At 72.9% G+C, this 115343-nt stretch carries 96 protein-coding genes (2 of these 96 cut by a window edge); 15 read left to right on the top strand and 81 right to left on the bottom strand.

What is annotated here, in order from left to right; genetic code table 11:
• From Q7L65_RS11555 to Q7L65_RS11590, 8 genes are all read right to left on the bottom strand, one after another.
• A protein-coding gene (locus Q7L65_RS11555; RefSeq protein WP_304721308.1) for an NAD(P)/FAD-dependent oxidoreductase crosses the window boundary here: on the bottom strand, positions 1-672 show its beginning. The gene continues 1254 nt to the left of window position 1, outside the view; only the first 672 of its 1926 coding nucleotides appear in the window; it begins with the start codon at positions 670-672; its stop codon lies off the left edge, out of view.
• 15 nt (positions 673-687) lie between these two features.
• Positions 688-1524, bottom strand: coding sequence for a carbohydrate ABC transporter permease (locus tag Q7L65_RS11560; protein WP_304721310.1), 837 nt, complete (start codon positions 1522-1524; stop codon positions 688-690).
• The gene (locus Q7L65_RS11565; protein ID WP_304721312.1) at positions 1521-2393 is read right to left on the bottom strand and encodes a carbohydrate ABC transporter permease; all 873 of its coding nucleotides are present in this window, start codon (positions 2391-2393) and stop codon (positions 1521-1523) included. The genes Q7L65_RS11560 and Q7L65_RS11565 overlap by 4 nt, the downstream gene beginning before the upstream one ends.
• Positions 2390-3154 carry an HpcH/HpaI aldolase/citrate lyase family protein gene (locus Q7L65_RS11570; protein ID WP_304721313.1) on the bottom strand — a complete coding sequence of 255 codons (765 nt, stop codon included), beginning with the start codon at positions 3152-3154 and terminating at the stop codon, positions 2390-2392. Before Q7L65_RS11570 ends, Q7L65_RS11565 begins: the two co-directional genes overlap by 4 nt.
• Complete coding sequence (locus tag Q7L65_RS11575; protein ID WP_304721314.1) at positions 3151-4062, bottom strand: DUF6282 family protein; 912 nt, start codon at positions 4060-4062, stop codon at positions 3151-3153. The genes Q7L65_RS11570 and Q7L65_RS11575 overlap by 4 nt, the downstream gene beginning before the upstream one ends.
• Before the next feature lie 76 nt (positions 4063-4138).
• The gene (locus tag Q7L65_RS11580) at positions 4139-5290 is read right to left on the bottom strand and encodes an ABC transporter ATP-binding protein (protein ID WP_304721315.1); all 1152 of its coding nucleotides are present in this window, start codon (positions 5288-5290) and stop codon (positions 4139-4141) included.
• A gap of 8 nt (positions 5291-5298) precedes the next feature.
• The gene (locus tag Q7L65_RS11585) at positions 5299-6186 is read right to left on the bottom strand and encodes a cupin domain-containing protein (RefSeq protein WP_304721317.1); all 888 of its coding nucleotides are present in this window, start codon (positions 6184-6186) and stop codon (positions 5299-5301) included.
• Positions 6183-7511, bottom strand: a complete 1329-nt coding sequence (locus Q7L65_RS11590; RefSeq protein ID WP_304721319.1) for an ABC transporter substrate-binding protein — start codon at positions 7509-7511, stop codon at positions 6183-6185. Before Q7L65_RS11590 ends, Q7L65_RS11585 begins: the two co-directional genes overlap by 4 nt.
• Before the next feature lie 109 nt (positions 7512-7620).
• Between Q7L65_RS11590 and Q7L65_RS11595 the strand changes: the two genes are divergently transcribed.
• Together Q7L65_RS11595 and Q7L65_RS11600 are read left to right on the top strand one after the other, a co-directional pair.
• Complete coding sequence (locus Q7L65_RS11595; protein ID WP_304721321.1) at positions 7621-8346, top strand: IclR family transcriptional regulator; 726 nt, start codon at positions 7621-7623, stop codon at positions 8344-8346.
• A 119-nt stretch (positions 8347-8465) separates the two neighbouring features.
• Complete coding sequence (locus tag Q7L65_RS11600; protein ID WP_304721322.1) at positions 8466-9224, top strand: SDR family NAD(P)-dependent oxidoreductase; 759 nt, start codon at positions 8466-8468, stop codon at positions 9222-9224.
• Positions 9225-9255: 31 nt separating this feature from the next.
• On the opposite strand, the gene pntB is transcribed toward Q7L65_RS11600, so the two are convergent.
• The 15 genes from pntB to Q7L65_RS11675 all read right to left on the bottom strand — a co-directional run bounded on the left by pntB (position 9256) and on the right by Q7L65_RS11675 (position 24447).
• Positions 9256-10704 carry a Re/Si-specific NAD(P)(+) transhydrogenase subunit beta gene (gene pntB / locus Q7L65_RS11605; protein WP_304721324.1) on the bottom strand — a complete coding sequence of 483 codons (1449 nt, stop codon included), beginning with the start codon at positions 10702-10704 and terminating at the stop codon, positions 9256-9258.
• 3 nt (positions 10705-10707) lie between these two features.
• Positions 10708-12240, bottom strand: a complete 1533-nt coding sequence (locus tag Q7L65_RS11610; RefSeq protein ID WP_304721325.1) for a Re/Si-specific NAD(P)(+) transhydrogenase subunit alpha — start codon at positions 12238-12240, stop codon at positions 10708-10710.
• Positions 12241-12729: 489 nt separating this feature from the next.
• A complete protein-coding gene (locus Q7L65_RS11615) occupies positions 12730-14217 on the bottom strand; it encodes an alkaline phosphatase family protein (protein WP_304721326.1) in 1488 nt (495 codons plus the stop codon).
• Positions 14214-14621, bottom strand: coding sequence for a hypothetical protein (locus Q7L65_RS11620; protein ID WP_304721327.1), 408 nt, complete (start codon positions 14619-14621; stop codon positions 14214-14216). Before Q7L65_RS11620 ends, Q7L65_RS11615 begins: the two co-directional genes overlap by 4 nt.
• Complete coding sequence (locus Q7L65_RS11625) at positions 14618-15325, bottom strand: zinc ribbon domain-containing protein (RefSeq protein ID WP_304721328.1); 708 nt, start codon at positions 15323-15325, stop codon at positions 14618-14620. The genes Q7L65_RS11620 and Q7L65_RS11625 overlap by 4 nt, the downstream gene beginning before the upstream one ends.
• Positions 15326-15335: 10 nt before the next feature.
• On the bottom strand, positions 15336-16073 hold the full coding sequence (locus Q7L65_RS11630) for a hypothetical protein (protein ID WP_304721330.1): 738 nt from the start codon (positions 16071-16073) through the stop codon (positions 15336-15338).
• 7 nt (positions 16074-16080) lie between these two features.
• Positions 16081-16824, bottom strand: a complete 744-nt coding sequence (locus tag Q7L65_RS11635; protein WP_370552556.1) for a phosphate ABC transporter ATP-binding protein — start codon at positions 16822-16824, stop codon at positions 16081-16083.
• Between the two features lie 239 nt (positions 16825-17063).
• Positions 17064-18035 carry a PstA family ABC transporter permease gene (locus Q7L65_RS11640; protein WP_304721332.1) on the bottom strand — a complete coding sequence of 324 codons (972 nt, stop codon included), beginning with the start codon at positions 18033-18035 and terminating at the stop codon, positions 17064-17066.
• Complete coding sequence (locus Q7L65_RS11645; protein WP_304721333.1) at positions 18032-19036, bottom strand: PstC family ABC transporter permease; 1005 nt, start codon at positions 19034-19036, stop codon at positions 18032-18034. Before Q7L65_RS11645 ends, Q7L65_RS11640 begins: the two co-directional genes overlap by 4 nt.
• Before the next feature lie 16 nt (positions 19037-19052).
• Entirely contained in the window at positions 19053-19898 is an 846-nt protein-coding gene (locus tag Q7L65_RS11650) for a substrate-binding domain-containing protein (protein WP_304721334.1), read from the bottom strand.
• Positions 19899-20002: 104 nt separating this feature from the next.
• Entirely contained in the window at positions 20003-21145 is a 1143-nt protein-coding gene (locus Q7L65_RS11655; protein ID WP_304721335.1) for a hypothetical protein, read from the bottom strand.
• Between the two features lie 201 nt (positions 21146-21346).
• Entirely contained in the window at positions 21347-22030 is a 684-nt protein-coding gene (locus Q7L65_RS11660; protein ID WP_304721336.1) for a hypothetical protein, read from the bottom strand.
• 83 nt (positions 22031-22113) lie between these two features.
• Positions 22114-22569 (bottom strand): MarR family winged helix-turn-helix transcriptional regulator, encoded by a 456-nt coding sequence (locus Q7L65_RS11665; RefSeq protein ID WP_304721338.1) that lies wholly within the window; start codon positions 22567-22569, stop codon positions 22114-22116.
• Positions 22566-24071 (bottom strand): DHA2 family efflux MFS transporter permease subunit, encoded by a 1506-nt coding sequence (locus Q7L65_RS11670; RefSeq protein WP_304721339.1) that lies wholly within the window; start codon positions 24069-24071, stop codon positions 22566-22568. Before Q7L65_RS11670 ends, Q7L65_RS11665 begins: the two co-directional genes overlap by 4 nt.
• A gap of 64 nt (positions 24072-24135) precedes the next feature.
• The gene (locus Q7L65_RS11675) at positions 24136-24447 is read right to left on the bottom strand and encodes a hypothetical protein (protein WP_304721340.1); all 312 of its coding nucleotides are present in this window, start codon (positions 24445-24447) and stop codon (positions 24136-24138) included.
• 140 nt (positions 24448-24587) lie between these two features.
• On the opposite strand from Q7L65_RS11675, the gene Q7L65_RS11680 reads away from it, so the two are divergent.
• The gene (locus tag Q7L65_RS11680) at positions 24588-28832 is read left to right on the top strand and encodes a glycosyl hydrolase (protein WP_304721341.1); all 4245 of its coding nucleotides are present in this window, start codon (positions 24588-24590) and stop codon (positions 28830-28832) included.
• Positions 28833-28882: 50 nt separating this feature from the next.
• The gene (locus Q7L65_RS11685) at positions 28883-31060 is read left to right on the top strand and encodes a family 43 glycosylhydrolase (RefSeq protein WP_304721342.1); all 2178 of its coding nucleotides are present in this window, start codon (positions 28883-28885) and stop codon (positions 31058-31060) included.
• An 83-nt stretch (positions 31061-31143) separates the two neighbouring features.
• Here Q7L65_RS11685 and Q7L65_RS11690 read toward each other — a convergent pair whose 3' ends face one another.
• Entirely contained in the window at positions 31144-31797 is a 654-nt protein-coding gene (locus tag Q7L65_RS11690) for a GntR family transcriptional regulator (RefSeq protein WP_304721343.1), read from the bottom strand.
• A 100-nt stretch (positions 31798-31897) separates the two neighbouring features.
• Between Q7L65_RS11690 and Q7L65_RS11695 the strand changes: the two genes are divergently transcribed.
• Genes Q7L65_RS11695 through Q7L65_RS11705 form a run of 3 tightly spaced genes read left to right on the top strand, consistent with a single transcriptional unit; the run spans position 31898 to position 35633 of the window.
• Positions 31898-33292 (top strand): FAD-binding oxidoreductase, encoded by a 1395-nt coding sequence (locus tag Q7L65_RS11695; protein ID WP_304721345.1) that lies wholly within the window; start codon positions 31898-31900, stop codon positions 33290-33292.
• Positions 33289-34368: an FAD-binding protein gene (locus Q7L65_RS11700; RefSeq protein ID WP_304721346.1), complete on the top strand. Its 1080-nt coding sequence runs from the start codon at positions 33289-33291 to the stop codon at positions 34366-34368. The genes Q7L65_RS11695 and Q7L65_RS11700 overlap by 4 nt, the downstream gene beginning before the upstream one ends.
• Positions 34368-35633: a (Fe-S)-binding protein gene (locus Q7L65_RS11705; RefSeq protein WP_304721348.1), complete on the top strand. Its 1266-nt coding sequence runs from the start codon at positions 34368-34370 to the stop codon at positions 35631-35633. The genes Q7L65_RS11700 and Q7L65_RS11705 overlap by 1 nt, the downstream gene beginning before the upstream one ends.
• A 2-nt stretch (positions 35634-35635) precedes the next feature.
• Here the strand turns inward: Q7L65_RS11705 and Q7L65_RS11710 are convergent, their stop codons facing one another.
• Genes Q7L65_RS11710 through Q7L65_RS11755 form a run of 10 tightly spaced genes read right to left on the bottom strand, consistent with a single transcriptional unit; the run spans position 35636 to position 49385 of the window.
• On the bottom strand, positions 35636-36616 hold the full coding sequence (locus tag Q7L65_RS11710) for an ABC transporter permease (RefSeq protein WP_304721349.1): 981 nt from the start codon (positions 36614-36616) through the stop codon (positions 35636-35638).
• Positions 36613-38217, bottom strand: a complete 1605-nt coding sequence (locus Q7L65_RS11715) for a sugar ABC transporter ATP-binding protein (protein WP_304721350.1) — start codon at positions 38215-38217, stop codon at positions 36613-36615. The genes Q7L65_RS11710 and Q7L65_RS11715 overlap by 4 nt, the downstream gene beginning before the upstream one ends.
• Positions 38190-39362 (bottom strand): sugar ABC transporter substrate-binding protein, encoded by a 1173-nt coding sequence (locus Q7L65_RS11720; RefSeq protein WP_304721352.1) that lies wholly within the window; start codon positions 39360-39362, stop codon positions 38190-38192. Before Q7L65_RS11720 ends, Q7L65_RS11715 begins: the two co-directional genes overlap by 28 nt.
• Before the next feature lie 51 nt (positions 39363-39413).
• A complete protein-coding gene (locus Q7L65_RS11725) occupies positions 39414-40238 on the bottom strand; it encodes an SDR family NAD(P)-dependent oxidoreductase (RefSeq protein WP_304721353.1) in 825 nt (274 codons plus the stop codon).
• Positions 40231-41388: a 2-oxo acid dehydrogenase subunit E2 gene (locus Q7L65_RS11730; RefSeq protein ID WP_304721354.1), complete on the bottom strand. Its 1158-nt coding sequence runs from the start codon at positions 41386-41388 to the stop codon at positions 40231-40233. The genes Q7L65_RS11725 and Q7L65_RS11730 overlap by 8 nt, the downstream gene beginning before the upstream one ends.
• Positions 41385-43700 carry a hydantoinase B/oxoprolinase family protein gene (locus Q7L65_RS11735; RefSeq protein ID WP_304721355.1) on the bottom strand — a complete coding sequence of 772 codons (2316 nt, stop codon included), beginning with the start codon at positions 43698-43700 and terminating at the stop codon, positions 41385-41387. The genes Q7L65_RS11730 and Q7L65_RS11735 overlap by 4 nt, the downstream gene beginning before the upstream one ends.
• A gap of 1 nt (position 43701) precedes the next feature.
• Entirely contained in the window at positions 43702-45846 is a 2145-nt protein-coding gene (locus tag Q7L65_RS11740; RefSeq protein WP_304721356.1) for a hydantoinase/oxoprolinase family protein, read from the bottom strand.
• 17 nt (positions 45847-45863) lie between these two features.
• Positions 45864-46838, bottom strand: a complete 975-nt coding sequence (locus tag Q7L65_RS11745; protein WP_304721357.1) for an alpha-ketoacid dehydrogenase subunit beta — start codon at positions 46836-46838, stop codon at positions 45864-45866.
• Positions 46831-47784: a thiamine pyrophosphate-dependent dehydrogenase E1 component subunit alpha gene (locus Q7L65_RS11750; protein ID WP_304721359.1), complete on the bottom strand. Its 954-nt coding sequence runs from the start codon at positions 47782-47784 to the stop codon at positions 46831-46833. The genes Q7L65_RS11745 and Q7L65_RS11750 overlap by 8 nt, the downstream gene beginning before the upstream one ends.
• A complete protein-coding gene (locus Q7L65_RS11755; RefSeq protein WP_304721361.1) occupies positions 47781-49385 on the bottom strand; it encodes an AMP-binding protein in 1605 nt (534 codons plus the stop codon). The genes Q7L65_RS11750 and Q7L65_RS11755 overlap by 4 nt, the downstream gene beginning before the upstream one ends.
• 109 nt (positions 49386-49494) lie before the next feature.
• Here Q7L65_RS11755 and Q7L65_RS11760 point away from each other — a divergent pair, with 109 nt between their 5' ends.
• On the top strand, positions 49495-51444 hold the full coding sequence (locus tag Q7L65_RS11760; protein ID WP_304721362.1) for an NAD(P)/FAD-dependent oxidoreductase: 1950 nt from the start codon (positions 49495-49497) through the stop codon (positions 51442-51444).
• Positions 51445-51493: 49 nt separating this feature from the next.
• Here Q7L65_RS11760 and Q7L65_RS11765 read toward each other — a convergent pair whose 3' ends face one another.
• From Q7L65_RS11765 to Q7L65_RS11925, 33 genes are all read right to left on the bottom strand, one after another.
• Positions 51494-52225, bottom strand: coding sequence for an enoyl-CoA hydratase/isomerase family protein (locus Q7L65_RS11765; RefSeq protein ID WP_304721363.1), 732 nt, complete (start codon positions 52223-52225; stop codon positions 51494-51496).
• Entirely contained in the window at positions 52222-52920 is a 699-nt protein-coding gene (locus Q7L65_RS11770; protein ID WP_304721364.1) for a TetR/AcrR family transcriptional regulator, read from the bottom strand. Before Q7L65_RS11770 ends, Q7L65_RS11765 begins: the two co-directional genes overlap by 4 nt.
• A 96-nt stretch (positions 52921-53016) precedes the next feature.
• Positions 53017-53256 (bottom strand): biotin/lipoyl-containing protein, encoded by a 240-nt coding sequence (locus tag Q7L65_RS11775; protein WP_304721365.1) that lies wholly within the window; start codon positions 53254-53256, stop codon positions 53017-53019.
• A complete protein-coding gene (locus tag Q7L65_RS11780; protein ID WP_304721367.1) occupies positions 53246-54310 on the bottom strand; it encodes an alpha-ketoacid dehydrogenase subunit beta in 1065 nt (354 codons plus the stop codon). Before Q7L65_RS11780 ends, Q7L65_RS11775 begins: the two co-directional genes overlap by 11 nt.
• Positions 54300-55310 (bottom strand): thiamine pyrophosphate-dependent dehydrogenase E1 component subunit alpha, encoded by a 1011-nt coding sequence (locus Q7L65_RS11785; protein ID WP_304721369.1) that lies wholly within the window; start codon positions 55308-55310, stop codon positions 54300-54302. Before Q7L65_RS11785 ends, Q7L65_RS11780 begins: the two co-directional genes overlap by 11 nt.
• Positions 55307-56842: a class I adenylate-forming enzyme family protein gene (locus tag Q7L65_RS11790; RefSeq protein WP_304721371.1), complete on the bottom strand. Its 1536-nt coding sequence runs from the start codon at positions 56840-56842 to the stop codon at positions 55307-55309. Before Q7L65_RS11790 ends, Q7L65_RS11785 begins: the two co-directional genes overlap by 4 nt.
• On the bottom strand, positions 56839-59169 hold the full coding sequence (locus tag Q7L65_RS11795) for a hydantoinase B/oxoprolinase family protein (RefSeq protein WP_304721373.1): 2331 nt from the start codon (positions 59167-59169) through the stop codon (positions 56839-56841). Before Q7L65_RS11795 ends, Q7L65_RS11790 begins: the two co-directional genes overlap by 4 nt.
• Before the next feature lie 15 nt (positions 59170-59184).
• Positions 59185-61305: a hydantoinase/oxoprolinase family protein gene (locus Q7L65_RS11800; RefSeq protein WP_304721375.1), complete on the bottom strand. Its 2121-nt coding sequence runs from the start codon at positions 61303-61305 to the stop codon at positions 59185-59187.
• Entirely contained in the window at positions 61302-62066 is a 765-nt protein-coding gene (locus tag Q7L65_RS11805) for an ABC transporter ATP-binding protein (protein ID WP_304721376.1), read from the bottom strand. The genes Q7L65_RS11800 and Q7L65_RS11805 overlap by 4 nt, the downstream gene beginning before the upstream one ends.
• The gene (locus tag Q7L65_RS11810) at positions 62063-62842 is read right to left on the bottom strand and encodes an ABC transporter ATP-binding protein (protein WP_304721378.1); all 780 of its coding nucleotides are present in this window, start codon (positions 62840-62842) and stop codon (positions 62063-62065) included. The genes Q7L65_RS11805 and Q7L65_RS11810 overlap by 4 nt, the downstream gene beginning before the upstream one ends.
• Entirely contained in the window at positions 62835-63872 is a 1038-nt protein-coding gene (locus tag Q7L65_RS11815) for a branched-chain amino acid ABC transporter permease (protein ID WP_304721380.1), read from the bottom strand. The genes Q7L65_RS11810 and Q7L65_RS11815 overlap by 8 nt, the downstream gene beginning before the upstream one ends.
• Positions 63865-64719 carry a branched-chain amino acid ABC transporter permease gene (locus Q7L65_RS11820; RefSeq protein WP_304721382.1) on the bottom strand — a complete coding sequence of 285 codons (855 nt, stop codon included), beginning with the start codon at positions 64717-64719 and terminating at the stop codon, positions 63865-63867. Before Q7L65_RS11820 ends, Q7L65_RS11815 begins: the two co-directional genes overlap by 8 nt.
• 4 nt (positions 64720-64723) lie before the next feature.
• Positions 64724-65896, bottom strand: a complete 1173-nt coding sequence (locus Q7L65_RS11825) for an ABC transporter substrate-binding protein (protein ID WP_304721384.1) — start codon at positions 65894-65896, stop codon at positions 64724-64726.
• A gap of 281 nt (positions 65897-66177) precedes the next feature.
• Positions 66178-67887, bottom strand: a complete 1710-nt coding sequence (locus Q7L65_RS11830; protein WP_304721385.1) for a hypothetical protein — start codon at positions 67885-67887, stop codon at positions 66178-66180.
• A gap of 154 nt (positions 67888-68041) precedes the next feature.
• The gene (locus Q7L65_RS11835; RefSeq protein ID WP_304721387.1) at positions 68042-70621 is read right to left on the bottom strand and encodes an RNA helicase; all 2580 of its coding nucleotides are present in this window, start codon (positions 70619-70621) and stop codon (positions 68042-68044) included.
• A 103-nt stretch (positions 70622-70724) separates the two neighbouring features.
• A complete protein-coding gene (locus Q7L65_RS11840; protein WP_304721389.1) occupies positions 70725-72590 on the bottom strand; it encodes a hypothetical protein in 1866 nt (621 codons plus the stop codon).
• A gap of 56 nt (positions 72591-72646) precedes the next feature.
• A complete protein-coding gene (locus Q7L65_RS11845; RefSeq protein ID WP_304721391.1) occupies positions 72647-74224 on the bottom strand; it encodes a class I adenylate-forming enzyme family protein in 1578 nt (525 codons plus the stop codon).
• On the bottom strand, positions 74221-74703 hold the full coding sequence (locus Q7L65_RS11850) for a cobalamin B12-binding domain-containing protein (protein WP_304721392.1): 483 nt from the start codon (positions 74701-74703) through the stop codon (positions 74221-74223). Before Q7L65_RS11850 ends, Q7L65_RS11845 begins: the two co-directional genes overlap by 4 nt.
• Position 74704: 1 nt before the next feature.
• Complete coding sequence (locus Q7L65_RS11855; RefSeq protein WP_304721394.1) at positions 74705-76285, bottom strand: methylmalonyl-CoA mutase family protein; 1581 nt, start codon at positions 76283-76285, stop codon at positions 74705-74707.
• Positions 76282-76701 (bottom strand): MaoC family dehydratase, encoded by a 420-nt coding sequence (locus Q7L65_RS11860; RefSeq protein WP_304721396.1) that lies wholly within the window; start codon positions 76699-76701, stop codon positions 76282-76284. The genes Q7L65_RS11855 and Q7L65_RS11860 overlap by 4 nt, the downstream gene beginning before the upstream one ends.
• Positions 76698-77168: a MaoC family dehydratase gene (locus Q7L65_RS11865; RefSeq protein WP_304721398.1), complete on the bottom strand. Its 471-nt coding sequence runs from the start codon at positions 77166-77168 to the stop codon at positions 76698-76700. The genes Q7L65_RS11860 and Q7L65_RS11865 overlap by 4 nt, the downstream gene beginning before the upstream one ends.
• Positions 77143-78033, bottom strand: coding sequence for a hydroxymethylglutaryl-CoA lyase (locus Q7L65_RS11870; RefSeq protein ID WP_304721400.1), 891 nt, complete (start codon positions 78031-78033; stop codon positions 77143-77145). Before Q7L65_RS11870 ends, Q7L65_RS11865 begins: the two co-directional genes overlap by 26 nt.
• Before the next feature lie 11 nt (positions 78034-78044).
• Positions 78045-79007, bottom strand: coding sequence for a TIGR03619 family F420-dependent LLM class oxidoreductase (locus Q7L65_RS11875; RefSeq protein WP_304721402.1), 963 nt, complete (start codon positions 79005-79007; stop codon positions 78045-78047).
• Entirely contained in the window at positions 79004-79768 is a 765-nt protein-coding gene (locus tag Q7L65_RS11880) for an enoyl-CoA hydratase/isomerase family protein (RefSeq protein WP_304721403.1), read from the bottom strand. Before Q7L65_RS11880 ends, Q7L65_RS11875 begins: the two co-directional genes overlap by 4 nt.
• Before the next feature lie 79 nt (positions 79769-79847).
• Positions 79848-81482, bottom strand: coding sequence for a class I adenylate-forming enzyme family protein (locus Q7L65_RS11885; RefSeq protein WP_304721405.1), 1635 nt, complete (start codon positions 81480-81482; stop codon positions 79848-79850).
• Complete coding sequence (locus tag Q7L65_RS11890; protein ID WP_304721406.1) at positions 81469-82731, bottom strand: acetyl-CoA hydrolase/transferase family protein; 1263 nt, start codon at positions 82729-82731, stop codon at positions 81469-81471. The genes Q7L65_RS11885 and Q7L65_RS11890 overlap by 14 nt, the downstream gene beginning before the upstream one ends.
• Positions 82728-83156 carry a cobalamin-dependent protein gene (locus tag Q7L65_RS11895; RefSeq protein WP_304721408.1) on the bottom strand — a complete coding sequence of 143 codons (429 nt, stop codon included), beginning with the start codon at positions 83154-83156 and terminating at the stop codon, positions 82728-82730. Before Q7L65_RS11895 ends, Q7L65_RS11890 begins: the two co-directional genes overlap by 4 nt.
• A complete protein-coding gene (locus Q7L65_RS11900) occupies positions 83153-84751 on the bottom strand; it encodes a methylmalonyl-CoA mutase family protein (RefSeq protein ID WP_304721409.1) in 1599 nt (532 codons plus the stop codon). Before Q7L65_RS11900 ends, Q7L65_RS11895 begins: the two co-directional genes overlap by 4 nt.
• A complete protein-coding gene (locus Q7L65_RS11905) occupies positions 84751-85563 on the bottom strand; it encodes an ATP-binding cassette domain-containing protein (RefSeq protein WP_304721411.1) in 813 nt (270 codons plus the stop codon). The genes Q7L65_RS11900 and Q7L65_RS11905 overlap by 1 nt, the downstream gene beginning before the upstream one ends.
• Positions 85564-85565: 2 nt before the next feature.
• Positions 85566-87278, bottom strand: coding sequence for a branched-chain amino acid ABC transporter ATP-binding protein/permease (locus tag Q7L65_RS11910; RefSeq protein ID WP_304721413.1), 1713 nt, complete (start codon positions 87276-87278; stop codon positions 85566-85568).
• A 4-nt stretch (positions 87279-87282) separates the two neighbouring features.
• The gene (locus Q7L65_RS11915; RefSeq protein ID WP_304721414.1) at positions 87283-88155 is read right to left on the bottom strand and encodes a branched-chain amino acid ABC transporter permease; all 873 of its coding nucleotides are present in this window, start codon (positions 88153-88155) and stop codon (positions 87283-87285) included.
• Positions 88156-88162: 7 nt separating this feature from the next.
• The gene (locus tag Q7L65_RS11920) at positions 88163-89380 is read right to left on the bottom strand and encodes a penicillin-binding protein activator (protein WP_304721416.1); all 1218 of its coding nucleotides are present in this window, start codon (positions 89378-89380) and stop codon (positions 88163-88165) included.
• A 181-nt stretch (positions 89381-89561) separates the two neighbouring features.
• Positions 89562-90344, bottom strand: a complete 783-nt coding sequence (locus tag Q7L65_RS11925; RefSeq protein ID WP_304721417.1) for an enoyl-CoA hydratase/isomerase family protein — start codon at positions 90342-90344, stop codon at positions 89562-89564.
• A 52-nt stretch (positions 90345-90396) separates the two neighbouring features.
• On the opposite strand from Q7L65_RS11925, the gene Q7L65_RS11930 reads away from it, so the two are divergent.
• Both Q7L65_RS11930 and meaB read left to right on the top strand, forming a co-directional pair.
• Positions 90397-90984: a PaaI family thioesterase gene (locus tag Q7L65_RS11930; RefSeq protein WP_304721418.1), complete on the top strand. Its 588-nt coding sequence runs from the start codon at positions 90397-90399 to the stop codon at positions 90982-90984.
• A gap of 67 nt (positions 90985-91051) precedes the next feature.
• Positions 91052-91981 (top strand): methylmalonyl Co-A mutase-associated GTPase MeaB, encoded by a 930-nt coding sequence (gene meaB / locus Q7L65_RS11935; RefSeq protein ID WP_304721419.1) that lies wholly within the window; start codon positions 91052-91054, stop codon positions 91979-91981.
• A gap of 40 nt (positions 91982-92021) precedes the next feature.
• On the opposite strand, the gene Q7L65_RS11940 is transcribed toward meaB, so the two are convergent.
• From Q7L65_RS11940 to Q7L65_RS11950, 3 genes are all read right to left on the bottom strand, one after another.
• Entirely contained in the window at positions 92022-92681 is a 660-nt protein-coding gene (locus Q7L65_RS11940) for a TetR/AcrR family transcriptional regulator (RefSeq protein ID WP_304721420.1), read from the bottom strand.
• A 102-nt stretch (positions 92682-92783) separates the two neighbouring features.
• Entirely contained in the window at positions 92784-93851 is a 1068-nt protein-coding gene (locus Q7L65_RS11945; protein ID WP_304721422.1) for a phosphotransferase family protein, read from the bottom strand.
• On the bottom strand, positions 93848-95053 hold the full coding sequence (locus Q7L65_RS11950) for an acyl-CoA dehydrogenase family protein (protein ID WP_304721424.1): 1206 nt from the start codon (positions 95051-95053) through the stop codon (positions 93848-93850). The genes Q7L65_RS11945 and Q7L65_RS11950 overlap by 4 nt, the downstream gene beginning before the upstream one ends.
• A 297-nt stretch (positions 95054-95350) precedes the next feature.
• On the opposite strand from Q7L65_RS11950, the gene Q7L65_RS11955 reads away from it, so the two are divergent.
• Complete coding sequence (locus Q7L65_RS11955) at positions 95351-98311, top strand: amidase family protein (protein ID WP_304721426.1); 2961 nt, start codon at positions 95351-95353, stop codon at positions 98309-98311.
• Between the two features lie 89 nt (positions 98312-98400).
• Here the strand turns inward: Q7L65_RS11955 and Q7L65_RS11960 are convergent, their stop codons facing one another.
• The 3 genes from Q7L65_RS11960 to Q7L65_RS11970 all read right to left on the bottom strand — a co-directional run bounded on the left by Q7L65_RS11960 (position 98401) and on the right by Q7L65_RS11970 (position 100965).
• The gene (locus Q7L65_RS11960) at positions 98401-98616 is read right to left on the bottom strand and encodes a hypothetical protein (protein WP_304721427.1); all 216 of its coding nucleotides are present in this window, start codon (positions 98614-98616) and stop codon (positions 98401-98403) included.
• A 575-nt stretch (positions 98617-99191) separates the two neighbouring features.
• Positions 99192-100049: a hypothetical protein gene (locus Q7L65_RS11965; protein WP_304721428.1), complete on the bottom strand. Its 858-nt coding sequence runs from the start codon at positions 100047-100049 to the stop codon at positions 99192-99194.
• A 34-nt stretch (positions 100050-100083) separates the two neighbouring features.
• Positions 100084-100965 carry a LysR family transcriptional regulator ArgP gene (locus Q7L65_RS11970; protein WP_304721429.1) on the bottom strand — a complete coding sequence of 294 codons (882 nt, stop codon included), beginning with the start codon at positions 100963-100965 and terminating at the stop codon, positions 100084-100086.
• A 74-nt stretch (positions 100966-101039) separates the two neighbouring features.
• Here Q7L65_RS11970 and Q7L65_RS11975 point away from each other — a divergent pair, with 74 nt between their 5' ends.
• The gene (locus tag Q7L65_RS11975) at positions 101040-101663 is read left to right on the top strand and encodes a LysE/ArgO family amino acid transporter (RefSeq protein WP_304721431.1); all 624 of its coding nucleotides are present in this window, start codon (positions 101040-101042) and stop codon (positions 101661-101663) included.
• Here the strand turns inward: Q7L65_RS11975 and Q7L65_RS11980 are convergent.
• On the bottom strand, positions 101650-102249 hold the full coding sequence (locus tag Q7L65_RS11980) for a TetR/AcrR family transcriptional regulator (protein WP_304721432.1): 600 nt from the start codon (positions 102247-102249) through the stop codon (positions 101650-101652). The two genes, Q7L65_RS11975 and Q7L65_RS11980, sit on opposite strands and share 14 nt — an antisense overlap.
• A gap of 70 nt (positions 102250-102319) precedes the next feature.
• Here Q7L65_RS11980 and Q7L65_RS11985 point away from each other — a divergent pair, with 70 nt between their 5' ends.
• Entirely contained in the window at positions 102320-103213 is an 894-nt protein-coding gene (locus Q7L65_RS11985) for an SAM-dependent methyltransferase (protein WP_304721433.1), read from the top strand.
• 54 nt (positions 103214-103267) lie between these two features.
• On the opposite strand, the gene Q7L65_RS11990 is transcribed toward Q7L65_RS11985, so the two are convergent.
• On the bottom strand, positions 103268-103927 hold the full coding sequence (locus Q7L65_RS11990) for a TetR/AcrR family transcriptional regulator (protein ID WP_304721435.1): 660 nt from the start codon (positions 103925-103927) through the stop codon (positions 103268-103270).
• A 137-nt stretch (positions 103928-104064) separates the two neighbouring features.
• Here Q7L65_RS11990 and Q7L65_RS11995 point away from each other — a divergent pair, with 137 nt between their 5' ends.
• The gene (locus Q7L65_RS11995) at positions 104065-105381 is read left to right on the top strand and encodes a cytochrome P450 (protein ID WP_304721437.1); all 1317 of its coding nucleotides are present in this window, start codon (positions 104065-104067) and stop codon (positions 105379-105381) included.
• A gap of 62 nt (positions 105382-105443) precedes the next feature.
• Here the strand turns inward: Q7L65_RS11995 and Q7L65_RS12000 are convergent, their stop codons facing one another.
• Both Q7L65_RS12000 and Q7L65_RS12005 read right to left on the bottom strand, forming a co-directional pair.
• Positions 105444-108629 carry a non-ribosomal peptide synthetase gene (locus tag Q7L65_RS12000; RefSeq protein WP_304721439.1) on the bottom strand — a complete coding sequence of 1062 codons (3186 nt, stop codon included), beginning with the start codon at positions 108627-108629 and terminating at the stop codon, positions 105444-105446.
• A 126-nt stretch (positions 108630-108755) separates the two neighbouring features.
• Positions 108756-109337, bottom strand: a complete 582-nt coding sequence (locus tag Q7L65_RS12005) for a TetR/AcrR family transcriptional regulator (RefSeq protein ID WP_304721440.1) — start codon at positions 109335-109337, stop codon at positions 108756-108758.
• Positions 109338-109448: 111 nt separating this feature from the next.
• Here Q7L65_RS12005 and Q7L65_RS12010 point away from each other — a divergent pair, with 111 nt between their 5' ends.
• Positions 109449-110882 (top strand): MFS transporter, encoded by a 1434-nt coding sequence (locus Q7L65_RS12010; protein ID WP_304721443.1) that lies wholly within the window; start codon positions 109449-109451, stop codon positions 110880-110882.
• Between the two features lie 15 nt (positions 110883-110897).
• Here Q7L65_RS12010 and Q7L65_RS12015 read toward each other — a convergent pair whose 3' ends face one another.
• The 4 genes from Q7L65_RS12015 to Q7L65_RS12030 form a co-directional block, all read right to left on the bottom strand.
• Positions 110898-111905: a putative zinc-binding metallopeptidase gene (locus Q7L65_RS12015; RefSeq protein WP_304721444.1), complete on the bottom strand. Its 1008-nt coding sequence runs from the start codon at positions 111903-111905 to the stop codon at positions 110898-110900.
• A 62-nt stretch (positions 111906-111967) separates the two neighbouring features.
• On the bottom strand, positions 111968-114355 hold the full coding sequence (locus tag Q7L65_RS12020) for a hypothetical protein (RefSeq protein WP_304721445.1): 2388 nt from the start codon (positions 114353-114355) through the stop codon (positions 111968-111970).
• Positions 114356-114375: 20 nt separating this feature from the next.
• A complete protein-coding gene (locus Q7L65_RS12025; RefSeq protein WP_304721447.1) occupies positions 114376-115197 on the bottom strand; it encodes a DUF4344 domain-containing metallopeptidase in 822 nt (273 codons plus the stop codon).
• 130 nt (positions 115198-115327) lie between these two features.
• On the bottom strand, positions 115328-115343 hold the 3' portion of the coding sequence (locus Q7L65_RS12030) for a response regulator transcription factor (RefSeq protein ID WP_304721448.1). It continues 1130 nt past the right edge of the window; the window shows 16 of its 1146 coding nt (coding positions 1131-1146); the start codon falls outside the window, past its right edge — the gene reads right to left on this strand; it ends in the stop codon at positions 115328-115330.

The following is a 115343-nucleotide window of genomic DNA, read 5'->3' on the forward strand; positions in this document are numbered from 1 at the left end:
GAAGTACGCCTGGTTCTCCTCCCAGGTGCAGAACGGGCTCGGGTAGGGGTAGTCCGCACCGAAGATGTGCGTGTAACCGCGGCTCGGCGTGTCCAGCCGCGCACCGGGGTAGCGCGTCTCCCACCACGTGCCGCCGACGCCGGAGTTCTTCTCGAAGACCTGGAACGGGATGCCGGCACGCTTGAGCATGAGCGCGATGTTCACGCCGCCGACCCCGGCGCCGATCACCGTGACCGAGAAGCCGTCCAGGCGGTCGGGTCGCTCCTCGTCGCTCCACGTGACGCTGCGCACCCACGGATCGAGCGCCAGCTCTTCCAGCCACAGCGCGAACTCCGCATCGTCGATCTCGCCCCCGAGCGTCAGCGGGATGCTCTGGCGCAGCCGCTCCCGCGAGCCGATCTCCAGCGGACCGGCGCCGGCGTCGCGGCGCGCGCGCAGGAATGCGACGGCCTTGCGGCGCAGCATCGCGACGTCGGCCTCGTCGGCGACCATCATCGCGGTCTGCAACCCCGACGGATCGGTCATGACGCGGGTCGCGGCGATCTGCTCGTCGCCCGTCAACTGGTACAGCAGGCCGCGCAGCACCATCGGCTCGGCGTGGGCGACGGCGCGTTCGATCTGCTCGTCGCTGGCAGCGAGCAGCTCCGAGGCGGTCTCGTGGGTGGTCGGCACGTCTCTGCTTCCTCTCTAGCCTTTGATGCCGCCCGCGAACCCGGCGACGATCCGCCGCTGCGCGAGCAGGTAGAACACCAGCGCGGGCAGGATCGCGATCGCGACCCCCGCGAACACGAGCTGCCACTGCCCCAACGACACCTCGGCGAACGAGTACAGCGCGACGGGCAGTGTCGCGTTGGAGGTTCCCGACAGGAACACGAGCGATACGAACAGGTCGTTCCAGACGAACAGTCCGGTCAGGATCGCCACCGTCCACGTCACCGGCCGCACCAGCGGAAAGACGACACGCCAGTACAAGCGCATCGGGCTCGCCCCGTCGACCTCGGCCGCCTCCTCGTATTCATGCGGCACGCCGCGCATGAAGCCCGCGTAGAGAAACACGGTCAGCGGCATCATGAAGCCCGTGTAGACGAGGATCACCCCGACGCGCGTCCCCGTCAGCCCGAGCTCGTTGAGCACGCTGAAGAGCGGCAGGATCGCGGCCTGGTGCGGGAGGATGATCCCGATCACGAAGAGGTAGTAGAGCGTCGAGCTCAGCCGCGTGCGATAGCGCGCGATCGCGTAGGCGCACAGCGAGCCGAAGACGATCAGGAGCACGACGGTGGACAGCGTGACGACGGCACTGTTGAACATCGCCGACAGCATCGAGACCGGTTCGCTCTGCGCCGCTGCCGAGTAGTTGCCGAGATCCGGGCTCGACGGGAGCGACAGGGGCGCGACGAGCGCGTCGTCGGGCCCCTTGAGGGAGATCGCGACGAGCAGGTACAGCGGCACGCAGAAGATCAGCGCCCCGACCACGAACGCGAGCTCGCGCGCCAGCGACCAGCGGGTGTAGCGGAAGATCTTCACGCGTCACGCTCCTGTCTGCGCAATGCCACGAGCTGCAGCAGCGCCAGCGTTCCGATGATGAGCGTCAGCACGATCGACAGCGCCGCGCCGTAGCCGAAGCGCCCGTCCGCGAAGCTCTGCTTCCAGACCTGCGTGGCGAGCGTCTCGGTCGCACCGACCGGCCCGCCTCCGGTGAGGCCGAGGATCTGATCGAACACGCGCAGCCCGAAGATCAGCGTCAGCGTGCTCGCGATGATGAAGGCGGGGCGCAGCAGCGGCAGCGTGATCCGCCGCAAGCGCAGCCAGGACGATGCGCCGTCGACCGCGGACGCCTCGACGAGGTCGTCGGGAATCGACTGCAGCCCGGCGAGGTAGATGACCATCGCCAGCCCGGACTGCTGCCAGACGAGCACGACCAGGACGGCGATCAGCGCCCACTCGGGATCGCCGAGCCAGGCGTGCTGCCAGCTCTCCAGCCCGACCTCGGCGAACAGCGAGTTCACCGGTCCCGACGGGTCCAGGATGTACTTCCAGACGTAGGAGACGGCCAGCGGGCTGAGGATGACCGGCAGGAAGAACACCGCCCGCAGCAGGTTGCGGGACTTCAACGTGCGGTTGAGTCCGAGCGCGAGGGCGAGGCCGGCGGCGTTGGTGAGGACGACGAGCGCGCCGCCGAACACGAGCGTGTGCCACAACGCCCCGCGGGTCAGCGGGTCCTCGAAGATCTGGCGGAAGTTGTCGAGGCCGATCCAGTTGGCGTCGCCGAGCCCACCCCAGTCGGTGAAGGCGTAGAGCCCGCCCGCCACCACGGGCACGAGCGTGAACGCCACGAGCGCGAAGACGCCGGGCAGCGCCAGCGCGCGGAAGACGGGATGGACGCGCCTCGTCATGGCAGCGTCTGCCCGGCCTCGCGCACGAGCGCGACCTCGTGCGCGGACGCGACCCGCAGCGTGAGCACGTCGGCGCCGACGCCGACAAAGCGGTAGCCGAGCTCGACGCACTGCTTCGCATGGTCGGCGCCGTACGCGAGGATCCCCGCGACGACCGCGGCCCGCTCGCACGCGGCCGCGATCTCCGTCAGCGCGTCACGGACGCGCGCGGAGCCCGCCACGTCCCGTGGCGCGATCCCGAGCGAGATCCCGAGGTCGATCGGGCCGACGACGATCCCAGCCAGGCCGGGCGTCGCCGCAATCGCGTCGATCTCCTCGAGCGCGGCCGCCGACTCGGCCATCACGAAACAGCTCACCCGCCTCTCGAGCGCCTCGAGGTCGATGCCGAGGTCCGGCCGGCCGGGCCCGAAGCTGCGCCTCCCGGCCGGCGGGTAGCGGCACGCGGCGACCGCGTCCGCCGCCTCCCGCGGGCTGTCCACCAGCGGCACGATGACGGCGTCGGCTCCCGCATCGAGCACGCGGCCGATCGCGGCGGCGTCGTTCTGCGCGACACGCACGGCGAGCGCGTACGGAGCGCCCGCCAGCGTGCGGAAGGTCGCGGCCGCGTCCGCCTCGTCGTACGGCCCGTGCTGGCAGTCCAGCCAGACCCAGTCGTAGCCGGCTGCGACGAGCGGCTCGATGCTGCCCGCACCGAAGTGGGCCAGGCCGCCGAGCGCCGCCTCGCCCCCGTCCCAACGCTCGCGCAGCGCCTGATGCGTCATGCCCGCGCCTCTTCCCGCGAGCGTGACCCGAGCCCCAACAGCCGTCCCGGGACGTCCTTGGACATCACATCGATCTCCGCCTCGGCGAACCCCGCCTCGAGCAGCTTCGCGAGCAGCCAGAGATAGGACTCGACCCCGCCGCTGGAGCCCTTCAGCCCGGCGTCGGTGGAAAGCGTGACGTGCTCGATGCCGATCCCGCGCAGGGTCTCGACGAGCGCGTCCCCGAGCGTCAGCACCTGGAACGTCGTGAACTCGCAGACCGCGCCGGTCGCGCTGCACAGATCGCGGTAGTCCGCGGGCGTCGCCGGAGCCGTCATGAGCGCGTGCGTGATGCAGATGCGCTCCACCCTCCGCTCGTGCGCGGCGCGCACGGTCGCCCACACCTCCTCGGTGCTGAGGTGCCCGGTGCCGAAGGCGATCCCGCCCTCGGCGACCCGGTCGAGGCACTCGACGACCTCAGGGCGCACCGCGCCGGCATCGTCGAGCGTGTACACCACGCGCGGCTTCATCGGGACGACCGATTTCACGATCAGCTCCGCCGGATGGACGCCCTGGCCCTCCTGACGCAGCTTCTCGCCGTAGGCGGCGAGCGTCGGCGCACCGACCAGCTTGGCCCCGAACGCCACCGCCTTGTCGACGGCGTAGACGTTCCAGCCGCCCGTCTGGTTGTTGAGCCAATGCGAGCCGAAGACCTCGAAGGGATCCGCCACGTCGGCATGGGCCATCGCCAGCCAGGCCGCGTCCTCCATGCCGGTGAGATGGTCCTTGAGCACGATCGCCCGCATGCCGGCGGCCGACGCCTCCTCGGCCGCCTGGAATGCATCCATGACGCGCAGCTGCGGCGAGGGATCGCAATGCAGATGCATGTCGATGCTGCCGCGCAGGAGCTCCTGCGCGGAGTCGGTCACCCCGTCGTCGAGGTCGGCGTACCACTGCCGGAACGGCTCCGACATCGCCGAGATCTTCGCGACGAGGGCCTCGGCCTCATCTTGCCGTGCCAACGTGGCTCCTCTCGTCTGTCGCGTTGCTGTGCGGAGCGCCGTCGACGGCGCGCCCGTGATCGGGGTCGAAGAAGCGCAGCCGGTCCGGGCGGACCGCGAACGTCAGCGGCGCCCCCGCGCGCACCCGCTGCTCGGAATCCAGGCGCGCGACGAGCGGGATCGCTCCGCCCTCTCCAGGCAGCTCCGCATGCACGAGCTGCTCGGATCCGAGCGTCTCGATCAGCAGGCAGGCGGCGGCCAGCCCGCCGGCCCCCGCCGGCGCCAGCTCGAGGTGCTCGGGCCGGACGCCCACCGTCAGCTCGCGCCCGGCGTGGGCCGCCAGCGCCGGCTGCGCCGAGCGCAGCATGAGCGACTGCCCGCCGATGCGGCAGACCAGCTCGTCGCCGTCGCGCTCGATGCGCCCGGACAGGAGGTTCATCGACGGGCTGCCGAGGAAGCCGGCGACGAACAGGTTCGCGGGACGGTCGAACACCTCCTGCGGCGTCGCGCACTGCTGCAGCACCCCATCGCGCATGACCGCGATGCGGTGCCCCATCGTCATCGCCTCGAGCTGGTCGTGGGTCACGTAGATCGTGGTGACGCCCAGCTCGCGCTGCAGGGTCATCACCTCGACGCGCATCTGCCCGCGCAGCTTCGCGTCGAGGTTCGACAGCGGCTCGTCCATCGCGAAGACCTTCGGCCGGCGCACGATCGCGCGACCCATCGCGACCCGCTGGCGCTGGCCGCCCGACAGCCGCCCGGGGCGGCGGTCGATCAGCGCCTCCAGCCCGAGCCGCGTCGCGACGTGCTCGACCGTCGCGCGGACCTCCTTGCGCGGCATGCCCTGCGCCCGCAGCGGGAACGCGATGTTCTCGAACACCGTCATGTGCGGGTACAGCGCGTAGCTCTGGAAGATCATCGCCACGTCCCGCGCCTTCGGTGCCAGGTCGTTGACGACCCGCCCGTCGATGCTGATCTCGCCCGACGTGATCTGCTCGAGCCCGGCGACCATGCGCAGCGCAGTGGTCTTGCCGCAGCCCGACGGGCCGACGAAGACGAGCAGCTCCCCGTCGGGAATGGTCAGGTCGAGCGCTTGCACCGCCGTCGTTCCGTCGGGGTAGACCTTGCCCACCCCGTTGAAGCTCACCATCGCCATCGCGTCGTTCAGCGCTCCCGGCGCTCGAGCGTGACGGGCACGTCCCACGGGTTCTCGGGCGAGGTCTGCCAGCGCGGCGGCGGGACGTTGATGGTGAGATGCGTCTCGGTCTCGGTGCCGATCGCGCCGTTGCCGTGCGGCACGCCGGGCGGGATCGCGACGAGCGTGTGCGGTCCCACCTCGTGGTGCTCGAATCCGATCTCGACCCCGAGCGTGCCCTCCGTGACGTAGTAGAACTGGTGGAACTCGTGCACGTGCAGCCCCATGCCGCGCGCGACGCCGGGCTGCGACTTCAGCACGAACCACATCAGCTCGTTCGAGTCGGGGAACGCGGCGTCGAACTTGCCGGAAGGCTCCGACAGGAAGTGGCCGCGGGTCCCGGGCTGGGACTCCGGCCACTCGTCGGGTCGCAGGTGGGCGACGCTGCCTCCCGGCGCCCACGTGCCCGGGTCTCCCGCCCACTCCATGAACGTCCGGCCGATTCCCATGCCGGGGGCGATGACCTCGAGGTGCAGCTCGCGCTCGGTACCCGGGTTGCGATGCTTGTGCGGCGTTCCCGCGGGGATGTGCGCGACCGAGCCCGCGTTCAGGATGTGGGTCTCCTGCCCCAGGCGCAGCTCCATCGTCCCTTCCAGGACGTAGAAGAACTGGTCCATGCCGTGCGAGTGCGGCGGCGGTCCGAGCCTGCCGGGCGCGTTGCCGCAGAGCGTCAGCATGACCTCCGAGGAGAGGTGCAGCTGGATCGCGAAGAACATGTCGTCTGGCGCGAGCGACAGGTCGACCGGGCGCACGAAACCGGTCTCGGCCGGGTTCACGATCCCCGGGGCGACCGCGCCGCCCTGCGACCAGTCGGGCTCGCCGACGAACATCGGATTGCTGGTGCGAGTCGAGCTCATCTGCCGTACGTGCTGTCGAGGTCGGCGAGGATGTCGTCGACCGTCTTCTGGCCCGTCAGCAGGCCGGCGAGATCGGTCGAGAGCGTCGCGTTGGTCGAGGCCGACTTCCAGTCGTTGGGCTGGCCGACGACGTTGTTGCCGCCCGGCTCGAGGTTGGCGCTCAGCGGTGCCATGAACTCCGGGAACGTGCCCGCCTCGAAATCCGCCGGCGCGACCGTCTGCTGCACCTCGTTGTAGGCGCGGCTCCCGTCGAGCGTCGCGACGAAGTCGATGAACTGCTCGGCGAGCGCTCTGTTCTTCGACTTCGCGTTCATCGCGACGAGCGGATCGACCTGGACCGACAGGAAGGTGGTGTCCGGACCGTCGCCGGGCAGCGGGGCGACCGACCAGTCGAACGTCGGTTTGGCGGCGAGGACGGTCGCCAGCTGCGGCTGGATGATCGGGTACATGAGCGCCTTGCCGCTGGCGAACCGCGCGGTCGCGGCCTCGCGCGAGGTGCCCGCGACGCCGCTGTCGAAGCAGCCGGCCTCCTTCAGGTCGACGATCCGCTGCAGAGCCGTGCGCCAGCCCTTGGACTCGGCGAACGTCGTTCTGTCCGCGTTGCGCTGTCTGATCCACTGCGGGTCCGGACCGTCGACGTAATTGGGCAGCAGCATGCCCATGAGGTTGACCAGGTCGGGCGGGAAGCCTCCGCCGATCGCCACCGGCGTCAGGCCCTTGTCGGTGATCGTCTCGCACATCGACATGAGCTCGTCCATCGTGGCCGGCGGATTCAGGCCCAGCTCTCTGAATTTGTCCTCGTTCGTGAGCATGAACGAAGTGAAGACGCCGTTGACCAGCGCGTAGACGCTCCCGTCGTGGGAGACCACGTCCCTGTACGCGCCGGAGACGTCCTTCGCCCACGGCCGGTCGTCGAGGTTCGCGATGATCCCTCTTGCCGCCGCGTTCTGAAGCGACAGGGCGAGCGAGGAGCCGGGCGGCACGTAGAAGACGTCCGGTCCCGCGTTGGCCTGCAGCTGCGTGGAGACGAGCTGGAAGAACGACGCGAACGGAGCGAACGTCGCCTTCACGTCGACGTCGGGATTGGCCGCCTTGAAGTCGTCGATGACCTTCTGCCAGCCGGCCTGCGCCGTTGCGGGGAAGGCGACCTTCAGGGTGCCGGAGCTGGCAGAACCGGAACTGGCCGTTGTCCCGCCGTCGCTGTCGCTGCTGCTGCCGCACGCGGCAACGCCGACCGACACCGCCGCCGCGAGCAGCAGCGCGGCGACGCGCCTCCCCGTTCGGCCGGCAGCGGGCGCACGTCCGCCCCACAGATCTCGTCGCATGTCTCTCCCTCTCCGGAGTGTCTCACTATGCAAGACGTCGTCTCGCAGTTTGTGAGACGCTATCCGACATGCTGCGACGCTGCAACTCAATCCGTAGGCTTGGTGCCCCATGGCGACGACCCCGCACATCCAGTCGATCGAGCGCGCGGTGCGCATCCTCGGCTTGTTCGACCACCAGGAACCACACCTCTCGCTGCCTCAGCTCACCGAGCGCTCAGCGCTCGGCCGGGCGTCGACGCATCGCTACGTGACGGCGCTGCGGCGCGAAGGACTGCTCCGCTACGACGCGGCGCGCAACGTCTACTCGCTCGGCCCGCGCATCCTCGGCCTCGCCTCGGTCGCGGTCGCGAGCCTGCGCGTCGTCGCGATCGCGGGCCAGCACATGGATCGCCTCGCGTACGACCTCAACGAGACGATCGTGCTGTCGGTCGCCGACGGCCAGGTCGCGACGGTGGCGCGCGTGAGCGAGGCACCGCGGCGATCGGTGCTGATCTCGCCGCGACTGGGGATGCGGCTCGACCCGGTGAGCTCCGCGCAAGGAGTGCTCATCACCGCGCTCACGACCGACGGCGCGACGCTCGCGCCGGAGGTGCTCGAGCGCGTGCGAGCGACGCGAATCGCCACCTTGGTCGACGGCAACTTCGGAGTGCTCGCGGCACCGGTCTTCCAGGGTGACACGCTCGTCGCCACGATGGCGGTGCTCGGCCTGCCCGACGACGTGTCCGAGACCGCGACGGAAAAGGTCGAGGCACTGCGGCGGGCGGCGCAGGACGTCTCCGCCGAGCTGGGCGGCACGGACGGCGAGGGGGCCGCGCTGCCGGCGGCTGCAACCTGAGCGTCCATCGGTCGTCAAGGAGCTCTCCTCTCTCTCCCGCTCTTTCGCCCTCCCTCCGCGAATGATCCTATAGGATTTCAGTAGAGCTTATTGTGTCTGATCTGGTGGGGAGAAATGCCATGGATCTCGGGTTGACCGACAAGGTCGTCGTCGTCACCGGCGGCGCTTCGGGGATCGGACGAGCCACCGTGGAGGCGTTCACCCGCGTCGGCGCGCGGGCGATCGCGCTGGATCGCGACCCGGAAGCGCTCGCGCGCCTGGCCGCCGAGACCGACGGCGTCGAGACGCGTGAGCTCGACGTGACGTCGGCCGCCGACGTGGACGCGGCCATCGACGCCGTCGTCGAGCGTCACGGGCGCATCGACGTCGCCGTCAACAACGCCGGCATCTCGCGCGGGCTCGGCTGGTTTCACGACACCGACGAGTCGCATTGGGACGCCGTCATCGACGTCAACCTCAAGGGCATCTGGCTGTGCATGCGCGCCGAACTGCGCCACATGTACGCGCGGAGAGCGGGCGTGATCGTCAACACCGCGTCCGCCGCGGGTCTGCGCGGGGCCCCGGGCGTCGCCCACTACGTCGCCTCCAAGCACGGAGTGATCGGCCTGACGCGGACCGCCGCGCTCGAGTACGCCCCGCTGGGGATCCGCATCAACGCGATCGCTCCCGGCACCGTCGACACCGCGATGTCCGACTCGTTCGCAGAGGCGCGCCGCGCCGATCCGTTCGCCGATGCGCTCGTCCGCCAGCCCCACCCGCTGCGGGCGGCGGCAGCGGCCGACGAGGTCGCCGACGGCATCCTCTACCTGGCCGGCGACCTCTCGACGTTCGTGACGGGCTCGGTCCTGTCCGTGGACGGCGGCTTCACGGCCCAGTAGGCCGGCCGCCGCCACGGGCCGGCCGCAGCCGTCAGGCCGGAACGCGCGCCGCGGCGAGCGCGGCGACGATCTCGTCGACCTTCGTCTTCGCGTCGCCGAACAGCATCTGCGTGTTCTCGCGGAAGAACAGCGGGTTCTGGACGCCGGCGTAGCCGGACGCCATCGAGCGCTTGAAGACGATCACGTTGCGCGCCTCCCACACTCTCAGCACCGGCATGCCGGCGATCGGGCTGCTCGGGTCCTCGGTCGCCGGGTTGACGGTGTCGTTGGCGCCGATCACGAGGACGACGTCGGTCTCGGCGAAGTCGTCGTTGATCTCGTCCATCTCGAGCACGATGTCGTATGGCACCTTCGCCTCGGCGAGCAGCACGTTCATGTGGCCCGGCAGGCGACCGGCGACCGGGTGCACGCCGAAGCGGACCTCGATGCCGCGCTCGCGCAACTGGCGCGTCAGCTCCGCGACCGGGTACTGCGCCTGCGCGACCGCCATGCCGTAGCCGGGCGTGATGATGACCGAGCTGGCCTCGGTCAGCAGCTCGGCCGCGCTGACCGCGTCGATCTCGCGGTGCTCGCCGTAGTCGGTGTCGGCCGAGGCCGGGGCCTCGATGCCGAAGCCGCCCGCGATCACGGAGATGAACGAGCGGTTCATCGCCTCGCACATGATGTAGGAGAGGTAGGCACCGGAGGAGCCGACGAGCGCGCCGGTCACGATCAGCAGGTCGTTGTTGAGCAGGAAGCCCGACGCCGCCGCGGCCCAGCCCGAGTAGGAGTTGAGCATCGAGACGACGACCGGCATGTCGCCGCCGCCGATCGAGGCGACGAGGTGCCAGCCGAGCGCGAGCGCGAGCACGGTGACCGCGATCAGCAGCGGGAGGCTCGGCGAGATCACGAAGAAGACCGTCAGCACGACGAACGCCGCGAGCGCGCCGAGGTTGAGGTAGTTCTTGCCCGGCAGCGTCAGCGGCGCCGACTTGATTCTCGCCGACAGCTTCAGGTAGGCGACGATCGAGCCGGTGAAGGTGACCGCGCCGATGAAGATGCCGATGAAGACCTCGGCGTGGTGGATGTCGAGCAGCGAGCCGATGACCTCGGTCTGGCCGGCGTTGTCCTCGACGGAGAAGTAGCCGCTCCAGCCGACCAGCACGGCGGCGAGGCCGACGAAGCTGTGCAGCAGCGCGATCAGCTCGGGCATGCCGGTCATCTCGACGACGCGCGCCCGCCACAGCCCGATAGCGGCGCCGATGACGACCGCTATGACGAGCAGGACGATCGCGACCGTCTCGGCGTGCTCGGTCGCGACGCCGATCGTGGCGGCCAGCGCGATCGCCATGCCGGCGATTCCGAACGCGACGCCCTGACGGGCCGACTCGTGTCTGGACAGCCCTGCGAGCGAGAGGATGAACAGCAGCGCCGCGACGATGTAGGACGCGGTCGCGATCGACTGTGCGTCGATGCTGGCGGTGACGAGAGATGCGGTCATGGATCAGCCTCTGTTGAACATGCCGAGCATGCGCCGGGTCACGGCGAAGCCGCCGAAGACGTTGATCGATGCGAGCAGGATCGCGATCGTCGAGAGGACGCGGATCTTGGCGTCGTCGTGCTCGCCGAGCTGGAGGATCGCGCCGACGACGATGATGCCCGAGATCGCGTTCGTGACCGACATCAGCGGCGTGTGCAGCGCGTGGTGGACCTTGCCGATCACGTAGTAGCCGACGACGATCGCCAGCATCAGCACGGTGAAGTGGCTCGGCAGCGGGTCGGGCGCGAACGCGTTGACCGCCCACAGCGCCAGCAGACCGAGCGATATCACGGCGTATCTGACCCACGCCGGGCGCGGCTCCTTGACCGGCGCGGCCACGGCTCTCGCCGGCTCGGGTCTCGCGGCCGGCGCGGCAGAGACCTGCACCGGCGGCGGCGGCCACGTTCTCTCGCCGTCGCGCACGACCGTCATCGAGCGCTGGACGACGTCGTCGAAGTCGAGCGTCAGCTGCCCGTCTCTCTCCGGCGTCAGCAGCTTCATCAGGTTGACGAGGTTCGTGCCGTAGAGCTGCGAGGCCTGCGCGGGCAGACGGCCGGCGAGGTCGGTGTAGCCGATGATCGTGACGCCGTTGTCGGTCACGATCGCCTTGCCGGGGACCGAGCCCTCGACGTTGCCGCCCATCGCGGCGGCCATGTCGACGATCACCGAGCCCGATCTCATCAGCGCGACCTGCTCGGCGGTCATCAGCTTCGGCGCCGGGCGGCCCGGGATCAGCGCCGTCGTGATGATGATGTCGACGTCCTTGGCCTGCTCGGTGTACAGCTCGGCGGCGAGGCGGTTGTAGTCGTCGCTGGTCGCTCTCGCGTAGCCGTCGCTGGAGACTTCCAGCTCCATCACGGCGAGGAACTCGCCGCCGAGCGATCTGACCTGGTCGGCGACCTCGGGACGCGGGTCGGTCGCGCGCACGATCGCGCCGAGGCTGTTGGCGGCGCCGATCGCGGCGAGTCCGGCGACGCCGGCGCCCGCGATAAGCACCTTCGCCGGCGGGACCTTGCCAGCCGCCGTCACCTGGCCGGTGAAGAAGCGGCCGAAGACGTGCGCGGCCTCGATCACGGCGCGGTAGCCGGCGATGTTGGCCATGCTGGAGAGCACGTCGAGCGACTGCGCGCGGCTGATGCGCGGCACCGCGTCCATCGCGAGCGCGGTGATCGGCCGCTGCGCGAGCGCGTCGACCAGTTCCGGTCTGAGCGCGGGCTGCAGCAGCGCGACGATCGTCGCGCCGTCCTTCAGCTTCGCGATCTCGTCGACGGTCGGTCCGTTGACGCGCAGCAGGACGTCCGCCAGCCACGCCTGCTCGGCGGACCCGACGTCCGCTCCCGCGGCCGCGTACGCGGCGTCCTCGAAGCTGGCGAGCGCGCCGGCGCCAGCCTCGATCGTCACGTCATATCCAAGTCCCACAAGCTGTCTGACCGTCGCCGGGGTCGCGGCGACGCGTGTCTCCCCAACAGTGGTCTCGCGGGGCACTCCGATGAGCATCGAGATCTCAGACTCCTCGTGACAACGACATTCGGCTTTGAGAACGCGGATCCTAAGGGCGCGAACCCCGGCGCGGCCACCCGGGAGAGGCAGGCAGGGCCAAAAGGAAATCAGCCTACCGTCGCGAAGGGCGTCGGTTGTCGCGCAGACCGCCGTGCGCGGCGTGAACGTGACGCGCGGGCTGACCTTCAGCCTGCCGGCCTTCGTCAGCGCCGTTCTCATCGCCGCGGTCGGCGCGACGCCGTTTGCGACGCCGGCCGCGGCGCTCAGCCACGCACAAGGCGACCACACCCGCGCACGCCGTGAAGCTATCCTGGCGCATCGACGCTTTGCGGCAGTTGTCATTGCGTTGCAGTTGATCTACGGATCAACTGACTACTGCCGGCCACGTTCGTGGCCGGCGCCACCTCGCCTCCCTTCGTCGCCTCGCGGTCGGTCCGGACGCCGTCCATCTCGCGCAGGCCCTGGATCGGCGGCGCGTCCGAACGATCAGCCGTCGCTCGGCGGCTCGACGAACGCTCTGCCCAGCACGGTCGGCGCGAACGAGCGGGCTCTGGCGGCGCGGGCCAACGGTCTGAGCGCGAACAGGTCCTCGACCGAGCGCAGCAGCGAGTACGGGTCGTAGCTGCCGCCGGCGGTGCTGCCGGCCTGCGCGAAGCGGGAGACGAGCAGCGTGCCGTTGCGCACGGGGGCGTCCGCCGGGGCGGCTGCAGCGGCCGGGTCGCCGGCCGCGGCGGGGCCGCCCGCGAACGTGACGATCAGCAGGCCGTCCTTGCGGTAGGCCGGCGAGGCGAGGATCCGCGGCGCCCACGTCTTCAGGAACGCGTCGGCGGCGGGCAGCCCGCCGGGGCTGCCGTCGGCGCACGGGGATTCGCCGCCGCCGTTGCAGAGGTTCGGGACGATGAAGCTGTAGGCGGGCGTCCCCTTGGCGGAACGCAGGTCTCTCTGCAGCCCGGTCAGCCCGCCGACCTTCGCGTCGCAGTCGCCCAGGTCCAGCAGCGAGTGGAAGTAGACGAACGGGTTGTGACGCGTCGCGTAGCCGTCGCCGGGCCGTCCTCTGAGCGTGTCGTCGGCGCCGTTGGAGTCGGGCCGGCGGCACGTCTGCCTTCTGTCCGGGCCGCGCTCGAGGTCCTCGACGTAGGCGCGCCACGTCCGCCGGCTCGCCGTCAGCTGGTCGCCGAGCGTCGTGACGGTGTTGGGGTAGACGCAGCCGTCGGCGGCGATCACGCCGGCTCTCGACGGCGCGGTCGACGGCGGGATCTCTCTGAAGGTCGGGCAGCCGGCGCGCGTGTCGGCGTTGGGCGGCTGCCCGCCGAGCAGCGCGATGTAGTCCGGCAGGTCGGCGCTGCCGAGCGACGCGTAGCCGTCGAGCAGCGCTCCCTTCGGCCGCAGCGTCCCGTTGAGGTAGGCCGCCGTCGAGCCGGGCCCGAAGGCGGCGTCGAAGCCCTGCCCGGCGAGCGTCACGACGAAGACGTGTCTGATCTTGGTCGGCTGCGGCTCCGCCGTCTCGTCGGCGCCGGCGCTGCCGCTGCCGCCGCCCGCGCCGTCGCTGCCGTCCGGGCCCGTGCCGCCGCCGTCGGCGCCCGCCTCGCCGGAGTCGCCGCCCGCGCCAGTCCCACCGCTGTCGCCGCTCGCGCCCGCGTCGCCGCTCCCGTCGCCCGCGCCCGCCGCTGCACCGCCATCGTCGCCGACCGCCGACTCGCTGCTCGCCGCCGGCTCCTCGCTCGCGCCGGTCTCGTCGTCGAGCGCGACGACCTCGTCGGGCGCCCCGGTGTCGTCGGCGTCACCGGCGGCCGCGTCGGCGGAGGCGGTCGCCCCCGCGGCCTGCCCGACCGGCGTCGCGCCGATCGTGACGGGCTTGCGATCGGCCGCCAGTCTGCCCAGCTCGACCGACTGGTGTGCGGACCCGCTCGTCAGCACGAAGACGGTCGACAGCAGCGACAGCGTGGCGATCAGCGCGAGCTGCCAGCGTCTCATGCGGGACCACCGCCGTTGGAGCCGTTGACGTAGAGCCCGCCGAGCGCGCCCGGCTCGCCGCGCAGCGCGCGCTGGACCTGCGCCAGCTCGGCGTCGACGCGCTGCAGCTCCGCGGCCTTGCGGGTCAGCACGTCCATCCGCACGTGGTCGCGGATCACCATCTCGTAGAGGACGCCGCCGAGGTCCGCCTGCATCAGCGTGAAGCGCTCGACGAGCCGGTCGCGCCGCGCCGCCAGCTCCGGATCGGAGGCGCCGGCCGGCGCGGCCTTCGGCGCCTTGGCGGCGTCGCGCCGCGCCTGCGCCGCGAGCTTGTCGGCCGGCACCAGGCCGGCGGGCGGGCCCGCCGACGCACCCGCGGGACCGTGGCCCGGCAGCAGCCGGCGGATGCGCTCGCCGAAGCTCACGGGATGACGATCTGGTCCGGCAGGTTGCGCTGCTGGTCGACGTAGTCTCTGCCCTGCGACTCGACGATGTGTCTGAGCGCCTCTCTGCTCTCCGCGGCCTGCTCCGGCGTCACTCTCGAGTCCGTCAGCTGGCGCGCGGTGCCGTATCTCGTGCGCGCGATCACTCTGCCGTCGGCGTCGTCGGGGTTGTCGCCTCTCACCTTCGCCGCCGATCTCTTCCCTCTCGCCGCGCTGCCGCTCGACGCGTCGGCGGTGCCGGCGTCGGCGGTGTCGCCGGCGACCGCGCCGCCGGCGGAGCCCCCGCCGCCGATCACGTTGACGACCGGCGGCTGCTGCGCCTGCAGCGCCTTCACGAGCTGCGCGGAGTCGCCGGTCTCGCCGCGGCCGACCGTCACGCCGATGGCCGCCACGACCGGCAGCAGCGCCAGCGCGATCGCGAGCACGACCGAGCTGGAGCGCCACGGAGGCGGCGATCCCGCGTCCGGCGGCGGCGCCGCTTCGGCGGCGCGTGCGCGGCGCGCGTTGGCGACGAACCAGCCCGCGACCGGGTCGTCGGACTGCGCGTGGCGCGCGCCGCAGACGACGCAGTAGCGCTGACGTTCGTCGAGCGGCGCCTGGCAGTGGTCGCAGGCATCCCAGGCGCCGAGCGTGTGCGCGGCGTAGATCGGCCCTGCGGGCGGTGGCGTACCGTCGGTGTGCGTCATCGTCGGCTCCTCACTCGAAGATCGTCGGGATCGCGTGCACGCGCACCGAGCCGTCGCCCGGCGCCCCGGCGAGCGCGACGGCGGCCGTCGTGCGCGCCCCCGTCCCGAGGTGTCTGACCGTCGCCTTGCCGGCAGCGACCAAACGGCCGCCGCGCCGCACCAGCGCATACAGCTGCACGCCGTACTGCGGGATCCCGGAGTCGTTGTCGACGCGCACGCGGACGCGTCGCTCCGCTCTGTCACCGGCGTCCGACCGCGACGCCGGCCCGGCCGTGACCGTGGTCGCGATCCGTGGCAGCGCCGCCCCGTCCGGCAGCGCCGTCGCCCCGGCACCCACCCGCGCGTACGGCCGCCCGCCCGCCGCGACCGGACGACGCGTGAGGAAGATCCACGTCGCCGTCCCGTTCGCGGCGATCGCCGGCACGTGCGACTGGAACCAGTCGAGGCCGCCGGCCGCGTTCAGCGGTCTGCGGTGGCTGCCGACCCGCACCCCGACTTCAACCGGAAGATCGGCGAGCGCCGTCGGTGAGCTGCTGCGCAGTTCGACGACCACGGCGCTGGCGCGGCCCCCGCGCACGAGCGTCACGCTGCTCACCCGCACGTCCGCGCTCGTGCGCGTCACGCGCTGCGGTCTGCGGCTGTCCAGCACGCGCGTGGCGACGATCTTCGCGCGCGCGTTCTTCTGCTGCGTCGAGACGCAGCCGGCGAGGCCGCCGCCGCACGCGATCGCGATTGCCAGCGCGGCCATCGCCCGCCTACCCGAAGCCGCCACTGACGTACTCCCGCGTGCGCTGCTCGCGCGGCGCGCCGAAGATCTGGTCGGCCGGCCCGTACTCGACCAGCTCGCCGAGGTACATGAACGCGACCCGGTCGGCGATCCGGTAGGCCTGCTGCAGGTTGTGCGTGACGATCACGACGGCGACCTGCTCGCGCAGCTGCACGATCAGCTGCTCGATCACCTGCGTCGACTGCGGGTCCAGCGCCGAGCAGGGCTCGTCGAGCAGCAGCACCTCCGGGTCGACCGCGAGCGCGCGGGCGATGCAGAGTCGCTGCTGCTGGCCGCCGGACAGCCGCAGCGCGGGATGCGCGAGGTCGGCGACGACCTCGTCGAGCAGGCCCGCGCGCGCGAGCGCGCTGCGGACCGCCGTCTGCAGCGCGGCCTTGCGCGGCCGCCGCGACGCCTGCTCGCGCAGCACGTAGGCGACGTTGTCGAAGACGCTCATCGGGAACGGGTTCGGCTGCTGGAAGACCATCGTCACGCGCCGCCGCAGCGCGGTCGGCTCGAGCGTCGCGATGTCCTCTCCGTCGAGCACGATGCGCCCCTTCATCGAGGCCGTCTTGGTCAGCTCGGTGAGGCGGTTGAGCGAGCGCAGCAGCGTCGTCTTGCCGCAGCCCGAAGGGCCGATCAGCGCGAGCACCTCGCCCTGGCGGATCGGCAGCGAGACCGAGTCGACCGCGAGCTTGGAGCCGTACGCGATCGACAGCTCCTCGACCTGCATGCGGTCGACGGCGATCGACGCGGAGCCGATCCGCCGCCGCGGCGCGCTGACGAAGCGCGACGCGCCGCCGCCGGAGGCACCGGCCGCGCCGGTCGCGTCGCCGGCCCCGCCCGGCAGCACCGTCGTCGGCTGCTCCGCCGGGTCGACCGCGTCGACCACCGTCGCCTCGCCGCCGGTCAGCGGCAGCCGCCGCACCGGCGGCGGGACGCGCTGCCCGCCCGGCCGCTCGTCCGCCCGCGTCATCTCCAGCGTCTCCCGCGTCGCACCACGACGTCGACCGCGACGTTCAACAACAGCACCATCGACAGCAGCACGAAGCCGGCGGCGAACGCCAGCTCCGGCCGATTCGCCTCGCCCGTGGGGGCGTTCTGGTAGACGTACGTCGTCAGCGTGCTGCCGGTCCCCTGCAGCGCACCGACGATCGGCGTGTCGCCCGCGGCGTTGAGCCGCAGCGTCGCGCCCAGCAGCAGCACGATGATCGCCGTGTCGCCGATGATGCGCCCGACGCCGAGCATCGCCCCGGTCACGACCGACGGCCGCGCCGCCGGCAGCAGCACGCGCCGCGTCGTCGCGATGCGCGTCTTGCCGACCGCGTAGGAGGCCTCGCGCACATGGCCGGGGATCGCCTGCAGGCCCTCGCGCACGTTGGCGACGATCAGCGGCAGCGCGATCAGCGACAGCATCGCCGCGGCGGCGAAGAACGAGCGGCCGTAGACGACGCCGTCGTTGGTGCGGCTCAGGAACGCCAGCGCGCCCTGCTCGAACAGCAGCGTGCCGAACAGCGCGAAGACGATCGACGGGGAGCCCGCGAGCATCTCGACGGTCGATTCGGCGAGGCGCGCGAGCCACGCCGGGCGCGCGTACTCGCTCAGCCACACGCCGATGCCGAGGCCGAGCGGGAAGGCGATCGCCATCGCCATCAGCGCGACGACGATCGTCCCGATCAGCGGATCGAGGAAGCCGCCCGCATCAGCCTCGGAGTAGCCGGCGGCCGGCGACGTGACGAACAGCTGCGGCCGCACGTAGCGGATCCCCTGCACGAACATGTACAGCACGATCCCCGCCGTCACGGCGAGGAACAGCAGGCCGAGCAGCCACGCGAAGCCGAGCCCGAGGCGGTCGCTCCAGCGCCACGAGGCGGACGAGTCGCGCGCCGAGCGGCGTCTCACGGGCGGGACGGGCGGCGCGGGCGCGGCGGCGGTCGTGCTCATGCCCGCACCCCGTATCTCTTCATCGGCTGCTTCGCCGCCCAGCCGGCGAGCGACAGCATCGCGCCGGAGAACAGCAGCACCGCGGCCATCGCGAAGATCGTGTGGCGCATCGGCGGGGAGGTCAGCTCCTCAGCCGTCTGGAGGATGGTGGCGGCCAGCGGGCGCGTCGGCTCGATGAAGAAGATCAGCCCGTCGGCCGGGTTGGGCGCGAACGCGACGCCGCCGGTCACCATCGCCAGCATCACGACCTCGCCGATCGCGCGCGCGGTCGCGAGCACCGTGCCCGCGACGAGCGCCGGCCGCGCGGTCCGCACGCCGATCTTCCAGAACGTCCGCCAGCTGTTTATGCCGAGCCCGAGCGAGCCCTCCAGCCAGCCGCGCGGGACGGCGCGCAGGCCGTCGCAGAAGACGGCGATCATCAGCGGCGCGATCATCAGGCTGAGGATCAGGACGCCCGCGAGCAGGCTGTAGCCGCTGAGCGAGACGACGTAGGAGACCGAGCGGCGGTTCTCGTCGCTGATCACGTGCTCGCCGATGAACGGCACGAGGATCAGCACGCCGAGCAGCCCGAAGATGACCGACGGCACGCTCGCGAGCAGGCGCACGACGGGCTCCAGGATGCGGCGGATCGGCTCGGGCGCGAACTCGACGACGAAGACCGACACGAACAGCGCCGCTATGAAGCTCAGGATCACCGCGCCGCAGGTCGTCAGCAGCGTGCCGTAGATGATCGGCCACGCGTGAAACGTGTAGACCGGCTCTCTCAGCAGGTTCGCGGACGTGAAGATCGCCTGGATCTGCTGGTCCGGGTTGCCGCCTGGACCGAACCAGGCGAGCCCGTTGTGCTGGAACGACGGCCACGCCTCGCGGAACACGAACCCGACCAGCAGCCCGACGAACAGCAGCAGACCGCAGACCAGCGCGCCGAGCAGAAGCTCGGCGCGCTTGTCGGTCAGCAGCTCGCCGGCCGTTCGTCGTCGCTGGTGTGACTCCGAGGCCACTGCGGTCAGCCTCCGCCTAGCGTCTTCTTCTCGGCGGTCTCTTGGCGTTGAACGCGGGCACCGCGCCGGCTCTGTCGATCACCTTGCCGGCGGCGTAGCTCGTGCGGACCCAGTCGCCGAATCTCGTCGCGAGCCGGTTCGGTCTTCTGGCCGGCAGGACGATCCACGCGTAGCGGGTCAGCGGGTATCTGAGCGTGATGATCGCGCTCGCGTCACACGGCTGCCCCTCGAGCGTCAGGCGCTTCACGCCGGCGCTCGGCTTCGAGTTGGCGAGCCCGACGTAGCCGATGCCCGCTCTGTTGCCGCGCACAGCGACCGCGACCTCGCCGTCCTTGTCGAGCGCCGTCACGTTCGACGCCTGCGTCGCGCCGCCGAGCACCGCGCTCTGGAAGAACGTGTAGAGGCCCGCGGTCGAGAAGCGCCCGAACGCCGAGATCGGCGAGACGAGGTTGGAGCCGACCTGCGACCACTCGGTGACGGTGCCGAGGAAGATGTCCTTGACCTGCGACACCTTCAGCCCGTTCAGCGAGTTCGCCGGGTTGACCGCGACGCAGAGGCCGTCGAGGAACAGCTTCGAGTAGCTGAGCCCCGAGTCGGACGGAAGCGGCGGCCGCGTCTGGATCGCGAACGCGCTCTTGCCGTCCTGGACGTCCTTCGCGCCCGCGTTGCCGTTGTTCGCCGTGAAGACGAATCTCGTGCTCGGATCGACCTTCTTGTACTCCTTGAAGAGCGCCTCGAGGTACGGCACGCTCGCGCTCGAGCCCGACCCGAAGACCGTCGCCGCGGGCGCGCTCGCCGGGACGGCGGTGAACGCGACCGCGCCCGCCACCGCTCCGAGGATCAGCCTGGTTCGTCCTGCCATCCGGTCCCTTTCCCGTGGATTTCTCATTAAACCTATCGGAATTGTTGGCTTTAAGCACTGCTTGTCTGTGCGACACCGACTCAAGGCCGGTGCGGTGCCCGGCTTCAGCGCGTCAGCGTCGCTCTGGCCGCGTCGCTGTTGCCGCCGGAGACGGCGCGGACGCTCACGCCGATCGTCCGTCCTCTCTGCGCGGAGAGCACCTGCCGCAGGCGTCTGACGGTCGCTCTGTCGGGCGCCAACCGCACCAGCACGGCGCCCTCGGGGCCGATCTCGCGCTGGACCTCGGCGATCACGCGCGAGGGCAGTCTGAGCGCTCTGCGCTGGCGTCTGGTCACCTCGACCGTGACCGTCACGGGGTCGGTGGCCGAGCCGGTGATCAGCGCGACGCCGGCGTCCGGCGCGAAGCGCTTGGCTGCGAGCGTCAGCTCGATCGGCCGCGTGAAGATCGACTGGTAGGCGACCTCCGCGGCTCTCTGCGCCTCTCTCGCCACGGCCAGCGCGACTCTCGCGGCCGCGGCCGCTCTGTCCGACACGTCCTTGGCTCTCGCCAGCGTCGCGTTGTCTCTCTGCAGGCCCGCGATCTGGGTTCTCAGCGGCGCCGTCGCAGCGGCGACCTGGGTTGCCGCCGCGGCAGCGGCCGCGGCGGCGACCTGCGCCCCCGCGATGTTCGTCGATCCGTCGGCAGCGTGGTACGTGCCGCCGAGTCTGGTGCAGGCCGCAGCGCGGTCGGTCACCGTCGTGAGGTCGACACCGGTCGCGCTTCTGACGACGGAGAGCCAGGTGGCAGGATCGTCGCCGAGCCCTGCCGACGTGGTCTGCCACGGAACGTAGCGATAGGCCGGATCGCCTCTGCTGCCTCCCTGCCACGCGAGGATCGTGTCGTCTCTCTCCAGCGACGCGACGTCGGAGCAGGTGGCGTGCGCCTGCAGCCCGGTCTGCGCCGCCGGGTAGACGAGCTTCTGCTCCGGCGTCATCGGCGCGCGGTAGTCGGCCGGCAGCGCCGAGTAGTCGAGCACGCCGCCCGCCGCGACCCCGTTGTCGTCGACCAGCCCGAGCGCGTAGCCGTCGAGCGCGACGACGTACCGCGTCTGCGTGCCGATCAGCCCCGCGCCCGTCGGATCCGTCAGGAACGTCACCCCGGGATCCCCCGTCTTCGCGACGACCGACGTGACGCTCGGCACGGCCGCGGCGCTCGCCGGCAGTGCGAGCGCAAGGACGGCGAGCGCGCCCGTGGCGCGCATGGACATCGTGGACCTCAAGCGATTCCCTCCTGCATCGATTGGTCGGTGCGCGGCGCTTTCCCGCGCCGATGCACCTCGCCGGGGGAAGCTGCTTTGCAGAGTTCCGGACCGAATCTACACTAAACTGATCATGTTAATGGGGAATATCTCGGCGTCGAGCACCGCCGACGGCTTTGCGAGCCGCCTGACACAGCTTGCGGCGTCGGCTCAGCGCAGCTCGGTCGCCTCCAGCAGCCCCGGCGGGTCGGCACGGCCGGGGCCGGTCGGGAAGGCGAGACGGAGCAGGCGCTGGCCGTCGACGGCGACGTGGGCGACGACCGGCGGCACGACGTTGGCGGACAGCTCGTCAAGCGCCTGCGCGATGTCGACGAGGCTCGGGCGCAGGCGGATCCGCCAGCTGTCGAAGCTGCCGGCGGGGACCGTCGTGCGCTCGCGCTTCTCGACCCGCACGTCGAGCGGCCAGTGGACGATCGCGGTCAGCCATGCGCGGGGGACGAAGCGGGCCTTGTCGGCGAGCGGCAGCACCCGCAGCGCGAGCGCGAGCGCCGGCGCGGGGACCATCTCGCGCGGGTAGGAGTTGACCTCGCCGCCGAACTGCGGGACCTGCACGTCGCGAAACGCGGCCGACTCGCGCAAGACGTCGCGGTCGCGGTCGCGCAGCTCGATCGCCTGGGCGGCCGCGAGCAGCTCGCCGCCGCGGCGGCGGAAGCGCGTCTCGATCGAGCCCGACAGCCGGCCGAACGCCGCGCCCTCGATCCGCTGCACGAACTCGCGCTGACCGTCGGGACCGAACGTGAGCGTTCCGCTGCCCACCTCCTCGCCGGCGACGGTCGCGCGAAAGACGGTCGTCTCGGGGCCGTCGAGGTCGGGATCCGGCAGCGCATGCTCCATCGGCCGGATCTTCGCAGCGCCTGCCGGTCGCCGCGCCGGGGCGGGCGGGACGCCGGGCCGCCGCGACGGCGCTGGCCGCCGGCTCAGGTCCCGAGCGCGTCGAGCACGTGGGCGACGCGGCGCATCACGGTGGCGGCCGCCTTCAGGTCGTCGTCGCCGAGGTCGCCGAGCGCCTCGCCCCAGCGGTCCTGCCAGTGGCTGCGCATCTGCTCCAGCTCGGCGCGGCCGGCGGGCGTCAGCGTGACCACGACGCTGCGGCGGTCGTGCTCGTCGCGGCGGCGCGCGACGAGGCCCTTGCCCTCGAGCTGGTCGATCAACGCGGTGACGCTCGCCGGCGTCAGGTCGGCGGCTCTGGCGATCTGGCCGGCGGTGGCCTCCTGCGCGTCGCCGAGCGTGAAGAGCGCGCGACCCTGCCCGTAGGAGAGGCCGCCCTCGCGCTCCGGCTTGCGCATCCGCAGCCGCCGCTCGGCGCCGAGCAGCTCGGCGAAGGCGGCGCGCACGTCGAGGTCGACGCGCGCGCGGTCGCGCTGCTCGCTCATACGGCCTCCGTCTCCAGTGCCGCGAGCCGCTCGTCCGGAACGGCGTGGATGTCCTGCTCGACGCGGGCGCGGTGCTCGATCACGGCGAGCACGATCGTCGGCACGAGCGCGACGACGGTCACGGCCATCACGTACAGGTAGGTCGAGCCGAACGCGTCCGCGAGCGCTTCAGGCGTCGCGCCCGGTCCGGCGTCGGAAATCTTGCTCGACAGCACGACTGCGATGATCGCAGTGCCGACGGACCCGCCGACGCGCTGGAAGACGTTCAGCTGCGGCGTCGCGTTGTTGATCTGGTCGGGCTCGAGGACCGTGAAGGCCGCGGTCATCGCCGGCATGATCGACATGCCGATGCCGAAGCCGCGCACGATCATCGCGAAGTCGATCACCGGATACGAGGTGTGCGCGGCGATCAGGACGAACGGGATCGTCGAGACGATCGTGATCGCACCGCCGATCAGCGACGTGATGCCGCCGCCCCAGCGCTCGGTCGCGCGGCCCGACAGGCCCATCGCGATCGCCGCGCCGACGCCCTGCGGGATCAGCAGCAGGCCCGTCGCGACGGCGTCCTCGCCGCGCACGGTCTGGAAGTAGAGCGGCATCAGCACCATCGCGGCGAAGATCGCGGCGCCGAGGCAGAAGGTCGTGATCGATGCGGCCGCGAACGCCTTGTTCGACAGCAGGCGGATGTTCAGCAGCGGTCTGTCGATCCGCAGCGCACGGACCGCGAACAGCCCGATCAGGATCAGGCCGGCGACGAACGGCAGCAGCACGCTGGAGTCGACGAGGCTGCCGGCCTGGCCGCTCTGCGCGAGGCCGTAGGTGACGCCGACGAGGCCGGTGGCGACGAGCGCGAGGCCGATCGCGTCGAGCTTGCCCGCGAGGTCGCGTGAGCCGACGGTGTGCGGCAGCAGGCGGGTCGCGGCGATCACGGCGATGATCCCGACGGGCAGGTTGATGAAGAAGATCCACTCCCAGCCGGCGTGCTCGATCAGCAGGCCGCCGACGGTCGGGCCGAAGACGGGGGCGAGCACGATCGGCACGCCGATGACGCTCATGATGCGCGGCACGTTTCTCGGTCCCGCGGCGCGCACGAGGATCATCTGGCCGATCGGGGCGATCATGCCGCCGCCGATGCCCTGGAAGACGCGCGCGGCGATCAGCGATCCCGACGACCACGACAGCCCGCACAGGACCGAGCCGAGCGTGAAGACGATCAGCGAGCCGATGTAGAGCTTCTTCGCGTCGTAGCGGGTCGCGGCCCAGCCGGTGACCGGGATGATCGCGGCGAGCGACAGCAGATAACCGGTGACGACCCACTGGATGTCGTCGAGCGAGGCGTGCAGCTCGGTCGAGAGGTCGTCGAGCGCGACGTTGACGATCGTCGTGTCGAGCACCGACATGATCGAGCCGAGCACGACGACGAGCGCGATCGGCCAGACGTGCCGCGGGATGCCGGGGCGCTCGTCCTCGCCCCCGGAGGGAGCAGCGGCGGAAGATGTCATGGGACCTGATTTCGGAAGAGGTTCGATACCTAAAGGTTAGGTGCCGAACCTTTCGCTGTCAAACTTATGTTGGACGCGCTGCGAGCGGCGTGAGCGTGCAGCGCAGCGCGCCGCAGGTCAGCTCGACGGTCGCGCCGGCGATGAAGCGCCGGTCGGTCGTGGCGCGCTCGGGGCGCAGCGCGGTGAGGCCGGCGAGCTCGTGCGTCGCGCGCGAGGTCGCGGTCCGCAGCGCGCCGAGCGCCTGCCGCTGGCCGTAGTGCCAGCCCGCCGCGAGCATCCGCTCGCCGCGGTACAGCTGCCAGCGCCAGCGGCGGCCGAGCTGCGTCGGCGGCATCGGCTCGATCAGGTAGGAGAAGGTCGGAAGCTCATCCTGCATGGCCCTCAAGCTAGCGGGCGCACCAGCGCCAGCAGCGACGAGACCAGCGGTGGCGACGCCCTGACGTGCACAGTGGCGCGACAGATGAGCGTTCATGTAGGTTCCTGATCGACTTCGTCGTTCTCAGGAGGGAGACAACCATGAAGCAGCGCTTTTTGGCGCTCTGTTTCGTCGTACTCGGGCTTGGGCTCGCGAGTGCGACGAGCGCGCAGGCCTTCGACACCGCGCGGTTCGCACAGCCGCGCAGCGACAGCCGGCCATCGGTGCTGTGGTTCTGGAACGGCACCGTGACGCCGCAGTTGATCGACGACCAGCTCGCCGAGCTGCGCGCGCAGGGCGTCGACGAGGTGCTCGTCTTCCCCTTCGACACGGCGAACCTGCGGCCGAAGTTCTTCACCGAGGAGTGGTTCGCGCTGATCGGGCACACGCTCAGAGAGGCGCAGCGCACGGGCATGCACCTGTGGCTCTTCAACGACGACATCTTTCCCAGCGGACGCGGTGCCGGGATCGTCGTCAACGGCGGCAGACTCGGCGGCAGAACGTACGAGCCGCACCCCGAGCTGCGCATGCAGGGTGCGGCGGCGGCCGGCTCGACCGTCGTCGAAGGCGGTCGCGCGATCGACGTCAGACAGCTGCTGGCGACCGGGCTGTCGGTCAGCGACGGCCGGCTCGTCGTCGACGCCTCCTCGCGCGCGGGCGTCACGCTGCTGCGCGACGGCGCCGACTGGCAGGACTACGACCTCACGACGACCGTGCGGATCGAGAGCGGCACGGCCGGCACGATGGTGCGCTCGCCCGACGACAGAAACGGCTATCTCGTCGACCTCGCCTCGGACGGCGGCATCGACGTCTGGCGCCAGGTGGACGGCAGCTTCTCGCTGCTGCACGACGGCGGCACGCTCGCCGGCTTCGATCCCGCTGCCGAGCACGAGGTCCGCGTCCGACTGCGCGGCGACGAGCTGACCGCGAGCCTCGACGGCGACGTCGTCGCGACCGTCCACGACGCGACCTTCCCGCGCGGCCGTGTCGGCGTGCGCGCCGTCGCGACGCAGCGCTCGCTGCGCGACGATCTGCGCGTCACCGCCGCCGACGGCAGCACGCTGCTCGACGAGCGCTTCGACGACGAGTCCGCGCTCGGGCGCTTCCAGCTCGACGCGCCGGTCGACAGACTCGCCGCGCTCGCCGCCCGTCCCGCCGACGGCCCGCGCGCGAACGACCCGAGCGCCGTCGTCGACCTCACCGACCTCGCGCGCGACGGGCGCAGCTGGAACGCGCCCGTCGGCAGATGGCGGATCGACACCTTCCTCGTGCAGCGGCTGATCGACGACTCGAACTTCCGCCGCTACTACCTCGACACGCTCGACGAGGAGGCGGTCGGGCGCTTCCTCGACGTCGTCGTGGGCGAGTACCACCGCCGCTTCCCGTGGGCGTTCGGAACCGTCCTGCGCGGCTTCGCCGACGACGAGCCGTTCATCCCCTCCGCGGACGCGCACTTCAACGCGACGCCGTGGTCGCCGACGATGGAGCGCGCGCTGCGCAAGCACGGGACCAGTCCGGCGCAGGCGCTGAGCGCGCTGCAGTCCGGCAGCGGCTTCGGCCGCGACGGTCAGCGCGTGCAGGGCCGCTTCTGGCGGACGGTGTCCGACCGCTTCACCGAGGCGTACTACAAGCAGCAGCACAGATACATGGAGGATCTCGGCGTCAGCTACATCTCGAATCCGCTGTGGGACGAGTACGGGCCGGCCGAGCAGATCAGAAGCACCGGCAACCTCAACGCGGCCAGCCAGTGGGCGCAGATCCCCGGCACCGACGTCGTCTTCGACCACTTCCAGCGCGGCTACCAGCGGCTGCTGCCGCGCTGGGCGGCGAGCGCCGCGCACCAGCTCGGGCTGCCGCGCGTCTACAACGAGTCGATGGGCGCGTTCGGCTGGCAGGTGACGCCCGGCGACACGCGTGACGTGGCCGGCGCGTTCGCTGCGCGCGGCGTCAACTTCACGCTGCTGCACGCCGCCTTCTCGGACCAGTCGAACATCTTCTACCCGCCGCCGTACAACGGCGCCAACCCGTGGTGGCGACTGACGCGGCCGCTGAACGACTGGATCGGCCGCGTGATGGAACTGGGCCGCAACGAGGCGTTCGCGCCGACGGCGCTGCTGCAGCCGCAGCGGGCCGCCGAGGCGGGCCAGGGCACGCCCGACGCCGACGCGATCGACAGCGCCTTCACGCTCACCGCGCACGCGCTGGAGGACGAGCAGGTCGACTTCGACCTGCTCGACGAGGGCGCGCTCACCGACGACCCCGTCCTGCGCGCGCATGCCGTCGTGCGGCGCGGCGCGCTGGAGGTCGGGCGGATGCGCTACGGCGCGGTCGTGCTGCCGCAGACGCCGCAGCTGTCGCTGGAGGCGGCGCGCACGCTGGAGCGCTTCGTGCGCGACGGCGGCACGCTGATCGCCGCCGGCCCGCTGCCGCAGCAGGAGGTCGACGGGCGCGACGCGGAGCTGGGCCGGGTGTGGGGGCGGCTGGCGAGCGCGAGCGGCGGACGCGGCGACGATCGCGGGCGCGGCGACGACGAGCGCCGGGGTGGCGGCGACGCCGGCCGCGGAGCGCTCGTCCAACTGGGCGACGCCTCCGGCGCCGGCAAGGCGGCCGCCGATCGCGGCTACGCGGCCGCGACGCTGGCGCCCGCGTCCGACAGCGTGCGCGTGCTGCGGCTGCGCGACGGCCGCCGGACCGGCTTCATGGTCGTCAACGAGGGCAGAACGACGGTCACGACGAGCGCCCGCTTCGCGCTGCGCGGCGCCCCCACGCTGTGGGATCCGGCCACGGGCGCGGTCACGCCGGCGACGACCTACCGCGACGACGCCGACGGCACGGAGATCCCGCTGTCGCTGGAGCCGCACGAGGTGATTGGGGTCACGTTCGATACGACGCGTGCCGGCGACGACCGGCGGGCGCAGGTGGCACGTCGCGGCGGGCACGGCGGGCACGGCGAATCCGGCAAGGGCGATCCGCACGCCGTCGCCGTCTCGCCCGGCGCGACCGTCGAGCGGATCGACGCGGGGCGCCGTGGGCCGCAGGCGACCGTGGTCGCGACGCGGCCAGGGTCACTCACGGTCGTCGCGCGCGACGACGCGCGGGCGTACCGGGGCGGCACGACGGTCACCGACCCGCTGACGCCGATCGCGATCGGCGGCGACTGGCAGCTGCAGATCCCGACGAGCGTCCCGATCGCCGCCAACCGCCCGCTCGGCAGCTGGACGGACCTCGCGGCGTCGTACTCCGGCAGCGCGACGTACACCCGCTCGCTGCAGTTGACGAGAGCGCAGCTCGCCGGGCGCGAGTGGACGCTCGACCTCGGCGACGTGCGCACCGCGGCGGAGGTGACGATCAACGGCAGACCGCTCTCGCAGCCGCTGCTGTGGGCGCCGTTCGTCGCCGACGTCGGCGACCTGCTGCGCACCGGCACGAACACGATCGTGGTGCGGGTGACGAACACCGGCGCCAACGGTCACGGCGACGCGCGCGCCTCCGGCCTGCTCGGGCCGGTGCGGCTGCTGCCGCAGCGGCGCCTGACGGTCCCGCTGGAGCGCACCGACGACGCCACGCTCGAGCTGCGCCCGGCGACCGACGCGCTCGGCGTCGCGCCCGGCCAGCAGCGCACCCTGCGCGTCGCGGTGCGCGACCTGACGGGCGGCTCGGACCACGTGCGACTGACAGCCGACGTGTCCGCCCCGCTGCAGCTGCGCGACCGCTCCGTCGACGTGCGCCTCGACCGCGAGGGCCGCGGCACGGCGGAGCTGACGCTGTCGGCGCCGCTCGGCGCGAGCGTGCCGAGCACCGGCGAGCTGAGACTGCGCGCGAGCGTCTCGGGCGGCGGCGGTCACGGCCATGACGGGCGCGGAGCGTCGCGCGACGGTGACACGACGACGACCGCCACCGTCCCGGTGAGCGTCGACCTCGCATCGCGCCTCGGCCGCGCGCAGGCCTCTTCGACCACCTCGCCATGGGACGCCAGATTCCTGATCGATGGCGTCACGCGCGTCGACCATGCCGCCTGGAATCGCGGCGAGGCGTGGAACGACGGGACGGCCGGTGTCTTCCCCGACACCGTCACGGTGGCGTTCGGCGACGCCGCGCCGGTCTCGCGCGTGCGCGTGTGGACGCTGGACACGCCGGAGGATCCGGCCGCGGTCTTCGGCGTGCGCGACTTCGACGTGCAACTCCAGGTCGACGGGGTCTGGAGAACCGTCGGGCAGGTGCGCGGCAACAGAGCGGCGCTCGCGGAGCTGAGCTTCCCGCGCGTGAACGCGAGCGGCCTGCGCGTCGTCGTCAGCGCCGCGCCCGAGAGCTACTCGCGCCTGGTCGAGTTGGAGGCGCTGCCCTGACGCAGATGTCAGTCAATCGTCGTCGAGCCACATGAGGAGAGGTCGGAGAGATGAAGAGCAGTGCTGAACTGCGGACGCGTGCGTTCGCGATCGTCGCCGTCGCGCTGGTGTGCGCGCTGAGCGCGATCGGGGCGCCGAGGGCGCTCGCCCAACGCCCGGACCCGACGATCGTCAACGGCGATGCGGCCGGGAGAACGCTGCGCTTCGACACCGACGGCAACGCGATCGACGCGCACGACGGCGAGATCCAGCGCTTCGGCGACACCTACTACCTGTACGGCACCTCCTACGGCTGCGGCTTCGCCTGGCAGACGCCGGGCTCCCCCTTCTGCGGCTTCCGCGTCTACAGCTCGCCCGACCTCGTCCGCTGGACCGACCGCGGCCCGCTCTTCGACGCGACCACGCCGACCTGGCAGCAGCGCTGCAACGGCTCGACCTACGGCTGCTTCCGCCCGCACGTCGTCTACAACGCGAAGACCAAGCGCTACGTGCTGTGGATCAACACCTACGACGTGTCCGTCGGCTACCGCGTCTTCACCGCGCGCAGCCCGACCGGGCTGTTCACCGAGCAGGCTGTCCCGAGGCTGGCCGTCAACGACGAGATCCCGCCCGGCGTCAACAACGGCGACCACGACGTCTTCGTCGACCGCGACGGCACCGCCTATCTCGCCTTCACCGACTGGCGCACCAGCGGCGAGCTGATCGTCGAGAAGCTCGATCGCTCCTACCTGTCGGGCACCGGCGAGTTCGTCCGGCTCGGCACGCGCAACACCGAGGCCCCGTCGCTGTTCCGGCGCGGCAACCGCTACTACGTGACCTACTCCGACCCCAACTGCGGTTACTGCGCGACCGGCACCTCCTACGTCAGCGCGCCCTCCCCGCTGGGCCCCTGGACGGGCTCCGGGACCGTCGCCGACACCTGGCGGATCCGCGACGGCGTGCTCGAGGTCAGCGGCGGCGACATCGGTCTCAGCAGAGCCGGCGCCGACTGGACCGACTCGACGATGCGCTTCACGACGACCCCGCTGCAGACCGGCGAGAACGGCCGCTACGCGCAGGCCGGCTGGGTCTTCCGCGCCGCCGACAGCGGCACCGCGTACGCGTGGATGCTCGGCAACTACCCGTACGCCGGTGCCGAGCAGGGCAGCCTCACGAAGGTCGTCTTCCGCAACGGCGCAGTCGCGAGCAACACCGTCGTGCCGCTCCCGTTCGCGGTCAGAGGCGGCGAGAGCCACGCGGTCCAGACGACCGTCTCGGGCACCACCATCACGACGGCGATCGACGGGCAGACCGTCGACACGACGACCGACACGGCGCTCTCCGCCGGCCGCTTCGGCTTCCGCGAGAACGGCAGCGAGAGCGCCCTCTTCGACGACGTGCGGGTGACCGCGCTCGACGGCAGAACGCTGCTGGCCGACGACTTCTCCGGCGACCTCTCGCAGTGGGACCGCCCGCCTGCGGTGATCAGCGGGACGAAGCTGACGACGACCTCCTGCGGCGGCCAGCCGGCTGACGTCGCGCACCTGCCCGGCCGCGCCGGGGACGTCTACCTGTTCCAGTCCGACCGCTGGAACAACGGCGCCAGAAACGAGGCGCTGACGACGCATTACTGGGAGCCGCTGCGCTTCGGCGCCGACGGCGAGATCCTGCCGCTGCGCTGCGAGGAGCGGTACAGAGTCCCGGTCGCGACGGGCCACGACGCGACCTGGCCGTGGAACCTCGCCGACGTGCTGTGGGACGCCGCCGGCTTCGGCGAGCGCACCGGCGACCTCGGCTTCCGCCCGTACTGCGACGTCGCCGGTGCGATCGAACGCGCTCAGACGTTCACGGTCCGCCGCAGCGGGACGCTCGCGCGCGTCGCGCTCACGAGCTTGCGCTCCGGCGCGCCGAGCGCGCCGCTGCAGCTGCGGCTCGTGCGCGTCGGCGCCGACGGCTCGCTCGGCGCGACCCTGGCGACCCGCTCGGTGCCCGCTCCCGAGCTGAGCTGGGCGCCGTCGTGGGTGACGCTGAGAAGCTCCGTGCGCGTGCGCGCGCACGAGCGCTTCGCGCTCGTCAGCTCGGCCGCGGGCGCCAGCGGCGGCTGCTACGGCATGGCGTACAGCGACGGCGATCCGTACGCGCGCGGCGACGCGCGCTACAGCAACGACGGCGGCGCGAACTGGCGCGCGGAGCAGGGCCGCGACCTGCACCTGCGCGTCGACCTCGGGTTCGGGTGGGGGCGGGGCTGAGCCAGGCGCGGCGGGGCGGCGGTCGGCGCGCGCTGCGCCGGCTGCCGTCGGCCGCGGCCCGGCGGCGTCGGCGCCGCGCGGCTCTAGCCTGCCGAGCGCTCGCGCCGCACGAGCGCGAGCGTGCGCTGGAGGTGCGCGGTCATCAGGTCGCCGGCGGCGGGGTCGCCGGCGGCGAGCGCGGTGAGGAGGGCGCGGTGCTCGGCGCAGATCTCGCGGACGCGGTCGGCGTCGGCGGCGAGCGCGACGAGGCCCATGCGGCTCTGGCGGTCGCGCAGCGAGTCGTGCAGCGTCAGCAGCACCTGGTTGCCGGTCGCCGCGACCAGCAGGCGGTGGAACTCGCGGTCGGAGACGACGAAGGCGCGCGCGTCGCCGCGGGCGGCGAGCCGCTCCTGGCGCTCGATCTCGGCCTGCAGCTGGGCGATCAACCCCGGCGCGGCGCGGCCGATCTTCTCGATCGCGAAGCGCTCGACCAGCAGCCGCGTCTCCATCACGTCCTCGACCTCGGCCGCCGAGACCGGCACCACCAGCGCCCCGCGCTTGGGGTAGAGCCGCAGCAGCCCTTCGCTCTCGAGCTGCAGGAACGCTTCGCGCACCGGCGTGCGGCTGAGCCCGACGCTCGCCGCCACGTCGCCCTCGCTGATCAGGTCGCCGCCCGCGAAGCGCCCGTCGAGCACGCGCGACTTCGTGAACGCGTAGGCCCGCTCGGTCGCCGTCTCGCGTGGTTGGACCGTCGCCATGCCGGCAATGGATACCACAGCGTTGACACGGCGCCGAACCGTGTGAGATAAATCAGACATAGATGCAAGAGAGATGCATCACGGTCGATCGGAGAACTGCGTGGGCCTGACGGCGCTGCTGCAGGCGCTGCGCGCGCCCGCGCTCGGACTCGGTGAACGGGTCCTCGACGGAGACGCCGCGCGCAGCGTGTTCGCGTCCGACGCGCTGACCGCCTTCCACGCGCGGCCGGCCGCCGTCGTGCTGGCCGAGAGCGCCGAGGAGGTCGTCGCGACGGTGCGACTCTGCCACCAAGAGGGCGTGCCGTTCGTCGCGCGCGGCAGCGGCACGTCGCTGTCCGGCGGCTCGCTGCCGCTCCAGGACGGCGTCGTGATCGCGCTCAACCGCATGAACCGCGTGCTGTCGGTCGATCCCGACGCGCGCGTCGCGGTCGTCGAGCCGGGTGCGATCAACCTGCGCATCAGCGCCGCCGCCGAACTGCACGGCCTCCACTACGCGCCCGATCCCTCCAGCCAGTCGGTCTGCACGATCGGCGGCAACGTCGCGTTCAACTCCGGCGGCGCGCACTGCCTCGCGCACGGGATGACGAGCAACCACGTGCTCGGGATCAGAGCGGTGCTGCCCGACGGCACGCTGGTCGAGCTGGGCGGCCCCTCGACCGAGCACGTCGGCCCCGACTGGACCGGGCTGTTCGTCGGCTCCGAGGGCCTCTTCGGGATCGCGCTGGAGGTGACGCTGAGACTGCTGCCGATCGCGGAGGCGACGCACACCGCGCTGGCCGTCTACGACAGCCTGCAGGCGGCCGGCGACGCGGTCTCCGAGATCGTCGCGGCCGGGCTGCTGCCGGTCGCGATGGAGATCATGGACGCGCTCGCGATCGAGGCCGCCGAGGCGTCGGTCAGACCCGGCTACCCGCAGGGGGCCGCGCTGCTGCTGGTCGAGCTGGAGGGCGAGCGCGGGGTCGTCGACGCCGACGCGGCGCGGCTGCGCGCGCTGCTCGACGCCTCGCACGCGAGCACCGTGCGCACGACCGAGGACGCCGACGAGCGGGCGCTGATCTGGCGCGGGCGCAAGAGCGCCTTCTCCGCGGTCGGCTGGCTGGCGCCCGACTTCATCGTGCAGGACGGCGTCGTGCCGCGCACGCGGCTCGGCGAGACGCTCGCGGAGATCGACCGCCTCAGCGCGGAGCGCGGAATCCGCGTCGCGAACGTCTTCCACGCCGGCGACGGCAACCTGCACCCGCTGATCCTCTTCGACGGCGCCGAGCCGGGCGCGCTGGAGCGGGCCGAGTCGCTCGGCAGCGAGATCCTCGAGCTGTGCATCAGAGCGGGCGGATCGGTCACCGGCGAGCACGGCATCGGCGTCGAGAAGCGCGCCTACCTGCCGCTGATGTTCAGCCCCGACGAGATGGCGCTGATGCACCGCCTGCGCCACGCGATCGACCCGCTGGAGCTGGCCAATCGCGGCAAGATGCTGGTGCCGGAGGGAACCCCATGAGTGTCTCCGCAAGCACGATCGACGATCTGCGCGGGCAGCTGCTCGACGCCGCGCGCGACGGGCGGCGGGTGCTGGCCGTCGGTGGGCGCTCGAAGCCCGCGCTGTCGACGCCGGCGCGAGACGACGTGGTCGCGCTCGAGGTCGACGCGCTGCGCGGGATCGTCGAGTACGACCCGCGCGAGCTGACCGTCACCGCGCTCGCCGGCACGCCCGTCGCGGAGATCCGCGACGCGCTCGCCGAGCACGGGCAGCACCTGCCGTTCGACCCGCCGCTGGCGGCCGCGGGCGCGACGCTCGGCGGTGTCGTCGCGTGCGGCGCAGCCGGCGCCGGCGGCTTCCGCCACGGCGGCGTGCGCGACTTCGTGATCGGCGTGCGCTTCCTCGACGGGGCCGGCACGCTCGTCGGCGGCGGTGGGCGCGTCGTCAAGAACGCCGCCGGCTTCGACCTGCCGAAGCTGCTGGTCGGCTCGCTCGGCCGCCTCGGCGTGATCGTGCAGCTGTCGTTCAAGGTCTTCCCGCGGCCGGTCGAGCGCACGACCGCGGTCCTCACGTGCGAGTCGCTCGCCGACGCGCTCGCCGCCACCGCCCGCATCGGCCGCGGCCCGCTCGGCGTCGAGGCGCTCGACCTCGATCCGCCCGGCCGGCTGCTGGTGCGCCTCAACGGCCCCCGCGCGACGCTCGCCGAGCGGCTCGCGACCGTCGTCGGCGGCGCCCGCGTCGAGCTGCTCGACGCCGACGCCGACCGCGCGCTGTGGGACGACGCACGCGAGCTGCGCTGGATCCCACCCGAGCACGACGCGATCCGCCTGGCGTTGACGCCGGGCACCGCCGCGGCGCTCGCAACCGCGCTCGCCGCCCCGCTTCGCTTCACGCTCGGCGCCAACGCCGCCTGGGTCGCATGGCCGCGCGAGCGACCGCTCGCGGCGCTCGACGACACGCTGCGCGAACTGGGGCTCGCCGGCATGCGGCTGACCGGGCCGGCCGGCCCGCCGCTGATCGGCGCCGTCCCGGCGCACGCCTTCGCGCAGCGCATCCGCGCGGCGCTCGATCCCGACAGCCGCTTCCCGGAGGACTGATGCAGCACGCGATCGACACGGCCAGACTCGGGCCGCGCGGGGAGGCGATGGCGGGGGCGATCGGGTCGTGCGTGCACTGCGGGTTCTGCCTGCCGACGTGCCCGACCTACGTCACGCTCGGCGAGGAGATGGACTCGCCGCGGGGGCGGATCTTCCTGATGAAGGAGGTGCTCGAGGGCGGGCTCGCGCTGGAGCAGGCGCTGCCGGCGATCGACAACTGCCTCGGCTGTCAGGCCTGCCAGACCGCCTGCCCGTCGGGCGTCGAGTACGGCGACCTGATCACCTCCTTCCGCGCGCACGCCGAGCCGTTGCGCAGACGACCGGCGGCCGAGCGGGCGCAGCGCGCGATCGCCCTGCGCACGCTCCCCCACCCGCGCCGCTTCCGCCTCGCCGCCTGGGCCGGCGTGCTGTCACGGCCGCTGGCGCGGCACGTGCCGCCGGCCGCGCCGATGCTGAGAGTCCTGCCGCCGCGCGTCCCGCGCGCGGGCAGAGCGCTGCCGGCGGTCCACCCGGCGATCGGGACGCGACGGGCGCGGGTCGCGCTGCTGGCCGGCTGCGCGCAGCAGGTGCTGGCGCCGGAGATCAACTGGGCGACGCTGCGGGTGCTCGCGCACAACGGCGTCGAGACCGTGATCCCGCAGGGTCAGGGCTGCTGCGGGGCGCTGGCGATGCACACCGGCGCGGCCGATCAGGCGCTGCCGCTGGCGCGGCGCAACCTCGCGGCCTTCCCAGCCGACGTCGACGCGGTCATCACGAACGCCGCCGGCTGCGGCTCGGGGATGCGCGAGTACGGGCTGCTGTTCGCCGGCGAGCCGGAGCAGGAGCAGGCGGAGGCGTTCGCCGCGCGGGTGCTCGACGTGAGCGCCTTCCTCGCCGAGCTCGGTCTCGCGCAGGCGCCGCCGGAGCAGGCCGGGCCGCGCACGATCGCTTACCAGGACGCCTGTCACCTCGCGCACGCGCAGCGCGTGCGCAGCGCGCCGCGCAGACTGCTCGCGGCGATCCCCGGCGTGACGCTCGCACAGCCGGCCGACTGGGAGCTGTGCTGCGGCTCGGCCGGCACCTACAACGTCGAGCGCCCGCAGATCGCCGCGCAGCTCGGCGAGCGCAAGGCGCGCACGCTGCTCGACACCGCGCCCGACCTGATCGCCAGCGGCAACATCGGCTGCATCTCGCAGCTCGGCCTGCACCTGCGCCAGCTCGGCAGAGCGGTGCCCGTCCTGCACACGATGCAGGTGCTCGACCGAGCCTACGCGGGGCGGCTGTAGCCCTACACCGCCTGCGTCGCGCGCGTGTTGCGCGCGACCAGGACGGCGACCGAGACGGCCACGATCAGGGCGGCTCCGTTGAAGACGTTCGGGACCCAGAAGGCGACGCCGGCGAGGTTCAGGCCGGTCACGCCGACGGCCAGCACGAGCACGCCGATCATCGTGCCCCAGACGTTGAAGCGGCCGGGGTGGATCGTCGTCGCGCCGAGGAACGCCGCGGCGTAGGCGGGCAGCAGGAAGTCCGGGCCGACGGTCGGCGAGGCCGAGCCGATCCGCGCCGTCTGCATGTAGCCCGCGAAGGCCGCGATCAGGCCCGCCATCACGAACGAGAGGAACAGCCAGCGCTCGGTCCGCACGCCGGTCAGCCGGGCCGCGTCGCGCCCCTTCCCGGTCGCCTGCAGATAGCGGCCGAACGGCGTCCACTCGACCAGGTAGTAGAGCACCAGCGCCGCCGCGAGCGCGTAGAAGACGACGATCGGCAGCCCCAGCACCTGCGTGCCGGCGATCGACGTCAGCGATCTCGGGATCCCGTTGTAGATCACGTTGCCGCCGGAGATCAGCGCGTTGCCGCCGGCCAGGATCGTCGCCATCCCGAGCGTCGTGATGAACGCGCCGACGCCGACGACCGTCACGAGGAAGCCGTTGATCGCGCCGATCAGCACGCCGATCCCGAGCGCCAGCACGAGCGCGAGCACGGGCGACATCCCCTTCGACGTCGACCAGGCCGTGAAGACCGACGTGATTCCCAGCGTCGCCGCGACCGAGAGGTCGAACTCGCCCGCGATCAGCGGCACGATCACCGCCAGCGCCAGCAGCGCCGGCACCGCCTGGCTGCCGAGGATCAGCTGCACGTTGTCGGTCGTCGGGAACTTGTCGGGCAGGGCGAGGCTGAAGGCGACGATCATCAGCAGCAGGAAGGCGACGACGCCGCCCTCCGCCGTCAGTCGCACAACCAGGTCCCGCCCGCGGTTGCCGTCCCTCATCGCTCTCCTCCAGCTCCGCGACCGCGGCTGGTCAACGCCGCGAGTCGCTCTTCGTTGATCTCTCCGCGCGCGTAGATGCCGACCGCGACGCCGCGGTCGAGCACCAGCACGCGGTCGCACAGTTCGCCGATCTCGTCGAAGTCGCTCGACGCCAGCACGATCGCGCAGCCGCCCGCCGCCAGCCGCTGCAGCGCCGTGCCGATCTCCTGCTTGCCGGCCACGTCGACGCCCTGCGTCGGCTCGTCGACGACCAGCAGCCGCGGTCTCAGCCGCGCGAACTTCGCCAGCACGACCTTCTGCTGGTTGCCGCCGCTGAGCTGGTCCAGGCGCCGCTCGGTGTCGCGCGGGCGCACGTCGAACTGCTCCAGCAGCTCGCTGACGGTGCTGCGCTCGCGGCTGCGGCTGAGCAGCCCGTGCGAGAAGAACGGCGACAGGTCGCTGAGCCCGACGTTGTGACGCACCGACATGTCGGGGATGCCGCCGTCGCGGTGGCGGTCGGGCGGCACGAACGCGATCCCGCGCTCCAGCGCGGCGCGCGGCGAGTGCAGGTCCAACGGCTCGCCGTCGAGCACCAGCGTCCCGTCGCGCAGCCGCTGCGCGCCGGTCAGCAGCCGCGCCAGCTCGCTGCGCCCGCAGCCCGCGAGGCCGGCGACGCCGAGCGTCTCGCCGCGCCGCAGCTCGAACGTGATTCCGTCGAGCCGTTCGCCGCGCAGGCGCTCGGCGCGCAGCACGACGGCGCCGCCGGCGGCGGCCCGCTCGGTCACCTTGCGCGCCCGCGCCTCGCCCATGATCACGTCCACGAGCGTCTGCTCGTCGAGGCCCGCGACCGGCCGCCGCTCGGCGACCTCGCCGTCGCGCAGCACGACGACGTCGTCGGCGATCCGCAGCACCTCGTCGATCCGGTGCGTGACGTAGACGACCGTGCCGCCGTCGGCGCGGATGCGGTCGACGGCGTCCAGCACGCGGTCGACCGAGCCGGCCGGCAGCGACGCCGTCGGCTCGTCGAGGATCACGATCCGGTCGGCGCCGCGCTCGGGCAGCGACTGGAAGGCGCGCGCGATCGCGACCATGATCTGGTCGGTGCGGTTGAGCGCGCCGACCGGCGCGCCGGGCGCGACGTCGAGCCCGAAGCGCGCCAGCAGCTCGCGCGCGTGGCGCGCCATCGCGCGCCGCGGCAGTGCCGCGAGCGTGCCGCGCCCGTCGAAGCCGTCGGCGAGCGCGAGGTTGTCGAGCACGCTCATCTCGGCCACCAGCCCGAGGTCCTGGTGCACGAAGCGCAGCCCCGCGGCGTAGGCCGCGCCCGCGGCGATCGGGGTCGAGACCGGCTGGCCGCCGATCTCGACCGTGCCGCCGTCGTCGGGCGCGTGGAAGCCGGCGAGGATCTTGATGAGCGTCGACTTGCCGCAGCCGTTGGGCCCCAGCAGCGCGGTCACCGCGCCGCGACGGAAGCCGACGTCGACGCCCTTGAGGGCGGCGACGCCGGCGAACGTCTTGCGCAGCCCGTGCACGGCGAGCGCGGGCGTGGCGTCCGCGCTCACCGTGGTCGACGTGGTCGCGGCGGTCTCCATGGCGCTCAGCGGGTCGTTCTCCCGGTCGACCACAGCTGCTCGTACTTGGCCGCGTAGTCGATGTCGCCCTGGAAGCCGGTGTCGGCGTACTGCGCCGCGTTGTCTCTCGTGATCAGCTTCGAGGGGACGTGCGGGTTCTCGACCGGCGGCGCTCTGTTGAGCAGCCGGTTGGCGTCGTCGACCGCCGCCCAGCCGACCCACTCCAGCGCGCCGCCGACGTCGGCCTCCTGTCTGCCGTCGCGGACGAAGCCGATGTTCGCTCTGCCGCCGTCGTAGGAGATCACCTTGACCGGCTGGGCGCCCGCCTGCGCGGCCGTCTGGATGATCGGCGTGGCGGCCGAGTCGAACGCGACGTAGGCCCAGTCGGCGCTGGGGTTGGATTGCAGTACCGCCTGCGCTCTGGTGCCGAGCGTCGTGCCGATGTCGGTCGCGAGGAACTTCGACTCGGCCAGCATCTTGCAGTCGGGGCATGCTCTGAGCGAATCCTGGAAGCCGGTCCAGCGACGTGTCACGACCGGGTACTCGGGGTCGTTGAAGGCGACGAAGTTCGCCGTCCCGTCGGAGGCGGTTGCGAGGTAGGCGCCGAGGATCACGCCCTGCTTCTGCGGGTCGAACGTGACCTGGCCGCTGATGTCTCTCGTGTTGTCGGTCTCGCAGGCGGCGCAGATCACCGTGATGCCCTTCGCGCTCGCGGACGCGAGCGGGCCGGAGACGATCGACGGGTCGATCGCGTGCAGGATGATCACGTTCGCGCCGGCGTTGATCGCCTGCTGGAGCGCGGCGTTCTGTCTGTCGGGGACGCCGCCGGGGTCGACGGTCGCGTATCTCCAGCCGAGCGCTCTCGCCGCCGCGGCGACGCCCGTGTCCTGGCGGGCGCAGCCCTCGGCGACCTTCGCGCACGGGATGCTGAAGACGAAGACGCCTCTTCTGACCGGCGGCGAGGTCAGCGGACCGGGCCACGTGGTGGCCGTGCCCTTTGCGTCGTCGACGATTCTCTGCAGCGCGGCCATGTCGCCGCCGCCCGTGCTCGTCGTGCTGCCGCTGTCGGCGCTGCCGGACGTCGTCGCGGCACCACCCGCGGCGGTCGTGGAACCGGCCGAGTCGTCGCTGCTTCCGCAACCCGCCGCGAATGCCGCCGTGGCCAGCGCCAGAGCGGCGATCAAACACCATCTGCGCATCACTGTCCTCCTCCTCGCTGCACTGTGGTCGGCCCCGAGCGGGGCCGCTTGCTACGTCGGTCTGCCGGGACCGGCCGTCGCGCCGCCGTCGACCGCGAACGCGGCGCCGGTGACGAAACGGGCCGCGTCCCCGGCGAGGAACAGCACGACCTCCGCGACCTCTGCGGCCGTGCCGAGCCGGCCGAGCGGCTGCTGCGCCGCCTGCGGCGCGAGCATCGCGGCCAGCTCCCGCTCGTCACGCGGCGCGTGGCCGTGGACGGCTTCGACGATCGCGCTCTGCATCGGCGTCTCGATCGCGCCGGGGCAGATCGCGTTGACGCGGATCCCCAGCTCCGCGCAGTCGAGCGCGAGCGACTTCGTCAGCAGCAGCACGCCGCCTTTCGTCGCCGCGTAGGCGGCGAAGCCGGGGTGGCCCTGCAACGAGGCGGTCGAGCCCGTGTTGACGATGCTGCCGCCGCGTTCGCGCATCCGCTCGATCGCGGCGCGGCAGCCGTTGAAGACGCCGGTCAGGTTGACGTCGAGGATCCGGCGCCACTGCGCGTCGGAGGTCTCGGGCGCCGTGCCCCAGTGGACGATCCCAGCGTTGTTGAAGACGACGTCGAGCGGCCCGAAGCGCTCGATCGCACGGTCCATCGCGGCGGCGACCGCGGCGCTGTCGGCGACGTCGAGCGCGACCGCGTCGGCGCGACCGCCGTCCCACTCGATCGCGCGCGCCGTCTGCGCCGCGCCATCGCCGTCGAGGTCGGCGACGAGCACCGCCGCGCCGGCCCGCGCCAGCTTGCGCGCCGACGCCGCCCCGATCCCGCGCGCGCCGCCGGTGACGAACGCGACGCGGCCGCTCAGGTCGCCGGCAGAGAGGGCGGAGTCGTCAGGCATCGATCCGCTCCAGCGTGTCGCCGAGATCGCTCAGGAACGCGGCCGCCTGGACGCCGTCGACGGCGCGGTGGTCGACGCTCAGGACCAGCTCCAGCACCGGCACGGCGACCACTTCGCCGTGCTCGATCCGCACCTCGTCGCGGCGGCGGCCGACGGCGAGCACGCCGTGGTGGCCGGGCAGCACGAGCGCGGAGAAGGCGTCGATCCCGGACAGGCCGAGGTTGGAGATCGCGAACGCGGCAGCGCCGACGTCGGCGCCGCCGAGCCGATCGGCGCGCGCACGGCCGACGACCGCGCGGCGCGCGACGGCCAGCTCGGCGATCGGCGCGTTGGGATCGACCGGCACCGTCGGCGCCAGCAGCGCCCGCTCGGTCTGCACGAGGTAGGCGATCGAAGGTGCCGCGCCTGCGCCGTCGGGCAGCAGGTCCGGATGTCTCGGCAGCAGCCGCGCGCAGCTCCACACGAGCAGGTCCGCGAGCGTCGCGTCCTGATCGGCGAGCCACGTGTCGGCGGCGCGCAGGTCGACGGTGCGGCGAACCCAGAACTGCGGGATCTTCCAGCTCTCCGTGACGATCCGAGCGGTCGCGCGGCGGGCGCTGGAGGGGCCTGCCGGTGCAGGTGCAGGTGCAGGTGCATGTCCCTCCACATCCGCAACCGTGATCGTCGCGTCCGGTCCGGTGCCGCGCACCTCCGTCAGCTCGATCCCGCGCTCTCGCGCGATCCGCCGGGCGGCGGGGAGCGCGCGCAGCGGCCCACCTGCAGCCGCGGCGGCGGTTGCCGGCGGGCGCACCTCCGCGCCGGTCGTCGGCGCGGGCGGTGCGGCGGTCGGCTCGGGGGGACCGCTTACCGCCCCGCTCACGTCGCCGGGTGCGTCACCCGACGTCGTGGCGCCCGCATCCTCGGGCTCGTCGACCGTCGTCGTGACGATCGCGATCGTGTCGCCGACCGAAAGCTCCTGGTCCAGCTCGACGACGCGACGGCGCAGGAAGCCGGCGTGCGGGGCGGGGATCTCGGTCGTCGCCTTGTCGGACTCGACCTCGGCGATCCCCTGCCCGGCCTCGACCGCCTCGCCCGGCTCGGCCAGCCAGCCGACGACGCGCAGCGACTCCGACACCATCCCCAGCTGCGGGATCACGACCTCGTGGATCATGCGCTCACCCGCTGCTGCTCGCCGCGCGCCGCGCGCGCCCGCTCGACCGACGCCGGGTCGACCTGCGTGTCCCACACCGGCGGATCGGTGCGCAGCGCGACCTCGAGGTCGAGCCGCACCGCGCAGCCGGGGCAGAAGTACTCGCGCAGCACCACGTCGGCGTCGACCTGCTCGCGCGGCTCGACGAACAGCGCGCCGAGCGTCCCCGTCTCGCCGACCCGCACCGCGCTGTGCAGCTTGTAGTTCTCGTTCGCGTCGCACAGCTGCTCCCCGCAGCGGCAAGCGATCTGCCCGTCGCGCACCACGAGGTACTCGTGGATCGCGACGTCGCCCTCGCCCGCCTCCAGCACCCGCTCCGGCGCCCGTCCACCCAGCCGCGCCGCCCGCAGCTCGCTGCGCAGCGCCGCGCTGCGGACCTCGCTCGGGACGCCGTCGTCGTCGAACGCGACGCCGTAGATGACGGTCGCGGTCGGCGGTGACAGCACACCCGCGTCAAGGTCGGCCGCGACCTCCGCGACCGGTCGCTGCAGCGGGTCGCCGTAGCCGCCGCCGGACATGCAGCGCATCTCCCAGACGGCGTCCTGGTCCTGCGCGATCTCGCGCGTCTTCGGCGCGACGTCGATGTGCTCGCCGGCCAGCCCGCGCAGCTCGGCCGGCGAGCCGGGGAACGTGCCGTCGGCGAGCCGCGCGCGCACGTCGGAGCCGGTCACGAGGTAGTGCCAGCCGGGGCTGCCGGGCGCGCCGCCGAAGATCCCCGACGAGGACGGCAGCACCATCGCCGTCGAGGTCGACTCCAGCTGCATCGCCTCGACGCCGTGCGGCACCCACGCGAGCACGATCCCGTCGCCGCCGCGCCAGCGTCCGTCGCCGCCGCCCTCCTCGACCTCGCGGCGGTAGAGCATCAAGAGCGGGTACTCGCGCTCGAACGTCTCGCAGTTGGAGATCGACGCCATCGGATCCCACCAGAGGCCGCCGGTCGAGACGCCGTCGCGATGCGAGAAGGCGCCGATCGCGCCGCCGATCTGGTCGAGCGTCACGGTCGCGAACACCTCGCCGCGCTGGTTTCTGCCTGAGAAGCCGGTCCAGATCGCGCCCGACAGGCCGCACGAGGTGACGAGGTCGCGCTTCAGCTCCGGGTCGCACGCGAGCATCCGTCCGATCACCGACGCGGCCATCGGGATCGTCGCCAGCAGCGCGGTGTTCATCGTCACCGCCGAGGGGTGCGTCGCGCACGTGATCGTGCCCGGCGTCGGGCGGAAGTCGAGCCGCCGCACGAGCCCGCCGGCGTACAGCTGGTCGAACGTCAGCATCGGGTTGAGCGCGCACAGGATCGCCGCGCGCCAGCCGGCGTAGGCGGCGTTGAGCGAGCCGAACTGCGGGTCGGTCCCCTCGTTGTGGAACGAGAGCCGCTCGCCCTGCTTGCGCATCGTCAGCTGCAGCCGGTAGACGTTGCGGTCGCCCGGCAGGCCGTTGCCGACGTACTGCACGTCGGTCCACTCGCCGTCGGGCAGGCGCTCCAGCTTGCGCGCGAAGGCGTGCTCGCAGTCGCCGACGATCCGCCGCATCGCGCCCTTCACGACGTCGGCGCCGTAGCGCGCGACCAGCTCCAGGATCCGCTGCCGCGCGACGCCGGCGCCCGCGATCTGCGCGCGCAGGTCCAGCCGCGTCAGGCTCGGCACGCGCGAGCGGCGCACGAACATGTCCTCCACGTCGGCGCGCACCTCGCCGCCCTCGACCAGCAGGATCGGCGGGATCGGGGTCGGCTCCCAGTAGACGTCCTTCGCGTCCGGGCAGAAGCCGCCCGGCGTCGTGCCGCCGACCTCGTGCACGTGCAGCGTGTTGACCGTCCAGCAGAACAGCTTGCCGTCGACGAAGACCGGGCAGAGGACGTAGTTGTCCATCTGGTGCGAGGTCCCGACCCACGGGTCGCTGGAGATGAACATGTCGCCGTCGCGGATCCCGCGCCCGCCGCTGCGGTGCTCCAGCGTCCACTTGACGCAGAGGTCCGCCATCCCGGAGAAGAACTGGATGTAGGGGCCGTAGTAGACGGCGTCGCCGTCCTCCAGCGCCAGCGTCGGGTTGAAGTCGTGGCCGTAGAGGGCGACCGGCGAGCCGGAGACCTTCATCAGCGTCGCGCCGTGCTCCTCGTTGACCTGCCAGAGGTTGTGGCGCAGCACCTCGTAGGTGACCGGGTCGATCTCCTGCGCGGTGTCGGTGTGCAGCGGCAGGCTCGGGTCGATCCCGAGGTCCTCGCCGGGCATGTACGGGTAGGTGCGGCCGTCCCAGACGACCCCGTCGCGCTCGAGTGGCATCTCAGTTGCTCCTTCCGCTCGGCACAGTCAGCACGAGGTTTCCGAGGTCGTCGACGGTGCAGCTCTGTCCTGGTCGGATCGGCACCGTCGTGTCGCTGAACTCGACGATCGCCGGGCCCGCGACGCGCTCGCCGCGCTGCAGCGCGGCGCCCTGGAAGACCGGCGTCTCGACGGTCTGCTCCAGCTCCAGCCAGTAGGCCGGGCGCGACTCGGGCGCGGTCGCGTCGCGTTCGGTCACCGCTCCCTGCGCCTCCTGCAGGAACGGCTTCAGCGTCCCGCCGATCGCCGTCACGCGCAGGTCGGTGATCTCGATCCCCGCCTCGCGATAGCCGGTGCCGGCGCCGAACAACGTCGCGTAGCGCATTTCGAACGCCTGCTCGACCTCGCGCGCGACCGCGTCCGTGAACGCCCCGCCGGGAACCGGCACCTCGACCGTGTGGACCTGCGCCTTGTAGCGCACGAAGCAGCTGCGCTGGAGCGTCAGCTCGTCGTCGGCGATCCCCGCCGCCAGCAGGTCCTCGACGGCGCCGCGCTCCAGCTCGCCGTAGGCGGTGGCGAGCGGACCGGGGCGAAACGGCGCGTCGGCGTAGTGGACGCGGTCGTAGATGCGCAGGTAGTCGGCCGAGGCGACGCCGAGCGCGGACCAGACCGCGCCGGTGTTGCCGAGCGGGACGACGACGCCCTGCACGCCCAGCTCGCGCGCGAACAGGCCGACGTGCGTCGGGCCGGCGCCGCCGTAGCCGAACAGGACGAAGTCGCGCGGGTCGAAGCCGCGCTCGATCGTCGCCTTGCGGATCAGGTCCGCCATCCGCGAGTCGACGATCCGCGTGATCCCGGCGGCCGTCTGCTCCAGCGTCAGGCCGAGCTGGTCGGCGAGCGCCGCGATCGCCGCGCGCGAGCGCTCGGGATCGAGCGCGAGCGCGCCGCCGAGGAAGCGGTCGGGGTTGATGAAGCCCTGCACGACGTCGGCGTCGGTGACCGTCGCCTGCGTGCCGCCGCGGCCGTAGCAGGCCGGGCCGGGCTCGGCGCCCGCGCTCTGCGGGCCGACGCGCAGCGTGCGGCGGATCGGGTCGATCCAGGCGATCGAGCCGCCGCCGGCGCCGATCGACTGCACGTCGACGGTCGGCACCGCGATCTCGTACTGCTGCAGCACGGTCGTGTCGCGGTTGGCCGGCTCGCCGTCGCGGATCACGCTGACGTCGAAGGTCGTGCCGCCCATGTCGGCGGTGATGACGTTGTCGTGGCCGAGCCGTCTGGCGAGGAAGCGCGAGGCGACGACGCCGCCGACCGGCCCGGACTGCAGCGTGAAGATCGGCGCGCCGGCCGCCTCCTGCGCGCCGAAGACGCCGCCGGAGCACTGCATGAACATGATCTCGTCGCGCACGCCGACGGCGTTCACGCGCGCCGCGACGGTCTCGATGTAGCCGGTCGTGTTGGGCCCGACGTAGGCGTTCATGACGGCCGCGGCGGTGCGCTCGTACTCGCCGATGCGCGGGATCAGGTCGCTCGACAGCGTCACGTACGCGCCGGGCACGACGCGCTCGATCGCCGCGCGCGCCTGCTGCTCGTGCGACGGGTTCGCGAACGACCACAGGAAGCAGACGGCGAACGCCTCGACGCCCTGCTCCAGCAGCCGCCGCACCGCCGCCTCGACCTCCTCGTCGCGCAGCGGCGCGACGACCTCGCCGGCCGCGTCGATCCGCTCGCCGATCTCGGCGATCCGGGAGCGCGGCACGAGCGGCTCGGGCTTGTCGGTCGAGGGGACGTGCAGCACCTCCTCGGGCGACAGGCCCGCGGTGCGCCCGGCGCCGCGCATGATCAGGATCGCGTCGCCGTGGCCGCGCGTCGTCAGCAGCCCGACGCGCGCGCCGGTGCGCGAGACGATCGTGTTGATCGCGACCGTCGAGCCGTGCTTCAGCTGGCGGACCGCCGCGAAGAAGTCGTCGTGGCCGATCTGCGCGCCGTCGGCCGCGGCGCGCATCGCGCCGACGAAGCCGTCGGCGAGCGCGCCCGGCGTCGAGGGATGCTTGCCGGTCATCACCGCGCCCGCGCCCGAGACCGCGACGCAGTCGGTGAAGGTGCCGCCGATGTCGACGCCGGCGACGAATCCGTCGCGCGTCGCCGTCCCGCTGCTGGTGCTGCTCACAGAATCGCTCCTCGTCGTCATCCGGCAACCGCCTCGCGCGCCGCCTGTGCGATCTCGCGAGCGCCCACCAGCACGTACTCCTCCAGCGGCGGCGCACAGGGCATCGGCGCGTGCGCCAGCGCCACTCGCTTGACCGGCGCCGTCAGGTACTCGAGCGCCTCCTCCGCCGCCAGCGCGGCGATCTCCGCCGCGTAGCCGCACATCTTCGGCGCCTCGTCCGCGATCACGAGGCGGCCGGTGCGGCGCACGCTCTCCAGGATCGTCTCGGTGTCGAGCGGGTAGAGCGTGCGCGGATCGACGACCTCCAGCTCGATCCCCTCGCGCGCCAGGTCCTCAGCCGCTCTGAGCGACTCGTGCACGAGCTTGCCGGTCGCCACCACCGTCACGTCGCGGCCCGCCCGCTTGACCTCCGCGACGCCGAGCGGCACGAGGTGCTCGCCCTCCGGGACCTCTCCTCTCATCCCGTAGAGCGCCTTGTGCTCGAGGAAGATGACCGGGTCGTCGCTGCGGATCGACGCCTTCAGCAGCCCCTTCACGTCGGCCGGCGTCGTCGGCATCGCGACGACGAGGCCGGGCACGTTGCAGAAGAAGGCGTGGAAGGACTGCGAGTGCTGCGCGGCGTAGTTGGCGAGCGGGCCGACCGGCGCGCGCAGCGTCATCGCGACGCGCGCCTGGCCGCCGGTCATGTACCGCAGCTTCGCCGCCTGGTTGACGATCTGGTCCATCGCCAGCGTCGTGAAGTCGACGAACTGGATCTCCGGCACCGGTCGCAGCCCCGTCATCGCGGCGCCGACCGCGGCGCCGGCGATCGCCAGCTCGCTGATCGGCGTGTCGCGCACGCGCAGCGGGCCGAACTCCTCGACCAGCCCCTTCGTGACGCGGAAGACGTAGCCGACCTCGACGTCCTCGCCGAACAGCACGACCGTCTCGTCGCGGCGCATCTCCTCGGCGATCGCGTCGCGGACCGCCTGCAGGTAGGTCTGCTCAGGCATAGACGTCCTCCAGCGCCTCGGCGCCGGCCGGGAACGGGGAGGCCTCGGCGAACGCGACCGCCGCGTCGATGCGTCGCTCGACCGCGTCGCGGATCGCCGTGCGCTGCTCGTCGTCGAGCAATCCGCTGGCCGTGAAGATCGTGAGCGGGTCGCGCAGCTTCCAGCGCTCGACCTCCTCGGCGTCGCGGTACAGGCCGACGCCCGGGTCGCCGCGTGAGTGGCCGAGGAAGCGGTAGGTCTTCGCCTCGATCAGCGTCGGGCCCTCGCCCGCGCGGGCGCGCTGGACGGCCGGCCCGACCGCCTCGTGGACGGCGACGACGTCCATCCCGTCGACCGTGATCCCGGGCATCCCGTAGCCGGCGGCGCGCTTGGCGACGTCGACCGTCGGGGTCGCGCGCGCCAGCGCCATCGAGGCGGCGTAGCCGTTGTTCTCGCAGACGAAGAGGACCGGCAGTCTCCACGTCGCGGCGAGGTTCAGCGATTCGTGGAAGGCGCCCTCCTGAACCGCGCCGTCGCCGAAGAAGGCGACCGCGACCTGGTCGGTGGCGCGCACCTGCGCGCTGTAGCCGGCGCCGACCGCGATCGGCAGCCCGGCTCCGACGATCCCGTTCGCGCCGATGATGCCGGCGGCGAGGTCGGCGACGTGCATCGAGCCGCCCTTGCCGCGGCAGTAGCCGTCGCTGCGGCCGAACAGCTCGGCGAACATGCGGCCGGGGTCGGCGCCCTTGGCGAGCGTGTGGCCGTGGCCGCGGTGCGTCGAGGTGACGTGGTCCTCGCGCCGCAGGTGGGCGCAGACGCCGGCCGGGACCGCCTCCTGGCCGACGGTCGCGTGGATCGCGCCGGCGACTCTGCCGGCCATGAAGACCTCGTACGCGCGCTCCTCGAAGCGGCGGATCAGCACCATCGTCTCGTACAGCTGGGCGGCCTGTTCGGTCGTCGGCGTCATCGCGCCGCCGCCAGCTCTCTCAGCGTGTGCCGCTCGACCTTCCCCGTGCTGGTCAACGGCAGCTGCGCGACGAACGCGACGCGCCGCGGCACCTTGAAGTCGGACATCTGGCTGCGCGCGTAGCGCACGAGCTCCTCCTCGGTCAGGTCGGCTTCCGGATGCAGCTGCACGAACGCGAAGCCGACCTCGCCGAGGCGTGCGTCCGGCACGCCGACGACCGCGACCTGCCGCACGCCCGGGTGGGCGGCGAGCAGGCGCTCGATCTCGGCCGGGTAGGCGTTGCTGCCGCCGACGATGAACATGTCGCTGCGCCGCCCGGTGACGGCGAGGTAGCCGTCGTCGCCGAGCACGCCGAGGTCGCCCGTGCGGAACCAGCCGTCGCGGTCGAGCACCTTCGCGGTCGCCTCGGGATCGCGGTAGTAGCCCTGCATCACGAGGTGGCCGCGGACCTCGATCTCGCCCTCCTCGCCCGGCGCGCGCTCGGCGCGGGTCGCGGGGTCGACGACGCGCAGCTCGAAGTCGGAGATCGGCACGCCGCGACCGCTGAGGACGATCTCGTCCGGGTCGCCGGGACGCGGATAGGTCGTCGTCGAGGTCGTCTCGGTCATCCCGTAGACCGGCAGGATCGTGCGCACGCCGAGCTGCTCGCGCGCGCCGCGGACGACGTCGGGCGCGATCGTCGCGCCGCCGATCCAGCCGACCTGCAGCGAGCTGGTGTCGGTCGCGTCGAGCGCCGGGTGCGCGAGCAGGTCGACGTAGTGCGTCGGGATCCCGCCGATCGAGCTGACGCGCTCGCGCTCGATCAGCTGCAGCGCGCGGCCGGCGTCCCAGCGCTCCATCAGCACGACGGCGCCGCCGGTGATCAGCGCCGGCAGCAGGCCGGTGAAGCCGCCGGCGACGTGGAAGAACGGCATGTGGCCCAGCAGCCGCGTCCGCTCGTCGTGGCCCATCCAGTCGGCGATCGCGTACTCGTTGCGCAGGATCGCGTGGCTGTGGACGGCGCCCTTCGGGAAGCCGGTCGTGCCGGAGGTGTAGACGATGATCGTCGGGTCCTGCGGCACGACCGCGTCGCGGCGGGCGTCCAGCTCGGCGTCCTCGACGTCGGCGCCGGCGCGCTGCAGCTGCGCGAAGGAGATCGTCCCCTGCCACGGCTCGCCGATCACGACGACGTGCGGCGGGCGCGGGGCGCCGTGCTGCTCGCAGGCCTCGTCGAGCAGCGCGCGGTAGTCGATCCCCAGCCAGCGGTCGAGCATCACCAGCACGCGCGGCGTCGCGTGGCCGAGCAGGTAGCCGGCCTCGGCCGCCTTGTAGCGCGTGTTGACGGGGACCGTCAGCGCGCCGAGATGCGCGGCGGCGAGCCAGCAGAGCGGCCACTCGACGCGGTTGGGCAGCCACAGCGCGACGCGGTCGCCCGGCGCGACGCCGAGCGCGAGCAGGCCGCTCGCGATCTGCCGCGAGGCGTCCAGGACCTCACTCCAGGTCAGCCGCTCGTCGTCGGCGATCAGCGCCTCGCGATCACCGTGGACGGCGACCGTCCGCTGCAGTCGGTCGACCAGGGTCAGGGGTCTCCATGACCCGTGCTGACGGGCTCTCTCCACCACGCCATTCACGTTAGGTGAGTAGTGATCCAGTTGTCAAGTTCGCGAAAAGGTGATTGGGTTGTCATGTCGCGGCGGAGTGCCCGACGGGCCGCACGAGGAGGAACAGGCAATGAACGAGACGGCGACGACCGAGCGGTCGACCGAAGACGAGCAGCGGCTGCGCGAGGGGATCGCGATCGCGAACATCCCGACGCTGCTGCTGGTCCTCGCCCACATGACGGGCGACCGCAGATGGCTCGCTGCCCCGTACCGCCCGACGCGGACGCGCGGCCTCGACGACAACCACGACGGCGGCCTTGCAGCCGACGTGCAGGCCGAGATCCGGCGCGCCGCGCTGGTGACGATCGCGGCGTGGCGAGAGGGTCGGCTGGAGCCGGCCCCGCCGCCGACGCAGCGCCAGCTGGTGCAGATGCTGGGCGTCTCGATGGGCGAGCGGGTGCCGCCCGAGTACGCGCCGATGATCGAGGACGAGCTGGCAGCCGGGACCGGCCACGAGCCCGACGTCCCGCACCTCGACGTGCCGGCCGGCTTCGAGGTCTTGGTGATCGGCGCCGGCGTCTCGGGGATCGCCGCGGGCGTCGAGCTGGGCGCCGCCGGGATCCCCTACGCGATCCTCGAGAAGCGCGAGACGGTCGGCGGGACGTGGCTGGAGAACCGCTATCCCGGCTGCGGCGTCGACACGCCGAGCGCGCTCTACTCATTCTCGTTCGCGCCCAACGACTGGTCGCAGTACTTCGCGCTGCGCGACGAGCTGCACGACTACCTCGAACGGGTGGCGCGCGACAACGCCGTCGTCGAGCGGATCCGCTTCCAGACCGAGGTCCTCTCGATGGCGTGGGACGAGACGGCGCAGCGCTGGCAGGTCCGCGTGCGGACCGCCGGCGGCGCCGAGGAGTCACTCAGCGCGAACCTCGTGATCAGCGCAGTCGGCGCGTTCACGCGCCCGAAGATGCCGTCGATCGCGGGATTGGAGCGCTTCGACGGCCCGTGCGTGCACACCGCGCGCTGGCCCGCGGAGCTCGACCTCGCCGGCAGACGCGTCGCCGTGATCGGCAACGGCGCCAGCGCCATGCAGCTGGTGCCGGCGATCGCGGGGACGGCCGCGCAGGTGACCGTCTTCCAGCGCTCGCCGCAGTGGGCGGCGCCGTTCGATCAGTACCACCTGCCGGTGCCCGAGCCGGTCCGCTTCCTCGGCCGCGAGGTGCCGCTGTACCGCGCCTGGTACCGCGTGCGCTCGTCGTGGACGTTCAACGACAAGGTCCACCCGACGCTGCAGAAGGATCCCGACTGGCCGCACCCCGAGCGTGCCGTCAACGCGGCCAACGACGGCCACCGCAAGTTCTTCACGCGCTACATCGCCGAGCAGCTCGGTGCGCGGCCGGACCTGATGCGCGCGGTGACGCCCGGCTACCCGCCATTCGGCAAGCGGATCCTGCTGGACAACGGCTGGTACAGAGCGCTCACGCGCGACGACGTGGAGCTGGTGACGCAGCCGATCCGGGAGGTGACGGAGGGGGGCGTCGTCAGCGCCGACGGCGAGCTGCACGAGGCCGACGTGCTCGTCTGCGCGACCGGCTTCGACGTCGTGCGCTTCCTCGCGCCGATCGAGATCCACGGCCGCTCCGGCGAGACGCTCCGCGATGCGTGGGACGACGACGACGCGCGCGCCTACCTCGGGCTCGCCGTCCCCGACTTCCCGAACTTCTTCATCCTGTTCGGGCCCAACACGCAGACCGGGCACGGCGGCTCGCTGATCGGCTCGGCCGAGATCCAGCTGCACTACGTGCTCGACATGCTGCAGCAGATGCTGCGCGCCGGGATCGGCTCGGTCGAGGTCCGTCGCGACGTCTACGAGAGCTACAACGCGCGCGTCGACGCCGCCCACGAGCGGATGGTCTGGACCCATCCCGGGATGGACACCTACTACCGCAACTCGCGCGGCCGGGTCGTCGTCAACAACCCGTTCCGCGTCGTCGACTACTGGCACATGACGCGCTCGGGCGACCTCGCCGACTACGTGATCGAGCCGCGGCACGAGCCGGGCGGCTGCGATCGGTGAGCGGTGGCGGCCGGCGACGGCTCGTGCCGCTGCACCGCGGCGGGGCCGCTCAGGTGGCCGCGCGCTCGGCGAGCAGCTCGGCCAGCGCGCCGCGCTCGTCGGCGTAGCCGTCGCGCGCGGCGGCCGCCGCGGGGGCGCGGTAGATCGCGCGGGCGGCGCGCAGGGCCGCAGGGTCCAGCGCCGCCAGCCTGCGCGCCCATGCCAGTGCAGTCGCGCGCAGCTCGTGCGGCTCGACGACCGCGGCCAGCACACCGCTCTCCAACGCCTCCTGCGCGCTCAGCCGCTCGCCCAGCAGCAGCATCCGCAGGCCCTTGAAGTACGGCGCGAGGCGGCGCGCGTGGCTGCCGCCGCCGAGCAGGCCGGCGGCCACCTCGGGCAGCGCGAACCAGGCGCCGGGGACTGCGACGAGCACGTCGCACTCCGACGCGATCATCGCGCCGCCGCCGACCGCCGGGCCGTTGAGCGCGCCGACCAGCGGGACCGGCAGCTCTGCGAGCGTCGCGAAGAAGCGCGCCGAGGCCTGCTGCGCGCGCGCCAGCGCGGCCGGCGTCTCGAAGGCGGCAAGGTCGGTGCCGGCGCAGAACGCGCGCGTGCCGCCGCCGGTCAGCACGATCGCGCGGATCCCGGCCGTCTGCGCCAGCTCGCGCAGCGCCAGCTCGGCGCTGTCGAAGGCGGCCGCGTCGAGCGCGTTGACGGGCGGCTGCGACAGTTTCAGGATCGCGACCCCGTTGGTCGTGTCGCGCTCCTCCAGGACGACCGCGTCGGCGGGCGGCGGGCTCACGAGCCGCGCGCCGCGCCCGCGCCCGCGGCGCCCGCCGCGCCCGCGTCCGCGGCCGCCTGCCCGAGGCCGAGCGTGCCGCTGATGATGCGGCGCAGGTCGCCCTCCAGCTCGGGCGGGAACTCGCCGCCGGACCAGAGGATCCAGCGCATGCTGAGGAAGTGGCCGATCCCCATCAGCGCGTAGGCGAGCAGCTCGGGATCCATCCGCGGGATCTCGCCGTCGTCCATCGCGCGCCGCAGCGCCTCCGTGTACGAGGTCGAGATCGCCATGAAGAACTCGCGCGCGAGGCCCTCGTCGACCTCGTCGACGAGGTGCAGGATGCGATGGTGGTGGCGGTGCTCGGTCAGCCAGGTGAAGAACGCCTCGGTGCCGGCGACCTCCGCCTCCAGGCGCGTCTCGCTGCCGCTGACGCGCGCGCTCAGGACCTCGCGGATGTCGCGCGCCATGTCGCGGATCAGCTCCGCGAAGATCGCTTCCTTGCTGGGGAAGTAGACGTAGAAGCCGCCCTGCGAGGTGCCGGCCTGGCGCACGATCTCCGACACCGACGTGGCGGCGTAGCCGTACGTGCCGAAGCACTCCTCGGCGGCGCGCAGGAGCCGCGCGCGGGTCGCTCTGCCGCGCTTGCCGAGCGGTCTCGGCGGGGCCACTTCCTCCGGCGCTCTGGTCTTCGTCGCTGTGCTGCTTCTCCGAGCCATTGTCTTGACGCTAGGTGATCGGCGAGTCAACCGTCAAGTGGCGTGGCGCGCGCTGCGCGCCGTCGCGATCCGGCTGCCGTGCCCTTCACCCCTCGCTCACCCCTCCTCAACGTGTGCGATCACCGTCCCGACGCTCAGCGGCACGTCCAGCTCCGGCTGCACGATCCGCAGCACGCCGGCGACCGGCGACTCGATCTCGAGCGTCGCCTTGTCAGTCTCGCAGAGGCAGACGGCCTCCTCGGCCTCCACCGTCTCGCCGTCCTGCTTCAGCCATTCGGTGATCGAGCCCTCCTCCATCGTCGCGGAGGCGAACGGGATCGCGATCTCAACGGCCATCGTGGTGCTCCTTCCCCGCGGCGGTCGTTGCCGCACGCCGGATCGCGTCGGCGATCCGCTCCTGCGACGGCAGCACGACGCGCTCGATCCCCGGCGCGGCCGGCACCGGCGCCTCCGCCGAACCGACTCGCAGGACGGGCCCGCGCAGCGACTCCCACGCGGCCTCCTGCACCGCGGCGGCGACCTCGGCGCCGTAGCCGCAGAAGACGGGCGCCTCGTCGACGACGACGCAGCGCCCGGTCTTGCGGACCGACGCGACGATCGTGCCGAGGTCGAGCGGGCGCAGCGTGCGCGGGTCGACCACCTCGACGTCGATCCCCTCCTGCTCGGCCAGCTCCTCGGCGGCCGCCAGCGCCAGCGGGACCATGCCCGAGATCGCCACGACCGTGACCGTCTCGCCCGCCCGACGCACGCGCGCGCGCCCGAGCGGGACGACGTGCTCGACGCCCTCTCCCGGCGCCTCGCCGGCCTTCCCGTAGAGCGTCTTGTGCTCGAGGAAGACGACCGGGTCGTCGTCGCGGATCGCCGCCTTCATCAGGCCGAGCGCGTCGGCCGCGTCCGATGGCGCGACGACCTTCAGGCCCGGCACGCTCGCGAACAGCACGAACAGCGTCTGCATGTGCTGGGAGGCGAAGCCGAGGTAGCCGCCGGTCGTGGCGCGCAGCACCAGCGGCACGGACACCTGGCCACCGCTCATGTAGCGCATCTTCGCCGCCTGGTTGACGAGCTGGTCGTAGCCGCAGGCGATGAAGTCGGAGAACTGGATCTCGACGACCGGCCGCGCGCCGACCATCGCCGCGCCGACGGCGGCGCCGATCATCGCGTTCTCGGCGATCGGCGTGTCGCGCACGCGCTCCGGCCCGAACTCGGCGAACAGCCCCTTCGTGACGGTGAAGATGCCGCCGTAGGCGCCGACGTCCTGCCCCATCAGGAAGACGCGCGGGTCGCGTCGCAGCTCCTCTCTCAACGCCCGTCGAACGGCGGCGACGTACTTCAGCCGCGCCGTCGCCGCAGGCGCCTCGGCGGGTGCGTGGGTGGATGCGCTAGGCGGCATAGACGTCCTCCAGGGCGTCGGCGTCGGCGGGCGGTGGGCTGTCGCGCGCGAAGCGAGTGGCGTCGTCGACGACCTCGGCCACCTCGGCGAGCGTGCGCTCGAACCAGTCGCCCGGCGTTCCGCGCGCGTCCATGCGGCCGCGCAGCAGCGTCAGCGGGTCGCGGTCGATCCACGGCGCCAGCTCCTCGGCGCTGCGGTACTCGACCGGGTTCGCCGCCGAGTGGGTGCGGTAGCGGGCGGTCTTCAGCTCGATCAGCGACGGGCCGTCGCCGGCAGCCGCGTGCGCGAACGCCGCGCGCGCGGCCTGGTTGACCGCGATCACGTCCTGCCCGTCCACGACGTGGCCGGGCATCCCGTACGCCGGCCCGCGCGCGCCGACGTTCTGCACCGAGACCATCGCGGTGGCGCGCGTCGAGACGGCGTGGCCGTTGTTCTCGCAGACGAAGACGACCGGCAGCTTCCAGACAGAGGCGAGGTTCATCGCCTCGTGGGCGGTGCCCGACGAGGAGGCGCCGTCGCCGAAGAAGGCGACCGCCGGGCGGTGGTCGCCGGCGAGCTGCGCGGCGAGCGTGCTGCCGACCGCCTGCGGCAGGCCGGCGGCGACGATCCCGTTCGCGCCGAGGTGGCCGAATGCGACGTCCGTGAGATGGTGCGAGCCGCCCTTGCCGCCGCAGATCCCGTCGGCGCGGCCGAGGATCTCGGCCATCACGCGGTCCGGCGGCAGGCCGCGCGCGAGCGCATGGCCGTGGCCGCGGTAGTAGCTGTAGAGGAAGCCGTCCGCGGGCAGCTCCTCGAGCATGCCGCAGCCGCCGGCCTCCATCCCTATGTAGGCGTGCGTCGGACCGGGGATCAGGCGTCTGGTCCACAGCTCGCTGACCTCCTCGTCGAAGCGTCGCATCAGCGCCATCGCGCGGTACATCCGCCTGAGGTCGGCGTCGTCGTAGGCGTCGTCGGGCGGCAGCCCGTCCCAGCGCCGCACCTCGGGGTCGTTCTCGCTCATCGCCGTCCTCCTCGGGCGGTCGCTTCGACGAACAGCTCCATCACGGCCCCGTAGTCGACCTTGCCCGATCCGAGCAGCGGCAGCTGCTCGCAGATCGCGAAGGCGCGGGGGCGCTTGTAGCCCGACAGCTCGGCGCGGCACCAGGCGTCGAGCGCGGCCTCGATCTCGTGCGGCTCGCGCACGACGACGGCGGCCGCGACGCGCTGGCCCAGGCGCGCGTCGGGTAGGCCGACGACGGCGGCCGCGACGACCGCCGGCTGACGCAGCAGCACGCGCTCGACCTCGGACGGGTAGACGTTCTCGCCGCCGGACTTGACCATCCCGTCGGCGCGGCCCTCGAAGGTCAGGAAGCCGTCGTCGTCGAGCACGCCGAGGTCGCCGGTGCGCATGAAGCCGTCGCCGTCGAAGGCGGCCGCGTCGAGGTCGGGCCGGCGCCAGTAGCCGCGCGCGACCGCGTCGCCGCGCATGCGGATCTCGCCGACCGCGCCGGGCGGCAGCGGCGCGTCTGTGAGCGGGTCCACGATCCGCAGCTCGGCGGTGCCGCGCAGCGGGATCCCGTTGCGGTCGAAGCGCCGCCGCGCGCGGTCCGGCGGCTCCCAGCTGTAGCCGCCCTCGCTGCGCCCGTAGCCGGCGCACAGCACCCCGCCGAAGCGGCGCTCGTAGGCGGCCGCCTGCTCGACGCCGGCCGAGCCGCCGCCGAAGAGCGTGAGGCGCAGGCTGCTGCCGCCCTCGCGCGCGTCGGCGACCGCGCCGCGCGGCGCGCCCGCCTCTCCCGCCAGATCGGTCACCGCGGTCGTGATCAGGTGGACGTAGGTGACGCCGTGCTTGCGCAGCAGGCGGGGGAACTGCTCGGCGCGCCAGCGGCGCACGATCACGAGCGGACCGCCGAGCGCGAGCGCGAGGCTCCAGATCGTCTGGCCGGACTGGTGGAAGAGCGGGAACGGGACGAGCCCGACGTCCTGACGGCGCAGCTCGAAGTGGTCGATCAGGCTGGCCGCGTTCGCGAGATGATGCCCGTGGTGGTGCAGCACGCCCTTCGGCCGCCCGCTGCTGCCCGACGTGTACATGATCTCGGCGAGGTCGTCGTCGGCGCGCTGCAGCGTCGGCGGGATCGGATCGAGCGCGTCGAGCAGCAGGTCGCCCGTCTCCACGACCAGCTCGCACGCGAGCCCCTCCACCGCGGGCGCCCCCACCTGCTCGACCAGCCGCCGCTCGCAGACGAGCATGCGCGCGCCGCTGTCCTCCAGCGCGAGGCGCAGCTCGGCGGCCGACCAGCGCGTGTTCAGCAGCACCGGCACGACGCCGCCGCGGACCGCGGCGAGGAACAGGATCGCGAACTCGGGGCGGTTGTCGAGCAGCAGCCCGACGCGGTCGCCGGCGCGCAGCCCGCGCGCCGCCAGGCCGCGCTGCGCGCCCGCGACGTCGCGCCGCAGCTGCGCCCAGCTCCAGCGCAGCCCGCTCGGGTCGTCGACCAGCGCGAGCGCCGCCGGGTCCGAGCGAGCGTGCAGGTCGAGCTGCGCGGCGACGTTCATCGCACCGTCCACGCCACCGCGAGCACGTCGGCCGCCACGCGCACGTCGTCGTAGACGGGATCGTCGGCGCGCGCGACCTCGACGTCGGTCAGGACGCCGCAGCCGGGGCAGCAGAGCATCCGTGCGACGAGCGGCGCGTCGACCTCCGCGACGGGGTCGACGTAGTGCGCCCCCAGCTCGGGCAGCGGCCGGTCGAGCACGCGCAGCCCGCAGCGGTAGCCGTCCTCGAGCGTGCCGAGCTGCGTCGTGCAGCGCAGGCAGCGATACGCGCCGTCCTCGAACACGCCGACGTGCTCGTGCACGCGCACCTGCGGCTGCTCACCGGTGGGCGGCACGTCGCCGAGCCGCGACTCGCCGGCCGCCGCCAGCTGCGCGCCATCGAGCCGCTCGTCGCCGACCACCGCCGCCGGCCGCGCCCCGCCCAACCGCTCGGAGAAGCGCCGCGTGCGCTCGCGCGCGGTCGCGTCGCCGAGGTCGTCGAGCACGACGCCGTAGTACGTCAGCGCCGCGGCCGGCTCGATCCGGCCATCGCGCACGTCCTGTGCGACCCGCTCTGGTTCGCGCAGCAGCGGATCGCCGAAGCCGCCCGGCGAGGGGCAGCGCATCTCCAGCAGGTCGGAGGAGCCGAGTGGGACGCCCGCCAGCTTGGGCGGGACCCGTTCGCAGTCGCCGAGCGCGCGCAGCGCGTCGGGGTCGGCGATCGGCTCGCGGCGCTGCATCCGCTCCCACACGTCGCTGTCGGCGACGCGGAAGTGGCCGCCGATCGCGCCCGGGTAGCCGCCCGAGAGGCCGATCGTGTTCGGCACGACGGTCGCGGCGGTCGTCGTCGCGAACTCCAGCTCGGAGCCCTCGTACGGGACCCACGCGACGACGATCCCGTCGCCGCCGCGCCAGCGGCCGTGCCCGCCGCCACCGTGGACCTCGCGGCGGTAGAGGTGCAGCAGCGGGTAGTTGCGCTCGACCTCCTCGCAGTTGGCCATCGAGGACTGCGGCGCCCACCACGTGCCGCCGGTCGAGATCCCGTCGCGGTCGGCGAAGGCGGCGAGGCCGCCGGCCATCTGGTCGAGCGTCACGGTCCCGAACGGGTGGCCGTCGGCGTCGCGGCCGCCGAAGCCGGTGTAGAGGCTGTTGGAGAAGCCGCTGGGACCGAGCGCGTCGCCGGCCAGCTCGGGCACGCTCGCGACCATCTTCGACAGCACGCGCGCCGCCATCGCGGAGGTGATCAGGACCGAGCTGTACATCGTCACCGCGGAGGGGTGGTCGGCGCACGTCATCGTCCCGTGCGCGGGTTCGAAGTCGAGGCAGCGGATCACGCCGCCGGTCGCGTACAGCTGATCCCAGCCGAGGATCGCGTTGGTCGCCGCGACGATCGCCGAGCGCCAGCCGCAGAAGACGCAGCCGAGCGTGCCGGCGGCCGGGTCGGTGCCGGCGTTGGCGAAGCTGATGCGGTCGCCCTCCTTGGTCGCCGTCAGCTCGATCCGGTAGATCTCGCGGTCGCCCGGCAGCGCGACGCCGGTGTACTGCACGTCGCGATAGGTCCCGTCCGGGATCTCGCGCAGCTTCGCCGCCAGCGACGCCTGCGCGGCGCCCGTGATCCGCTTCATCACGCCCTTCACGACGTCGGCGCCGTAGCGGCGGATCAGCGTCAGGATCCGCTCGCGCGCGAAGTTCGCGCCGGCGATCTGCGAGCGCAGGTCGAGCGCGACGAGGCTCGGCATCCGCGAGCGGCGGATGATCATCTCCTCGACGTCGGCCTGCAGCTCGCCACCCGAGACGAGCTTCACCGGCGGGATCGGCGTCGCCTCGGAGAAGACGTTGGCGGCATCCGGGCAGAAGCTGCCGGGCGTGACCCCGCCGACCTCGTGCAGGTGCAGCGTGTTGACCGCCCAGCCGAACAGCTCGCCCTCCCAGAAGATCGGGCACATCAGGTAGTTGTCGGGCTGATGCGGCGCGCCGATCCACGGGTCGCACGAGACGTACATGTCGCCGTCGCGGATGCCGGGATTGGCGGACCGGCGCTCCAGCGTCCACTTCACCATCAGGTCAGCGGTGCCGGACATGAACTGGATGAACGGGCCGGAGTAGAGGATCTCCCCGTCCTCCATGCAGATCGTCGGGTTGAAGTCCTGGCCGTACAGCGCGATCGGCGAGCCCGACACCTTGATGATGTGCGCGCCGTGCTCGTCGTTGACGTTCCAGAGGCTGTGGCGCAGCACCTCGTAGGTGATCGGGTCGACGTCGGCGGTCGCCGTGTGCAGCCGCAGCTGCGGCGCGATCGTCAGCTCGCGCGGCGGGACGTACGCGTGGGTGACTCCGTTGGTCTCCATGCTCGGGACTCCTCTCTACCCGGCCGCGGGGATCGTCAGGACGAAGCTGCCGTGCTCGGCCAGCCGCAGCCGTTCGCCGGGCTCGACGACGATCGTCGTGTTGTCCAGCTCGACGACCGTCGGGCCGCTCGTCTCGAAGCCGGGCGCGAGCTGCGCGCCGCGGTGGATCGGCGTCGGCAGGAAGCCGCGATGCGCGCCCCAGTAGACGTCGCGGATCGTCGGCTCGGGGTGGTGGCCGTTGGTGCTGGCCGACCTCCTGACGGTCGGTCCGCCCCCGACCTTCCCGCGCGCCGCGCTCGCGACGACACGCACCATCGCCAGCTCGATCCCCGCCTCGCGGTGGGCGGCGCCGCGGCCGTAGATCTCCTCGTACTTGCGCTCGAAGCGCGCGATCGCGTCGCTCAGCGCGGCCTCGTCGAGGCGGCCGGGCGGCAGCGTCACGGTCACGTCGTGGACCTGCGCCTTGTAGCGCAGCCCGGCGACGCGCTCCAGTCTCCACAGCGCCGCGTCGATCCCGGCGCTCTGCAGCAGCTCGCGCCCGTCGCGCTCCAGCCGCTCGTAGGCGTCGGTGAGCCGCGCGCCGTCCAGCGGCGCGTCCTGCAGCTCGACCGCGTCGAGCACGTGGCGGATGTCGGCGGTGCAGAGGCCGGAGGCCGACCAGACGCTCGACTGGTCGCCGAACGGGATCACGACCTCCTCGATCCCGAGGTCGCGCGCGTAGCCGGCGGCGTGGGTCGGGCCGCCGCCGCCGTAGGCGACGAGCGTGAAGTCGCGCGGGTCGTAGCCGCGCTCGATCGTCATCTTGCGGATCAGGTCCGCCATCTTCGAGTCGACGATCAGCTTCGCGCCGGCGGCGACCTGCAGCGCGTCGAGCCCGAGCGGCTCGCCGACGCGCGCCAGCGCCGCGTGCGCGGCCTCCGCGTCGAGCCGCTTGCGGCCGCCGAGGAAGGCGTCGGCGTCGAGGTAGCCGAGCACCACGTCGGCGTCGGTGATCGTCGGCTGCGTGCCGCCCTGGCCGTAGGCGACCGGGCCGGGGTCGGCGCCGGCGCTCTGCGGGCCGACGCGCAGCGAGCCGCTGACCTCGTCGACCCAGATCACGCTGCCGCCGCCGGCGCCGATCGACTGCACGTCGATCGCGGGCAGGAACATCTCGAACTGGTTGACGATCATCGTGTCGCGCACCGGCAGCTCGCCGCCGCGCACGACCGCGGCGTCGAAGGTCGTGCCGCCCATGTCGGTCGCGATGATGTGCGGGCGCTCCAGCAGCGCGCCCAGCTCGCGCGTGCTGGCGACGCCGGCGACCGGCCCGGAGTGCAGCGTCAGGATCGGCACGTCGAGGATCCGCTCGCTCGTCGCGATCCCGCCGTTGCACTGCATGAAGAGGATCGGCGGGCAGTCGGCGAGCTTCTGCGCCTCCGCGCGCAGGTTGCCCATGTAGCGGTCCAGGCTCGGTGCGGCGTAGGCGTTGACGGCGGTCGAGACGGTCCGCTCGTACTCACCGATCCGCGGCGCGATCGCGGACGAGCGGCTGACCGGCAGCCCCGGCGCGACCTCGCGCGCGATCGCCTCCGCGCGGCGCTCGTGACGGTCGTCGAGGAACGACCACAGGAACGAGATCGCGATCGCGCCGCAGCCCTCGGCGACCAGCTCGCGCACCGCCTCCGCGCACGCCTCCTCGTCCAGCTCCATGATCACGCTGCCGTTGCGGTCGATCCGCTCCGGCACCTCGCGGATCATCCGCGTTTGCACGATCGGCTCCGGCTTGCTGGTCGCGGCGGCGTGCAGGACGTGCTCGGCGGAGAGGCCGGCCGAGCGCCCGCCGCCCTTCATGATCGCGAGCGTCTCGCCGAAGCCGGCGGTCGTCAGCAGGCCGACGTCGGCGCCCGTGCGCGCGACGAGCGCGTTGGTCGCGACGGTGCTGCCGTGGACGATCACGCTCGTCTGCGCGAGCAGGTCCGCGACGTCGGTGCCAACGGCGCGGGCGCCGTCGGCGATCGCGTCGAAGAAGCCGCGCGCGAAGCTCGGCGGCGTCGAGGGCGCCTTGCCCGTGTAGGCCGCACCGCTGTCTGAATCGAGCACGACGCAGTCGGTGAACGTGCCACCGATGTCGAGTCCGATCACGAACGGTCCACTCATGTCGCAGCTTCCTCCCTCATGTTCTCCGCTTGGACGACCGCCGGGGCGCCACCGCCCAGAAACGCCTGACGCAACAGCTCGCCCTGCAACACCTCGTCGTGGCCGCCGTGCGCCACGACGCGACCCAGCTGCATCACGCACAGCTCGTCCGCGAGCGCGTCCGGCACCCGCAGGCTCTGCTCCGCGATCACGATCGTCGTCCCCTCCGCGCGGATCGCGCGCAGGCAGTCGACGATGTGCGAGACGGCGATCGGCGACAGTCCCAGCGCCGGCTCGTCGAGCAGCAGCAGCCGCGGCCGGCCGACCATCGCGCGCCCGATCGCGACGAGCTGCTGCTCGCCGCCGGACAGGTCGCGCGCCGTCGATCGCTGCAGCTCCTGCAGGCGCGGCAGCAGCTCCAGCACGCGCGCCAGCTCCTGCTCGCGGCGGCTGCGCGGCAGCGAGGCGGCGCCGGCGCGCAGGTTCTCCGCGACCGTCAGGCCCCAGAACAGCTCCTTCGTCTCCGGCACCGCGCGCAGGCCCATCCGCGCCAGCTTCCACGCGCCGCGGCGGGTGACGTCGCGCCCGTCGAGCGCGATCCGCCCGGCCGCCGGCCGCAGCCGCCCGCAGACGCAGTTCATCAGCGACGACTTGCCGGCGCCGTTGGCGCCGACGATCCCGAGGCAGCCGCCGGCGGGCACTTCGAGTGAGACCGCGTCGACCGCGACGCCGGCGCCGTAGGTGACGGTCAACGCCTCGACCTCCAGGTGGCCACCGCTCACGCGACCGCCTCCCCGACGTACGCCTGCAGCACGTCCGCGCGCGCGAGCACGTCGTCGACGCTGCCGCTCGCGAGCGGGCGGCCGTGGTCGAGCACGACGGCGCGCGTCGCGATCGCGCGGATGAAGTCGAGGTCGTGCTCGATCACGATCAGCGCGAAGCTGTCGCGCTCGCGGCGCGCGTCGACGAACGCCAGCAGCCGCTGCTTCTCCTCGCCGCTGAGTCCCGCGGCGATCTCGTCGAGCATCAGCAGCCGCGGGCGCGACATCAGCGCCCGCGCGAGGTCGACGAGCTTGCGGTGACCGCTCGGCAGCGCCGAGATCGGCCGCGCCCAGGCGTCAGCGAGGTCGAGCGCCTCCAGCATCTCCAGCGCCTCGACCCGCAGCGCCTCGTCGTCGCGCAGGAAGCGCGGGCCGCGCGCGAGCGTGCCGAGCGGGCGCGGGCGGGTCGTGCCGAAGCCGCCGCACATCACCTGGTCCAGCACGCGCATGTCGCCGAACAGGCGCGAGTTCTGGAAGGTCCGCGCGATCCCCAGCGACGCGCGCCGGTGGGCCGGCGCGCGCAGCAGCTGGACCGGCGGGGAGCCGCCCGCGACGATCGAGCCCGCGTGTGGTCTGACGAACCCGGAGATCGCGTTCAGCACCGTCGTCTTGCCGGCCCCGTTGGGCCCGATCAGGCTCAGCGACTCGCCGGCGCCGACCGTGAACGAGACGCCGTCGAGCGCCTGCACGCCGCCGAAGCGCACGCAGACCCCGGTCAGTGCGATCACCTCAGCCACGCGCGCTCCCCCTCCCCGCGACCCGCTCGCGCAGGCCTCGCAGCGTCGCCGGCAGCGAGATCAGCCCGCCCGGCAGCACGAAGATGACGGCCAGCAGGATCACGCCGTAGGCGACGTCCTGCCAGCCGACGAACGAGGCCGACAACTCCGGCAGCGCGGTGAAGACGGCGACGCCGACGACGGTCCCGATCAGCGAGCCGAGGCCGCCGACGACGATCATCGTCAGCAGCAGCAGCGTCAGCTGGACGCTGAAGTTCTCCGGCGTGACGAAGCCGAGCGCGCCGGCGATCACGACGCCGCCGATCCCGCCGAGCAGGCCGCCGAGCGAGAAGACGGCCACGCGCGCGAGGCCGATCGGCACGCCGACCGCGCGCGCCGCCGACTCGTCGCTGCCGATCATCAGGAACGCCCGCCCGCTGCGCGAGTGGATCAGGCGGTCGACCAGCAACAGCGCGAGCGCGGCCAGCACGATCGCGGGGTAGACCGTGTCGAGGTCGAAGAACGAGACGGAGATGCCGTCGTCGGCGTGCGTCAGCGAGCGCAGCAGGTCGATCGCGACGACGACCGCCTGCGCGAAGCTGAGCGTGATCAGCGCGAGGTAGAAGCCGCTCGTGCGCAGCACCGCGAGGCCGATCACCGCGCCCGCGAAGGCGGCGGCGAGCGCGGCCGCGACGAGCGCCGGCAGCCAGCTCGTGCCGTGCTCCTGCAGGACCGCGTAGACGTAGGCGCCGATCGCCAGGAAGCCGGCCTGGCCGAATGCGAACTGGCCGGCGTAGCCGAGCGTCAGGTTGTAGCCCAGCGCCGCGATCAGGTAGCCGCAGCCGAGCGCGATCACGCTCTGCGCGTAGGTGCCCGCGCCGCTGACGTAGGCGATCGCTACGAGCGCCAGCGCGATCGCCAGCAGCGCCGCCCGCGGCGCGCCGATCAACGGCAGCTCCGTGTGCGTCCCGGTCGCGGTCAGCCGCCGCTGGCGCCAGCGCCCGCCGAGGTCGCCGAGCTGCTGCAGCGGGGTCGCCGGGCGGCTAGCCATCCTCGCCCCACAGTCCGGTCGGCCAGATCGTCAGGATCAGCAGCATCAGGCCGAGGTTGACGAGCGGCTCGTAGCCCGAGCCGATCGCCGAGCCGACGACGCTCTGCACGACGCCGACGAGCAGCCCGCCGAGGATCGCCCCGCCGATGCTGCCGAAGCCGCCGATCACCACCGCGGTGAAGGCGAGGAAGGTGAGCGAGATGCCGACGCTCGGCAGCAGCACGAGCTTCGGCAGGATCAGGATCCCGCCGAGCGCGGTGATGCCGGCGCCGAGGATCCAGGCGACGCGGCCGAAGCGGTTCGGCTGGATCCCGACGAGCGACGCGCCGGCCGGGTTGTCGACCGAGGCGCGCATCAGCAGGCCGAACTCGGTGCGGTACATCATCAGCAGCAGCCCGCCGACGCAGCCGGTCGTGACGCCCATGATCCAGAGGTCCATCGCGGACCAGTTGAGGCCGCCGACGAGCGCGCTGGTCGACGCGTAGGCCGGGAAGCTGCGCGCGTCGGCGCCGAAGATGTGCGCTATCGCGCCGTCGAGGATCAGCGACAGCGCGAGGATCGCCATGATCCGCATCAGCAGCGACGCGCGCCGCAGCGGCTCGACGACGCCGACTTGGATCGCGAGACCCAGGACGGCGCCGCCGAGCGCGACCGCGACGGCCGCCATCCAGAACGGAAGCCCGGCGTCGACGAAGACGATCCAGCCGAGGTAGCCGCCGAAGACCATGATCTGGCCGTTGGCGAAGTTGACCACTCTCGTGCCGCGGTAGATCAGCGTGAAGCCGAGCGCGACGAGCGCGATCACGAAGCCCTGGACGATCCCGCTGCCGAGGCTCGCGAGGCTCATCGACTCAGCCTCTCGCCGGCCACTTGTTGTCGTTTACGTCGTTGCCGAAGAACGACGCTCTGCCGTCTCTGTAGCCCTGCAGATAGACCGTCTGGACCCCGAGGTGCTGATCGGGCGTGAATCTGACGGCGCCGGGCAGCAGCGGGTTGGTGTAGCCGGCGGTCGTCTCGAGCGCGTCGGAGACGCCCTGCGGCGAGTAGTCCTTCGCGTTTCTGAGCGCGTTGGCGAACGCGAGCGCCGCGACGTAGCCCTGCGCCGCCCAGACGATCGGTCTCTCGTTGAATCTCGCCTCGTACGCTCTGATGAAGTCGGTTCCGCAGCCGCCGACGCCGAGCGGGCAGGCGAGCGGGCTGACCGCGTAGTACTCGATCGGGGCGGAGGAGGTCAGCAGTCTGTCGGCCGGATCCGACAGGCCGCCGCCGACCGCGACGACGGGGATTCTGACCCCCTGCTGGGCCATCGCCTTGATGATCGCGACCGACGGCGGGATCGCGACGCCGATCGCGATCGCGTCGACGCCGGCCTTCTGCATCGCCAGCACCTGGTTGGTCGCGTCGGTCGCGTCGGCGGCGATGCCGGCGGTCGCCGCGAGCGTCATCCCGTCTCTCTCCAGCTGCGGCTCGAGATCGGTCTCGGTCTCGTCGCCGTAGCCGTCGGTCTGCTTGATCAGGCCGACCTTTCTGGCGCCCATCGACTGCATCAGCGCGGCCATGTTGTCGGTCTGGACCGCGGTCGTCGGATCGACGGCGAAGATGTTTCTGCGCGTCGGCGTCGTCAGTCTCGGCGCGACCGAGGCGGGCGAGTAGAAGAGCGCGTCGGTCGACTCGGCGACGTCGGCGACCGCCAGCGCGGGCGGGTCGTAGACGCCGCCGAACAGCAGTCTGACGCCGTCGCGCGTGACCGCTCTGCGCGCCGCCTGCGTGGCGGTGGCGGGGTCGGTCGCGGTGTCGAGCATCGACATCTCGAGCTTGTGGCCGTTGATGCCGCCGGCCGCGTTGACCTCGTCGAAGGCGAGTCTGGTCGCGTCGACGTAGACCGCGCCGAAGCCGGCGTTGGTGCCCGTGACGTCGAAGATGCCGGCGACCTTGATCGGGTCGCTTCCGCCAGTCCCGCCGCTGCTGCTGGTCGAGCCGGAGCCGCTCGATTCGGAGTCGCTGCTGGACCCGCATGCCTGCACGACACACGCGATGCACGCGATGGCGAGAACGGCGCCGAAACGCGGCAGCCGTGATCGCCGGCGGGGGACAGCCGGAACGGTCGACATCGATCTCTCCTCCTCTCGGACACCAGCCGGACGGCGGTGGCCTGGAAACTGGAGACGACGCTAATGATAACTGACTCGACTGTCAAGTATGGGATGTGGAAGGGCTGCAAAGAGCCTCGTTAACAGGCGACGGGCCGGTCTCCCGGCCCGTCGTCCCATCTCTGTGCGCGACCCGTTTCAGGCCGCGACCTGCATCAGGCCGTGCCCTTCAGCGCGGCCCACGTGAGGCGGGCGTTGCCGCCGTAGCCGCCGTTCGGCGGGCAGACGAAGCGGACCGCGATCGAGGAGCCGGGTCTGCGCAGCTTGTCGAGCCCGCGCTTGCCGAGTCTGATCGTGTAGCGCGAGCTGTTGCCCGAGCGGACCGTGCGCGCACCAGCGCGAGCGATCACCTGGCCGCTGGTCGCGGTCATCGTCGGCACGACGCAGTCGGTCGGGCCGTAGCAGGCGATCTGCACGCTGACGCCGCCGGTGCGCGAGACGAACGCGCTGGTCGAGAGGATCACCAGGCGCGCCGGCCCGCCGACCGCCGCCGTCTGCGCCGTCACCGCCTGGCCGTCGACCGTCGCGGTGACCGCGCACTGGATCGACTGGCCGGCGTCGGTTCTGCTGAGCGTGTAGCTCGACGTCGTCTGGCCGGCGACCGCTCTGCCGTTGCGCAGCCACGCGTACGCGAAGGTCGGCGTGCCCGACCAGGTGCCGAGGTTGCACGTCAGTCTGCTGCCGATCGCGGAGCTGCCCGTGACCGTCGGGACGGCCGCGTTCGACGGGCCGGTCGTGACCGGGATCGTCAGCGCCGGCGTTCTCGACACGGTCGTTCCGGCGGCGTTGGTCGCCGTCACCTGGCAGGCGAGCTGCTGGCCGGCGTCGGCGGTCGCGAGCGTGTACGTCGCGCTCGTCGCGCCGGCGATCGGCAGGCCGTTGCGCAGCCACGCGACGGTCAGTGCCGGGGAACCGGTCCAGGTGCCCAGCTCGCAGGTCAGCGCTCTGCCGACCTGCGCGACGCCGGAGAGCGTCGGCTGCGTGCGGATCTCGGGGGAGGCGAGCGGCTCGTAGCTGACCACCGCGATGCCGTTGTTGCGCTGCGTCGCGAGCGCGGTCGCGACATTGCTCGCGCTCGCCGTGACGAAGTTCTGGCCGCCGGCACCACCGCCGCCGCCCGCGCCCTCTGTCGTCGCGTCGGTCGAGCCGCCCGCGCCGCCGCCACCGCCGCCGACGAAGCCGCCTCCGCCGCCGCCGCCGTTGCCGCCGGCGCTCGCGACAGCCTGAGCGCCGCCCGCGCCACCCGCGCTCGTCGTCGTGGTGAGGCCAGCGACGCCGGGGACCGTGCCTCTGCCGGCCGCACCGCCGACGCCACTCTGCAGACCGCCGCCGCCGGGCGTGGAGACGCCCGACAGCAGACCGGCCAGACCGGGGTTCTCGGCCGCACCGCCGTCGCCGCCGGTCCCGGGCGTGATGCCGTCGCCGGTGCCGCCGCCCCCGCCGCCGCCGGCGGCGACGAGCAGGCTCGCGCCGCTGCTGCTGAGAATCGTGGTCGCGCCGCCGCCGGAGCCGGCGTCCGGCGCGAGGCCGTTGTCGCCGGCGAGGCCGCCGCCGTTGTAGCCGGCGATGCCGGCCGACGTGCCCTGGCCGCCGACCTCGATCGTGAGTCTCTCGGTCGGGGTGACCGGGATCGTCGCGTGGACCTCCGCGCCGACACCGCCCTGGCCGCCGGCCTCGGCGCCGCCGCCAGCGGCGCCCTGCAGGGTGAAGGTCGCCTCGGTGACCCCGGCAGGCACGGTCCAGTACTGCGTGCTGCCCGAGTACGCGAATGGAACCTGGACGGGTGCGGCGACGGCGGGCGCTGCGAACGCCGCGCTACCGGCGACGAGCGCCGCGAGTGCGGCTGCGGAATGACGGATACGCATGGAACTCCCCATGGACTTGGCAGTAGTGGTCACCGTTCGCCTTCGACGGACGGACGCGACTCCCTACCGATGGATGTGCCCATGCAAACCCGGGCGACGGGCAGAAGACTCGCTTGTTGCGCCAACCTTCGGCCCGGGAGCGAGCGTGCGGGTTTCAGGACGCGAGTTCGTCGACCCCGAACGAGAGCGTCCGGATCACCGGCTCGCCCGCCTGGTCGGAGGCGTCGAGGTCGACCTCGGCGACGATCGCGAAGTCGCGGTTGTCGTCGGGGTCGTCGACGATCTGGCGGACGCTCCAGCGGCGGGCGCCGTCGCCGGCGGGCGCGCTGCGGTCGATCAGCAGCAGCTCCGGTGAGCGCGCGAGCTGGCCGGAGCCCATCGACTCGTACTCGTCCCAGTAGGCGCCGAGCGCGTCCTCCCAGGCGGGGGCGCGCATCGCGATTCTGCCGGGCGGATCCGTCAGCGCGGCCGCGGCGGCGTCGAGCTGGGCCAGCTCGTCGACGCGGTCCTGCGCGGCGAGCTTGACCTTCTGGAACATCGCGTTGCGGACCATCGTCGTGAACGTGCGCACGTTGGCGGTGATCGGTCGGGCCGGCGGCGGCGGCGCGCCGGCGGCGAGCGCCTCCGACGCGCGCGTGACCGACTCCGGATCGGTCAGCGCCTCCCACTCGTCCAGCAGGCTCGAGTCGGTCTGGCGGATCGTCTCGCCGAGCCATTCGATGATGTCCGACAGCTCGTCGGTGCGGACCTGCTCGGGCACCGTCTGGCGCAGCGCGCGATAGGCGCTGGAGAGGTAGCGCAGCACCACGCCCTCGGAGCGCGCGAGGCCGTAGTGCGAGACGAACTCGGTGAACGTCCGCCCCCACTCGTGCATGTCGCGCACGACCGACTTCGGCGACAGGTCCGACTCGCGCACCCACGGATGCGTCTCGCGGAAGGTGCTGAGCGCCTCGCGCAGCGGCTCGTCGAGCGGCTTGGGGTAGGTGACCTGCTCGAGCAGCTCCATCCGCTCCTCGTACTCGATCCCCTGCTCCTTCATCTCGGCGACCGCCTCGCCGCGCTCCTTGTGCGCCTGCGCCATCAGCACCGGGAAGGGGTCGTCGAGGATCGCCTCCACAACCGAGAGGACGTCGAGCGCGTACGTCTCAGCCTCGGGGTTGAGCAGCTCGAACGCGACCAGCGCGAACGACGCGAGCGGCTGGTTGAGCGCGAAGTCGTCCTGCAGGTCGACGGCCAGCCGCAGCGTGCGCCCGTGCTGGTCGGGCTGCGGCAGCCACTCCAGCACGCCCGCGTCGACCAGCTCGTCGCCGAGCGCCCGCGCCTGCTCGGAGAGGCGGCGGCGACCACGCTCGTCCTCGTGGTTGTCCTCCATCAGCGCCTGCATCGTCACGACCGGATCGGCCGGCTGGTTGACGACGTTGAGGATCATCGCGTGGTCGACGCGCATGCGCGAGACGAGCGCCTCGGGAGTGGCGGACTTGAGCCGCTCGAACGTCTCCTCGGTCCAGCTGACCGCGCCGTCCGCCGGCTTTCTGACCTGGACTCTGCGGCGCTTCTTGGGGTCGTCGCCGGCCTTCGCGAGCGCGCGCGTGCGCTCGATCACGTGCTCCGGCGCCTGCACGACGACGTAGCCGGAGGTGTCGAACCCGGCGCGCCCGGCGCGGCCCGCGATCTGGTGGAACTCGCGCGCCTTCAGCAGCCGGTGCTTGGAGCCGTCGTACTTCGCCAGCGCGGTGAAGACGACGGTGCGGATCGGCACGTTGATGCCGACGCCGAGCGTGTCGGTGCCGCAGATCACCTTCAGCAGCCCGGTCTGCGCGAGCTGCTCGACGAGGCGCCGGTAGCGCGGCAGCATGCCGGCGTGGTGCACGCCGACGCCGCCGCGCACCAGCTTCGACAGCGTTCTGCCGAAGCCGGCCGTGAAGCGGAACGCGCCGATCGCGTCGGCGATCGCCTCGCGCTCCTCGCGCGTGCAGAGCTTCGCCGACAGCAGCGACTGCGCCCGCTCCATCGCCGAGGCCTGCGTGAAGTGCACGACGTAGATCGGCGCGCGGTCGACCGCGACCAGCTCCTCCAGCAGCTCGTGCAGCGGCTCGACCGACCACGCGTAGGTGAGCGGGACGGGCCGCTCGGCGTCGTCGATCAGGACCGTCTCGCGGCCGGTGCGGCGCGTCAGGTCGGTCGCGATCGCGCTGACGTCGCCGAGCGTCGCGGACATCAGCAGGAACTGCGCCTGCGGCAGGCACAGCAGCGGCACCTGCCACGCCCACCCGCGCTGCCCGTCGGCGTAGTAGTGGAACTCGTCCATCACGACCTGGCCGACGTCCGCGCCGGCGCCCTCGCGCAGCGCGATGTTGGCGAGCACCTCCGCGGTGCAGCAGATCACCGGGGCGTCGGCGTTGACGGTCGCGTCGCCGGTCAGCATCCCGACGTTCTCGGCGCCGAAGACGGTGCAGAGGGCGAAGAACTTCTCGGAGACGAGCGCCTTGATCGGCGCCGTGTAGAACGTCACGCGGTTGTCGGCCAGCGCCGCGAAGTGCGCCGCGATCGCGACCATCGACTTGCCTGAGCCGGTCGGCGTGGCGAGCACGACGTTGTTGCCGCTGAACAGCTCGATCGCCGCCTCGTCCTGATGCGGATAGAGGTTCAGGCCCTCGTTCGCGGTCCACGTCGTGAACGCGTCGTAGAGCGAATCGGCGTCCGGCTGCTTGGGGAGAGCGTCGACCAGGGTCATGCGTCGCTCGATCACGCTACCGGTCTTTGTCGCCGGCGCGCTCCCCACCGCTGGGTCGACCCCGACGCGGCCGGCGTCAGGGCCGCGAGCAGGGGCCGCTGATCTAGCGCCCTCTTCTTCCGCTTCCCGCTCTCGCCGCCCGCACCGTCACGCTGAAGCGCTTCGTCGTGACGTTGCGGGCCGCGTCGCGCGCGGTCACGACCGCAACGGCTCTGATGCTTCTGCGCTGTCTCAGCAGTCTTCTCGCGGCTCTCTTCAGCGTGATCGTGACGGTCAGCGGTCTGCCCGCTCTGGCGCGGAACGATCTGCTGCCGAGCGCGACCGTTCTCGCCGCCGCGGCCGACGCCGCCGCTCTTCTGCCTCTCGGCGCGGCGCCGGCCTGCTGCAACGCGACGGTGCCGCTGGCGGCGGTCGAGAAGGGACCGAGTCTGAAGCCGACGACGCCTGCTCTGCTGGCGACCAGGGTCGCCCCGGCTCTGGGGCCTCTGAAGGCCGGGCCGCCTCTGCCGCCGCCCGCGCCTCTGCCAGCAGGACCCGCGCCTCTGCCGCCGTCACCGCCGCCGGGCGATCTCGGACCCGGTCCGGGGATCGGCGGGATCCCCGGGACCGCGTAGAAGTCGACGACGCGGTTCTGTCTCAGGCCGAGGCCGCAGGTGAAGACCGCGATCAGCGTGCAGCCGGCGCCCGCGTCCGGTGCGTAGGCGCCCAGGGGCGGCAGCGAGACCTGGTAGTCGCCGCGCAGCAGCGTCGTCTCGTAGCGGCCGTCGGCGCCGCTGACCACGGTCGGTGCGACGTCCTGGCCCGCCGCGTTGACGATCCGCAGTTGCGCTCCCGCGACCGGCGCGCCGTCGGTGCCCCAGATCGTGCCGGAGAGTCTGTGCGCGATCGACGCCGGCGACAGCATGAAGCCGACCTCCTTGCTGCCGTGCTTGCCGACGCCGACGATCACGCCGTCGTCGTTGACGTCGAGCGCGTTGGCGTAGGACCAGCCCGTCGGGCCCAGCTCGAGCAGTGGGGTCGGCGGGGCGTCCGGGCGCCACAGCCATGCGTTGCCGACCTGTCTGTACTCGGCCTGCCAGTCCTCCGTCCCCGCGCGCCCGACGACCCAGTCGAGGTTGTTGATCGCGTTCGCGCGCGATCTCGGCTGCGCCGCGCCGACGTCGACGTAGCCGGCGCCGTTCCAGATCCGTGCGGAGAACGGGTTCGAGTTCGGGTCGGCGGTCGTGCGGCCGGCCATGTGGCCGAGGTCGTTGAAGCCCTGGTTGCCCGCGACGAGGTCGTAGGTCGCGCTCGCGACGCCGCCGCTCGACAGCCGCGGCCGGCCGCTCATGTTCGCGCCGCCGACCATGATCAGCCCGTTCTCGTTGATCTGGACGGCGTCGCCGCCGATGATCTGCGCCATTCTGTCGGTTATCACGTCGGGCATCGGCAGCCGCGACCAGCCGCCGCCGCTGGTCAGCGCCGGGAAGCGGTTGTCGTAGTCGTCGTCCCACGGCGCCGGGATCGTGCCGGTGTCGCCGGCCGAGCCGGCGATCTGTCCTCTCTCGTTGATCCCGAACGCGTACGAGCCGTATCTGCCGCTGATGTTGTGAGCCGTCAGCGACAGCGCGCTTCTGTCTCTCGTCGCCGTCCAGACGGCGCCGTTGTCGCCGGCGTTGCCGACGATCACGCCCGCGTCGTTGACGTCATAGGCCTCGCTGCGCGTCGCGCCGCCGGTCGCCAGCTCGATCATCGTGCCGTCTTCCCAGCGGAAGGCGGTCATGTCCGCGCGGCCGGGGAAGTACGCCTTGCCGACGACGACGCCGTGCGCGTTGACGGCGTTCGGCTGGATCCATCTGGTGCCGGCCGGGCCGCTGATCTCGGCGACGGTCCAGTCGCCGGCGAGTGCGGCGGGAGCGGCGGCGAACGAGAGGGCGACGGCGGCAGCGGCGACGAGCGCGGCGATCGCGCGCAGGAGCGAGGAGGTCATGGGCGGCCGACGCTAGACCGCCGACGCGCCCGCTCAAACTCGGCCCCCTCCCAGGATTAGGCGCCGGCGGTCGATGCGCTGACCGCCCGCTCCGTCAGCAGCGCGCGATCGACCTTGCCGCTGCCCGTGCGCGGCAGGTCGTCGACGATCACCGCGTGCTTGGGGACCTTGAAGTTCGCCAGCCGCGCGCGGCAGCCGCTCAGCACGTCCGCCGGCTCGACGACCGTGCCGGGGATCGGGCGCAGGAAGGCGAAGCCGACCTCGGCCCAGCGCTCATGCGGAACCGGGACGACCACCGCGTCGGCCAGGCCGGGATGGCTGCGCAGCGCCTCCTCGACCTCCTCGATCGCGATGTTCTCTCCGCCGGACTTGATCATCAGCTTCGCCCGCCCGCGGTAGTCGAGGAAGCCGCCGGGTCGCAGACAGCCGAGGTCGCCGGTGCGCAGGAAGCCGTCGTCGCCGAAGACCGCGGCGGTCGCGGCCGGATCGTCGAGGTAGCCGATCATCACCGACGCGCCGCCGCGCACGTGGATCTCGCCGACCTCGCCGTCCTCGACCTCCTCGCCGGTCGCGAGGGAGCGGATCGAGACCTCGATCCCCTCCTGCGGGCGGCCGATGTGCGCGAGCCGCTCCTCCAGCGAGGAGCGCAGGTCGCCGACGCAGACGTTCGGCGAGCACTCCGTCAGGCCGTAGACGTTGGAGACCTCCGCGCCGAGCGCCGCGTGCGCGCGCTCGAACAGCGCGCGGTCCGCGGCCGTCGAGACCAGCCGCAGGCTCGGCAGCGGCGGCGCGCCGCCCTCCGCCGCCGCGACGAGGTCGCGCACCGCCGCGTCGATCAGCGGGGCGATCGTGATGCCGTGCTCTTCGATCCGCCGCATCCCGTCCTCCAGCCGCCAGCGCGACATCAGCACGACGCAAGCGCCGTGCGCCGCGCCCGCCATGAACGAGAAGACGGAGCCGCCGCAGTGGAACAGCGGGTTGGAGACGAGCACGCGGTCGGCGGGACCGAGCTGCCACGCGCGCCCGAGCCCCCAGCCGTTCTCGACCAGCCCACGGTTGCGCAGCATCGCGCCCTTCGGGAACGAGGTCGAGCCGGACGTGAACTGGATCAGGCCGACGGCGTCGCCGTCCTCCTCGCAGTCGGTCAGCAGCGTCTCGGCGCGCAGCGCGTCGAAGCGCAGCTCGTGCGCCGCGGTCGGCGTCCCGCCGACGACCGCGCGGCCCGCCAGCGGCAGCCCGCCACGCTCGAACGCGTCGAGCGCGGCGCCGTCGAGCAGCCCGTCGCCGGGCCGCCACACGAGCCGGCTGACGCGCCCGCGCCGCAGCACGTCCTCGGCCTCCGCGAGCGAGAAGCGCGTGTTGAGCGGGACGACGACCGCGCCCAGCCGCGCGAGCGCGAACCACAGCTCCAGCCACTCGCGGCAGTTGTCCATCCAGATCGCGACATGGTCGCCGCGCCGCACGCCCCACGCGCGCAGACCGCCGGCGAGGCGCATCGACGCCTCTGCCAGCTCGACGACGGTGACCGCGCCGGCATCGTCGCGGATCTGCATCTGCGGCACACGCGCGGCCAGCGCGTCGAGCAGCTCGGTCAGGCCGGCCGGCAGCTCGGCGCGGGTCTCGAAGAGGCTCATCGCACGTCCTCCCTCGTCGCTCCGTGCGCCCCGCCGCCGGCCGCCACGGCCCCAGGCGCCTCTGCCGCGGACGCACCGGCCGCAGGCGCGCGCCGCACCTCCGCGAACCACCGCTCGACGACCTCCAGCCGCGTCCCGACCGGGAACACCGCCGCGATCCCCGCCGCCTCCAGCGCCGGGATCTCGCGCCGCAGGATCGTCCCGCCCATCACGACCGGCACGTCGACCTGCTCGGCCCGCAGCGCGCCGATCACGTCGGCGGCGAGCGCGTGCTGGGTGCCCGACAGCACCGACAACCCGACGACGTCGACGTCCTCCTGCGCCGCGGTCCGCGCGATCCCTTCCGGCGTCTGGCGGCGGCCGAGGTAGACGACGTCGTGGCCGGCGTCGCGCAGCATCCGCGCGATCACCTTGATGCCGCGATCGTGGCCGTCCATGCCGACCTTCGCCAGCAGCACGCGCAGCCCCGTCCCTGCCATCTCAGACCACCGTCCCCGGCTCGGCGTACTCGCCGTAGCGCACGACGCAGCGGTCCATGATCTCGCCGACGGTTGCCCCGGCGCGCAGCGCCAGCCGCATCGGGTCGATCGTGTCGCCGTCGCCGTCGAGCGCCGCGGTCAGCTCGTCCAGCCGCTGCTGAACGAGCGCCGCCGGTCGCGCCGCGCGGTGCGCGGCCAGCGCCGCCCGCTTGCGCGCGCCCATCGTGTTGTCGTGCTCGTGCAGGTCGAAGTCCGGGTCGGCGAGCGGCGGGCTGCCGGGCGTGTTGACGCCGACGACCATCCGCTGGCCGCTCTCCTCCTCGAGCTGGTAGCTGTACGCGGCGTCGGTGATCGCGCGCTGCATCAGCCCGTCCTCGATCGCCGCGATCGCGCCGCCGGCCTCGTCGACCTCGGCGAGCGTCGCGCGCATCTCGGCCAGCAGCCGGTCGGTCGTCGCCTCGACGTAGTAGCTGCCGCCGAGCGGGTCGACGACCTCCGGCAGCTTCGACTCGTAGGCGATCACCTGCTGCGTGTAGAGGCCCAGCAGCGACGAGTACTCCGACGGGATCTCGAACGCCTCGTCCATCCCCGCCACCAGCATCGCCTGGCAGCCGCCGAGCACCGCGCCGAGCGCCCCGAGCGTGTTGCGCACGAGGTTCAGCTCCGGGTACTGCGCGCGCAGGTTGAAGTTGCCGATCGCGGCCGAGAAGCGCAGCCGCTGACCGGACGGCGCCTCGACGCCGTAGCGGTCGCGCACCAGCTCGGCCCACAGCACGCGCGCGGCGCGGAACGCGCACGCCTCCTCCAACAGGTTCGAGTCGGCGAAGAAGAGGAACGAGAAGCGCGCGGTCGCGACCTCCATGTCGACGTCGCGCTCGCGCAGCGCGTCGAGGCACGCGCAGGCGCAGGCGAACGCGAACGCGAACTCGTGGATCACGGAGCCGCCGGCCTCGTAGACGAGCGTCCCGCGCAGGTTGACCGGATAGTAGGAGGGGGTGTGGCGCAGCGCGTACGCGTACGTGTCGGCCATCAGCCGCATCGCGCCCGCGGGCGGCACGCGCCACAGGCCGCGCGCGACGAACTCGATCAGCGGATCGTTGGAGAGCGTCCCGGTGAGGCGGTCCAGCGGCACGCCCTGCGCGTCGGCGGTCTCCAGCAGCAGCGCGAACATGACGGGCGCCGCGGCGTTGATGTTGAAGGTCGCGGCGGTCTCCCCGAGCGGGATCCCGTCGAACATCGCGATCACGTCGTCGAGCGTGTCGACCGCGACGCCGAGGCGCCCCGCGTCGTCGTTGGCGCGCGGGTCGTCGGAGTCGAGCCCGAGCTGCGTCGGCAGGTCGAACGCGGCGCTGATGCCGTGCTGGCCCTTCGCGATCAGCTGCTTCCAGCGCTCGTTCGTGTCCTCGGGCGTGCCGAAGCCGGCGTACTGCCGCATCCGCCACAGCCGCTCGCGGTACATCTCGGGGTGGATCCCGCGACGGAACGGGAAGCTGCCCGGCCGCTCGGCGGCGGCCGCGGGGTCGACGTCCTCGGCGGTGTAGAAGGCGCGTGTCGCACGCGCGCCGTCGGGATGGATCGTCATCGCGCGCGCTCCGGTCGGGCCAGCCGCGCCGTCGCGGTCACGCCGGCGCTGCCGTCAGGGAGCAGGACGGCGAGGCGGACGTCGCCGTCGCGCACGTCGCCGCGTGCGCCGCGAGCGCCGGACTCGGCGCCGCCGCTCTCCACCGGCTCCCCGCTCACGACGTACTCGACCCCCGGCCGCAGCGGGGCGCGGAAGCGCAGGTCGGCGAGCGAGCCGTGCGTCAGCCAGGCCGCGCCCCACTCGCGCAGCGCCCACTCGCTCAGCCACGCGATCGTCAGGTGGCCGTGCAGGATCGTGCCGCCGTAACGCGTCCCCGCCGCGTAGGCGGGGTCGACGTGCAGCGGATTGAGGTCGCCCGACAGCTCACCCCAGTCGTTCAGCGTCGCCTGGTCGACCTGCTTGGTCAGCGGATTCATCTGCCATCTCCCTCAGGCCAGCGCGCATCGATCGTGACCGCGCCGGCGCGCGCGCCCGCCGCCGTGTGCGCCTCGCAGGCGAGCAGCACGCGGCGTCTGGGATCGTCCGGCTCGTGCTCGGCGACGCGCGCCGACAGCGTCAGCGTCTCGCCGACCGGCACCGCCGCGGTGAACGCGAGCTGCTGGCCGGCCATCACGCCGCCGGGCAGCATCCGGTGGCGCGCGAGGTAGGAGCGGCGCGCCCACACGCCCGCGAGGCCTGGCGGCATCGCGGGTCCGTCGAGTCCGGCCGCGCGGGCGGCGCGGGCGTCGTCGTAGAGCGGGTTGTCGTCGCCGGTCAGCGCGACGTACGCGCGCACCAGCTCCGGCGTGACGGGGAACTGCTGCGCGTCGAACTCGCGTCCGGCGTACAGCGAGGCGTAGGGCAGCGGTGGCAGGCGATCAGCGGCGGGCGTCCGTGAGCTCACGGCTGCGCACCTCCTTCAGGACGTGGGTGATGTCGCGGGCCGCCGCGCTCAGCGCGGCGGCGTCGAGGTCGGTGGCGACGCCGGCGCGGTGCAGCGCCGCGACGACCAGCTCGGTCGGGACGTTGCCGGGCGCGTGCGGGACGAACGGGCAGGCGCCGAGGCCGCTCGTGGAGGCGTCGACGAGCGTCGCGCCGGCGTCGATCGCGGCGAGCACGTCGCCGACCGCGCCGGGGCCGCCGTGCAGGTGGATCCCGAGCGGGATGACGGGCAGCTCGAACGCGAGCCGGCCGACGAGCGCGGCGACCTCGCCGTCCTTGGCGACGCCGATCGTGTCGGCGACGAAGAGGCTCTCGGCGGCCGACTGCGCAAGCTGGGACGCGAGCGCGGAGACCGTCTCGGGCGCGACCGCGCCCTCGAACGGACAGCCGAACGCGCCGCCGATCGTGACCGAGCTGCGCACGCCCGCGGCGTGCGCCTGCGCGACGACGGCCAGCACCTCGGCGAGCGCCGCGTCGCGGTCCATCCCGAAGTTCTCGCGTGAGAGCGTGTCGGTGCTCGCGACGGCGAGCGAGACCTCCTGCGCGCCGGCGGCGAGCGCACGCTCGAGCCCGCGGCGGTTCGGCACGAAGACCGATCGCACGAGCCCGTCGAGGTCGCGCTCGGCGAGCTGCGCGAGCAGCTCCTGCGCGTCGGCGAACTGCGGCAGCTTGCGCGGGTGGACCATCGAGCTGACCTCGATCCAGCGCAGCCCGGCCTGCCACAGGCGCTCGACGATCGCGAGCTTCGTCGCGGTCGGGATCAGCGCGCGCTCGTCCTGGAAGCCGTCGCGCGGCAGCACCTCGCGCACGGACACGGGCCTGGGCACGGCGGCGGCCATCAGACGCCGACCCCCGCGACGACGTCCGCGAGCAGCTCCAACTGGCGCATCAGGACCGGCAGGTTGGGGTTCGGCAGGTCGATCGCGAGGCGTTCGAGACCGAGCGAGGCATAGCCGCCCAGCAGCTCCTCCAGCTCGCCGCGCTCGAGCGCGCGGCGGCGCCCCTGCGGGCCGCCGGCGGCGGCCGGGTCGACGATCCGCGTCACCATCGAGAGGCTGACGGGCACCGGCTCGCGCCCGACGGAGGCGGCGTACTCCTCCATGTAGGCGATCCCGCGGCCGAGGTGCTCGGGCGCCACGTGCGCCGGCAGCCAACCGTCGCCGCGGTCGACGGCGCGGCGGATCGCGGCTCTGGAGCCGCCGCCGATCAGGAACGGCGGCATCGGCCGCTGCACCGGCTCGATCAGCGGCAGCACCGACGGCAGCTTCACGGTCGGCCCGTCGAAGCTCGTCTCTCTGCCGCGCAGCAGTGCGCGCATCACGTCGATGTACTCGTCGGTCCGTCTGCCGCGCTCGCGGTAGGGGATCCCGAGCGCGTCGAACTCGGCCGCGACGTGGCCGGCGCCGATCCCGAAGACCATCCGCCCGCCCGACAGCACGTCGAGCGTGCCGAGCATCTTCGCCTGCGCGACCGGATCGCGGTACGGCAGCACGACGATCCCGCTGGCCAGCTCGACGCGCTCGGTGATCCCGGCGAGGAAGCCCCACAGCGCGTAGGGATCGAGCCACCAGTTCTCCTCGCCGTAGTACTCGACGGCGCTGAACGCCTCGTTGCCGTAGTCGTCCGGGTTCAGCCACGACGCCTGCAGCTCGACCGGCGAGCTGTCGCCGGTCGGCGCGACGAGATGGTCCTGCACCCACAGCGAGCCGAAGCCGAGCTGCTCCGCCGCGGTCGCGATCTGCCGCACCGCCTCGCCGCCGATCCAACGGCGATAGCAGGGAATCCACACACCGACTCTCACGCAAGCTCCTCCTCGGCACTGCTTTGCACGACGTCCTGCGGCCGCGGGTCAGCGGCGTCCTGCTGCTCGCTCGCGAACGACTGCGAGCCCAAGATCTCCAGTTGCTGAGCGGTGCGCTCGCGGGCCGCCTCGGTGCGGAAGCGCGCCTGCCAGGAGCGGCGGGCGGCGTCGGTCACCTGCGGGCGCGCGGCGGCGATCGCGCACCAGCGCTCGACGGCGGCGTCGAGCCGGCCGCCGTCGACCGCCTCCGTCGCGAGGCTCATCGCGACCGCGTCGGCCGCCGTCACGCGCGCGCCCGTCAGCCCCATCTCCAGGCTGCGCCGCGCCCCCGCGAACGGCTCCACGTACGGCAGCACACCGGACGGGAACAGCCCGATCTGCAGCTCCGGCAGCGCCAGCCAGGCATCGTGCGCCATCACCGCGACCGGGCAGATCGCCGCGACCGCGACGCCCGCGCCGAGCGCCGGCCCGTCGAGCGCGGCGATCCAGAACAGCGGCCGCTCCAGCAGCAGCGCGAAGAAGCGATCCGCGGCGGGACGGTCGCGCTCGGCGATCGCCTCGCCGAGGTCGTTGCCGGCGCAGAAGATCGGCGGATCGGCGCGCAGCAGCGCGACGCTGACGCCCGCGTCCTCGAACGCGTCGACCGCCCGCTCCGCCTCGTCGACGAGCGCGTGGCTGAGCGCGTTGCGCTTCGCCGGCCGCGTCAGCCGCAGCTCGCCGATGCCGTCGGGGCGCACGCGGCTGGTGACGAGCGGGGTCATGCCACGCTCCGTTCGCACGCGACCGTGGCGAGCGTCGCCCGCGTGGGTGTCGCGCCCGTCCGCGAGTCCGTCGTGCGCGTCATGCGTAGCGCTCCTTCAGCGTGCGCTTGTCGAGCTTGCCGTTGGGCAGCAGCGGCAGCTGCTCCTCGACGAGCAGGTGCTTCGGCGTCTTGAAGCTGGCGATCCTGCCGTGGCAGAACGTCTCGACGTCGGCGAGCTTCAGGTCTGCCCCCGGAACCGGCTGCACGACCGCCGCCGGGACCTCGCCGAGCCGCTCGTCCGGCACGCCGATGACGGCGACCTCGGCGATCAGCGGATGACCGCGCAGGAACTCCTCGACCTCCGCGGCGGAGACGTTCTCGCCGCCCGGCTTGATCATGTCCTTCACGCGGCCGGCGAACACGAGCCGCCCGTCCGCGCCGCGCCGCGCGAGGTCGCCGGTGCGCAGCCAGCCGTCTGGCGTGAAGGCGGCAGCGGTCGCGTTCGGATCGCCGCGGTACCCGCGCAGGAGCTGGCGCCCGCGGACCTCGATCTCGCCCTCACCCGCCAGCCGGATCTGCGCCCCCGGTGCCGGCCAGCCGATGCCGCTCGCGCGCTGCGCGACCGGTTCCTGAAGCGAACCGGCGGCGACGAGGCCGAACTCGCTCATGCCGTAGACGGGGACGATTCCCTCGACGCCCATCTCGCTCGCGATCCGCTCGATCACCGTCGGCGGCGCGGCCGCCCAGCCCTTGCGCAGCCGCAGTTCGCCGAGCAGCCCGGCGGCCCTCGCGGCGTCGATCTGCATCGTGAACATCGCCGCGTGGCCCTGCTGCGCGGTGCAGCCGGCGGCGATCATCTGGCGGACGCTGCCGAGCGCGTCGTAGCGGCGCGGGATCACCATCCGCGCCCCGCTCACATACGCCCCCGGACCCGTGCAGATCGACCCGCCGACGTGGTAGAACGGCAGCGCGCTGTAGATGACGTCCTCGGCCGTGTAGCCCGCCGCCGAGACGACCTGGAAGGCCGTCGCAAGCAGCGCGTCGTGCGTCAGCTCGACCCCCTTCGGAGCGGCCGTCGAGCCGGACGTGTACTGGATCAGCGCGAGGTCGGAGGGAGCGACCGACGGCCGCGAGGGGATGCCGCCGACGGCGCGTGCCGCGCGGCCGCGCGCGAGCAGATCGGCCGCGAGGACCGTCCCGGCGGGGGCGGTGCCGACCGCGTCACGCTCAGCCGCCGCGTCGTCGTCCGCGATCACGTGGATCGCGGGCGTGTCGAGCTGCCCCAGCGCCTCCGCCGCCAGCGACGCGAACGGCGACCGCTCCGTGTCGGCCTCGCTGATCAGCAGCCGCGGGCGGCAGTTGCGCAGGACCTGCGCCAGCTCGTGGCTGCGGTAGCGGGTGTTGATGCCGGCCATCACGGCGCCGGCCTCGGCGATCGCGAGCTGCACGACCGGCCACAGCGGGTCCGATCCGAGCGCGACGGCGACCACGTCGCCGGGCAGCACGCCGGCCGCGACGAGCGCGTCTGCCCACTCCGCCGCCGCGGCGCGCGCGCCGCCGAGCGTCAGCTCGACGCCGGCGTCCGGGTAGCTCCACGCGACCGACTGCTCGCCGTGGAGCGCGATCGCACGCTCCAACGCGGCGGGGATCGTCAGTCGCGGCCACGCCTCTTCCCGCCAGGGCAGGGGCGTGCCGCCGTCCACGGCGACCGGGACGGGCTCATGCACGGACACGCACTCTCTCCTCTCCCACCGCGCGCTCCAGCTCCTCGCGGAACGCGGGCGCGGCGATCTCGATCAGGGCTGCGGCGCGCTGCGCGAGCGTGCGGCCGCGCAGGTCCGCGACGCCGTGCTCGGTGACGATCACCTGGACGGCGTGGCGCGGGGCGGTCACCGGCGTGCCGGTCAACAGCGCGGGCACGATCGCGGAGACCGTCCCGCCGCGCGCGGTCGAGCGCAGCGCGACGATCGACAGGCCGCCGTCGGACAGCGTCGCGGCGTCGAGGAAGTCGAACGAGCCGCCCGGCCCGCTGACCTGCCGCCCGCCCGCGAACTCGGCGTTGACCTGCCCGTGCAGGTCGACCTCGACGGCTCCGTTGACCGACACGAAGCGGGGGATCGCCGCCAGCCGCGGGACCGACAGGATCTCCGCGATCGGGTACTGCTCGATCGTCGGCTGCTCGTGCGCGTAGCGGTACAGCAGCTCGGAGCCCAGCAGCTCGCCGCCGACGAACGCGCCGGGCCGGTCGAGCGTGCGCAGCAGCGGCACCATCGCGTCGATCCCCATCCCGAACAGGCGCAGACCCGGCGGCGGCTCCTGCGCCCAGTGCGTCACGAGCGCCTCCGGCACCCCGCCGAGGCCGATCTGCACGGTCGCGTCGTCGGGCACCAGCTCGCGCAGGTGCGCCGCTATCGCCGCTTCGGCGTCGGACGGCTGCCGCGCCACGTGCGTCGGCAGCGGATGCTCGGCGTCGACCAGCGCCGCGAAACGCTCGACCGGCACGCGCGTGCGACCGCGCGTGACCGGCATCTCCGGATTGACCTCGGCGATCACCGTCGGCACGTGGTCGAGCGCGCCGAGCGCGTAGCTGACGGAGGCGCCGAAGCTGACGTGGCCGTCGCGGTCCGGGGGCGAGACGACGGTGAGGAAGACGTCGGGCGCGAGCCGCTCGATCGCGCGCGGGACGGCGCCGCCGCGCACGAGGTGGAAGCCGACGTCGCCGCGGGCGACGTCGTCGCGGATCGGAGGGGTGACGTGCCAGGTGTCATAGCTCGCGTGGCCGCTGCGGACCGCGTCGATGAAGTCGTACCCGCCCAGCTGCATCCCACCGCACAGGCGAATCCCCGCGAGCCGATCCCGCTGCTGCGCAAGCGCCCGCTGCAAGGTGGTCGCGGCGCCCGCGGCGGTGCCGAGCAGGACGCGCCGGCCCGGCTCGACGTGGCGTTCGAGCGCTGCGGCGGCGGTCGTGGTGGCGACGCTCATCGCGCGCCCTCCTGGTCCCGCTGGGCGGCGGAGCGAGCCGCTCCCGCATCCCGCTCCGCCGCCCAAGCCACGATCTCGTCCAACCGCGACCCGACCGGGAACACCGCGCCGCAGCCGAGCGCCAACAAGCGCTCGACGTCGCGGTCCGGGATCGTCCCGCCGACGATCACGTCGCAACTCGCGTCCTGCGCCCGCAGCCGCTCGATCACCTCCGCCGTCAGGCCGAGATGGCCGCCCGCGAGGATGCTCAGGCCGACGACGTCGACATCCTCCTCCAGCGCCGCGCGCGCGATCGCGTCGGGGGACCAGAAGCGGCCGGTCAGGACGACCTCGTGACCGGCGTCGCGCAGCGCGCGACCGAGCACGTGGACGCCGCGGTCGTGACCGTCGAGGCCCGGCTTCGCCAACAGGATCCGCACGCTCACGCCCGCCCGAGCGCGCTGGCGGCCGGCGTCAGCGCCCGCGACAGCGCCGCCGAGATCTCCCCGACGGTCGCGTAGCTCTCGACCGCCGCGACGATCGCGTCCATCGCCGACGCGCCGGGATCGGACGCGACCGCTTCGAGCCGCTCCAGCGCATCGGCGACCAACGCGTCGTCGCGCTCCGCCCGCAGCGCCGCCAGCGCCGCGACGCGCCGCTCGCCGACGCCGTCGTCGGGCTCCCACAGCTTCAGCTGCGCCGCCGGCTGCTTGCTGCGGTGGACGTTGACGCCGACGACCGGCCGCTCACCGCGCTCGATCTCCTGCGCGACCGCGTAGGAGCGGTCGCGCATCATGCCCTGGATCCGCTCGTCGGAGAGCGCCGCGTCGATCCCGCCCCAGTCCGCGATCTGCCGCCGCATCGCGCCGGCCTCCTGCTCGATCCGGTCGGTCATCGACTCGACGAACCACGAGCCGCCGAGCGGGTCGACGGTCGCGCGCACGTCGCTCTCCAGCGAGACGATCTGCTGCACCCGCAGCGCCAGCTCCTGCGCGCGCTCGCTCGGGATCTCGTACGCCTCGTCGATCGCGGTGCCGACCATCGTCTGCACCCCGCCGAGCGAGCAGGCGAGCACGCCGAGCGCGCTGCGCACGAGGTTCAGCTCCGGGTCCTCGCGCACGAAGTGGCTGCCGTTGCAGGCGACCGCGGTCATCCGCAGCCGCAGCGCGCGCGGGTCGCTGACGCCGTACTCGTCGCGCAGCATCCGCGCCCACATCCGCCGCGCGGCGCGCAGCTTGGCGGCGTCCTCGAACAGCCGCGGGCTGGTGCCGAAGAACAGCGACATGCGGGCGGCGCTCTCGGCTGCCGGGATCCCGCGCTCCAGCAGCAGGTCGATGTAGCGGGCCGAGATCGCGAGCGCGATCCCCAGCTCCTGCGCGGGGCTGGCGGCGATCTCGTGCAGCAGCGCGGCGCGCACGTTGAAGGCCCAGAAGCCCGGCATCCGCTCGATCAGGAACGCGGCGGCGTCGGTCTGCAGGCGCAGCGAGCCGGGCAGGTCCCAGATCGTCAGGCCGCGGCAGGCGATCTCGTTGAGCATGTCGTTGGAGAGCGTCCCGCGCAGCTGGTCGAGCGGGATCCCGCGCTGTCTCGCGACGGCCGCCAGCATCGCGACGACGACCGGCGCGAGCGCGTTCATGTTCATCGTGATCGGGACGCGCTCGAGCGGGATCCCGTCGAGCAGCGTCTCGAAGTCACGCAGCGAGTCGATCGCGGTGCCGACGCGGCCGACCTCGTGGCGCGCCTGCGGCGCGTCGGAGTCGAGGCCCAGCTGCGTCGGCAGGTCGAACGCGATCGAGACGCGGCCGTTGCCCTCCGCCAGCAGGAATCTGAAGCGCTCGTTCGCCTGCGCCGGCTCGCCGTGGCCGGAGTAGAGGCTCGGCTGCCACGGCCGGTCGCGGTAGCCCTCCGCGCGCACGTGGCGCGTGTAGGGGAACTCGCCGGGCGCGCCGAGCTGCTCGTCGTAGTGCGCGTCCGGCCACGCCGGGCGGTACTCGCGCTCGATCTCGAAGCCGGTCTCGGAGCGGATCGGGGTCGTGCTCATCAGAAGTGCTCCCACAGGCCGCGGGTGTCGGCGACGTCGGCGGGCCGGCCGCTCCAGACGACGTCGCCCTGGCGCACCGCGACGAGCCGGTCGGCGCGCGTCAGCAGCACGTCGAGGTTCTGCTCGACGATCGCGACCGTGTAGCCGTGCTCGCGGCGGTGCTCGTCGACGGTCTCCATGATCTGCTTGACCAGCAGCGGCGCGAGGCCCAGCGACGGCTCGTCGAGCAGCAGCAGCTGCGGTGCCAGCCGCAGCGCCATGCCGATCGCGAGCATCCGCTGCTCGCCACCGCTGAGGTTGCCGGCCGGCGTCGCGATCCGCTCGCGCAGGACTCCGAACATCTCCAGCACCGCGTCGGCCGGCACCAGCTCGCCGCCGGCTCTGCGGGCCAGCTCCGGCACCGCGAGGTTCTCCCCGACGGTCATGCGCGGGAAGACCGACAGCCCCTGCGGCACGAGCCCGATCCGCAGCGCTCTGCCGCTCTCGTCCTGCGTGCGCACGGTGCCCTTGGAGACCGGCAGGAAGCCGGCCATCACCTTCAGCAGCGTCGACTTGCCGGCGCCGTTGTGGCCGATGATCCCGAGCAGCTCGCCGTCGCGGACGTCGAGGTCGACGCCGCGCAGCACGTCGAACGTGCCGTAGCCAGCGACGACGCCGCTGAGCGCCGCGACGGCGCGCGGCGCGGCCGACGGCTGCTGCGCCGCCGCCGTCGCGGCGGCGGAGCCGTTCGCGCTCGCGCTCTCCTGCGCGCCGACTCCGGCTCCGGCCTCGGCTCCGGCGCCCGCGCCTGCGCCCGTGGTGCTCGCCTGCACGCTCACATCACTCCTTCCGGGGTCTTCTTCGGCGCGCTCTCCTCGGCGACGCCGAAGTAGATCGCGGCCAGTCTCGGATCGCTCGTGATCTGCTCCGGCGAGCCGGTCGCGAGCACCTCGCCGAGGTGCAGGAAGACCATCTCGTCCGACAGCTCGGACAGCACCTTCGTGTTGTGCTCGACGATGCAGACGCTGCGCCCGTCCTGCGCGAGGCCGCGGACGATCTCCGTCATCCGCGCGAGCGTCGCCGGGTCCAGCCCCGAGGCCGGCTCGTCGAGCAGCACGACGCGCGGCTTCGCCGCGATCACGCGCGCGAGGCTGAGCAGCTTCTGCTCCGCGTAGGAGAGGTCGCGCGCGCGACGGTCGAGGCCCTCCGTCAGGCCGACCGCGCCCAGCGCCGCGCCCGCCTCCTGCGCGGCGCGTCTGAGCGCGGCACGCGCGCGGCGGCGGCGCAGCAGCGCGGTCACCGCGCCCTCGTCGTGCCCGAGCGGGACGGCGACCATCACGTTCTCCAGCGCGGTCAGCTCCTCGAACAGCCGCAGCCCCTGGAAGGAGCGCAGCAGGCCGTGGCGGGCGCGCGCGTCGAAGCCGAGCTTGTCGATCGTCGAGGCGTCGAGCGCGACCGTGCCGGCGTTGGCCGGCTGCGCGCCGGTGACGAGGTCGAACAGCGTTGTCTTGCCGGCGCCGTTGGGGCCGACGACGCCGGTCACGCGCCCGGGGGCGAGCGACAGGTCGACGTCGGTGACCGCCTTGATGCCGCCGAAGGCGCGGGTCAGACCGCGCCCCTCCAGCGTCGCGCCGGACACGTGCACGATCTCGCCGCCGACGTCGTGCGGGGCCGGCTGGGCGTGGCGCCGCGGCTTCACGATGCCGCGCCGCAGCACGACGACGACGAGCAGCAGCACGACCCCGAACAGCAGCTCGCGGATGTAGACGACGGTGCTGCTGGTCGCGCCGAGCTGGTCCAGCAGCTCCGGCAGCGCGACGATCAGGATCGAGCCGACGAGCGGCCCGAGCATGCTGCCCGCTCCGCCGACGATCACCATCGACAGCAGCAGGATCGAGAAGTGCACGTCGAACGTCGCCGGCAGGATGTAGCCGAGGTAGCTGGCGTAGACCGCGCCCGCGACCGCCGCCAGCATCGCCGAGACGGTCACGACGGCGACCTTCGCCAGCGCCGGGCGCTTGCCGAGCGCGCGCGCCGCGACCTCGTCCTGCCCGGACGCGCGCAGCACCAGCCCGAACGGGGAGCGGTCGACGCGCCGCGCGGCCTCCATGCAGATCACGAGCACGATCGCGGCGGCGAAGACGAGGTCCCACGGCGTGTCGAAGGCGAAGCCGAAGATCTCGATCCCGGGGATCCCCGGGATGCCGTAGGTGCCGCCGGTGAAGTCGTGGAAGCTCTCCAGCGCCGAGGTCATCACGATCTGCAGCGCGAACGTCGCGATCGCGAGGTAGTCGTCGGAGATCCGCAGCGCGAGCAGGCCGATCATCAGCCCCGCGACGCCCGCCAGCGCGATGCCGGCGATCGCCGCGACCAGCCACGGCAGGTCGTAGCGGATCGCGCCGATCCCGATCGCGTAGGCGCCGAAGCTGACGAAGGCGCCCTGCGCCACCGAGAAGAGGCGGCTGAAGCCGAGCAGCAGGTTGTACGAGCTGGCGATCGCGCCGAACAGCAGGACCTGCGTGATGATGCCGAGCGTGTAGGGACTCATCGCCTCACCCCGTCCGCGTCTGGACCGCCGCCCGCAGCCCCGAGGGGCGCGCCACGAGCATCAGCGCGAGGACGGCGAAGGTCACGATCGTCTGCCACTGCGCGCTGATCCACAGCAGCACGACGTTCTCCAGCAGGCCGAGCGCGAAGGCCGCGAGCATCGCGCCCGACTGCCGCTCGGTGCCACCCGCGATCACCGCGATGATCGCGATCAGCACGGGCGTGAAGCCGAGGTCGGGGTTGACGCCGGTGCGCAGCGCCATCACGACGACGGCCGGCACCAGCAGCGCCGAGCCGAGGGCGAAGGCGATCCGGTACACGCGCGCCACCGGGATGCCGAAGTAGCCGGCCAGCTCCGGGTTGCCCTGCACCGCCCGCATCGAGCGGCCCCAGCGCGAGCGGCTCATGATCAGCCACACCAGCAGCCCGAAGCCGACTGCGAACGCGACGATCAACCCGTCGTAGCGCGTCACGGTGAATTCAGCGGCGCGGTAGAGCGGCTCCGGCACCGTCGTCTCCAGCCCGCGCGCGTCCTCCTGGAACAGCAGCGCGAGCACCGCCTGGGAGATCGTCAGCAGTGCCGAGGCGGCGAGGAACAGCAGCAGCTGGTCGCCGCCGTGGCGCCGGATCGGCTCGTAGATCACGCTCTCGATCAGGACCCCGAGCGCGACCGCAGCGCCGAGTGCCGCGACGATCGCCAACCAGATGTTGGTGTCGAGGTCGACGAAGACCCAGTAGAGCACGTACGCCGCCACGTTCAGCACGGCGATGTGCGCGAGGTGGAACGTCCGGGTGACCGCGAAGATCACCCAGAAGCTCAACGCGAGGAGCGCGTACAGCGCTCCCTGCGAGATTCCGTTGACGAGGATCTGGGACACGACCCGATCAGCACTCCACGGTGTCGATCGGGACGAATCTGCCGTCTCTCACCTGCAGCACCTGGAACGGCTTGCGCGCGATCGGGTCGCCGTCTCTGAATTCAGCGGTGCCGGTCGCAGCGGGGAATCTGCCGACTCTGAAGAAGGCGTCGTAGACCGTCTGCGGATCGTCCATGTCGCCGCCGTCGGCCTTGACGGCTCTCATCGCGTCGGCCAGCGCCATCACGCCGTCATAGAGGGTCGCGTGGTAGAAGGTCAGGTCGCTGGTGGCGGTGTCGGGCGACACTCTTCTGTACGCCTCGACGAACGCTCTCGTCTGCGGGTCGGTGCTGTTGGCGTCGAACAGGCCGGCGGTGTAGTAGGAGCCGTCGGCGGCGTCACCGGCGACCTGGATCGTCTGCGGAACGGCGGCGCCGGAGTAGGAGAGCGTTCTCGCGGTCATGCCGAGCTCTCTCATCTGCTTGAGGATGTTCCCGGGGTCGGAGCCGAAGGTGTAGATGTAGATCAGGTCCGGGTCCTCCTGCTTCAGGCGCGTGAGGATCGAGCGGAAGTCGGTGCTGCCCTGCGGCGCGCTCTCGCTGCCGACGACCTGGCCGCCCTTCTCCTCGAAGTCTCTGGAGAAGGCCTCGACACCGGCGCGGTTGGCGGCGATGTCGGCGAAGATCGCGCCGACTCTTCTGGCGCCGAGGTCGTCGTACGCGTACTGCGCCGCGCACTGCATCTCGTGATCCTGGCCGTTGAGCGTATGTATCGTGTGCGCGCCCATCGCGTCGGCGTCGAACGGCGGCGCGCCGGAGTTGACCAGCAGCATGTCCTGTCTGGCCGCGAGCGGGCCGATCGCGGTGACGACGGCGCTGAAGCCGACGATCCCGAATCTGTAGCCGTCGCTGGCGAACTTGTTGTAGGCGTTGACGCCGTTCTGCGGGTCGCCGACGGTGTCGAAGACCTCGTAGTCGATCTTGCGCCCGTCGATGCCGCCTCTGGCGTTGAGCTGCTCGATCGCGGCTCTCGCGCCGTCGGTCATGAAGCGGCCGGTCACGGCGGCGTCGCCCGACTGGGGGATCAGGATGCCGAGTCTGACCGGGTCCGACGAGCCGCTGCCTGCACCCGTCGAGCTGCCCCCGCTTCCGCTCGCGCCCCCGCTGTCGTTGTCGCTGCTGCTGCCGCACGCGGCGAGCATGAGCGCCAACAGCACTGTCACGGCAACCGTCGTGATCTTGCGCATCGCATCTCTCCTCCGGACGCCGCCGTCACGGCGTCGTCGTGGTCTCTCTCCTCGACCGTTCAGACCCAGACTCGGACCTTACTTGCTCGCAAGCAAGCTACCTGTCCTTCGTCGCGCTTGTCAACCGCGGCGGTCGGCGGGCGACGCGGGAAGCCGCGCCGCGCGGCCGGCGGCGAACCGCTCAGCGGGCCGGCGCGCGGACTGCCGAACGGGCCCGAAACGCCGCCACCGCGGCCGCGTGCTCGTCGGTCAGGCGCAGCAGCGACAACTCGGCCGCCTCCCGTTCGAGCAGGCGCGCGCGATCGGCGGATTCGAGCGCGCCGAAGAGGCGCTTGGTCGCCGCGACGGCTGGCGCCGGGGCGGCCGCGAGGCGGGTTGCGAGCGCTTGCGCTTCGGTGTCCAGCTCGTCGTGCGGGACGACCGCGTGGACGAGGCCCCAGGCGTGCGCCTCGGTCGCCGTGAGCCGCTCGCCGGTCAGCAGCAGCGCCCGCGCCCGCGCCGCGCCGACGCGCGCCGACAGCGTCGCGACGATGCCGAGATCGGGCGCCAGGCCGAGCGCCAGTTGCGGAGCGGAGAAGTAGGCCGTGTCGGCGGCGACGATCACGTCACAGGCGGCGGCGAGCGCGAAGCCGCCGCCGACAGCCGCGCCGTTGACGGCCGCGACGAACGGCTTCGGCGCGGCGGCGATCCGCTCGATCAACTGCGCCTGCAGCGTCGCGAGGCGGTCGCGAAACGGCATCCCCTCCTCCGGCGCGAGGTCGGTCAGGTCGGCGCCGGCGCAGAAGGCGCGGCCGGCGCCGGTCAGCACGACGGCGCGCGTGACGGGATCGGCGACGACCCGTTCGAGCGCGTCGGCCAGTTCCTGCTTGAGCCGGAGGTCGAGCGCGTTGAGCTTGTCGGGTCGCCGCAGGCGGACGACGGCGACAGGGCCGTCGGAGGTGACGTCGAGCGTTGCGTTTGACATGGCCCGACGTATACGCTCCTATTTGCTTGCGAGCAAGTCAGGAGAGACTGCTGTGACCCCTACGCCCCTCGACAGCCGCGACGCGGCGGGCCCCTCGGCCGACCACGCGGCCGCCGCGGCCGCAATCGCCGACAGCCCCACGCGGCCGCTCGACGGCGGCCGCACGGAGCCGTCCCGGATGGCCGCTTCGCCCGGCCTCGAGCGCCTGCTCGCCAACCTCACCGGCACGATCCCGCCGCCGCCCACCTGGTACGTGCTCGGCTACCGGCTGACCGCGGTCGAGCACGGACGGGTCGCGTTCGAGATGGCACCGCTGCCGGGCCACACGAACTACGGCGGCACCGTCCACGGCGGCGTGATCTCGGCGCTCGCCGACTCGGCGATGGCGTGCGCGGTGCTGAGCGTCCTCGACGCCGACCACTGGTGCGCGACGATCGAGCTGAAGGTCAACATGCTGCGCCCGGTCGCCGCCCCCGGCGAGCTGCTGCGCGCGACCGGCTCGGTCCGCTGGCGCGGCGGCACCACCGCCGTCGCGGAGGCGTCCCTGACCGTCGGCGACGAGGAGGTCGCGATCGGCCTCAGCACGCACGCGATCCGCGCCGCGAGGCGGTTGACGGGCGGACCGGAGGCGGGCGCATGACCGCCGACACGACGATCCCCCTCGCCGCGCCGCCCGCGGTGTCGCCGTCCGCTCGCGAGACCGCCGCATGACCACCGAAGCAACGCTCTCGCCCGCGGCGCTGCTCGACGCGGCGCGCGATGGTTCGACGCGTGCGCTCGCACGTGCGTTGACCGTGCTCGAACGCGGCGAGGCGGACGCGGAGGCGCTCGACCGTGCCGCGAGCGCGGCGGCGACCGGGCACGCGCGGACGGTCGGGCTGACCGGGCCGCCCGGAGCCGGCAAGTCGTGCCTGGTCGACGCGCTGTCGGCGGAGCTGTGCCGGCGCGGGCGGCGCGTGGCGGTGCTCGCGGTCGATCCGTCGAGTCCGTTCAGCGGCGGCGCGCTGCTGGGCGACCGCACGCGGCTGCGCGCCGATCCGGACCCGCGGCTGTTCGTGCGCTCGATCGCCTCGCGCGGGCGACTCGGCGGGCTCGCGCCGATGACGCGCGCGGCGACGCGGCTGCTCGACGCGGCCGGCTTCGACGTCGTGCTGCTGGAGACCGTCGGCGTCGGCCAGAGCGAGATCGAGGTCGCGCGCGTCGCCGACTGCGTGATCGTCGTCTCGGTGCCCGGCAACGGCGACGGCGTGCAGCTCGCGAAGGCCGGCCTGCTGGAGACCGGCGACCTCTACGCGGTCAACAAGTCCGACCGCGACCCGTCGGCCGCGCAGCAGCTCGCACGGGCGCTGCGCGCGACCGTCGCCGCCGACGTCGTCGTCTGCTCGGCGCTGCGCGAGGAGGGAACCGCGGCGCTGTGCGACGCCGCCCAGCAGCAGCTCGCCGTCGCGGAGTCCTCCGGCGCGCTGCGCACCCGCCGCGCGGCCGCGGTCGAGCACGAGCTGCTCGAGCTGGTCGCCGCCGACGCGGTCGCGGCGGTGCAGGCCCGCGGCGACGGCCTGCGGGAGGCGGCCGCCGCGGTCGCGGCCGGACGCACGACGACCCGCGCCGCCGCGCGCGAGCTGCTCAGCACGAGCTGACGCGTTCGGCGCCGCGCCCCACCGCGAGCCGGCGACCGGCTCACCGCTTCTTGCCGACCCTCGCCGCTCGCCTGCCGTTGCCGCGTGCCGCTGGCGCCTCGTCAGCGCCGAACCCGCTGCGAAAGAGGTCCATCATCATCTCCGCGAGCTGCTCGGCGGACATCTCGCCGCGGTCCTCGCGGAACCAGCGGAAGGTCCAGTTGGCGGCGCCGAACAGCAGCGACATCGTCGGTCCGACGGGCAGGTCTCTGCGCACGCGACCGGCCGCTTGAGCGGCCGCGAGCGACTCCGAGAACATCCCCTGGTAGAGCCTGCGCCGCTGCTGGATCTTGCTGCGCTCGTCCGGGACGAGGCTCTCGAACTCGCGCGTGAAGACCGACGACATCTCCGGATGGCGCGCGACCGTGACGATGTGCGCGCGCAGCATCGCCTCGAACTGCAGCGCCGGATCCGGCTGCGCAGCGCGCGCCTCGTAGACGCCCTCGCCGAGCCGGTCGAAGAAGCTCTCGAACAGCGCGAGCAGGATCGCGTGCTTGTTGCGGAAGTGGTAGTAGATCGCCTGCCGCGTGACGCCGAGCACCTCCGCGACGTCCTGCAGGTTGGTCCCGCGGTAGCCGTTGCGCGAGAAGGCGCCGACCGACTCCGCGAGGATCTCCTCGCGGGACAGGCTGGTCTTCAGTTGTGATTCGTCGTCCTGCATCTGGATGCCTCCTCACCTGCCCCTGACGCGCGTGCCGAACGTCGGCGTAGATCAAAGCAGCGTCGCCGCTCTCCCGGCGCACACGTTCGTCGTCCGGGAGGTCTACACCCCGCCCCGGTCCGACAGCGCGAGCGCCCGCTCCGCGAGCCGCGGCACGCCCTCCTCCAGCAGCACGAAGAACGGGTCGACCGTCGTGCCGGCGAGGTGGCGCTTCCAGCTGCCCTCGAACAGCACCGCGAGCTTCCACAGCGCGAGGCACTCGTACCACTCGGCGCGCGCGACCGAGCGGCCGCTGCCCGCCGCGTAGCGCTCGACCAGCTGCGCGCGCGACAGCCCGCCCTCGCCACCGGTCGCGGCCGAGAAGCCGAGCACCGGGTCGACCACGTCGCCGGGCGCGACATAGGTGGCGAGCAGGAAGCCGAGGTCCGCGAGCGGGTCGCCGAGCGTCGCCAGCTCCCAGTCGATCGTCGCCAGCCGCCGCACCGGCGCGGTCGTCGAGAAGAGGATGTTGTTGAGCTTGTAGTCGCCGTGCACGACCGTCGTCTCACGTGTCACCGGCGGGTCGGCTGCCAGCCGGCGCGCGACCTCTTCGAGCGCGGGCAGCGGGCGGGTGCGGTTGTGCTCCCACTGCGACTGCCAGCGCCGCAGCTGCCGTTCGAGGTAGCCGTGCGGCCGGCCGATCCGCTCCAGCGCGCTGCCGCGCCAATCGATCGCGTGCAGCTCGACGAGGCCGTCGACGAACTGCTCGCAGACCGCGCGGCAGCCGGCGGGATCGTCGAACGCGGGCGGCAGCCTGTCGAGCACGACGACGCCGTCGACCAACTCCATCAGGAAGAACGGCGCCCCGATCGCGCGCTCGTCGTCGCACAGAACCACCGGCCGCGGGACGCGTGCGCCGAGCGCGTGCAGCGCCGACAGCAGCGCGTGCTCGCGCCGCACGTCGTGCGCCGACGGCGGCACCGGCGGCCGCGGCGGCCGGCGCAGGATCCAGCAGCCGTCGCCGCGATCGACGCGGAAGGTCTCGTTCGAGTGCCCGTCGCCGATCCGCCGCACCGAGATCTCTCCGCTGCCGGGCACCCACGGAGCGAGCCCTTCGAGCACGACGAGCGGCGGCACGTCGAGCGCGGCCGCCTCGGCACGCGAGGCGACGACGTCGCTGACGCCGCTCACGCCGCGCTCGCCCACTCGCCGGCCATCTGCGCCCGCGCGACCACCGTCAGATGAACCTCGTCGGCGCCGTCCACGAGCCGCAGCGTGCGGGCGTCGCGGGAGAGCGCCGAGAGCGGCGAGTCGCCGCTGACGCCGAGTGCGCCGTGCACCTGGATCGCGCGGTCGACGGCGCGCTGGGCGGTCGCCGGCGCCGACAGCTTCGCGAGCGAGATCAGCGGCGCGGCCTCGGCGCCGCCGACGGCGTCGAGCCGCTGCGCGGCGGCGCGCACGAGCGCCCGCGACTGCTCGATCTCCACGCGCGACTGCGCGACCAGCTCCTGCACGAGCTGACGATCGGCGAGCGGGCGGCCCCGCAGCACCCGCGCGCGGGCCCGCTCGCACAGCAGCTCCAGCGCCCGTTCGGCGTGGCCGATCGCGCGCATGCAGTGGTGCAGCCGGCCGGGGCTCAGGCGCGTCTGCGCGACGGAGAACCCCGTGCCGACCTCGCCGAGCACAGCGTCGTCGGGAACGACGCAGCGCTCGAAGCGCAGCTCGCAGTGGCCGGGGAAGCCGTCGTGGCCCAGCACCGGGATCGAGCGCACGATCCGCACGCCGGGCGTGTCCGCCGGCAGCACGAACAGCGTCGCGCGCTCGTGGCGCGGCGCCGACGCGTCGGTCACCGCCATCACGATCACGGTCGCCGCGCCCTGCGCGCCGGTCGTGAACCACTTGCGGCCCTCGATCGTCCAGCCGCCGCCGGGCCGTCGCGTCGCGCTCGTCTCGATCGACACGGGGTCGGAGCCGGCGACGTCGGGTTCGGTCATCGCGAAGCAGCTGCGCGTGCGGCCGTCGAGCAGCGGATCGAGGTGGACGGCGCGCTGCTCGTCGGTGCCGAAGCGGTGCAGGATCTCCGCGTTGCCGGTGTCGGGCGCGGCGCAGTTGAAGGCGTGCGGCGCGGGCAGGCTGCGCCCCATCTGCTCGCACAGCGGCGCGTAGTCGGCCGCGCTGTGCGTCAGGAAGAGGTTCCACAGACCCTGCTCGCGGGCTTCGTCGCGCAGGCGCGCGATCGCGGGCGGGAAAACAGCCGCAGAACCGCTGCCAGGGTCGTGCTCGCACGCGACCTCGAGCGGGATCACCCGCTCGTTGACGAATGCCCGCACGCGCTCCTGCAGTGCGCGCACGTCTCCCGATGCGCGCGTCCCATCACTGGAGTAAGTCGTCATCGTCACGATCTTACATGCGCGCAAGCAAGCTGGCACGAAGAAGGGCGCACCGCGTGAATGCTGCGCGCCGCTGTCGCGGTACGACCGATGACGCGTCGACCGACGGTGCATTTCACTGGCTGATACTCCCCGCTGGAAAGCCCCGCGCTGAGTTAACAGATGGCTTGCGGGGACGCAAGGGACAAAAAGCGAGACCCGAGATGCTCCGATTTCCGACGCCGGGCGGAGGGAAAGCGGTCGGTCGCGGACTACGGTCGGCCTCCAACCCCCCCGACGTTCGAAGGATGGAGCATCTCCGTGCACACCGCACGTTCCAGAAGGACCCGGCGGCTCGCGCCGGCAGCGGGCGGGCTGATCGCCGCGGCGGCCGCCTGCCTGCTCGGCGCCACCCCGGCGTCAGCGCTCAATTACGTCACCACCGCCAACGGCACCTCGTGGCAGATTCAGGACGCCGCGGCACCCGGCCTCGACACCGGCGCGATCCGCGCTACGCAGTCGGGCTCCTCGGCGCCGTCCGGCTTCGGCGGCATCCGCGTGCGGGTGCGCGTCGGCGACGGCGCCGCGCCGCGCGGCAACGACCAGCTCGTGCGCGGCTACGGCCTGCGCTTCGACGGCGGCGAGGACTTCCGCACGACGACCGCCGTGCCACTCGGCGACGTCGCGATCTCGCGCGCGATCCATATCGACAAGGACGGAGACTGGGGCCGCTTCACCGACACCTTCGCCAACCGCGGCCGCACGGCCCGCACGCTGGACGTCGTCTTCGGCGGCGCGCTCGGGCAGTACTCCGCGACCCCGGGCTCGCAGATCCAGATCGCCGCGACCGCCAGCGGCGACACGGCGATCGGCGGCGACGACGCGTGGGCCGTGATCGCGACGCCGACCGCCGCCGCCACGACGCCGACGTCGGGCCCGACCAGATCCGGCCCGATCGGGATCGTCTTCGGCTCGCCGACGCCGTTCGCCGGGGCGCTGGCCGGGATGAGCAACGCGATGTTCTCGCCGTTCGACGCACCGCTGCCCGCCGGCGGCCCGGAGGCCAACCTGCAGGGCTACCGCCACGCGCTGACGCTGCAGCCCGGCGAGACGAAGTCGCTCGTCCACTTCGTCGCGATCGGCCTCTCGGAGACGCGCAACGTCACCGGCGCGCCCGCGATCCCGGCCGCGGGAACGCAGATCGCGGCCGTCAGATCGACCGTCGAGACGCTCGCTGCGGCGCCTGACCTGAGCGGGATGACGACCGCCGAGATCTGCGCGATCGACAACCTCGACGTCGACAGCCTCGCGATCGCCGGCTTCGACCCGGCCGACTGCGCGACGGTCGCGGACCCGTCGGTCGGACCGCTGCCGCAGCAGCCCGCGCCGACGACCACCTCGCCGTACGACGTCGTCGACAAGACGATCGTGCAGCTGCAGGCCGACATGACGTCCGGCGTCACGACCTCGCAGGAGATCACGCGCGGGTACCTCGACCGGATCGCCGCCTACGACACCGGCCAGTGGGGCCTGCACGCGTTCATCACCGTCTCGAGGACTGCGATGGCGCAGGCCAGGCAGGCCGACCAGGAGCGCGCCGACGGCCGCACCGGGCCGCTGCTGGGGATCCCCGTCGCGCTGAAGGACAACTACGACACGAAGGACATGCAGACGACCGGCGGCACACTGACGCTGGAGGGCTACGTCCCGCAGAGAGACGCCTTCCAGGTCGATCGCCTGCGCAGAGCCGGCGCCGTGCTGATCGGCAAGACGAACCTGTCCGAGCTGGCCTACTCCGGCGCGTTCAGCGAGAGCGGTTTCGGCACCACCTGGCATGCCTTCAGACCGTCGAAGACGTCGCTGGGATCCAGCGGCGGCTCAGGCGCGGCGGGCGCGGCCAGCATGGCCGGCTTCGCGATGGGCTCCGACACCTGCCGCTCGCTGATCGGCACCTCGGGGACGGAGAGCCTCGCCTCGATCCGCACCACCTACGGCCTCACCAGCCGGAGCGGGATCCTGCCGCTGAGCATGTTCCAGGACACCGGCGGGCCGATGACGCGCTCGATCACGGACCTCGCGACGATCCTCAACATCACCGCGGGCTCCGATCCGGCCGACCCGATCACCGCGGAGGCGGACGCGCGCCGTCCGGCCGACTTCACCGCCGCGCTCGACCCCGACGCGCTCAGAGGCAAGCGGATCGGCTACGACCCGGCGATGTTCAGCGACTCGTTCGGGACGACGCACCAGCGCGACGCGATGCTCGCCGAGCTGGCCGTGCTGAGAGCGGCCGGCGCCGAGGTCGTCGTGATGTCGGCGATCCCGACGCCCGGTCCGATCAGCGGCGTGGCCGACACCGGCTACCGCGGCAACCAGTTCATCGAGTCGCTGAACCGCTGGGTCGCGGCTCACCCCGACGCGCCGGTCAGATCCGGCCTGGAGATCCGCAACAGCCCGCTGACGCTCCCGTACAACCGCCTCACGACGCAGACGGCCGGGCTGACGCCCGACCAGGTGCAGCAGTACGAGACGCGCCGGCAGGCATTCGCCGCCGCACTGGAGGGCTGGATGAACGGCGCCGGCGTCGACGCCGTCGTCTACCCGTCGGTCACGACCGACCTGCCTGACAACGACGGCTCGCTGTACACCGGCGGCGGCTCGTGCGAGACCAGCTCGATCTCCGGCCTGCCGGACGTGATCGTCCCGGCCGGCATGTCGTCCTACGGCGAGCCGAACGGCATGCAGTTCCTCGGTCGTGCGTGGGAGGACGAGAAGCTGATCGGGCTCGCGTACGCGTTCGAGCAGCAGGGCAGAGGCCACGTCGCCCCGACGGGCCTGCCGGCGCTGACCTACGACGCCGACGCGACGCCGCAGCCGATCAGAATCGAGCAGCCGGCGCCGCCGATCAGCGGCCCGACGCCGCCGGCCCCGCCGGCCCCGCCCGCGCCGCCGGCGAGAACGGTCACCGTGCCGGCCAGAGCGGGCGCGCTGAGCCTGCGCTCGTCGCGCCTGACGCTGAACGCGAAGGGCCGCGTGCGCGTCTCCGTGCGCTGCGCGGGCGGGACCGCATGCGGCCTCTCGCTGACGCTGCGGCTCGGCAGACGGACCGTCGCGCGCAGCGTCACGACGCTGAAGGCCGGGCGCACGACGGTGATCGCGCTGGCGCCGTCGAGAGCGAACCGCGCACGGCTGAAGCGCGCGAGACGCGTCACGCTCGTGCTGACGCCGGTCGGCGCGAGCACGAGCAGAAAGGTCACGCGGACGGTGCGACTGTCGCACTGACCGCGTCGTGAGCGCGGTGCCCCGGTCGCAGCGGCGGCCGGGGCCGCGCGCCGTCGAGCGCGGACGACGCGCCAGGGTGCTGGGCGCTGCTACTGCAGCGGCTGCGCCAGCTGCGCTTCGCCGGGCTCGCTCGCCGTGTCGTCCTCGGCGGCGTCAGCGTCGGTGTCGGCTTCGGGCGCCGGGCCCAGCGCCGCCTCGCGCTTGCGCGCGTCCTTGCGGGCGAGCTTGTCGAGTCTGCGCTCGCGCAGCTTGTTCTCGCGCATGATCTTCGCCATCGTCGTCTTCTTCTTGCCGTTTGACGCCATGCGTCTCCCAGGGATCGGTGCGTGCGAGACGCGGAGGGTGCGGGAGGGCAACGACAGCGAAAAGCGAACACGTCTGTCGGCCGAGCGGACGCCCGACCGTGCCTTGACTGTAACGCGTACGCGGCCGTGCATCCGCCAGAGCGGACGGACGGCCGCGCGCCCGGCGGGGTCAGTCGCGCGCCAGCGCCGCCCGCAGCTGGCGCTCCAGGTCGACGTAGCCGTCGTCGCCCGCGGCGATCTCGACCTTCACGATCCGCCCTCCCGTGCGACTCGCGGTACTGGCCGACCGACTCCTGCGCGCAGATCACGCCGTGCGCGTCGGCGTCGTCGAGCACGACCTCGCCGAGCACGCTGAACGAGACTGAGTCGCGGATGTCCAGTCTGATCGTGCCTCTGAAGTCAGCCACGCCGCGATCGCCCTCCCGCGCTCGGAACCGTTGCCGCCGCGAGCATCCCGCGCGGGCGGGTGAGCGGGCATCACACGCGGAGGGTGAGAGAGGGTGACGCCGCGGGCTGATCACACGAGCAGAGCCCCACGGGTGCGACGGCCATGCGGCCGTCGCACCCGCGCTCGCTCAGCTCGTCCGCCTGATCGAGATGTAGACCCTGCCGCTGACCGTGCACTTCGAGCGCTCGCCGCCGTCGCTCGCCTCGGCCGGCGGCGCTCTGCCGATCAGCACGTGGTCGCAGGCGCCGTCGAGCGTGATCACTCGTCTCAGCGTCGCGCCGCTCGCGAGGTGCGCGAAGTCGACGTCGTTCGCGCGCAGCGGCAGCACCACGGCCGATGCCGGCGTCTCGAAGACGCTCAGCTCGGCGCCGTCCTTCGGCCGCGCCGGGCGCAGGCCGGAGGTCAGGTAGGTGAGACACGACGGGTCCTGCACTCTGCCGCCGACACGCCCGATCGCGATGTCGACGCCGCGCGCCAGCGGCGCCAGCTCCTCGTCGCGTCCGGGGACCTCGCTGGCCATCGTCCCGAACGAGACGAGCAGTCTGCCCTTGCCGCTCGTGCATCTCGGCGCTCTCAGCGTCGCCGGCTTCGTCGGCGGACAGTAGTTCGTCTCGCGGTAGGCGGCGACCGTGCCCTTGTGCGTGACGCCGCCGGGAGCGATCGCGACCGAGCCGCCGGCGACGATCCCGTTGAGGATCGAGATCGTCGTTCTTCTCGGCCGGCCCAGCTCGAACGCGCTCTCGAACTCGATCGTCACGTCCTGCCCCGGGCTGCATCTGTTGGTCGAGTCGCGCTCGGACTTCACGTCGATGTAGCCGGCGACGTCGATCGTCGCGGTGTACGTCGTGAGCTTCGGAGCTCTCGGCAGTCTCGAGAGGTCGGGCCGTCTGGCCGCACCGCCGTTCGGAGCAGCGACCAGTGCGGCGGTTGCGCCGACCGCGACGGCGGCGGTCAGGGCGAGGGAGCGGAGCTTGCGGTTGCGCACAAGGTGACGAAACCAAGCCGCGCGTGCGACCGCATCAGTCAAACCACGGAACGAGCGCGGCGCGCCCGGCCGCGACGACGACCTCCGACAGCTGCGTCAGCGAGGCCGTGTCAAGCGCCCACTGCTGCCAGTAGAGCGGGACGTCGAAGTGCTCGTCGGCGAGCGTGACGAGCCCATCGGCGGTCGCCGCCTGCAGCTCCGGAACCAGGCCCCAGCCGAAGCCGAGCTGGATCGCGCGGAAGAAGTCGGCCGAGGAGGGGATGCGGTGAAACGGCGGCGACACGTCGACCACGCGATGACGCAGGAAGCGGTGCTGCAGCTCGTCCTCGTCGTCGAACGTGACCATCGGCGCGCGCTCGAACGCGGCGTCGGCGTCGGTCCCGGCGAACCAGCGCGCGGCGAACGCCGCCGACCCCATCGGCCGGTAGCGCATCGCTCCCAGCGGCGTGACGCGACAGCCGGCGAGCGGCTCGCGCTCGGTCGTCACCGCCGCCATCGTCACGCCCTTGCGCAGCAGGTCGCCGGTGCGGCTCTCGTCCTCGCGATGGATCCGCAGCTCGACCGCGGCGGCCAACGGCGCGACGGCCGTCAGGAACCAGGTCGCGAGCGAGTCGGCGTTGACGGCAACGGACAGGATCGCGCGCTCCGACGCGTCGCGCCCGCCCGCCAGCTCGCGCGCGGCTTCCTCCTCCAGCAGCGCGATCTGCCGCGCCAGTCGCAGCAGCGCCTCGCCGGAGGGCGTCAGCCGGATCGGCCGCGAGCGGACGACGAGCACGCGGCCGGCGGCGCCCTCCAGCGCCCTCAGCCGCTGGCTGACGGCGGAGGGCGTCACGTGCAGCATCCGCGCGGCGGCGTCGAGCGAGCCGCCCGCGGCGATCGCCGCGAGCGCGCGCAGCTGCTGGGCGTCGAAGTCCACTGAAGCAACGCTACAGGTACAGCAGGAACTTTCGTTGGTCTTCTGTTGGCCGATCGCCCACCATCCGCCTCCCGATGCTCTCCTCCGACGCGCTCCTCGCCGCTCTCGCCGGCCTCACGTTCGGCCTCTCCCTGATCGTCGCGATCGGCGCCCAGAACGCGTTCGTGCTGCGCCAGGGGCTGCTGCGTCAGCACCGCGCGATCGTCGTCGTCACCTGCGCCGCCTCCGACGTCGCGCTGATCGCCTTGGGGGTCGGCGGCGCCGGCGCGGTGCTGGCGACCTCCTCGACGCTGAGCTTCGTCGCGCGTGCGGGCGGGGCGATCTTCCTGATCTCCTACGCGGTCATCGCCGCGCGCCGGGCGTTGCACGGCGAGACGCTCGAGATCGCCGAGCGCGGCGAGCAGCACGGCCGGCTCGCCGTGTTCGGGACGACGCTCGCGCTGACGTGGCTGAATCCGCACGTGTACCTCGACACGGTCCTGCTCGTCGGCACCGCCGCCAACGCCCACGGGGCCGAGTGCTGGTGGTTCGCCGCGGGCACCGGCGCCGGCAGCGTCGTCTGGTTCACCGCGCTCGGCTACGGCGCCGCCGCGCTGCGCCCGCTGTTCGCCAAGCCGGCGGCGTGGCGCGTGCTCGACGCCGTGATCGCGACGATCATGCTCGCGCTCGGCGTCTCGCTGGCGATCAGCGCGTTCTAGGCGGGTCCGCCGCGACACGCACGACCTGGCGCGCCGTCGCGGCCGTGATCGCGCCGACGACGGCGGCGTCCTCGCCGTCGTGCAGCAGCCGGATCGCGGCGTTCAGCGCGCCGGTCACGAGCTGCGCGGCGACGTGCGGGCGCGGGTGGCCGGCGGTTGCGAGCGCACCCTGCAGCCGCTCGGCCGCACGGTCGGGGAGCGCGTGGATGCGGGCGAGCGCGTCGGCCGGCAGCGGCGCGTGCGCCAGCGCCTGCGCGAGCCGGTGGCGACCGCCGGCGACCATCTCCAACTGCACGCGCACGTACGCCGCGGCGCGCGCGCCGTCGCCGCGAGCGGCTGCGAGCGCCGCGTCGATCTCCTCGATCCAGTCCGGCAGCTCGCGTTCGCACAGCTCGACGACGATCGCGGCGCGCGAGTCGAAGTAGCGGTAGATCGAGTTGCGCGCCAGCCCCGTGCGCGCGCCGAGCGCGGCGAACGAGAGCGCCTCGTAGCCGTCGGCGAGCAGGATCGCCTCGGCCGCGTCGAGCAGTGCGTCACGCTGCTGCGCGCGGTGCTCCTGGACGGTGTCGGCATCGATCCGCGGCATCGCCCGCCAAGAGTACGGCGGGCGCCGTCGCAGCGACATCGCGACGATCTGTCGCTATGATCGCGACACTATGTCGCCAAGTTCCCCGGAGCCGACATCCGCCATCAGCCGCATCGCCGAGCTGCCCGCCGTCGCCGCCACGGCCGTCGCGATCGCGCACGAGCGCGCGGTCGAGTCGGCGCGCGGCGACCGCCTCTTCGCCGACCCGCTCGCGGCCGGCTTCCTCGCCGCCGCCACTCCGCCGGGCGCGACGGCGCCGCTGCCGCTCGGCGAACAGGTCCCGCTGATGCACGGCTACGTCGCATTGCGCACCCGCTGCTTCGACGACGAGCTGCTCGCCGCCGCCCGCGGGACCGGCGTGCGCCAGCTCGTGCTGCTCGCCGCCGGCCTCGACACGCGCGCGTTCCGGCTCGCGTGGCCGCGCGGAACTCGCCTGTTCGAGCTGGACGTGCCCACGCTGCTGGCCGTCAAGGAACCGCTGCTGCGCGCCGCCGGCGCGGTCGCCGCGTGCGACCGCACCACCCTTGCCACCGACCTCGCCGGCACCGGCTGGCCGGCCGCGTTGACCGCGGCGGGCTTCGATGCGAGCGTGCCGACCGCGTGGCTCGCCGAGGGCCTGCTGATGTACCTCGCCCCTGACGAGAACGACCGCCTGCTGGAGACGGTCGGCGCGCTGTCGGCGCCGGGCAGCGTGCTGCTCGCGGAGCACGTCCCGGCGGCGGGAACGCGGCCGCCGGAGTCCGACGCGGACGGCCATGTCCTGGACGCCGGCGGCGCCTCGTGGCGCTCGACGCTCGACGACCCGCTCGCCTGGCTCGACGCGCACGGCTGGGCGGCGGAGGCGATCGACGCACGCGCGCTCGCGACCGCCGTCGACCGCCCGCTGCCGGCGGTGCTCGACCGCGCCGCGGTCGGCGACGCCTGCGCCTGGCTGCTGCGGGCGAGGCGTCGGGCGGTCAGCTGATCCACGGCGCCGCGAACCCGTCCGCATCGCGCTCGCCGCCGCGAGCGAGTCCGCTCAGCTCCGCCGCGCGTCCGGGTCCGCGACGTCGGCGCGCAGTTCGGGATCGCGCTCGATGCCGCGGATGAAGACCGACAGCGCGGTACCCAGCAGCGACGGGGAGACGCTGTCGCGGTCGGCGAGGCGGACCATGCCGAGGCCGATGCTGAGGCCGACGGCGACGTTGCCGACGTTGCGCTCCAGCGCCGCCGAGGGCTCGAGGCCGGCGTCGGCGGCGCTCTCGTGCGAGAACGCGGCGAACATCTGGCGCAGCGCCTCGAAGCCGGCCGCGAAGCGCTCCCGCAGGCGCTCGTCGCGGTTGGCCACGAGCCAGAACTCGACCAGCAGGCGGAACGCCTCGGGCGCCTCCTCCAGCTCGTCCATGAAGCGGTCGCTGCCGACGAACGGGCGCTTCCAGGTCGTCTCGTCGCGGTCGAACAGCGCGACCTGCTCGGCGATCTCGGCCGCGACGTACTCCTCCATCAGCGCGACGAGCAGGTTGTCCTTGGAGCCGAAGTGGCCGTAGACGGCGCCCTTCGTCAGCCCTGCCTCCTCGGCGACGTCGTCGAGCGTCGCGCCCGCGAAGCCGCGGGCCGCGTAGACGCGCGCCGCCGCCTCCAGCAGTCTCGCGCGCGTGGCCGCCTTGCGCGCACTGCGATCGAACTCACCGCGCGGCATCAGCGCACCGCCCGGCGCATCCGATGATACACCGGATTACTTGACAGATACTCATCAGTACATATACTCGCCGGCACGCTCTGACCCTAGCGAGGAAGGACGACGAGATGCAGGCCAAGCTGCCCCCCGGATCGCGCATGCCCGCCGCACTGCAAACGATCGGCTGGTGGACGCGCCCGCTCGCCTACACCGAGCGCCTGCGCGCACGCTACGGCCCCCGCTTCACGATGCGGCTCGCCGGCCAGCCGCCGTTCGTCGTCCTGACCGACCCCGCCGACCTCAGAGCGCTGTTCACCGCGCCGCCGGACGTCCTGCACCCGGGCGAGGGCGCGCGCCTGCTGGAGCCGATCGTCGGCCCCAACTCCGTGATCCTGCTCGACGGCGCGACCCACCTGGAGCAGCGCAAGCTGATGCTGCCCGCCTTCCACGGCGACCGCATGCAGCGACTGACCGGCCTGATGCAGCAGCTGACCGAGCGCGAGCTGGACGGCTGGCCTGTCGACGCGCCGGTCGAGCTGCACCCGCGGCTGCAGCGGTTGACGCTGGAGATCATCCTGCGCGCGGTCTTCGGGCTCGACGAGGGCGAGCGGCTCGACCTGCTGCGCGATCGCCTGCCGGCGATCCTGAGCTTCGGCGACAGCCCGATATCGCTGCTGCCGCAGGCGCAGAGACTGCTCAGAGGGCGCGGCACCTTCGGCCGCTTCGAGCGTGCCAGAGCCGAGGTCGACCGTGAGCTGTTCGCGCTGATCGAGGAACGCCGCCGCGAGGACGCCGAGCGCGACGACGTGCTCGCGATGCTGCTGGCCGCGCGTCACTCCGACGGCTCGCCGATGACCGACGAGGAGATCCGCGACGAGCTGGTGACCGCGCTCGTCGCCGGCCACGAGACGACCGCCTCCTCGCTCGGCTTCGCGTTCGAGCAGCTCGCGCGCTCGCCAGAGGTCCAGGAGCGGCTCGCCGCGGAGGCCGCGGAGGACGGCGACGACTACCTCGACGCGACGATCAACGAGGTGATGCGGCGCCGGCCGGTGCTGCCGAACCCGGAGCCGCGGCTGGTCAAGCAGGAGGTGACGATCGGCGGCTGGACCTATCCCGCGGGCGTCGTGCTGATCGGCGGCGCCTACCTCGTCCACCACGATCCGCAGATCTACCCGGACCCGTACGCGTTCCGCCCCGAGCGCTTCCTCGCCAGCAAGCCCGGCACCTACACCTGGCTGCCGTTCGGCGGCGGCCGGCGCCGCTGCCTCGGCGCGAGCTTCGCGCTGCTGGAGATGCGGCTCGTCCTGCGCGCCGCGTCGCAGCGCTTCACCGTCGCCGCGACCGGCCCGAGACAGGGCACGCGCCGGCGGATGATCACGATCACGCCCGGCGACGGCGCGCGCGTCGTGCTGAGCCGGCGGACGACCTTCCAGGAGGATCGCACGGCGCCGACGCGCCAGCTCGTCGCCCGCTAGCCTGGCGCGTTCCACAACGAGCGAAATTCAGTGCGGCGGTGTGACGGAATGCAGCTCGCTCGCTACGCGGCGACCGCGCCCGCCTGCGGCAGGTAGCCGACGCTGACGAGGTAGTCGAGCATCCGCCAGACGTACTGCGCGTCGACCGGCGGCGAGTCGGGACCGGGCAGGCGCGGGGTCAGGTCCCACTGCCGCCCGGCGGGCACGTCGCCGCCGAGCTGCGGGCCGCCGTCGGCGTCGAGCCCGAACTCGGCGAAGACCGCCGCGGCCGCGTTCGTCGCGCCGGCCGCGTGCAGCCGCTGCCGCCACGCCGCGAGCGGCAGCGATTCCAGCTCGAACCCGTACGCCGCGACGGCGCGCAGGACGGTCGCGAACGGAGCGATCGCGGCAGGCGGGTAGACGACGGCGCCCGCTCCGGCCGGCGCGGTGTCCGCTGGCGCGACTCCGACCGCGGCGGTGTCCTCCGGCGCGACATCGGCCTGCGCCGCCCCCACCCCGAACGGATCGTGCGCGAGCGCGACGGCGAGGTCGTCGACCGGGGCCCACGGCTCCCAGCCGTTCCACTGCGGATAGGCGCCCAGCTCCATGCAGCCGCGAATCAGCCGCACGGCGGCGTCGTGGGTCGAGGTCGCCCCCGAATGCTCGGCGCCCATCGCGCGCGGCAGCCGCACGACCTCCGTCGGGACGCCCTCGGCGGCGGCCTTCAGCACCATCCGCTCGGCGACCCACTTCGTCTCGGCGTAGCCGCCGCCCTCCGGCGGCGTGGTCGCCACATCGGCGCGCTCGACCAGCCGCCCGCGCTCGAACTCCAGCGCGGTCGAGATCGAGGAGACGTAGCGCAGCGGAATCCCGCCGGCCAGCTTCGCGAGCCGCAGCGCCGTGCGCGTGCCCTCGACGTTCGCGGCGCGCAGGCGGCCGTAGTCGTAGAGGTGGTGGACCATCGCGCCGCTGTGCACGATCGCGTCCAGCTCGCCCGCGAGCTGGACGAACGCCGCCTCGGTGAGGCCGAAGCGCGGCTGCGCGAGGTCGCCCGGCAGCACGACGATCCGCTCCCAGTCGGCCGACAGGTCGCGCCGCTCGGCCAGCAGCGAGCGCTGCAGCCGCTGCGCCCCCGCCGCCGCCGACGGCGCCCGCACGAGCGCGAAGACCCGGCCGCCCTCGGCGCGGGTCGCCGCCGCCAGCTCGGCCAGCAGGTGGGGACCGAGGAAGCCGCTGGCGCCGGTCAGCAGGACCGAGCGGGCGCCGCGCGCCGCGCCAGCCGCGCCGCGCGCCTCGGCCGCGCCGGCCGTCTCGACAGCTGCGCCTGTCGCGGCAGCGACCCGCTGGACCGCCGCGACCTCGCCCAGCCGCGGCTCCATCTCAGCCGCCCAGTCGATCGCCGCGGCGCGCTCGCCGTCGCCGTCGACCGCCGCCAGCAGCTGGGCGATCGTGGGGGCGTGGTAGAGCTGCTGGACGGGCAGCTCCCGGCCCAGCTCGTCCGACAGCGCGCCGACGCACTCGACCGCGTCGAGCGAGTCGCCGCCGAGCGCGAAGAAGTCGTCCTCGATCCCGACCGCGTCCAGCTCCAGCAGCTGCGCGAACAGCTCCGCGCAGCGCTCCTCGCGCGCGGTGCGCGGCGCGACGTAGTCACCGTCGAGGTCGACGCGGCGCAGCGTCGGCGCCGGCAGCGCTCTGCGGTCGATCTTGCCGTTCGGCGTCAGCTCGAAGCGGGCGACGCGCGTGAACGTGGTCGGGACCATGTACTGCGGCAGGATCGAACGCGCATGGGCGCGCACCTCCGCGACGGCCGGCGGCGGCTCGGTCGCCGTGTAGTACGCCGCCAGCTGGTGCCCGCGGCGGCCGTGCTGGACGGCCACCACGACGGCGTCGACGATCGCGGGCAGCGACGTCAGCGCCGCCTCGACCTCCTGCGGCTCGATCCGGTAGCCGCGCAGCTCGATCTGGTCGTCGGCCCGCCCGTGGAACTCCAGCTCCCCGTCCTCGCGCCAGCAGCCGACGTCGCCGGTGCGGTACATGCGCGGCACATCCGCCGCGCCGCCCGCTCCCGCGCCGTCCACGCCGCTCGTCCCACGCGCATACGGATCGACCACGAACCGCTCCGCCGTCAGGTCCGGCCGGCCGCGATAGCCGCGCGCGACCTGGGCGCCGCCGATCCAGATCTCGCCGCGCGCGCCGAGCGGGAGCTGCTCGCGCTCCGGTCCCAGGATGTGGATCAGCGTGTTGGCGAGCGGACGGCCGATCGTCGGCGGCGCGTCGCCGACCGGCGGGACGATCCCCTGCGTCGCGACGACGGTCGTCTCGGTCGGCCCGTACATGTTCACGAGCGGGTAGGGCGTGTCGGCCGCCGGGCGCGTCAGCAGCGCCGCGCCGCCGGTCGACAGCCAGCGCATCCGCGGCAGCCGCCGGTACAGCTCGCCGCGCCCGAACAGCATCGCGACGAGCGCCGTCGCGACCATCGTGACGGTGATCTCCTGCTGCGCCATCCACTCGACCAGCGCGCGCGGGTCGCGCCGCAGCGGGCGCGGCGCGATGTGCAGCGAGGCGCCGGCGACGAGCGGATGCCAGATCTCCATCACGGTCGCGTCGAAGGCCGGCGAGGCCGTCTGCGCGAAGCGGTCCGCGGCGGTCGAGCCGCAGTCGAGCGCGAGCGCGTGCGTGAGGTTGACGAGCGAGCGGTGCTCGACCTCGACGCCCTTCGGCCGGCCGGTCGAGCCGGACGTGTAGACGACGTAGGCGAGGTTGCGCGGCCCGGCGGGATGCGGCGGCGGGACGTCGGCGGTGCGCCCCGCGGCGTCGTGCTCCTCGGGCTCCGCGGAGAGGTGGATCGCGCGTTCGGCAGCGGATCTGAGCACCTCCTGCGGCGTCGTCTCGTCGACCAGCACGGCGACCGGATCGGTGTCCTGCAGGATCAGCGCGATCCGCTCCTGCGGGTAGTCCGGGTCGATCGGCACGTAAGCGGAGCCGGCCTTCAGCGTCGCGAGCGCGCCGAGCACCATCTCTGTCGAGGCGCCGACGCAGATCGCGACGCAGCGCTCGTCGCCGGCGCCGTGCGCGCTGAGCACGTGCGCGAGCCGGTTCGCGCGCGCGTCCAGCTCGCGGTAGGTCAGCCTGCTGCGGCCGTCGTCGACCGCGAGCGCCTCGGGCGTGGCAACGGCGTGCTCGGCGACCAGCTCGACGACGGTCCGCTCGAGCGGGAACGCAGCGGAGTCGTCGTTGAAGCGGGCGTCGGGCGGCGTCGGCTGCGGCATCGAGATCCTCTGCGTGGTGGGGTCGCCGGGCGGTCGGCGCTCGTCCCAACCACTATCGGCGCGCGCCCGGCGTTCCTGAACGGTGTCGCGGCACCGCTCGGCGCAGCGGCCGGCACGGCGGCGCGCTCAGTCCGGCTCAGGCGACTGCAGCGCCCGCGCCATCGGCTCCAGCAGCTCCAGCAGCTCGGCGGTCGACGCGCCCTCCAGCTCGCCGAGCATGCCGTTCAGGCGCAGCGTCTGGATCCCGACGAGCGCGCCCAGCAGCAGCTCGGCGCGGCGACGCGGATGGCTCAGGCCGCGCTCGCCGAGCTGCTCCGCGAGCGGATCGAGCAGCACACGGCCGAAGATCGCACGCACCTGCTCGCGCGCCTGGGCGGTCGGCGTCGGGCTCATGATCGTGCGCACGGCCGGGCTGGCGCCGTTCTCGTCCCAGTGCTCGAACAGCATCCGCGTGACTTCGGCGAGGTCGCCCTCGCCGACCTGCGCGTGCGGGGGCGAGTAGCGCTCGTCGGCCAGCGCGGCCAGATAGAGGCCTTCCTTGCCGTCGAAGTAGCGCGCGATCAGGGCGGCGTCGACGCCGGCGCGCTCGCCGATCTCGCGGACGGTCGCGCCCTCGTAGCCGCGCTCCTGGAACAGCTGCGCGGCGGCGTCGAGCAACGCCCGGCGGGAAGCCTCGGCGTCGTGTGGTCGGCGAGTGGTGCTGGACATGGGAGTCGCTGTTGATCTTGGCAGGCCCGGATACGGCTCGATCCATCATGGTACGTTTTGTCAGCGCCGGATGACATCGGGCGCTGACAACTGCTCCCGACTCAGGCCCAGATGACTTCCTCCCACGCTTCCGACCGTCAGCACTACGGGCTGACGTTCGCCGTCCTGGCGATCGCCGGCCTCGCCTACGCACTGATGTCGGCGATGGTCGCGCCGGCCCTGCCCGACATCCAGCGCGAACTGGGCGCGAGCCCGACCGGCGTCGCGTGGGTGCTGACCGCGTTCCTGCTCAGCACCTCGATCTTCACGCCGATCGCGGGTCGTCTCGGCGACATGTTCGGCAAGGAGCGGATGCTGATCGTCACGCTCGGCCTGCTCGTCGCGGGCAGCGTCGTCTCGGCGCTCGCGTCGTCGCTGAACGTGCTGATCCTCGGTCGCGTGATCCAGGGCGTCGGCGGCGCTGTCTTCCCGCTCGCGTTCGGGATCATCCGCGACGAGTTCCCGCGCGAGCGGATCGCCAGCGGCATCGCGCTGATCTCGGCGATCCTCGGCATCGGCGGCGGCCTCGGCATCGTGCTGGCCGGCCCGATCGTCGACAACCTCAGCTACCACTGGCTCTTCTGGATCCCTGCGATCCCGGTCGCGCTGGCGCTGGTCGCGGCGATCTTCTGGGTGCCCGAATCGCCCGTCAAGACGCCGGGCAAGATCAACTACGTCGGCGCCGCGCTGCTGTCGGCGTGGCTCGTCTGCCTGCTGGTCGCCGTCAGCGAGGGACAGGACTGGGGCTGGACGAGCGGTCGCGTGATCGGCCTGATCGTGGCGGCGGCGGTCATCGCGTTCGTCTGGGTCCGCAACGAGCAGGCCGCCGGCGAGCCGCTCGTCGACATGAACATGATGCGGATCCGCGGGGTCTGGACCGTCAACGCCGCCGCGCTGCTGATCGGCGCCGGCATGTACAGCTCCTTCATCCTGATCCCGCAGTTCGTCGAGGAGCCGGTCAGCTCCGGCTACGGCTTCGGCGCGTCGGTCACGCAGGCCGGTCTGTTCATGCTGCCCTCGACGGTGATGATGCTGGTCGTCAGCCCGCTCGCCGGCCGCCTCTCCAACACGCTCGGCTCGCGCGTGCCGCTGATGCTCGGCGCGCTCGTGACGACGATCTCCTTCGCGATGCTGGCGTTCCTGCACGCGGAGAAGTGGGAGATCTACGTCGGCGCCGGCCTGATGGGCATCGGCATCGGCCTCGCGTTCGCCTCGCTGGCGAACCTGATCGTCGAAGCGGTCCCGCCGCAGCAGACCGGCGTCGCGACCGGCATGAACACCGTCATGCGCACGATCGGCGGCGCGATCGGCTCGACGATCGGCGCCGCGGTCATCGCCGGCACCGTCGTCGGCTCCGGCTCGCCGACCGAAAGCGGCTTCACCACCGCCTTCGCGATCTCCGCGATCGCCTGCCTGCTCGCCCTGCTCGCCTCCCTCTACGTCCCCCGCCGCCCCGCCGCCCAGGCGGTGCCGGCGAACGTGGAGGCGGCGCCGGCGCGGGCGTAGCGACGAGTTGGACGGTCAAGCTCCGGGCGCTACGCCGCGCGCGAGCTGGTCGACGAACGTCAGCTTGCGCTGCACCGCCGGGCCGAGCACGAACGGGTAGAGGTCGTCGACGCCCATGCTGCGGTTGATCGCGTTGAGCGCGAGCGTCAGCGGGATCCACGCCTCCAGCAGCTCGCTGATGTCGCCGTCGGCGTCGGGCGGGTCGGACTGCAGCGGCTGCTGCTCGGCGAGGCCGGCGGCGGGACCGTCGACGCGCACGCCCCATGCGGCGGCTGTCCGCAGCGCGTCGTTGATGTGGAGATAGTGGGCGAACGTCTCGGCCCAGTCCTCCCACGGGTGCATCGACGCGTAGGCGGAGACGAAGCGCTCGCGCCAGTCCCGCGGCGCGCCGTGCGCGTAGTGGCGGTCGAGCGCGGCCTGGTAGTCGGCGCGCTCGTCGCCGAAGATCCGCCGGCACGCCTCCTGCTGCGGCGAGCCCTCCGCGACGAGGACCGTCTCGTACCAGTGCCCGACCTCGTGGCGCAGGTGCCCGAGCAGCGTCCGGTACGGCTCGCCGAGCTGCACCCGCATCCGTTCGCGGTACGACGGCTCGGCCTCCGCCAGGTCGACCGTGACGATCCCGTCCTGATGGCCGGTCGTGACCGGCTCGTACGCGCTGGAGAGCAGGTCGAAGCCGAGCCCGCCGGGACCGTCGCTGAAGCGCCGCAGCGGCAGCCCCAGCTCGATCAGCTCGAACAGCAGCCGTCGCTTCGCCGCCTCCACGAGCGCGAACGCGGCAAGCCCGGCGACGTCGCCGTCGGCCGGCCGCGTGCGCGTGTAGGCGCAGCTCTCGCACAGCGCGCCCGGCGCGCGCCCGACCCAGTTGCAGCCGGCGATCCGCGCGTTGGCGCACGGGCTCCCGCTCGACGCGCGCACGATCGCGCGCGCCCCCGGGTCAAACGCGACCGCCGTCGCGCAGTTGACGCAGCTGGTCGCGTCGAAGTAGACGACGTGCCGGCAGTGGGGGCAGCTGAAGTTGCGCACACGGGCCACGCTACTCGCCGCGGCGGCGCCCCGCCGCGGCGACACGGGCGCACGCGGCAGGCTCATCGGCGCGGCGCCTTCAGCGCCCGCACCGCCGCCTCGTAGCGACGGCCCGAGCGGCCCGCGACCTCGACGCCGTAGTCGCCGTCGGGTCGCAGCGCGACCTTCGCCGGGCGACGTCTGGTGGCGGTGACGCGCACGGTCGTCTGCGTCACGTGGTCGGTGACGCGGATCCGCAGCGGGCCGTCGAGCGTCCGCACCGTCAGCTGCGCGCGGCGCGCGAGCGTGCCGACGTCGTGCTCGTCGTGGCCGGAGCCGGTCACGCCGAGCACGCCCGGGGCGCCGCCGCCGAGCGGCGTGCCCTGCTCCGGGAAGACCTCGCCGAGGCGGGTCAGCCCGGCGCGGTCGGCGACCGCGGCGAAACGCTGCAGCTCGCGCGCGCTGCGCGTCGCGAGCACCGCGCCGCCGGTCGCCTCGACCGCGGCGATCACCGGAGCGGGTGCGGACTCCCTGCCGAAGATCGCCAGCGAGACGACGGCACCGGCCTCGCCGAGGGCGCGCACGCGCGCGACCAGCGCAGCGACGTCACCGACGCGGTCGGTGATCAGCACGGCGCCCTGCTGCCCGCGCGGCAGGTCCGCGTTGCCGAGCAGCCCGTCGACGCTGCGCAGCGCGGCGGCGGTCGTGGAGGCGATGCCGCGCTCCTGCGCGGCGAAGGCGGCCGCGACGAACCGCGCGGCCGGCGCCGGCTCGGTGAGGCGCGCCGCGGCGGTAGTCGGCTCGTCCCGGACCGCGTCGTCGGCGGAGAGGCGATCGCCGTCGCCCGCACGGTCTTCCCCGTCATCGCCGACCACCGGCGCCGAGTCCGGCGCCAGCGCCGGCGCCGGCGGCGCCGCCTGGCTCGCGTCGGTCTCCTCGTTCTCCTGCGCGCCCTCCTCGCTGCCGTGCGTGTAGTCGCCCTCGGGACTCGGCTCGGCGACGAACGGCTCCGGCTCGGGCGTCACCGTCGGGTCGGCGCCCTTGCGCGGTCTGCCGTCGTCCACGACGGACGGGTCCGGCGCCGGGTCGCCCTCGCGCGGATCGTCGATCTGCGCCTGCGCGGGCGCGACGAAGGGGTCGACGTCCTGCTCGCCGGTCGCGCTGTCGGAGGTGATGACCGCGACGCGGTCGCTCTTCCCCAAGCGGTCGATCAGCGCGGCGGCGGCCGCCTCCACGGGCGAGCGGCGGGCGGAACCGTCCTCGCCCGGCGCCAGCTGGTAGCCCTCGGCCGTCGGGTCGTAGTTGATCGAGACGACGACGTTGCGCGTGTCGCACGTCTCGGAGCGGTCCAGCACGAGCGCGCAGATCATCTTCGCGGCGTCCGCGAGGCCGTAGCGTCTGGCCAGCTCGGCACGGAAGACGCTCCACTGCCGTCTCGCCTCGCGCGTGGCCAGCGTGACCGCGCGGCTGAAGTTGGAGACGCCGTCGACGACGATCTGGCCGCGCGGCGTGGTCGGCTCTCTGACGGCGCCGGTGGTGGTGTCGATCAGTCCCTTGTCCTTGTTGAGCCCGAGGTCCTTGCTCGACTCGCCGTGGATCACGCGCCCGGCGCACTCCTTCTTCGGATAGCAGCTGGAGGTGAAGTCGGCCGGCACCGCCTCCGGCGCCGTCCACTGCGCGCGCAGGTCGAGGAATCTCGCGATCTCGCGCTTGCCGAGGCCGATCGGGTTCGTCAGCGACAGCGCCTTCGTCGGGTCCTGGAGGTCGGCCCAGTTCGTGTGCGAGTAGAAGTCCTCCGCCATGTGCAGCACGTAGCCGAACGGCTCCAGCACGTTGCACTTGACGCGCCGGCTGAGGACGCCGTTGTAGGTGCAGTCGGGGCTGAAGCGGCCGACGCCGGGGTTGGAGTCGTCGACGCGGCCGCTGGCCTTGATCAGCGTTCTGGCCTCGGCCACAGCGCCCGTCTGCGGCGTCGCGGTCGGGAAGCTCCAGGCATCCTCGCCGCCGTCGTAGAGCTTGTCCCTGCCCCACTCGACGCAGGCGCGCAGCTTGTCGAGCGCGGTTCTGCGCTCCTGCGGGTAGGGGCCCGGCAGGCCGTGCGTTCTCGCGTCGACCCAGTCCGCGTTGTCGCAGTGCCAGTAGTCGCGATCTCTGTTCAGGTGCATCGGGATGTCGTCGGGCGCGCCGACGGCGCCGAACGAGCGCGACTGCCCGGCGAGGTTGTCGAGCGAGACCGGCTGGAAGCAGTCGGGCGGCTGCACGTCCGGTCCGCCGGCGACGCTGCCGCACTGCAGCGCCAGGCGCGTGATGCGCTCATGTTCGCTGTGCTGGCCGAGCGAGCCTTCGATCGTGCCGAATGCGGCGGCCTGCGAGCTGCCGAGCGCCGCGACGACGACGACGACGGCGAGCGCGCCGCCGAAGCGCCGCGCGATCCGGCGCGCGGCGGCGCCGCGGGCGGAGTGGAAGCGCATCTCGATCGTCCTCGTCCGACTCAGCGGGCGTACGGCGCCAGCAGGCGCGACCAGGAGCGGTTGACCTGTCTCCACTCGTCCTTGCAGCGCGGCGCGCGCGCCTTCGTCAGGCCGTTCTCGCCGACGAGCGAGCGGTAGCGCTTCGTGTTGCTGCCGTAGATCCAGCAGAGGAACTGGTAGACACGCTGCTTCGGCAGCGAGTGCTCGTCGGCGAAGTCGCTCTCGCCCGGCTCCTGCACGCGCGAGAGCGCGTCGAACAGCAGCGCGGCGCTGAAGGCGCTGCGCGGCCCGAAGTCCGGCGAGTCCGTCAGCAGGTAGGTCGCGAAGCCGTCGACCGCGTCCTCCTCACGACCCGTGATGGGGATGTCGAGCACGTTGACGAGCGCGTGGCCGATCTCGTGCGCGACGACGAACTCGTTCGCGAAGATCATCGCCTCGCGCGGCGTCGGGTTCTTCGCGCCCCTGCCCAGCTCGTCCTCGAGCGCGGTCAGCTCGATGTCGAGGAAGCTGCCGGGGAAGTGGATGAAGCTGACGGGCTTCTTCTGGCCCTTCAGCGTCACCTCCGGCAGGAACGCGGGGCCGACGTCGAGCTCGTCGGAGAAGTAGATCGGGATGCTGCGGGGGGTCGTGTAGCGTCTGTTGACGAGGCGAACGAGGCTGTCCATCGCGCCGGAGCGCTGGAGCGTCTGCGCGATATCTCTGTGCTCCGGGGTGAACTCGCCCCATTCGAGCGTGAAGGCCTGTTTGGCGGGGGCAGCCGAGGCCGAGCCGGCAAGGGCCGAGCAGAGTGCCGCGACGGCCGCAAACAGGAGCAGCGCGCGGGCGAGATTACGGAAGCGCATGCCCCGACAGTCGGCTCCGCCCGCCCCCGACTTGAGGCCGCCGCGCCGAGAACGTCGGCCGACGCTGCCGCGGGACTGGCCGCGGCGGGTGCGCGGACGACGCAGCGCTCCGCAGAGAGCGGCGCGCGAGTCAGCCGCGCCGCGCG

The sequence above is a fragment of the Conexibacter sp. CPCC 206217 genome (assembly GCF_030646165.1).
Classification (GTDB): Bacteria; Actinomycetota; Thermoleophilia; order Solirubrobacterales; family Solirubrobacteraceae; genus Conexibacter.

What these genes read in the sequence shown, in the direction of transcription:
- Q7L65_RS11565 (WP_304721312.1), bottom strand. Translation starts at nt 2,393, where the DNA reads ATGACGAGGCGCGTCCATCCCGTCTTCCGCGCGCTGGCGCTGCCCGGC.
- Q7L65_RS11570 (WP_304721313.1), bottom strand. Translation starts at nt 3,154, where the DNA reads ATGACGCATCAGGCGCTGCGCGAGCGTTGGGACGGGGGCGAGGCGGCG.
- Q7L65_RS11580 (WP_304721315.1), bottom strand. Translation starts at nt 5,290, where the DNA reads ATGGCGATGGTGAGCTTCAACGGGGTGGGCAAGGTCTACCCCGACGGA.
- Q7L65_RS11585 (WP_304721317.1), bottom strand. Translation starts at nt 6,186, where the DNA reads ATGAGCTCGACTCGCACCAGCAATCCGATGTTCGTCGGCGAGCCCGAC.
- Q7L65_RS11590 (WP_304721319.1), bottom strand. Translation starts at nt 7,511, where the DNA reads ATGCGACGAGATCTGTGGGGCGGACGTGCGCCCGCTGCCGGCCGAACG.
- Q7L65_RS11595 (WP_304721321.1), top strand. Translation starts at nt 7,621, where the DNA reads ATGGCGACGACCCCGCACATCCAGTCGATCGAGCGCGCGGTGCGCATC.
- Q7L65_RS11600 (WP_304721322.1), top strand. Translation starts at nt 8,466, where the DNA reads ATGGATCTCGGGTTGACCGACAAGGTCGTCGTCGTCACCGGCGGCGCT.
- pntB (WP_304721324.1), bottom strand. Translation starts at nt 10,704, where the DNA reads ATGACCGCATCTCTCGTCACCGCCAGCATCGACGCACAGTCGATCGCG.
- Q7L65_RS11610 (WP_304721325.1), bottom strand. Translation starts at nt 12,240, where the DNA reads ATGCTCATCGGAGTGCCCCGCGAGACCACTGTTGGGGAGACACGCGTC.
- Q7L65_RS11615 (WP_304721326.1), bottom strand. Translation starts at nt 14,217, where the DNA reads ATGAGACGCTGGCAGCTCGCGCTGATCGCCACGCTGTCGCTGCTGTCG.
- Q7L65_RS11625 (WP_304721328.1), bottom strand. Translation starts at nt 15,325, where the DNA reads ATGACGCACACCGACGGTACGCCACCGCCCGCAGGGCCGATCTACGCC.
- Q7L65_RS11630 (WP_304721330.1), bottom strand. Translation starts at nt 16,073, where the DNA reads ATGGCCGCGCTGGCAATCGCGATCGCGTGCGGCGGCGGCCTCGCCGGC.
- Q7L65_RS11635 (WP_370552556.1), bottom strand. Translation starts at nt 16,824, where the DNA reads ATGCAGGTCGAGGAGCTGTCGATCGCGTACGGCTCCAAGCTCGCGGTC.
- Q7L65_RS11640 (WP_304721332.1), bottom strand. Translation starts at nt 18,035, where the DNA reads ATGAGCACGACCGCCGCCGCGCCCGCGCCGCCCGTCCCGCCCGTGAGA.
- Q7L65_RS11650 (WP_304721334.1), bottom strand. Translation starts at nt 19,898, where the DNA reads ATGGCAGGACGAACCAGGCTGATCCTCGGAGCGGTGGCGGGCGCGGTC.
- Q7L65_RS11655 (WP_304721335.1), bottom strand. Translation starts at nt 21,145, where the DNA reads ATGTCCATGCGCGCCACGGGCGCGCTCGCCGTCCTTGCGCTCGCACTG.
- Q7L65_RS11660 (WP_304721336.1), bottom strand. Translation starts at nt 22,030, where the DNA reads ATGGAGCATGCGCTGCCGGATCCCGACCTCGACGGCCCCGAGACGACC.
- Q7L65_RS11665 (WP_304721338.1), bottom strand. Translation starts at nt 22,569, where the DNA reads ATGAGCGAGCAGCGCGACCGCGCGCGCGTCGACCTCGACGTGCGCGCC.
- Q7L65_RS11670 (WP_304721339.1), bottom strand. Translation starts at nt 24,071, where the DNA reads ATGACATCTTCCGCCGCTGCTCCCTCCGGGGGCGAGGACGAGCGCCCC.
- Q7L65_RS11675 (WP_304721340.1), bottom strand. Translation starts at nt 24,447, where the DNA reads ATGCAGGATGAGCTTCCGACCTTCTCCTACCTGATCGAGCCGATGCCG.
- Q7L65_RS11680 (WP_304721341.1), top strand. Translation starts at nt 24,588, where the DNA reads ATGAAGCAGCGCTTTTTGGCGCTCTGTTTCGTCGTACTCGGGCTTGGG.
- Q7L65_RS11685 (WP_304721342.1), top strand. Translation starts at nt 28,883, where the DNA reads ATGAAGAGCAGTGCTGAACTGCGGACGCGTGCGTTCGCGATCGTCGCC.
- Q7L65_RS11690 (WP_304721343.1), bottom strand. Translation starts at nt 31,797, where the DNA reads ATGGCGACGGTCCAACCACGCGAGACGGCGACCGAGCGGGCCTACGCG.
- Q7L65_RS11700 (WP_304721346.1), top strand. Translation starts at nt 33,289, where the DNA reads ATGAGTGTCTCCGCAAGCACGATCGACGATCTGCGCGGGCAGCTGCTC.
- Q7L65_RS11705 (WP_304721348.1), top strand. Translation starts at nt 34,368, where the DNA reads ATGCAGCACGCGATCGACACGGCCAGACTCGGGCCGCGCGGGGAGGCG.
- Q7L65_RS11710 (WP_304721349.1), bottom strand. Translation starts at nt 36,616, where the DNA reads ATGAGGGACGGCAACCGCGGGCGGGACCTGGTTGTGCGACTGACGGCG.
- Q7L65_RS11720 (WP_304721352.1), bottom strand. Translation starts at nt 39,362, where the DNA reads ATGCGCAGATGGTGTTTGATCGCCGCTCTGGCGCTGGCCACGGCGGCA.
- Q7L65_RS11725 (WP_304721353.1), bottom strand. Translation starts at nt 40,238, where the DNA reads ATGCCTGACGACTCCGCCCTCTCTGCCGGCGACCTGAGCGGCCGCGTC.
- Q7L65_RS11730 (WP_304721354.1), bottom strand. Translation starts at nt 41,388, where the DNA reads ATGATCCACGAGGTCGTGATCCCGCAGCTGGGGATGGTGTCGGAGTCG.
- Q7L65_RS11735 (WP_304721355.1), bottom strand. Translation starts at nt 43,700, where the DNA reads ATGCCACTCGAGCGCGACGGGGTCGTCTGGGACGGCCGCACCTACCCG.
- Q7L65_RS11745 (WP_304721357.1), bottom strand. Translation starts at nt 46,838, where the DNA reads ATGCCTGAGCAGACCTACCTGCAGGCGGTCCGCGACGCGATCGCCGAG.
- Q7L65_RS11750 (WP_304721359.1), bottom strand. Translation starts at nt 47,784, where the DNA reads ATGACGCCGACGACCGAACAGGCCGCCCAGCTGTACGAGACGATGGTG.
- Q7L65_RS11760 (WP_304721362.1), top strand. Translation starts at nt 49,495, where the DNA reads ATGAACGAGACGGCGACGACCGAGCGGTCGACCGAAGACGAGCAGCGG.
- Q7L65_RS11770 (WP_304721364.1), bottom strand. Translation starts at nt 52,920, where the DNA reads ATGGCTCGGAGAAGCAGCACAGCGACGAAGACCAGAGCGCCGGAGGAA.
- Q7L65_RS11775 (WP_304721365.1), bottom strand. Translation starts at nt 53,256, where the DNA reads ATGGCCGTTGAGATCGCGATCCCGTTCGCCTCCGCGACGATGGAGGAG.
- Q7L65_RS11780 (WP_304721367.1), bottom strand. Translation starts at nt 54,310, where the DNA reads ATGCCGCCTAGCGCATCCACCCACGCACCCGCCGAGGCGCCTGCGGCG.
- Q7L65_RS11785 (WP_304721369.1), bottom strand. Translation starts at nt 55,310, where the DNA reads ATGAGCGAGAACGACCCCGAGGTGCGGCGCTGGGACGGGCTGCCGCCC.
- Q7L65_RS11790 (WP_304721371.1), bottom strand. Translation starts at nt 56,842, where the DNA reads ATGAACGTCGCCGCGCAGCTCGACCTGCACGCTCGCTCGGACCCGGCG.
- Q7L65_RS11795 (WP_304721373.1), bottom strand. Translation starts at nt 59,169, where the DNA reads ATGGAGACCAACGGAGTCACCCACGCGTACGTCCCGCCGCGCGAGCTG.
- Q7L65_RS11800 (WP_304721375.1), bottom strand. Translation starts at nt 61,305, where the DNA reads ATGAGTGGACCGTTCGTGATCGGACTCGACATCGGTGGCACGTTCACC.
- Q7L65_RS11815 (WP_304721380.1), bottom strand. Translation starts at nt 63,872, where the DNA reads ATGGCTAGCCGCCCGGCGACCCCGCTGCAGCAGCTCGGCGACCTCGGC.
- Q7L65_RS11820 (WP_304721382.1), bottom strand. Translation starts at nt 64,719, where the DNA reads ATGAGCCTCGCGAGCCTCGGCAGCGGGATCGTCCAGGGCTTCGTGATC.
- Q7L65_RS11830 (WP_304721385.1), bottom strand. Translation starts at nt 67,887, where the DNA reads ATGCGTATCCGTCATTCCGCAGCCGCACTCGCGGCGCTCGTCGCCGGT.
- Q7L65_RS11835 (WP_304721387.1), bottom strand. Translation starts at nt 70,621, where the DNA reads ATGACCCTGGTCGACGCTCTCCCCAAGCAGCCGGACGCCGATTCGCTC.
- Q7L65_RS11840 (WP_304721389.1), bottom strand. Translation starts at nt 72,590, where the DNA reads ATGACCTCCTCGCTCCTGCGCGCGATCGCCGCGCTCGTCGCCGCTGCC.
- Q7L65_RS11845 (WP_304721391.1), bottom strand. Translation starts at nt 74,224, where the DNA reads ATGAGCCTCTTCGAGACCCGCGCCGAGCTGCCGGCCGGCCTGACCGAG.
- Q7L65_RS11850 (WP_304721392.1), bottom strand. Translation starts at nt 74,703, where the DNA reads ATGGCAGGGACGGGGCTGCGCGTGCTGCTGGCGAAGGTCGGCATGGAC.
- Q7L65_RS11855 (WP_304721394.1), bottom strand. Translation starts at nt 76,285, where the DNA reads ATGACGATCCATCCCGACGGCGCGCGTGCGACACGCGCCTTCTACACC.
- Q7L65_RS11860 (WP_304721396.1), bottom strand. Translation starts at nt 76,701, where the DNA reads ATGAATCCGCTGACCAAGCAGGTCGACCAGGCGACGCTGAACGACTGG.
- Q7L65_RS11880 (WP_304721403.1), bottom strand. Translation starts at nt 79,768, where the DNA reads ATGACCCCGCTCGTCACCAGCCGCGTGCGCCCCGACGGCATCGGCGAG.
- Q7L65_RS11890 (WP_304721406.1), bottom strand. Translation starts at nt 82,731, where the DNA reads ATGAGCGTCGCCACCACGACCGCCGCCGCAGCGCTCGAACGCCACGTC.
- Q7L65_RS11900 (WP_304721409.1), bottom strand. Translation starts at nt 84,751, where the DNA reads ATGAGCACGACCCCGATCCGCTCCGAGACCGGCTTCGAGATCGAGCGC.
- Q7L65_RS11910 (WP_304721413.1), bottom strand. Translation starts at nt 87,278, where the DNA reads ATGAGTCCCTACACGCTCGGCATCATCACGCAGGTCCTGCTGTTCGGC.
- Q7L65_RS11920 (WP_304721416.1), bottom strand. Translation starts at nt 89,380, where the DNA reads ATGCGCAAGATCACGACGGTTGCCGTGACAGTGCTGTTGGCGCTCATG.
- Q7L65_RS11925 (WP_304721417.1), bottom strand. Translation starts at nt 90,344, where the DNA reads ATGTCAAACGCAACGCTCGACGTCACCTCCGACGGCCCTGTCGCCGTC.
- meaB (WP_304721419.1), top strand. Translation starts at nt 91,052, where the DNA reads ATGACCACCGAAGCAACGCTCTCGCCCGCGGCGCTGCTCGACGCGGCG.
- Q7L65_RS11940 (WP_304721420.1), bottom strand. Translation starts at nt 92,681, where the DNA reads ATGCAGGACGACGAATCACAACTGAAGACCAGCCTGTCCCGCGAGGAG.
- Q7L65_RS11950 (WP_304721424.1), bottom strand. Translation starts at nt 95,053, where the DNA reads ATGACGACTTACTCCAGTGATGGGACGCGCGCATCGGGAGACGTGCGC.
- Q7L65_RS11960 (WP_304721427.1), bottom strand. Translation starts at nt 98,616, where the DNA reads ATGGCGTCAAACGGCAAGAAGAAGACGACGATGGCGAAGATCATGCGC.
- Q7L65_RS11975 (WP_304721431.1), top strand. Translation starts at nt 101,040, where the DNA reads ATGCTCTCCTCCGACGCGCTCCTCGCCGCTCTCGCCGGCCTCACGTTC.
- Q7L65_RS11980 (WP_304721432.1), bottom strand. Translation starts at nt 102,249, where the DNA reads ATGCCGCGGATCGATGCCGACACCGTCCAGGAGCACCGCGCGCAGCAG.
- Q7L65_RS11985 (WP_304721433.1), top strand. Translation starts at nt 102,320, where the DNA reads ATGTCGCCAAGTTCCCCGGAGCCGACATCCGCCATCAGCCGCATCGCC.
- Q7L65_RS11990 (WP_304721435.1), bottom strand. Translation starts at nt 103,927, where the DNA reads ATGCCGCGCGGTGAGTTCGATCGCAGTGCGCGCAAGGCGGCCACGCGC.
- Q7L65_RS11995 (WP_304721437.1), top strand. Translation starts at nt 104,065, where the DNA reads ATGCCCGCCGCACTGCAAACGATCGGCTGGTGGACGCGCCCGCTCGCC.
- Q7L65_RS12000 (WP_304721439.1), bottom strand. Translation starts at nt 108,629, where the DNA reads ATGCCGCAGCCGACGCCGCCCGACGCCCGCTTCAACGACGACTCCGCT.
- Q7L65_RS12005 (WP_304721440.1), bottom strand. Translation starts at nt 109,337, where the DNA reads ATGTCCAGCACCACTCGCCGACCACACGACGCCGAGGCTTCCCGCCGG.
- Q7L65_RS12010 (WP_304721443.1), top strand. Translation starts at nt 109,449, where the DNA reads ATGACTTCCTCCCACGCTTCCGACCGTCAGCACTACGGGCTGACGTTC.
- Q7L65_RS12020 (WP_304721445.1), bottom strand. Translation starts at nt 114,355, where the DNA reads ATGCGCTTCCACTCCGCCCGCGGCGCCGCCGCGCGCCGGATCGCGCGG.
- Q7L65_RS12025 (WP_304721447.1), bottom strand. Translation starts at nt 115,197, where the DNA reads ATGCGCTTCCGTAATCTCGCCCGCGCGCTGCTCCTGTTTGCGGCCGTC.